This window comes from Burkholderia theae (assembly GCF_048565265.1).
GTDB classification, from domain to species: domain Bacteria; phylum Pseudomonadota; class Gammaproteobacteria; order Burkholderiales; family Burkholderiaceae; genus Burkholderia; species Burkholderia theae.
Genome location: NZ_CP183461.1, coordinates 2,317,018 through 2,429,195 on the forward strand (window position 1 = coordinate 2,317,018; position 112,178 = coordinate 2,429,195).

The following is a 112,178-nucleotide window of genomic DNA, read 5'->3' on the forward strand; positions in this document are numbered from 1 at the left end:
GTCGTCGTACTTGCCGGGAATGAAGACGGCCGGCTCGGGGTTCAGCATCCGGTCCTTCGGCGCGAAGAAATCGTCGCTGGCCTCGAGCGCCTGCGCACCGAGACGCGGGTCGGCGAGGTTCACATAGCGCCGCGTGAAATCGGGTGCGTTGGGATCGAGAAGCGGAACAGCCATGATGTTTCCTTGTTTCAGTGATGCGATCAGGCCGCTGCGACGCAGCAGGCCGTATTGCGGTGTCAGGCGTCGATCAGGTCGTCGAGACGGAAGCGCGCGATCCGGTAGATCTGGTCGAGGCTCGTGCGCAGTTCCTCGGTGCGCGAATGATTCACGCGCGCTTCGAAGTTCGCGATGATGCCGTGCCGGTCATAACCACGCACCGCGAGGATGAACGGGAAGCCGAACTTCTCGCGATACGTGCGGTTCAGCGTCAGCAGCTTGTCGAACTCTTCCTGCGTGCACTGGCCGAGGCCCGCGCCGCTTTGCTCGCGCGTCGACTCGGCCGTCAGCTCGCCGCGCACGGCGGCCTTGCCGGCCAGCTCCGGGTGAGCGTTGATCAGTGCGAGCTGGCGGACTTCGCCGGAGCCTTCGACCGCGCCCGACATCGTCGTGTGCAGCGCGTCGATGCTCGCGAACGGCCGCTCGCCCGCGGCGACCTCGGCCACCCACGGCGAATGTTCGAAGATGCCCGACAGCGCCGCGACAAATGCGCTCGGCGCCATCGTATTGAGTTGATTCAACGTGTAGCGCATCGCCTTCATGCTTTCCCTTCGTTTTGATGATTGGGCTGATACGGATGATGTTCGCGCCAGTGACGCGCGATATCGACACGGCGCGTCACCCATACGCGATCGTGTTTCTCGATGTGATCGAGGAAACGCTGCAGCCCGCGGAACCGGCCCGGCCGGCCGAGCAGTCGGCAGTGCATGCCGATCGACAGCATCTTCGGCGCCTCGTCGCCCTCTTCGTACAGCACGTCGAACGCGTCGCGCAGGTAGTCGAAGAAGTGATCGCCCGTGTTGAAGCCCTGCGGCGTCGCAAAGCGCATGTCGTTCGTGTCGAGCGTGTACGGCAGGATCAGTTGCGGCGACGTGCCGCCGCCCGACACTTCGACGTCCATCCAGAACGGCAGGTCGTCGCCGTAATTGTCCGAGTCGTACAGGAAGCCGCCGTATTCCGCGACCAGGCGGTGCGTATTGGGGCTGTCGCGGCCGGTATACCAGCCGAGCGGACGCACGCCCGTCACGCGCTCGATCGCTTCCATCCCGAGCCGCATGTGCTCGGCTTCGAGCTCCGGCGACATGCTCTGATAGTGGATCCAGCGCCAGCCGTGGCACGCGATCTCATGGCCGAGCTCGACGAACGCGCGCGCGAGCTCCGGGTGACGCTCGATCGCCATGCCGACGCCGAACACCGTCAACGGCATCCCGCGCTTCTCGAATTCGCGCAGGATGCGCCACACGCCGGCCCGCGAACCGTATTCGTAGATCGACTCCATGCTCATGTGGCGGTCCGGATACGCGGCCGCGCCGACGATTTCGGACAGGAACTGCTCGGAGCCCGGATCGCCATGCAACACGCAGTTCTCGCCGCCTTCTTCGTAGTTCAGCACGAATTGCACGGCGACGCGGGCGCGCCCCGGCCAATTCGCCTGCACGGGATGGCGGCCATAGCCGATCAGGTCGCGAGGATAGTTGGAATCGAGTGACATGGTTCGAAGGGCAGCGAAAGCTTGCTCAAATAATGGGTTCGCATCGACTGCGCGGATGCCGGAGGCCGGCCGCGCAAGCCGATGCGATGACGGCCCAGTGTAGCGAAAAGGTCCATACGCGCCCATACAGCGACGCAGATAGTGCGTGTCAGACGGTGTGTATGTGCGGTTGCGGCAAATTCGGGGCCGCTTCCGCCACATCCCCGTCCGGCGGGCTGAAGCGGGCGAATGCACCGTCGTAGCGCTTCGGCAGCGGCCGCGCGTAGTCGCCGCGCTTCGCGGTCGCGAGGCGCAGCGACACGAGCGCCTCGACCCACTTGACGGCCGCCGTGACGCCCTCGACCACCGGCGCGCCGATCTGCTGCTCGATCTCGTGCGCGAACTCGGCCATCCCGGCGCAGCCGAGCACGATCGCGTCGGCGCCGTCCTCGTCGAGCGCGCGCCGGCATTCGTCCACGATGATCCGGCGCGCGGCCGAGCCCGGCCGGTCGAGTTCGAGCACCGCGACGTCGGTCGCGCGCACGTTGCGGCAGAACCGCTTCATCCCGTAGCGCTCCGCGAGATGCCACGCCATTCCGCAGGTGCGCGCGAGCGTCGTGACGACCGAGAAGCCCGGCGCGAGCACGCTCGCCGCATGCATCGCGGCCTCGGCGATGCCGATCACCGGCCCGCGCGCGAGTTCGCGCGCCGCATACAGGCCCGGATCGCCGAAGCATGCGATCACGTAGGCGTCGCAGCCGTCGCGCTCGCCCTGTGCGATCTCGGCGAGCAGCCCCGGCGTCGCGAGCGCCTCGTCGTAATACCCTTCGATCGACGGCGGCCCCATCGGCGGACTCACGGCCACGATCTCCGTGCCCGCGGCCGCGACGTCGCGCGCGCAGCGGCCCATCGCGTCGGTCATCCGCTGCGTCGTGTTCGGATTGATCAGTCGGATCTTCATCGCACGCTCCTCAGGCCTTCGCGCTCACGAGCAGCCGATAGAACACGAAGCCGAGCCCCGCGCCGATGAACCACGAGAAGTTCGCGACGCCCTGCCAGCCCGGCACCATCACGCAGACGATCGCGATCACCGCGGCCGGCAGCAGCGCGGCCAGCGCGCGGCGGTTCACGCCGCCCGTGTACCAGTACGTGCCGCTCTCCGACATCGTGTACAGGTCGTCGCGCACGAGCCGGCCGCGCTTGACGAGGTAGAAGTCGGCGATCAGCACGCCGTACAGCGGACCGATGAACGCGCCGAGCACGTCGAGCGTGTAGTGGATCACGGCCGGGTTGTTGAACAGGTTCCACGGCGTGATGAAGATCGATGCGACGGCCGCGAGCATCCCGCCCGCGCGCCAGCTGATCAGGCGCGGCGCGACGTTCGAGAAGTCGAACGCGGGCGACACGAAGTTCGCGACGATGTTGATGCCGATCGTCGCGATCGTGAACGTCAGCGCGCCGAGGATCACCGCGGTCGGATGGTCGATGCGGCCGACCGTCTCGACGGGATCGGTGATGAGTTCGCCGAACACCGGCAAGGTCGCGGCCGTCGTGATCACCGTGACGAGCGAGAACGCGAGGAAGTTGACCGGCAGCCCCCAGAAATTGCCGCGCTTCACTTCGCCGAACGAGCGGCAGTAGCGCGAGAAATCGCCGAAGTTCAGCATCGGCCCGGAGAAGTACGACACGACGAGCGACACGGCCGTGATCATCACCGGGATCACTTCCGCGCCGTGATACTTGACGCCGCCGAGGTTGATGCCGATGTTGCGCCAGCCCGCGCGCCATACCATGTAGCCGGCGAGGATGAACATCACGACGTAGACGGCCGGGCCCGCGAAGTCGATGAACTTCTTGATCGTCTCCATCCCGTTCCAGAACACCAGTGCCTGAAGCACCCACAGCACCATGAACCCGGCCCAGCCGACCGCCGACAGCCCGAGGAAACCGTAGTGATGGACGTCCGCGTACGGCAGCCATTGCGGGAAGAACTTCAGCACGACGATCACGAGCGCGCTCGACGCGAGATAGGTCTGGATGCCGTACCACGCGATCGCGATCAGCCCGCGGATCACGGCCGGCACGTTCGCGCCGAGCACGCCGAACGTCGCGCGGCACGCGACCGGATACGGCACGCCGATCTGCTGGCTCGGCCGCGCGATCAGGTTGCACAGCAGGTTCACGAAGCCGATCCCGACGATCAGCGCGATCAGCACCTGCCAGCTCGTCAGCCCGAGCGCGAACAGGCTGCCCGCGAACACGTAGCCGCCGACGCTGTGCACGTCCGACATCCAGAATGCGAAGATGTTGTACGAGCCCCATGTCTGATGTTTTAGGGGTGCCAAATCTTCGTTGTACAGACGTTCGCTGTAACCATTCGGCAGCGCCGGTTCGCCGCCCTCGCCGCCTTCTTCCGCCGGGTAGGCGCTGTCGTGCGCCACACTGAACTGAGCCATGACTTCTCCTTGACGCGGCCGGATGGCCGCTCCACCGTCATCGATATCGCTCCGGATCGACGCCCGGAGTCGGACCAGCGGCCCGCGGCGAATACCGCAGGCCAGCATTGCTCTCGTTCTGTGGCGCGCAGCCGGGTTCGCGTCGCCGCTCAGGCGCCGCCGAACACTTCGCGCAAATCGACCTGCCCTTGTGCGGGCCGGTCCAGCATCTTCAGTTCGACATGCTGCAGGTGGTGCGCCATCAGCGTCACCGCCCGCTTCGCGTCCCCCGCCTCCAGCGCGGCGAGGATCCCGTCGTGGTCGTCGCACGAGCACGGGCTGCGCCCGTGCGATTCGTACAGCGCCGACATCAGCGTCGAGCGTGCGACGAGCCCCTCGAGGCACTCGCTGAGCGTCGCATTGCCCATCAGCGTGGCAAGCGCCGTATGGAATTCGCCCGACAGCCGGATCCATGCCGCGAAATCGTGCCGCTCGAACGCCTTGCGTTCCTTGTCGAGCAGCGCGGCGACCCCCTTCAGCCGCTTCGCGCCGGGCCCGGTCGCGAGCCGCTCGACCACCGCGAGCTCGATGATCCGGCGCATCTCGAACACCTCGTGCACGTCCTGCAGCGTCGGGCTCGCGACGAACGCGCCGCGGTTCGGCTCGAGGTCGACCAGCTTGTCGGTCGCGAGTTGCGCGAGCGCCTGGCGGATCGTCCCGCGCTTCACGTCGAACACGTCGCAGAGCTGCGCTTCCGTCAGCTTCGCGCCGGGCGCGAGCCGATGCTCGAGGATCGCCGTGCGGATCCGCTCGGCGATCGCTTCGGGACCGGCTGCGCCGGACGGGTGGGAATCGGGCTCGTTCATGATCTGCATCGCGTGATGGTCCTCATCCTAGGACGGACATAAAGATTGTCAACAATTCTTTTCCGGGATTTCGCACAATCGGCGTGCATCGACATGACCCCATTCGGTGCAGCATGCGCACAATCCATGCATATCAAGCCTGACAGGCACGGCAGAGGCCCTTCTCGTCGTATACCCGCCCGGCTATTTTGTTGACAAAAATGGTGCGTAACGTGAAGACGATTCGGTTGGCGGCGATGAAATTTCCGGACCGTTAGTTGCACACTTACATAAAGAAAAAGGCGGGAAACCCGCCTTTCGATCGATCGCGCCGGCATCAGCCGAGATGCGGATAGTCCGACAGCGTGAGCCGGAAACCGTGCGCATTCGCGACCAGCTGCGCCTGCGCGCCGAACGGCAGCGTCAGCAGGTCGGGCACGTGGCCGAACTGCAGCCCCGTGACGACCGGGATCCCGACCACCGAGCGCACCTGCTCGATCATCGCCTGCATGTCGTAGCCGTTGTCGTACTCGAACGTCCGCGCGCCCGTGAACTGGCCGAGCACGAGCGCCTGCTGGCGCGCGAGCAGCCCCGACAGGTGCAGTTGATAGATCATCCGCTCGATCCGGAACGGCTGTTCGTTGACGTCCTCGACGAACAGGATGCCGCCCTCGATGTCGGGCATGTACGGCGTGCCGATGAGCGACGTGAGGATCGCGAGGTTGCCGCCCCACAGCGTGCCCGTCACGTTCACGGTCTGCACCTGCGGCGCCTCGGTGATGATCGTCGTGCTCGGCTGCGTCAGCGTCTGCCAGAAGTGCTGCATCGTGAAATCGCTCGGCGTTTCCGCGCCGAAGTCGGCGGACAGCATCGGGCCGCCGAACGTCTTGATGCGCGCCTTCGCGTACAGCGCGAGCTGGATCGCCGTGAAATCGCTGTGGCCGACGAGCGCGACCGGCTGGTCGCGCAGCCGGCGTTCGAGCCCGCGATAGTCGAGCCCGTGCAGGATGCGCGCGGCGCCGTAGCCGCCGCGCACCGCGAGCGCGATGTCCGGCAGCGGGCGCTCGGGATCGGCGAGGCGGTTCAGGTCGCCCGCCCGCTCGCCGTCGGTGCCGCCGAACCGCTGGAAGCGCCGCTGCGTCGCCTCGATGTTCTCGATGCGCTGCTGCGCGGTGCTGAGGCGCTCGAGCGCACGATTGATCGCGTCGGGGTCGTGCGGATAACCGGACGGCGCCAGCAGGCGGATGGTGTAGGACGCGGCGGGCTGGAGGGACATGGGCGAAAGGTGTCGGATCGTCAAACCTGCTTAGAGGGTCCGAACGGTCTCCGGTTCACGAAACCGTGCACGCCCGGGGCGACAAACGCGGCCGGCGCGCCTATGACGTGCCGGATTCGGCGTCGCGGGCCTGCCGCGCGTCGCGCAGCGCACGACGGCGCTCGGCGAAGAACGATTTCAGCGCGGCGCCGCACTCGTCGGCGAGCACGCCGCCGGTCACTTCGGTATGGTGGTTGAGCTGCGGATTCGCGAACGCGTCGATCACGCTGCCGCATGCGCCCGTCTTCGGATCGGCGGCGCCGTAGACGACCCGCGCGATGCGCGCATGCATGATCGCGCCCGCGCACATCAGGCACGGCTCGAGCGTCACGTACAGCTCGCAGCCGGGCATCCGGTAATTCTGCAGATGCTGCGCGGCCATGCGCAGCGCGGCCATTTCAGCATGCGCCGACGGGTCGTGCCCGCCGATCGGATGGTTGAAGCCGCGTGCGATCACTTCGTCGCCGCGCACGAGCACCGCGCCGACCGGTACTTCACCGGCCGCGCGCGCCTCTTCGGCGGCGGCTTGCGCGAGACGCATGAAATGCAGGTCGCGCGTCGACACGGGCGCGGCTTCGGGAGCGGGAGATTGAGCGGGTTCGGCTGCCGGGTCGGTTGTCGATCGGGCTGCGTCGTCCAGCGCGTCGGACGTCACATCGGCCCCGCTTCGGCGGGCGCTTCGTCGAGCCCGCGCTCGCACAGGCGTTCCGCGATGCGCCGGCAGTAGTCGCGCGGCATCACCATCGGGCCGCCGCGCAGCGATTCGAGCGCCATGTCGAGCGCCAGGATCTTCGCCTGCAGCCGGCAGCGCGCGGCACGGTCGCTGACCGCCTGCACTTCGTCATGCAGGTTGCGCAGCGCGCGCAATTGCTCGACCGCCGGCGGCACGAAGCCCGCGTTCTTCAGGATACGGTTGGCCACCCGCACCTCCTCGGGTACGAGCAGGTCGTCATCCAGCGTCTGCGGCGCGCCGGTACCCGGCAAATCGTCGAACTCGCCCCGCGCGGCGGCGGCGGCGATACGTTGTTCGACCAGGGCGTCAAGCAATCTCATCAGTCAATCGGAACAATGCGGCAGGCCGAATTCTAGCAGGGTGACGCGGGTATGACAGGCCCTTCGAATATATGCTCGATATTGCGTTTTTTAGGGGCCGAATCGCAACGCATGCACGCCGATCGGCGTCACTTGCCGCTCTGCTGCGCCGCAGCAGGCTGAGCGCCATTTGGACAGCGGCCAGCTCAAGCAGTGTCGGGCCCTGTTTTTATCCATGACGACGCCGGCCGGACCTCGCTTTTCCTGTCAAATGGCAGCCGCCCCGCTTCCGTTGCCGGGTCACGCGGCCACCGTTTCCGACCGCGCCTTTTCAAACGGGCGGAACATCATCGCGATCAGGAACGCGCCGAGACCGATCGCGAACGAACCGATGTACAACCAGCCATAGCTGCCGAACGTATCGACGATCAGGCCCCCGGCGACGGGGCCGGCGGCCATCCCGAGGCTGCCGGCCATCGCGCAGCCGCCGATCACGGTACCCATCATCCGCAGCGGGAAATTCTCGCGCGCGAGCACCGAATACAGCGGCATCACGCCCGCATAGATGAAGCCGAACAACGTCGCGACCGCGTAGAACCCGTCGAGCGTGCGCACGAAGTAGTAGCCGAGCGCGCCCAGCGCCTGCGCAAGCAGCCCCGTCACCAGCATGCGCTTTGCGCCGACGCGGTCGCCGAGGATCCCGAACACGATCCGGCCGCCCATGCCGGCCAGCCCTTCGACGCTGTAGATCGACACCGCGACGATCAGCGGGATCCCGCACGTCACCGCGTAGCTGACCGTATGGAAGATCGGGCCCGAGTGCGTCGCGCAGCAGAAGAAGTTGGTCAGCAGCAGCACCATGAACTGCGGCGAGCGCAGCGCGTCCGCAACTGACATCGCGGCGGGCGCGCCGGCCGGCGCGGGTGCCGCGTGTGCGCCGTCGAGCGCGGGCGCCCGGCGCACCAGCAGCGACACCGGAATCATCACGACGGCCGCCAGCGCGGCAATGAGCAGCATCGACGTGCGCCAGTCGTGCACCGACACGAGCCATGCGGCCAGCGGCGACATCGTCATCGGCGCCATCCCCATGCCGGCCGACACGAGCGACACCGCGAGGCTGCGGTGCGTGTCGAACCAGCCCGTCACGCACGCCATCATCGGCGCGAAGATCGCGGCCGTCGCGCTGCCGACGGCCAGGCCGAAGGTCAGCTGGAACACGAGCAGCGACGGCGCGCGGCTCGCCAGCGCCAGGCTGGCCGACAGCAGGACGGCGCCCGTCGTGACGACCGCGCGCGTGCCGATGCGGTCCGACAGGCTGCCCCAGCCCATGCTCGCGAACGCCATCGCGAGGAAGCCGAGCGTCATCGCGGCGGAGATGCCGGTCATCGACCAGCCCGTGTCGCGCGCAATCGCGCGCAGGAACACGGGCAGCGAAAACATCGCGCCGATCGCGATGCAGCCCATCAGGCCGCCCGCGGCGACGATCACCCAGCGGTATCGGGAATCCGGCATTTGGCGTCTCCTGGCTCGTTTCGGCAATCCTCGGGAAGCGGGCTCCTGCTGCACCGCGCGGCGGCCTGTCCGGCTGCCGCAGCGATGCCGTCGCGAGCCCGGTCGACATGGATACGACGATCGATGCATCGGGAATTCGACATGCGCGACGCACGCGCCGGCGAATTTTTTTGATTGTCGGCCAATCCGCGCGGCTGGCAAGGGGCGGATCGAATGCCGGATCGCCCGTCCGCCCCGCTTTTCCGGAATCGGAAAGTAGAAATCAGAAATGCTTGGTTGGGACGCACGATCGCGCTCACTACACTCGAGCGATCTTGTCATAACAAGTTGACCGATGACCCCACCCAACGTCGTGCCGCTGTCGGCGGCCCCGCTTTACGTGCAGATCAAGGACACGCTGCGCGCGCGCATTCTCGACGGCACCCATGCGCCGCATAGCCGGATGCCTTCCGAGCACGAGCTCTGCGCAATGTTCGACGTCAGCCGCATCACGGTGCGCCAGGCGCTCGGCGACCTGCAGAAGGAAGGCCTGCTGTTCAAGCTGCACGGCAAGGGCACGTTCGTGTCGAAGCCGAAGGCGTTCCAGAACGTGACGTCGCTGCAGGGCTTCGCCGAGGCGATGTCGACGATGGGCTACGAGATCGTCAACCAGTTGCGCAGCTTCCGCACCGTCAAGGCCGACCGCCATCTCGCGACGAAGCTGAACGTGCCGGAAGGCGCGCCGCTCGTCGAGATCCATCGCGTGCGGCTGCTGAACCGCGAGCCCGTATCGCTCGAACAGACCTGGGTGCCCGAAGCGCTCGGCAAGCGCCTCGCGGGCGCCGATCTCGCGACCCGCGACATCTTCCTGGTCCTGGAAAACGACTGCGGCATACCGCTCGGTCATGCCGACGTGTCGATCGACGCGATCCTCGCCGACGACGAGATCGTCGACGCGCTGCACGTCGAGGAAAGCAGCCCCGTGCTGCGTATCGAGCGCCTCACGCACGACGCGTCGGGCGCGCCGATCGACTACGAATACCTCTACTTCCGCGGCGACGCCTTCCAGTACCGGCTGCGCATCGACCGGCAGAAGGCGCGCAAACCTGCAAGGAAACTGCGATGAATACCCATGTGCTCGAATACGACGTCGTCGTGGTCGGCGGCGGCACCGCCGGCCCGATGGCGGCAATCAAGGCGAAGGAGCACGACCCGTCCCTGCGCGTGCTGCTGCTCGAAAAGGCCAACGTGAAGCGCAGCGGCGCAATCTCGATGGGCATGGACGGGCTGAACAACGCGGTGATCCCCGGGCATGCGACGCCCGAGCAGTACACGCGCGAGATCACGATCGCCAACGACGGCATCGTCGACCAGGAGGCCGTTCATGCGTATGCGCGGCACAGCTTCGCGACGATCGAGCAGCTCGACCGCTGGGGCGTGAAGTTCGAGAAGGACGGCACCGGCGACTACGCGGTGAAGAAGGTCCATCACATGGGCTCGTACGTGTTGCCGATGCCGGAAGGACACGACATCAAGAAGGTGTTGTACCGGCAACTGAAGCGCGCGCGCATCGCGATCACGAACCGGATCGTCGCGACCCGCGTGCTGACCGATGCGCAAGGACGCGCGAGCGGCGTGCTCGGCTTCGACTGCCGCACCGCGGATTTCTACGTGGTTCGCGCGAAGGCCGTGATTCTCTGCTGCGGCGCGGCCGGCCGCCTCGGCCTGCCGGCGTCCGGCTACCTGATGGGCACGTACGAGAACCCGACCAACGCGGGCGACGGTTACGCGATGGCCTACCACGCGGGCGCCGCGCTCGCGAACCTCGAGTGCTTCCAGATCAATCCGCTGATCAAGGACTACAACGGCCCCGCATGCGCGTACGTGACCGGCCCGCTCGGCGGGTTCACCGCGAACGGCAAGGGCGAGCGCTTCATCGAATGCGACTACTGGAGCGGCCAGATGATGTGGGAGTTTTACCAGGAACTGCAAAGCGGCAACGGCCCCGTGTTCCTGAAGCTCGATCATCTCGCCGAAGAAACGATCCGCACCATCGAGCAGATCCTGCATACGAACGAGCGGCCGAGTCGTGGCCGCTTCCATGCGGGGCGTGGCACCGACTACCGGCAGCAGATGGTCGAGATGCACATCTCCGAGATCGGCTTCTGCAGCGGCCACAGCGCGTCGGGCGTCTACGTGAATGCCCGCGCGGAAACGACCGTGCCGGGGCTGTATGCGGCCGGCGACATGGCGGCTGTCCCACACAACTACATGCTCGGCGCCTTCACGTACGGCTGGTTCGCCGGCCAGAACGCGGCCGACGATGTCGCGGGCCGCGACCATGCGCCGGTGGACGACCAACAGGTCGACGCCGAGCGTGCCCGCGTACTCGCCCCGCTGTTGCGCGAGCGTGGCCTCGCACCAACGCAGGTCGAATACAAGCTGCGCCGCATGGTGAACGACTATCTGCAACCGCCGAAGGTGACGCGCAAGATGGAAATCGGGCTGCAACGTTTTGACGAGATTACTGAGGATATCGAAGAGATCAAGGCGAACCATCCGCATGAACTGATGCGCGCGGCCGAAGTGCGCGCGATCCGCGACTGCGCGGAAATGGCCGCGCGTGCGTCGCTGTTCCGTACCGAGAGCCGCTGGGGGCTGTACCACCACCGCGTCGACTTCCCGCACCGCAACGACGCCGACTGGTTCTGCCACACCTGGCTGCGCAAGAGCGCCGATGGCGCGATGCGCAGCGAGAAGCGGCCGGTCGAGCCTTACATCGTGCCGCTCGCCGACGACGAGCGCAGCGCCTACGCGCATCTGCGCATCCGCGAACCGGCCGCCAACGCGGCCGCCCTCTGAGGAGCCCTACCGTGCCCCATACCCCGCACGACATCTTCCTGCGCAGCAGCGCGCCCGTCACGATCGACGAGGAATTGTGCATCGCCGACAAGGGCTGCACCGTCTGTGTCGACGTGTGCCCGCTCGACCTGCTCGCGATCGACGTGACCAAGGGCAAGGCCTATATGCAGTTCGACGAATGCTGGTACTGCATGCCGTGCGAGCGCGATTGCCCGACCGGTGCCGTCAAGGTCGACATCCCTTACCTGCTGCGCTGACCGGGCACGCGGGCCGTGCATCGACGACGTGACGGCTCGCGCATCGCCATGCCGCGCCGCCCGTGCACCGCGTTCCGTGAGCAGGCGCCCTTTCATCGAACCGACCTTTTGCCCATGACCGCTTTCTCTTCAGCCTCCCCACTGCCCGGCACACACGATCCGGATCTCGCCGCGCTCGTCGCCCGCCTCGCCGCGCCCGACGCATCCGTGCGCCGCATTGCGCTGTTCGAACTCGCCGATCTCGAGGACCCCGGGCTCGTACCTGTGTTCGCCGCGGCGCTGCGCGACGATCCGTCGGCCGACGTGCGCGGCGAAGCGGCCCGCGTGCTTGGTGCGTGGGAACAGCCCGACGTCGTCGACGCGCTGTGCGGCGCGCTGCTCGACCCGGACGACGGCGTGCGCGCCGCTGCGGCGCAGAGCCTGTCCGAACTCAAGGACACCACATCGGGCCCCGTGCTGTGCCGCTGGGCCGACCGACCCGAGCCGTTCGTGCGCGGCGCCGTCCTGCGCGGATTGCGTGAGTTGCGCGTGCCCGATGCGTTCGCACCCGCACTGCACGCACTCGATGCCGAACCCGCTGACGTGCGCGCCGAAGCCGTCGCGGTGCTCGGCTGGCTCAAGACACCGCGTGCGCTGCCGCCGCTCGCCCGCATCGCGACAACCGATGCCGATGCGGACGTGCGGCGTGCCGCGGTCGGTGCGATCGGGTTCGCGACGCCCGACGATGCAGCCGTCGTCGACGCACTGCTCGCCGCGCTGCACGACCGCGAATGGCAGGTGCGCGAGGAAGCGGCCGCGACGCTCGGCAAGCTGCGCATCGCTAACGCACGCGAGGCGCTCGTCACAGCGCTCGGCGACGATTACTGGCAGGTGCGCTTGCGCGCCGCGCGGGCACTCGGGCAGCTGCGCGATGCCGCCGCGGCACCGGCGATCGTCGTGCTGCTCTCGCATGCGATCAGCAATCTGCGCAAGGAAGCCGCGCTTGCGCTCGGCGAATTGCGCGACCGTGCGGTGCTGCCCGCGCTGACCGACGCGCTCAAGGACCGCGATCCCGAGGTGCGCAAGGCCGTGCGGATCGCGATCCGGCAAATCGACGACGCTTCGCGATGATCTCGCCGACCGAAATCGCACTCGATCATCCGACTCGCGCGCTGACACTCCGCTGGCCGGACGGCGACACGCAGCGCATCGGCTATGCGCAGTTGCGCAGCGATTGCCCGTGCGCGGAATGCCGACGGATTCGGCTCGACGGTGGCCGTGTCGATGCGCGGCCCGACCTGACGCTGGACGGCGTGGAAGCGGCCGGCTACGGCGTCCGGCTCGTGTTCGGCGACGGTCATGCACGCGGCATCTATCCGTGGCCGTATCTGGCGGATATGACGTAGCGCGAGACGGTGCGACGCAACAACCGCCGTCGCGCGGGCAAGATGGCAGACGTGCAGAAACGCTGCGATACTGACGCCCACGATCGTCTCGAACCATCGCGGGAGCAAGCACATGCAAACGGCAGTCGGATTCATCGGCCTCGGCGTGATGGGCACGCCGATGGCGCTCAATCTTGCGCGGGCCGGCACGCCGCTCGTCGTGTGGAGCCGTTCGCACGGCAGCGACGATGCGCTGCGCGACGCCGGCGCGCGCGTCGCGGAACGTCCCGACGACGTGTTCGCGGCCTGCCGCACCGTGATCATGATGCTCGCAAACGACACCGCGATCGACACCATCCTCGGACGCGGCACGCCCGATTTCGGTCATCGTGTCACCGGGCACGTGATCGTGAACATGGGCACCACTTCGCCCGAATACTCGCGCGCGCTGGCCGACGAGATCGTCGCCGCGTCGGGCCGCTACGTCGAGGCGCCCGTGTCGGGCTCGCGCAAGCCGGCCGAAGCGGGCCAGCTCGTCGTGATGCTGGCCGGCGCACCGGACGACGTCGATGCGATCCGCCCGCTCGTGAAGCCGCTGTGCCGCGACAGCTTCGCGTGCGGCGACGTGCCGTCGGCACTGACGATGAAGCTCGCCGTCAACCTGTTCCTGATCACGATGGCCACCGGCCTGACCGAAGCCACGCATTTCGCGCAACGGCACGGTATCGACCTCGCGCGGTTCGCCGACGTGCTGAACGCCGGCCCGATGGCGAGCGACGTGTCGCGCGTGAAGCTCGGCAAGCTCGTCGAACAGGATTTCTCGGTACAGGCCGCGATCACCGACGTGCTGAAGAATGCGCGCCTCGTCGCCGAATCCGCGCGCAGCATCGGCATCGCATCGCCGCTGCTCGACATCTGCCACGCGCTCTACGGCGAGGCCGAGCAGGCCGGATATGGATCGGACGACATGGTCGCCGTGATCCGCGCAATCGAGCAGCGTACCGAGGATGCGCGATGAGCCCTCGCCGGCCCTCGCGTGTGTGCGAACCCTCTTCCATGTAGCGCCGTCATGTCAGATTCGTCTCGTCTCCCGACCGGTGCCGCGCCGCCCGTGCGCGCCGTTCCCGCCGTGATCGGCGTCGTTCTTCGGGAGCGCGACGTGCTGCTGGTGCGCCGCGCGAATCCGCCCGACGCAGGCTGCTGGGGCTTTCCCGGCGGCAAGATCGAATCGGGAGAAACCGTCGCGGACGCCGCCGTGCGCGAAATCGCCGAGGAGACCGCGATCGACGTCGACGCGCTGGACGTGTTCACCGCGCTGGATGCGTTCGATCATGACGCCGCCGGCGGCCTGCGCCAGCATTACGTGCTGGTCGCCGTGCTGTGCAGATGGTTGCGCGGCACGCCCGTTGCAGGCGACGATGCGCTCAAGGCGCGCTGGTTCGATCTCGCCGAACTCGACCGGGACGATCTGCCGATGAGCGCGGGAGTGCAGGACGTCGCGCGACGGGCGATCGAGCGGGCCGAAACCCTTCGCGGCGGGCAGCAGCGGCAACCCACTTGAAGCGTCGCCGTCTGTCGCGCGTCGTCCTCCGAACCCCCGAATCACCCCACGTCAAACCATGGTCAGAATTCGCAAGTCCACCAAGGCCGACGGCACACGCGTGCTGGATATCTGGCGCAGCGCGGTCGACGCGACGCACCACTTCCTGAGCGCCGACGACCGTCGCGCGATCGAATCCGAAGTCGTGGCGTTTCTACCCGGCGCGCCGCTCGATCTCGCCGTCGACGAAACCGATCGGCCGATCGGCTTCACGCTGCTCGACGGCAGCCACATGGAAGCGCTGTTCATCGACCCCGCTCACCATGGCAAGGGGGTCGGGCGCCTGCTGGTGGAAGAAGCACTCAAGCACCATCCCGACCTGTCGACCGACGTCAACGAGCAGAACGAACTGGCGGCGGGATTCTATGAAAGACTCGGCTTCGAGCGCTGCGGACGATCGGCGCTCGACGGACAGGGGCGGCCCTATCCGCTGATCCACCTGCGTTATCGCGGTGGCGCGCGCGTCTGACGAGACTTGGGGAGAGCGCGTCATCCCATGGCCTGAAGCGCTTCTCGTGAACCACGCACCGAACGGGTCGACGCACTCGCTCGCACCCGGTTCCTCGATACCCGTGCAATTCATGCGTCACCGGTATCACGGACATCGCACCATTACGCGCGCCGACGCGGAAGCATGCTCTCGACGGCCGTGAACGCGCGCTGCATGAAGCGGTTGAACCGCTCGGCGTCGCGTCGCAGCCCGGCCTGCTGGCCGCCGATCAGGCACAGGTGTGCGACCTGCCCCACGATCTCGGCTTCACCCGGCATGCGAACCCACCGACGCGACGTCTCGACCGCGAATGCCAGACGCGTGGCATCGACGCGCTGCTGGAATTCCGCCACGAGCGCGTCGTGCAGCGCCCACGCGCGGATCGCCACTTCGCGTCCCGGCCGCTTCTCCGCGGCGATGCGCAGGTAGCGCGTCAGCGTGTCGCCCACGCTACGGCCGTCCGCCGCGTAGGCGAGCATGCGCGCCGTATAGTCGTCCTCCCACGCGGTCAGCAGCGTCCGGACGAAGTCTTCGCGATTGAGGAAGTGGTGATAGAACGATCCGCGGGTGACGTTCAGCCGTCGCGCGAGGCTCTCGGCCGAGATGCCCGCATACCCTTCTCCGTCGAGGGCATCGAAGCCCGCTGCAATCCAGTCGTTTCGAGTCAGTTTGCTCATCGGCATCGCCATACAGGCTGTGTATGGTGCGGCATGGACAGATAGGCTGCGAACTCTATCACGGCCGCCGCCGCTTCCGGCATGGCGCCGCTTACTCATGGAGTTCGCGTTGAAAGACATCGCTCTCGTCGCATTCGACCAGTTCACCGATATCGACCTGTTCCTGATGTGGGACATTCTCGGTCGCAACACCACGGACTGGCGCGTACGGATTCTCGGTGCGCAGCCGGTGCTGCATTCCGCGCATGGCTTGCCCATTCCCGTTCATGGCCCGCTGTCGGACGCCAATCGCGCCGACGCGGTCCTGTTCTCGAGCGGCAAGCAAGGGATACCAGCCGCGCTGGCGAGCCCGGATTTCCTGCCGTCGTTCGATCTCGATCCGGCACGCCAGCGCATCGGGTCGATTTGCGCCGGGGCCTTCATTCTCGAACAGCTCGGGTTGTTGCCGGACGGCCGGGCAACCACCCATCCCGACGCGCGAAACGGTCTACTGGCACGCGGACTGCAGGCACTGGACCAGCCGCTCGTGTGTCGCGGCAACGTCGCGACCGCAGGCGGATGTCTTGCAGCGGTCTATCTGACGGGGTGGCTGGTGGAATCGATGTTCGACGCGGACAAGCGACGCGAGACCTTGCGGCCTGTGCTGCCTGCCGGACAACGGGAGATTTACGAGAATCTGATCGAATTCAGCATCAGGCAGGGTGCGGGGCAACACCGGCCCGAAGATGCTAACCTCTCGGCCAAACCAAACAACACCGCATGAAGTAACAGGATTCAACCATGCAGACCGTCGCGGTACTGGACTTCGAAACAACCGGGCTTTCGCCGAATCTGGGCGACCGTGCTACTGAAATCGCCGTCATCCTTCTACGCGACGGCCAGGTCGTCGACCGTTTCCAGAGCCTGATGAATGCGGGAAGACGCATCCCGTCCGATGTCGTCGCGCTGACCGGCATCACGAACGACATGATTGCAACGGCGCCCCCAGCGTCGAAAGTCATGAAAGAAGCCGCGGCGTTCGTCGGCAAGCATGCCGTCGTGGCGCACAACGCCGGTTTCGACAAACGGTTCTGGCAGGCGGAGCTCGGGCTGCTCGACATGCCGGCCGAGCATTCCTTTGCCTGCACGATGCTGGTGGCGAGACGCATCTACCCGCACGCGCAGAGTCACCGCCTGTCGACCTTGGCCGACCTGCTGCAGTTGCCCAAAACGGGCCGTGCGCACCGGGCGATGGTCGACGCCGAGATGGCCGGCCATCTGTGGTGCCGGCTGCAGCACGACATTGCCCGGACGTACGGACTGGATCGTATCGATCACGCGCTCATGACGCGGGTCCAGACGACGACCAAGGCGAACGTGCCGACCTACTTGCGTTCGCTCGGTCGAACGCACGCATGAGATCGGGCCGTCGAAATCGACGACGGGTAGCGTTGCGCACGCTCTCGTGATTCGCGTTCGCGACGCGCGAACCGACGACACTCAGCCGTCAGTCGGGTACGATCTCCGTCCCCCTTACCGGTTGGCCACGCATATATCTCACCAGCCGATCCGGAACGGTCCCGTTCACCACCCAGGTCCTGACGTTCCAGCGGCGTATCATCCGCACGGCTTCGGCATCGACCGATGTCGGATGCGTCAGATCGCAAGCGCGCACGCGTTCGAGAAACGTCGCATCCGGGACGACAGCGGGGTCGGCGCTGTATATGCCGTCGGTATCGGTCGCGATGATCAGATCGGCGCCCAGCCAACCCGCAACAAACGCCGCAATCGTGTCCGACGTCATCCGGTCGATGTGGATATCGTCGTTGATCGGCAAGTTCAGAAGCACGTCGGACGGCGCGAAGACCTGCGGCACAGTTCGTCGTTTCATCAGTTCCCGCAGTGAACGTGACACCGTGAATCCGCCTACCTCCGCCACCAGGCAGGCATGCTGATCCATCGCGAGAATCGCCATCGAATAGGCCGTTTCATCGCTCAGCGTCAGTGTCTTCCGGTACGCGCGCAACACATCGACGAGCTGCCCTCCGCCGGCGATCACGAGGATGTGGTGATCGCCGGCGACCTCACGAAGCGACGAACACAGCGGCTCGACGTGCGCCGGAATGAGACTGCCCCCGATCTTGACCAGTGTCGCCATATTGGCCCTTTGTCAGATGTACCAGAACCCCGGGCGATCGGGCTGCGATACGTCGACGAGATCGAATCGCCCGTTGCCCGGCACCACGTGCAGAAAAAACGTGCAGAGATGGCTGCACTTCTGGCTCGCCAGCATCGTCCGCAGCGCATCCTCGACGAGCGACGCGCCCTGTCCGGACACGTGCATCATGCTGCCGGCAACGAGATCGAAGTACGCGTCGCCCGGCATGAGCCGCTGGTGGGACAGCGCGCTGCAACGGATCGTCATGTCCGACTCCTTCGCGATACCCTCCAGTCGGCCTGCAATCACCGGCACGCGCCCATCGCTAAGCGTCATCCCGATGATCTGGGCGGCGCCGCCATCACGCAGCGCATGCGACAACCCTTCCAGGATGCGTCCAATGATGCGAAACCCGTCCGGGCCGGCGTATCCGACCCGCGGGGCCGGCAGTGCGTCCGGATACGGCAGCAGCGGAGGATTCGCGACGATCGTGTCGAACCGCCGCCCCACGACTGGCCGATAAAGGTCGCCGTGAAACACGTCGACACGATCGGCAACGCGATTCAGGCGCGCGTTGATCCACGCCAGCCGGGCCGCCGTCGCATCGATCTCGACTGCCGCGACGCTTCTCGCGAACCGCGCGCAATGCACCGCGTGCAAGCCCGGCCCCGTGCATAAATCCAGGCAATCCCCGCCGCTGCGCGGCAGCATGCGCGCGAGCAACGCGATGGAATCCTCACCGAAGTAAAACGCGGGATTGGGGCCGGGCCGCTCGCAAACCAACCAGTTGCCCCAGACGGGCAAGATCACGAGCCCCGGCGTCGCGATCCGGTTCCCGGCGAGCGCGACAATCAGTCCGATGTCCGTCAACGCCGGAAGCAACGCCCGAAGGGAAGCAGGAATTGCATCCGCTTCCACCGGTTCGTTCATCAGGAATAAATCGACCACCGGCCGAAGCGAAACGGGAATGGATTCCCGGCCGGCCTGCCAGGCGTTCGGCCGTGGTACGAGCGGATCGAAGTTGGCGACAAATTCTCCATATCCCGATCTCGCCAACCCATCCGCCAGCAATCCCAGATCGAAGCATTCGTCGTCCCTCGCGCAGCATTCCGAATCGACGCCCTGAAAATCATGTTCCATCGCGCGTGCCTTTGGTTGCGTTTCGTGCACCCCACTCGTGCGGATGTTCAATCGAACATGCCAGCGATTGCCGATCGATTCCCATAATAGTTATGTCGACTCGATCCGTCACTTGAAAATCAGCAATTAAAAGTGCGATTAAAAATCGATCCGTACACCGACGCGCGATCCAGACAATCTCCGGATTATGTATAAGCTACTTAAACCATTCTGAGCGGCTTCCAATCACCCCGACTGTCACCGATGGCGCGTCTTTCGCACCGCTATCGATCGGCTTACGACAAAGCGACTTTCTGTCAAAAAAGCTCACCCGCCATTTTAAAAACCGTGAACAGTCTCCTGGTTAATTCCGCAAAAAACACAATTCCACAGGCATCACTCCGGCATCGAAGCCGCCAATCAAATCTTCTTGACAAAGACCCCCCATGAATTAGCTTAGTTAAACGCGCCGAGGCCAACTTATTCCAAGCGCGTGACGTCAATTACTCGAAAAGGGGAAAAACATGTCGCAATACGATAAAGACGATGTACTCGATGCCGCCAAGAGAATCGAGGAAAATCGGCTCGGCATCGTGCTTTCCGGTCACATCAAGAACGGAAAGCTGGTGCTCGATCAGGAAACGCTCGACGCAATCGCAGCGAAATTCCCTAACGCCGATCGCGCGTTCGTTGCACTCAACGCGCCGTTCGATCCTTGCTCCCAATCTCTCTAAGGTGAACGTGCGATGATGCTCGCTGGCTCCACGCCCGTGCCGTCACCAGACGGGCCGCCTATCGACGCATTGCTGGATGCCGATGAGACCAGCGAACGGATCTACATCGCCGCGAGGGTCGCTTTGTCCCAGTCGGGTCTCGACGATCGGTGCCCGACTTATTTGTCGGCTTTGGAAGCCGCGCTGGAAGACGATCCTCCCTACGGCACGCGCGCCTATGCGGCGGCTTACCGTGGCGCGTCGCAAAACAAGCAATGGCTGGCGACATCGCTGATCACGAATGCCGAGCGCGAAGGCGACGGCGCGACTCGCCTGTGGTCGATGGCGGCGTGTGCCGAGGATGCGGAGGAACAGCAGCTCCTCAAACGTCATGCGGTCGACGAATCAGGTCATGCGCTGTTCTATCTGAAGCTGCTGGACCTGACCTTTCCCGGCGCCGTCAGTCCGGCGTTTCGCAACGAACTGCGACAGCTCTCGCCGGGCTACTCGATGGCGCAATCGCTGTTCGTGGTCGAAGGGTCGCCATACGGAAGGCCGCCCACCGTCGACGATTTCATCCAGATGAATATCGCCGAGATCAGAACGACGATCCATCACCTGTTGCAGCGCGATGCGCTCAGCGCCCACTGCCCGCCCACAACGCTGCCGCAGGTCGTGAAGCTGCTCGATACGCTGCTGCGCGACGAGTTGAGTCACGTCGCGTATACCGGCATGTTGATCGAACAACGCGCCACGCATATTGCCGTCGGCAAGATACGCGATCTGTTCCGGAAGCGATTCCACGACTTCAACGAAATCACCATGCACGAACTGGACAAGCAAGTATTCGACTGACCCGGGCAGATCGTTTCGGATCGGCACGCCGTTCCGCCCAGAACAAGACACTCGCGCAACGGGAAAAGAAATGAATGTGGAAGAATTTCTGCATTTGGGGGAGACCGACTTGCCGTCCGTCCGCACGAGTATTGCCGACATGGTCGGACTCGAGGACGACGACATCCTCCTGGCGGTCGGTTCGCTGGCCGAAAGCATGGGAAGCCGCAAGTCCGACCTCGACGTGCTCCTGATCACCGCCCGCCCGGCGGCCGCGCTGCCACTGCAGGACGAGGTCATCTGGGCGCTGGGCAAATGCGTGGTGGACGTCCGGATCTTTCCGGATACCGCGATCGAGAGCCTGATCCGTCGTCTCGACGATTGGTCCCGCCAGCCCTGGGATGTTTCCGATACCGCGAAGTTCACGTTTGACGAGCGTCTGCTGCTTCACCGGCTACGTCATGGGCAACTTCTGCGCAGCCCGTCGCCGACGCGCTCCGACGCCGCATTTCGGCCGTCCGAGGCCGCGCTTGCCAGGCTCAAACTGCAAGTTGCACGCCACGCAGGAAGAACGATCCAGATCGACATGGTGGGTTATGAAGAAACCGGCGACTATCGCACGCTGGTCTTCGCCGCGCAGAAATTGCTCGGCCACGCGGTCGATGCGCTGCTGGCCGGCTACGGCCGGACCAATCCGCTGTCCAAGTGGCGCAACCGCACGCTGGGTCAGTTGCCATCCGGGTGGGAACACGAACTCCTCGGCCGACCCACAGGCCTGAGCGCCGCCGACCTGCTCTGGCATTTGCAGCGCACACCAGAGTATCCGGACAGGGCCTCGTCGCTGGCCTACGCGCGACGCATTGCCGCGTTCGCCCGCGCCGCATTTCTATGGGCCGAATGCCAGGTGAGCGGGAAACGATTCGATGTGTCGCAGGCTCGTGACCCGATCGACGCCGAGCCGCCGACGACCGCGCGCGCCCTTCCGCCCCTCGAGTTCGACGTCGATTTCTCGTTTTCTGACGGCGCGATGAAGTTCGCACGACTGAATGAATTCGGCACGGTCGTGACCCTGTCCGCACTGGAAGCCGCGCTTGTCTTCCTGTTCGACGGCGTCACAACCGCCGAAGAAGCGCAAGCGCACGTGTGCGGGACGAAGAGCAGCGAAACGGCAGGGATGATCGATCGCGTGCTGCGCGCGCTCGGCGACGCGGGCCTGACTGCTGCGACCTGATCCGCACGGTAACGGGATGGCTGCCCGTTGCCCTCATCTGGCAACGCGAACCAAGGATCGACCATGAACCGTTCGTCGCGCGGGAAATTCCCGAGTCCGTTCGAAGTCGCGGTGCCACCGGGATGCGAAGGCTGGCAGCGGCTCTATCCGTACTATCACGTCTTCAGCGAAGAACGCCGGGCCTCCGAGGAAAGCCGGTTCTGGTTTGCGGACCGGATACATCATGCCGAGCCGCTGTACCCGTTCGACGCGATCATCTGCGAAGCCATCTGGGTCGCGTTATCGCAGTACAACACGCGTGTCTTCGTGATGCCGTCCGCGCTCGGTATCGACCAGCGCATCGTGAACGGATACCTGTATCTGAGCCCGACCGCGGTCACCGACCCGGCGTTGATCGCGCAGCGCACCGAACATTTCACCCGGCGCGCCGGATATTACTTCGAGCACTGGGACGAACTCTACGAGCAGTGGCTGCGCAAGACCCGCGCCCATATCGAAGCGCTCTCGGCGATCGAGATCCGCGCTCTGCCCGAGCTCGAAGTGGAAGCCGTCGTCACCGAAGGTCAAGGCGTGGCCTCGGGCTACCATCTGCTCGAAGCCTACAACCGCACCATCGAGAACCTGCTCAAGGTCTGGCAATACCATTTCGAGATGCTGAATCTCGGCTACGCCGCCTACCTGACCTTTCTGGAATTCTGCAAGCAGGCCTTTCCGGGCATTTCCGACCAGAGCGTCGCGCAAATGGTGTCCGGGATCGACGTCCTGCTCTTCCGTCCGGACGACGAATTGAGGAAGCTCGCGCACCTTGCCATCGCGCTCGACATCGCGCCCGTCGTCAAGCAAGCCGCGCCGCCGTCGAAGATACTCGCCGACCTGCAGGAAACGGAGAACGGCAGGCGATGGTGCAGCGCGCTGGAACAAGCGAAGCAGCCCTGGTTCAATTTTTCCACCGGCACGGGTTTCTATCATCACGATCGCAGCTGGATCGACGACCTGTCCTTTCCGTTCGTCGCGCTGCGCAGCTATGTCGAGAAGCTCGAACAAGGCGAGACCATCGAACGCCCCCTCGATGCCATTCGCAGCGAGCGCGACCGCATCACGACCGAATACGCGCAGCTCGTGAAAAACGACGAGGACGCGAAGGTGTTCGCGGATCTGCTGAACCTGGCCCGAACGGTGTATCCGTATGTCGAGAACCACAACTTCTTCGTCGAACATTGGCACCACACCGTCTTCTGGCAAAAGATGCGCGAGTTCGGGAAGATCCTCGTTCAGCACGGCTTCATCGCATCGACGGACGACATCTTCTTCCTGAGCCGATACGAAATCCAGGCGGCGCTTTACGACCTGATCGCCGCATGGTCGGTCGGTGCCGACGCAAGAGGGCCGCGCATCTGGCCCGACGAGATCGCGCAGCGCCGCGAGATCTACCAGCGGTTTCGCGAGTCGTCCCCGCCGCCCGCGCTGGGAACGCCGCCCGAATCGATCACGGACCCGCTCATGATCATGCTCTGGGGCATCACTCAGGAGACCGTCATCAACTGGCTCGGGATCGAGTCCGCCGACGGCGAGCAGCGCGAACTGAAGGGCTGCGCGGCGTCGCCCGGCATCGTGGAGGGGCCGGTTCGCGTCATCAATCGCACCGAACAGCTCAACGAAGTCCAGCCCGGCGAGATTCTCGTGTGCCCGGTCACCTCGCCCAGCTGGGCCCCCGTCTTCAGCCGGATCAAGGCCACCGTGTCGGACGTCGGCGGCGTGATGTGCCATGCCGCCATCGTGTCGCGCGAGTATGGTTTGCCGGCGGTCGTCGGCACCGGATTCGGGACCCGGCTGATCAAGACGGGACAGCGCATCCGCGTCAACGGCGATGCGGGAACAGTGCAGATCCTGTCATGACATCGCCGTCGAACGACGCGGGGGCATGGATCCGCCCGCTCTCCGAATGCAGCCTCGCGCTGCTCGCTCATGTGGGCGGAAAAAATGCGAGGCTGGGCGAACTGACGCGCGCCGCCTTTCCGGTTCCGGCGGGTTTCGCCGTCGCGACCGACGTGTACGCGGCGTTTCTCGATCAACCCGCGAGGCAAGCGCTCGACAGGTTGCTGGCCCGCGTCGTCGTCGACGATCTCGCATCGTTGACGAATACGAGCCGCGCGATACGCCAGCTGATCGAATCCATCGAGATTCCGCGAGCGTTCGAAGTCGCGATTTCCGACGCTTATGCAAGGCTGTCCAGCGACTTCGGGGTCGCCAATCTTCCTGTCGCCGTACGCTCGAGCGCCACTGCCGAATGCCTCGCGCACAGCAGCTTTGCCGGACAGCAGGAGACCTACCTGTGGGTACGCGGCGCCGACAACGTGCTGGGCAGGATCCGGAAATGCTGGTCCAGCCTCTTCACGCCTCAGGCCATCGCCTACCGGCAAAAGGTGCGCTTTCCGCACGAAAACGCGTTGATCGGTGTCGGCATCCAGAAAATGGTCGACGCCCGATCGGCCGGCGTCCTTTTCACGCTGAATCCCGCCAACGGCGATCGCTCGAAGATCGTGATCGAAGCCAACTGGGGCCTGGGAGAAAGTGTTGTCACGGGAGAGGCCACGCCCGATCGCTACGTGGTCGACAAGGTCACGCTGGAAGTCATCGAACGGCACCTGTCTTCGAAGCAAGTCGAATACACGATCGATCATGAAAAGGATCGGGTCTGTCGCGTGCCGGTTCATGCCGACAGACGACACACGGCCTGTCTCGACACGGACGAGATCGTCGCGCTGGCGCGCATCGCGAAGCGGATCGAACAGCACTTCGGCGTTCCGCAGGACATCGAGTGGGCAAGCGACCGCCATCGGTCTCGTCCCGATGACCTGGTCATTCTGCAAAGCAGGCCGGAAACCGTCTGGAACAAGCGACCGTCGCCGCAGATCATGGAAGTACAGCCGAATGCAATCGGTTATGTGTTGCACGGAATCGCGCGCAAGGTTCAGCCGCCGCCGATGTCGAAACCGTAGGGCCATTCTTCGCAGCGAGGGATCGAATGCTTGAAACCGGCCAGTTCTTTTGCCTCCTGGGCGTAGACGCCAGCGGCAAGACGATACTTCTGAATGCCATTGCCGATCGTTATCCCGACATCACGATCGCGCACTGGAAGCAGTTTTCGTCGGTCACGATGTTTCCCGACCTGTTGCCGGATCTGGATCCGCCGGAGACGTTGCGACGCCTGGGCCCCCATTCGCGTGCGGCGCAGTTCTGCTACCTCGCCGCACTCGAGTACGACATGATCATCGGTCCCGCCTTGGCCATGCACCGACCGGTCATCGTGGATTCGTACTGGTACAAGTTCGCGGCCAAGATGAAGGTCCTGGATATGGCTGCGCCATTCCTCTATTCGGTGTGCCAATCGCTTCCGAAACCCGAGGCGGTGCTGTTCCTCGATACGCCGATCGAAATCGCGCATCAGCGGAAACGGGAGATGAACTTCTTCGAATGCAATGGCCGACCGGCCGATTTCGTCCCGTTTCAGCGTTTGGTCAGGTCCACCATGCTGCACCTCGCCGACGATGTCCCGCAGCTGCGCATCGACGGACGCGCGCCCCTCGAAGCGTTGGTCCAGCAAGTCGTCGAGATTGTGCGCCCGGAATGCGTCCGCACGCCGGTGCCGGCAAGGTGATCGAACGCCGGGCTCGGAACACGGGCATCGGACTGTCGAACCGGACGCACATCGCACATGCCAGCCGTCATTGTCATCGGTGCAGGTATCGGCGGACTCTCGCTCGCCCTCGAGCTTCATGCGCGCGGGTACGCGTGCCAGGTATTCGAGGCGACATCCGACGTGCACGCCGCGGGCGTCGGCCTCAACATCCTGCCCTACGCATCGCGCGTGCTTCACCGGCTCGGGCTCGCATCCGAACTGGGCAAGGCGGCCATGTTGCCTCGCTCGTCGGTATACGCGAGTTCGGTCGGTCAGATTCTGTTGAGCGAACCGCTGGGCATCGCAAGCGGCGCCGAGTTCCCGCAGTATTCGATCCACCGTGCGGCGTTGCTGCGCATTCTCCTGAATGCGGTTCGCCAGCGACTGGGGGCCGATGCCGTCCGGTTCGGACACCGGCTGGTTCGATTCGAACAGGACACGCGTGAGGCACGCGCCTATTTCGATTGCCGCGACACCGCTGCGCGCGGCGACATGCTGGTCGGTTGCGACGGCATACATTCCGCGGTTTGCCAGCAGCTCCATCCTGTTGCCGCGCCGCTCAGGCATTCGGGCATCGTCATGTGGCGCGGCATCACGACGCGCTTCCCCCTCCTCGACCAGCAAACGATGCTGCGTTGCGGCCGGATCGAGACCGGTAAACTGGTCGCCTATCCCGTCCGCGACCCTGACACGCCCGACGAGATCGTCGCGAACTGGGTGCTCGAGTTGCGCGACGCGACCGCGATCGCGGAACGACACGCCGTCATCGAACCCACCTCGGTGCCGGACGTATTCTTCTCATGGAAATTCGATTGGCTCGACGTGCGATCGCTCATCCTGAACGCGACGCGGGTCCTGAGGATGCCGATGACGGACCGCGATCCGCTGCCGCGGTGGAGCGACCGTCGCGTCACGCTGCTGGGCGATGCCGCTCATCCGATGTATCCCGTCGGATCGAATGGTGCGGGACAAGCGATCGTCGATGCCGCTGCGCTCGCGGCGTGCATTGACGGCGCCGGCATCGTCGACGGCCTGCGCGCGTACGATGCATTGCGCAGTCCGAAGACCGCGGCAATCGTCACGCGTGACCGCGCGGGCGGGCCCGACATCGTGCTCGAGGCGATCCACACGGCGACACACGACGCTTTTACGCCTGTCGAAGAAACGCCGGCGCTCAGTCAACGGCTGCATAGCCTTTTGACCCGCTATCGCGCGAACGAAACGTGACGTGAATACGCTGCGGCACGCCCGCGGTCCAGCACGCGGTACGTTCGCGCCGTGAACAGCCGACAACGGCGCCAGGCGATTCACCTTTTTCGTACCCTTTACTGCTCGCGGAAGTCAGGCGCACAATCTGCGCTGATATTGCGGTCCGGCGTCTTTCCCCGTCTTTCCGATTGTTCGCGCCGCCTCGATATTCGACAACCGGCTCACCAGGGTCGCAACGTGCGCCCTCCCATTCGGAACACCGCCATGAGCGACAAATCGTCAGGCAAGGTCGAAGAACTGGTGGCAAGCGGCAGCCGTCACCATCAGATTTTTCCAAGGCTGAATGAAAGACAGTTCGCGCTGCTGGAGCGATACGGCGAACGACGCACACTGAAAGCGGGCGATGTGCTGTTCTCCGAAGGCGATCGGCACATTCCGATGTTCGCCATCCTCTCCGGGACAATCGAGGCGACGCGAGGCTCTGGAGACAGTCTCCATGTGCTCGGCACTCACGGCCCCGGCAGCTTCACCGGCGAGGTCGGAACCCTCGCCGGCCGCGCTGCGGTGGCGACAGCGCGTGCCACCAGTGATTGCGAAGTCATCGTTATCGAAGAGGAATCACTACGCGCGCTCGTCATTTCGGAAGCGGAGCTGAGCGAAACGATCATGCGTGCATATATCCTGCGGCGCGTCGCGTTCATTCAGGATCAGAATGCGGGTGTTCTGGTCATCGGCAGTTCCGCGTCTGCCGCCACCTTCGGTTTGCGCCATTTCCTGAGCCGCAACGGCCAGCCTTCGGCCTACTTCGATCTTGACGAGCACGAGGAAGCAAAGGTACTCCTTGCGCGTTATGGCGCAACGGACGCGGACATACCGGTACTCATCACGTCTCAAGGCAACACGCTGAGGCGCCCGACCAACCGGGCCGTGGCGGATGCGATCGGCCTGAGCCCCGACAGGTTGAATGGCGAACGGTTCGACGTGGTCGTGGTCGGCGCGGGGCCGGCAGGTCTTGCGGCCGCGGTCTATGCGGCCTCCGAGGGGTTGAGAGTCGCGGTTCTCGACGCCAAGGCCCCGGGTGGCCAGGCGGGTACCAGTTCGAAGATCGAAAATTACTTCGGATTCCCGACAGGCATTTCCGGACAAGCGCTTGCCGGCCGCGGCTTGTCTCAATGTCGCAAATTCGGTGCCGAGGTCGGTGTACCGATCGAAGCACTCGGCATCGAATGCCACGGGGCACCGCCCTTTCACCTTCGTCTTGATTGCGACGAGCACGTGTATGCCCGTGCCGTCGTCATCGCGACCGGCGCTCGCTATCGACAACCGTCGCTGGCCCGTCTCGACGAGTTTGCGGGGCGTGGAGTCTATTACAGCGCGACTTTCATGGAAGCCGCGTTCTGCGCAAATGAAGAGTTGATTATCGTCGGCGGTGGAAATTCGGCCGGCCAGGCAGCGGTTTTCCTCGCCGGATTTGCGCGTCACGTCCACATCGTGATTCGCGGCGACGGGCTCAAAGCGAGCATGTCGAACTATTTGATCAGGCGGATCGACGCAGCTGCGAACATCACCGTTCATGTCCGGACGCAGATCGTCGAGTTGCAAGGCGAGACACAACTTGAATCTGTCGTATGGGACAGGCAGGGGCATATCGAAGCGAAGCCGTTCCGGCACGTCTTCCTGTTTCTTGGCGCACAACCCAATACGGGGTGGCTCGGCGATTGTGTTGCGCTGGACAGGAACGGCTTTGTGCTCACTGGCCCCGATGCCGTCGACAGGTGGCCGTCAGACCGCCCTCCTCATTTTCTGGAGACGAGCCGACCTGGCATCTTCGCAGTAGGCGACGTTCGCAGCGGCTCGGTCAAGCGGGTTGCGGCCGCTGTCGGAGAAGGCGCTGCCGCGATTCAGTCCCTTCATCAGTATCTGGCTCTGTACGATTGACGCCTGATTGCAAGCGTCAAGACAAGATCGCCAACTGCGCGGAGTGCGAGTTGGCGATGGAAGCCGAGCCCGGTTGCAACATCGGATTTCGTCGCGGCGGTGCCGGACGAACACGCTACCCTGTTTGCGCGGCCGGCGGATGTCGACGTGTTTCCGCCGCCGATCGTTTTTCCCGACCTGACTGTTCTGCAGTCCTTAGGTCAGACGATACGGCAGCGGACGCGTGCCGCTCGTCGACATCAATGTGCGCCGTGATCCCGGTCTCGCAGCACTTCCTTTGCCGCGAGCGCCGCATTGATTGCCCTCGGGAATCCGGCATAAGCGGCAATCTGCGTGACCACTTCCACGAGTTCCTCACGCGTGCCGCCAACGTTGAGAAAGCCATGCATGTGAACCTTGAGTTGCGGCGTGGCCGAACCCATCGCTGACAGCGCCGCCACCGTAATCAGTTCTCGCAGGACGAGATCGATACCGGTCCGCGAGTACACTTCGCCGAAGACGAATTCGATCACGAAGCGGCCGAGATCGGGTGCAATCTCGTTCAACGATTCGACCACCCGTTCACCAACCGCACCATCGACGGCCCTCAGCCCCGCCACGCCATCGTCGTAACGCGTCGTGCTCGGCGACACCGAGACCGGCGCAGCATCGACACCCTTCTCGCGGAACACGTCTCTCGCAGCCGACACGCCGTTGACCGCAGCCGGAAAGCCTGCATAGACGACAAGGTGAATCATCAGTTCCACGATTTCGCGCGGCGAACAGCCAACGTTCAACGCACCCGCGATATGGAAGCGAAGCTGCGGCTCGGCGCCCCCCATCGCTGCAAGCGCGGCAACCGTCACGAATTGTCGCTGCCGCAGATCGAGTGCAGGCCGCGAATAGATTTCTCCATACGCGAAGCTGATCGCCATACGCGCCAGGTCCGGCGCAATGTCCTTCAAAGCCTCGCTGATCGAGGGCTGTTCTTTTTGTTCGACGGCCATCAAGTATTGGTGACCCAGTGCCAGAGTCGATTGAGCGTCTTGCATGATTCCCTCGCAAAGTCGAGTCGCGTTGTTGCAGCTCGTTGTGCGAACGATAACGACATCGACGGCGGTGCGCTAATTCCTTTGGCGTGATACCTTTTCAGTATCACAAGGACCATGCGGAGCTTCCCCCATGCAGTCAACCATCGAACTCTGGCAACTGCGATACTTCATCGCCGTGGCCGAGGAGCTGAGCTTTCGGCGTGCGGCGGAGCGTCTGTTCATTACACAACCGCCGTTGACGAGACAGATTCAGGCGCTCGAGGAAATCATCGGTGCGAGACTGTTCGAACGCGATCGCGGCGGCGTAAGACTGACCTCCGAAGGCACCTATCTACTGACCGAAGCCCGCAATCTTCTCGCGGTAGCCGACGCGACCTTCGAGCGAATCAGACAGCACATCGCGCTGGGCAAGCACGAGCTCAGGCTGGGTATCACCACGGTGCTGGATCCCGCGTTGTTTGCGTGGATCGAACCGACGCTCAAGAGGCGCGACCCGGCACTCCGGTTGATTCAAAAGCGGCGATACTCGCAGGATTCCACCCGCGACCTCCGTGGCGGTTTACTCGACGCCGCGCTGATCGGCTTGCCGTCTGCAACGGAAGGCCTTCGCGTCGAACGGCTGTTCGACGACCCGCTCGTAGCCGCACTGCCGGAAGGCCATGCATTACGCAAACGACGGCGCATTTCCCTGCTGGAACTGGCCGGCGACCCGCTGTTCTGGCCGCAACGACGGATCAATCCGAGCTATTACGATCACTTCGAGAAACTCTTCCGGACCCGCGGCTTCCATCCTCGGCGCATCGCGGAGCCGACCGACCACCACGTGCTCCTCAGCCTGATCGCCGAGGGTCAAGGCGTCGCGCTGATTCCGTCATCGCTGAAATCGATTGCGCGTGACGGTGTGATCTATCGTGAGCTGCGGGAGCAGACAGACTTGCGGATCGAAGTGGCGATCGCATACATGCCCGACGCGCGCGATGCATCGCTGCAGCAACTGATCGATGCGCTGCGATCGCACTATCGCATCGGCGTCGATGCAGATTCGAATGCGTGAGGTTCGCGCCGGAACGGCGCTGACAAGCGCGCCCCCTACGAGAGGCGTGGTGATTTGAATTCGAGATCGCGCCGTTAGCATTCTTCGAGCACCGATACCGTTGCTCGATACCGTCACATGCCGTGACGGTATCGAGTTGGATCGTCTGCGGACGAAGATGCCATACCGTCGCCACTACCGTCGGCGACGTGCCGCTGCCGGCGGACGGCAGCGGACCAAAAACAACGACCCTCTGCAGATCACTGCAGAGGATCGCAATTTACTCCCACTCGATCATCAACAGACCGCCCGAACCCGCATCGTTAAAGGGTTTGGCTGTGATCGAAAAAAGCCTTTACCGTCACTCTTACCGTCAGAAAAGCAGACCCTTTTCTGGCGCGGGTTTGCGTGGCATCGGCATATCATCAATCAGAACCAATCATACATAACTTGAGACTGCACTTCAGCCCCGCTCTTTGGGAACAGCCTGACGTGCTACAGCCGATTTCTCCAACCAGTGGTTCGAGTTTTGGCGCGGCACTGTATTCCTGAAAAAACTGCCGCATCTACCACAGGTTCTGTGCCGAGAACGGCAGGCACAAGTCCCTATGACATGCTCGGCTGCATTGCTTGTTTAGCGGCCGCTGGCGCCAGCTCGCTCAACCGGGATAAGAAGAGCTTGAGAATCGGAGAGGCGTTGGAGCGGCTGTGACCGACAACGAGGTCGATCGTCGGCACCTCTCCCGCCAAGGGTCGGCTCGCCACGGACCACGGCAGCAGATTCTCGACATAGTCAGGAATCAGCGTCAGCCCGCGCGTCGAAGCCACGAGCGACATCACCATCGCTGGGTTGTCCACGCCCTGCGTGGCCGTCAGCGTCACGCCTTCGCGCTGCAGGTATGCGTCCACCACAGAACGCAGCACGCGTGCCTTATTGGCCATGGCCACAAAGGGCTGGCCCACGAGTTGTTGCGGTCGGATGCTCCCTTGCGAGGTCAATGCGTGATCGCTCGGCATCAGCACGACCAGCGGCTCTCGCCCGACCGTTGTGTAGTCCAGATCGAAGCCTGGTTCTGCGCGCAGAAAGGCCAAGTCCAACCGGCCGCGCGCCAACGCATCCGCCAGGTCCGGTGAATAGTCGCTAGAGACCGTCACGTCGATGTTCGGCAGCTCGTCGCGCAGCAAGTTCAGCGCCTTCGGCAGCCAGGTCATCTCCTGCCCGGTCAAGAAGCCCAATGCAAAACGCTGCTTGCTCGGCTGCGCCGCCTGGCGCGCGGCCTCGACCGCCGCATCAACCTGACTTAGGGCCAATCGCGCATGGTCGATGAAGGCTTTCCCCGCCGGCGTCAGCTCGACGCCGCGCGCGCTGCGGCTCAACAGTTCCACGCCCACTTGATCTTCCAGATCGCGGATCTGCCGGCTCAGCGAGGGCTGGGAGGTATGCAGCCGCCGCTCGGCAGCCACCGTCAGGCTACCCGTCTCGGCCACGGCGATGAAGTAACGCAGATGTCTTAGCTCCATGTTTCCCCATGCTTTTCAAGCATCCCCACCAGCTTACAAAGTCTTTTTACTCCGAGGTAGAAACCCCTAAATTCTCACTCAAGGCGGCGAGATAAGCAGCATCCGAACCGAAGTATCCCATCGCCCATGTGTCAACTGTCATACCTCTAGGAGCATACCATGACCCACCATCCCGTTATTCTCATCACTGGCGCGCTGACCGGCATCGGTCGCGCCACCGCCCTGGCTTTTGCAAGCAGCGGCGCCCGTCTCGTCATCTCCGGCCGCCGGCCGGCAGAAGGCAAGGCGCTCGAGTCAGAACTCCGTCAACTGGGCGCCGAAGCCAACTTCATCCAGGCCGATGTCCGGCACGACCAGGAGGTTCGGGATCTGGTGGACCAGACCGTCGCCCGCTTCGGTCGCCTGGACGTGGCCGTCAACAACGCCGGCACCGAAGGCCAGCCCGGCTTGATCGTCAACCAGACCGCTGACAGCTACGCCGCCACTTTCGACACCAACGTGCTCGGCACGCTGCTGAGCATGAAGCATGAACTGCGCGTGATGACTGCCCAGGGTGGCGGCAGCATCATCAACATCTCGTCGACCTATGGCCATGAAGGCGCGGCCTACGCGTCGGTGTATGCCGGCAGCAAGCATGCTGTCGAAGGCATGACCAAGTCCGCGGCACTCGAAGTGGCGGCCTCGGGCGTTCGCGTCAACGCCGTGGCCCCCGGTCCGACCGACACCGGCATGCTGGACCGTTTCACCGGCACGCCGGAGAACAAGGCCGCGCTCGCTTCGGGCGTGCCGCTGGGCCGTGTCGGCAAACCGGCCGAGATCGCAGCGGCCGTGCGCTTCCTGGCCTCGGACGCCGCGGCCTTCGTGACCGGCCAGATCGTCACGGTTGACGGCGGCAAGACCGCCGGCTGATCCAGGCAGCGCCGAGCCGGCGCTGCTTTTCCATCGGGAACATCACCATGAACAACTTCACTCACCATACTGCCCCAACCCAGTTCGTCGAAGCTAATGGCATCCGCTTCGCCTATCGTCGGTTCGGCAAGTCGGGCGGCGTGCCGATCGTTTTCAACCAGCACTACGCCGGAACGATGGACTATTGGGATCCGGCCGTGACCGACGGCCTCGCTCAGACGCGCGAGGTGATCCTGTTCAACAACGCCGGCGTGTCCAGCTCGTCCGGCGAGGCGCCGGCCAGCTTCCCGGAAATGGGCGCCAACGCGATTGCCTTCATCCGCGCGCTCGGCCTCCACCAAGTCGATGTGCTGGGCATTTCGATTGGCGGCTTTGTTGCACAGGAGATTGCATTTCAGGGCGGGGACCTTGTGCGCAAGCTCATCCTCGTCGGCACGGGCCATCGCGGCAACGACATGACGGCCAGCCGCTCGGCCGAGATCTTCGCGGACCGGTACGAGCCGCCCGAACATCTCTGGCTGTCGGTGCACTTCGCGCCGTCCGAGGCCAGTCAGAAAGCCGGCATCGCCTTCCTTGAACGCAAGTGGCGTCGCAAGGATCGCGACCCGGAAGTGAGCGCACAGACCCTGGCCGCACAGGGCGCTGCCATCGGCAAATGGATCGCGCCTGACCAGGACGCGCTCGTCTATCTGAAGTCGATTCAGCAGCCCACGCTGATCGTCCAGGGTAGCAACGACGTGATCATCCCGACGACGCACTCCGTCACGCTGCAGCAGCACCTGCCGAACGCGGAGCTGGTGATCTATCCGGACTCCAACCACGGCTCGATTTATCAGTACCCGGAGCGCTTCGTCGCGCACGCCACCCAGTTCCTGAACGAAAGCCCTGCCGACACGGCCAGCGCTTGAGCGACCTCACAACCTCTTTGGAGATGGACGTCATGAACGCACTTACAGGCAAGACTGCGCTCGTCACCGGTGCTTCGCGCGGTATCGGCCGGGCCACCGCCCTAACGCTGGCCGCGGCCGGGGCGCAAGTCCTGGTTCACTACGGCAGCAGCGAAAAGGAGGCAACCGCCGTGCTCAACGAGATCCGTCGCGCCGGCGGCAAAGCCGAGACGGTCGCAGCCGACCTGCGCACGCCGGACGGCCCGCACCGGCTCGCCGAACGCGTTCGCACCATCATCGGCGGACGGCTCGATGTTCTGGTGGCCAATGCCGGCATCGCCAAGGCCGCGTCGATCGAGGACACAACCGTCGAGGATTTTGACGCGCTCTTCGCGGTCAACGTGCGTGCACCGTTCTTCCTCGTGCAGCAACTGCTGCCTGCACTGTGCAAGGGCAGCAGTATCGTCCTGCTGTCCTCGCTGGCGGCGCACGCCTCGGTCGGCACGCTCTCTGCATACTCGGCCACCAAGGGTGCGGTCGATACGCTTGTAAAGCACTGGGCCGCGGCGCTCGGCCCGCGTGGCATCCGCGTCAACGCGGTGGCGCCCGGTGTGGTGGAGACCGAGATGTCGAGCTTCACCAAGACGGACGCCGGCCGCGAGGCGACCCTCGGCATGCAGGCCCTGCAACGCCTGGCCCAGCCCGAAGACATCGCCAGTGCCGTCGCGTTTCTGGCCTCGGACCAGGCACGCTGGATCACCGGCGACACGCTGCGCGTGGATGGCGGCTCCAAGCTCTGACCCGCCCTCACCCATTCAATCCTCCTAAGGAAATTCAAATGAAGCTCTATCACTCCAGCTCGTCACCCAATTCGCGCCGCGTGCGCATCCTGCTCGCCGAAAAGGGCCTCGCTCTGACCCTGGTCCCCGTCGACCTGGGCAAGGGCGAACAACATGGCGAAGCCTACCGTGCCATCAATCCGCGCCGCGTCGTACCCACGCTGGTGCTGGACGACGGAACGGCCATCGGCGAAGTGCCCATCATCAGCCGCTACCTCGATGATTTGTACTCGACGCCCTCGCTCTTCGGCACCACGCCGGCGGAGCGGGCCGTGGTCACGATGTGGGACCGTCGCATCGAACAGGAGGGTTTCGCCTCCGTGATGGAAGCGATCCGTAATAAGGTGCCCGGCCTGAAGGGCCGAGCGATCGCGGGACCGCACGACTACGAGCAGATCCCTGCCCTGATCGAGCGCAGCACGCGGCGCGTGAAGAATCTGTTCGCGGACATGAACGCGCGGCTGACCGAGTTTCCCTTCGCCGCTGGTGAAAACTTCTCGGTGGCGGACATCACGCTGCTCGTCACGGTGGACTTCGCCGCCAAGGCGATCGACTTGTCGATCCCGGAGGAACTCGGAGCCCTTCGCCGCTGGTACGACACCGTCTCGCATCGTGGCAGCGCAGCCGTTTGAACACAACCCGTTTCGCATATCCCGAAGCGTTACAGTGGAGGCGCCTCGCCGAAGCGGGCGCCGGCTGGCTGTCACGATGGCGCGAGACAGTAGGCGACTACTCGATATGCAATCGCTCGGCGGCCCGCGCAAAGTGAAGCTCCCCTGCGACCGCTAGGAAACATCGAAGATGACGTATATCCATAAGCGAATACCAAGGCCACTGGGGCGCCTCGTCAGTTGATCGTTTTAATATCGGTATCGCGCGCTCCGGGCATGCTCAACGCACATCCGCCCAAAGTCCTTTTCTCTCAAACAGCCGTCAGGCCGCCGTCGACCGGAAGGTCTATACCGGCGACGTAACTGCTTTGGTCCGAGGCGAGGAACAAAGCCGCACAGGCGACTTCATCGGCATACGCCAGGCGTCCCAAGGGCGTCATCGCTGTGATTTGCTTTGTGGCTTCGGCCGCGCCTTCTCCGGAAGGGAACAGCTCTCCGAACATGGGCGTATCGACCGCGCCAGGGTTCAGCACGTTGATTCCTTGTGGCTCAGGCCTCCTTCCTCTCGGCTCCGAAGACGAACATGAGGATTACGCAAGGGTCGTCCGAGCGGTTGTGGAATTCGTGAAAGGCGCCGTTCTGCACGAAGAAGTCGCCCTCTTTGGCAGTGGTCGCGTGCACTTGACCGTCTTCTCCCGGATAGGCGATATCCACTTCGCCCTTTAGCACCACCGCCAGGTCGATGGTGTCGGTCCGGTGCATTGAGCCACCGTACTCGCCTTGGGTCATGCCTCCCCCGGTGCCGAAGTCGATTTTAGCCATCAAGGCACCGAGATCGGTCGCGCCCGCTTTCTCGGGGGGAACGATTTGGAGATCGACTCGAACGGAGTCCTTTGGTCCAAAAATCCCAAGCCGCTTGTATTCACCGAGAACTTGATCAGGCGTAAGCGGCAGTTGGGGAATCTTGTCGAATCCCCAAATATTGGTGACTCTATCGGCGGTATCGGTATCGAGAACATCGCTCACTTGCATGACGACGCCAGCTTTGCTCTCGGCACTTACGATTCTTCTCATCTTCATTTAGACCGGACTCCTCAGAGTTGCGACCAGCCGCCATCGACCGGAATCTCAAGGCCGGTCGTGAAGGTCGCGTCGAACGCGAGGAAGAGGACGGCCTTCGCGATCTCCTCCGAGGTCCCGAAGCGCTTCATCGGGATCATGCCGATCGTCTTCTCCCTGACTTGGGCGGCCGCATTCTTATCGGGAAACACTTTGTCGAGGATTGGCGTGTCGATGGGGCCGGGCGACACTGCGTTAACGCGGATTTCCTGCGGAAGCAGCTCGGTGGCGAGCACTCGGGCGAACGACCGCAGCGCAGCCTTGGCGGCCCCGTATGTGGCTTGGCCCGGCAGTCCCTTGACGTTGGCGATGGAGGTCGTTAGGACAACTGAACCTCCCCGATTGATCAGCGGGGCGAGCTTCTGGACCGCGAAAAACGGTCCCTTGGCGTTCAGGTTGAACATCTCGTCGTAGATAGCCTCCGTCACGCTATCGAGAGGCGTTGGGATGCTGAAACCAGCGTTGACGAAAAGCAGGTCGAAGGTGCCGAATTCGCCCTTCACCCGAGTAGCGAGAGCGTCGACGTCAGTCAACGAACGCGCGTCGCTCGAAACCACGATGGCACTGCCGCCAAGTTCTTGCTCCGCCGATTCCAAGCCAGCCTGTGAGCGACCCGTCACGAGAACGCGCGCCCCTTCTGCAAGCAGCATCTTCGCCGTTGCGAGCCCCATGCCGCTGGTGCCACCGATGACCACTGCCAATTTTCCGTCATACTTTTTCATGCTTTCTCCTTCGCGACGCTATGTTGTCCGGTCAATATTGAACTATTTTGTTCAAAAATAGGGTGCGGAGCGCAGTTGACTTAGTTTTGAACGATTCATTTCAAATGCCGCAGGAACTCGTGGACAATCCCACAGGCCGACAATCACCTGCCGAACGAATCACGCGACAATTTCGCCGTGATCGGGGCTCCTTCCGGATACTTCCCTCAACCAATCTGGATGAGGCAAGTCGATGCCGGAAACATTGACGACGGCCTGCCAAGCGGCTTCCTGGTTGGCGCCATCGTGGAGGTGCGGCTGGCGCTGCACCTCCATTGGGCCGGAGAACTTCCCTTGAGCCGACGCGTAGAATTGCCCTGAGGCGTCGGTTCCAAACTCCGACGCCTGGAGGTAGCGACGGGCCGCAGTCTCCGGCGTCTGATTCATGCCGGGGATGAGGTTCACGATCGGAATCATCAGATACTTCAACAACGGTCCGGCGTTTCGCGCTACCTTGGTGGCATTCGACGCACCGGGCGAGACAGCGTACACGGCCATGCCGGAGGGAAGCCGGCGCGCCAGCGCCGCGACCCACCAAGCGACAATGAGCTTCGCATCGGCATACGCATTGTTCGGCGAGTACTTCACGTGCGGCGCGTTGCGAATCAGAGCCTCGACAGCGGTGGTTTGGTCACCCCCGAAGTATTTGTCCGCGAAGGCAGCCGCGTCGGTGTACTTGAACATGGGCACGCCGCCCCGAGCGGGCTCTGCGCTGGCGATAACGATCCGCGCATTGGCGCTCAGCAGCTTCGCGCGGAGCAACCCGATAGTCAGTTGATGATGGCCGATCAGCGGGGCCTGAGAAGCCTCGATGCCCGCCTCAGTGACCACCCGCGCCTTGCCAGGAACCATCCCCGCATTGAGCAGCAGGAAATCGAGTGGCCGACCTCGCTTGACAAGCTCGGCGAGCGCGGACTGAACGCTGAGCGGCTTGTCCAGGTCCAGCTCCAAGGGCGTGAAGACCTTTCGTTTGGTCTCCGCCGCGAGTTGTTCGGCGGTTTCCTGGACCTGAGCCAGGCCGCGCCCAGTAATGATGACCTCGCGCCAGCCCCCTTCGGCAAGAAGGCGGGCCGCCGCCTGACCGAGCCCGGAGGTCGCACCGGTGACGAGGGCGATCGAATGTTCCATGCGCACTCTCCTTTTGCCTTGAATTTAGAACTGTTTGGTATAATAATGACCGCAGCAAATTACTGTCAATGATTTTTGAACTATATGATTCAAAATAACGCTAAGCCACGCGGACGGCCGCGCAGCTTCGACGAGAAGGGGGCGCTGGAAAAAGCGATTCAGGTGTTCTGGTCGAAGGGTTACGACGGTGTGACGATCGATGACCTCGTCGCCGGGATGGGCGTGGGTCGGCCTAGCCTGTATGCCGTTTTCGGGGACAAGCGGGCAATATTCTTGCGCGCGCTCAGGGCGTATGCGGAGGCGAAAGGCGCTCGCGCTGCGAAGGCGCTCTTCTCGCCGCGGACTCTTCGCGACTCGCTGGCCAGCTTCCTGAGACACGCCGTGGAAGCTGCGACCGAGGAAGGATCGGCGCCAGGATGTCTACTCGTGTGCGTCGCGCCTCTCGTGGACGACGCTGAGGTCAGGCAGTTCCTGAAGGACGCCGTATCTGCGGGGGTGGCGCTCGTCGAACGCCGTTTCTGCGACGGGATCACCGCGGGAGAAATCCCATCCGACTTTCCCGTCGCTGTGCGGGCGAGCCAGACCGTCGACCTTGCTCGAGGTCTGACGATGCGTGCGCAGTTGGGTGCGCTGCGCAAGACGCTTATGAATGATGCAGAGGAAGCGGCGGATTTACTCGTCCTGCCGCGGCGTTGAAATGTGACGCCAGGAGGTTGATGCTCAATGGCATGGATGTCGAACCGATCGCTATTGGTGTCAGGCGCGAGGTGAGATGTCGGCGAAATAGGCTAGCAGCGCTAGATACCCTGCGCATCCATCGTCCCCTCAGAGACGTACTTCAACTAGCTCTATTCGCCTGGGCCAATTGACCGCAGACTTGACTACGTGTCGGTTAACCAATTGATGGGCCGCGCTGTCGTCCGACCTCCCAGGAAACGTTACCCCCGCGCACCGTCGCTGCGAGCTGCTGCCCCAGCCGCTGTTCGATTACCGGTTTCCACGGCACCAGCGAGAAACCCATGCCGTCATCGAGCATGGCATAGCGCCCGCTGGCGAGCATGACACTACGCCGGTAGATGCCGGCCACACGCTGCCCGTCGGCTACCGGCCGATGCTCCAAGCCGGTTTCCGCGGCAATATCCTTCGCGGCCTGCGCCAGCTCGCGCCCGCGCTGCGTCGCCAGCAGATTGCGCGCGAGGACGACGCGCTGCCCGCGCTGCTCGGCCAATCCCTGTTCGACGAGGAAGTCGGCACGCTGGCGTAGCGCATCCTTGACCTCGGCCCCGAAGCCCAGGTCGCCCAGCCCCTTGCCGCCGCCGATCAACTGCTGATCGAGCCAGGTGGCCCCGATCACGCGCGCCTGCCGCTCAATCGGCAAGTGCGATTTCAGTTCCACCGCCACGCCGCCGCCGAGACGCTGCGCGTCGTACTGGCGGCCCCGTTCGGCCAGGTCGCTGGGGATGCGCCAGACGCCTTCGGCCTCGCGCTCCACGATGTCGGCCCGGCGCAGGGCTTCGAGCCGGCGAACATGGGCAGCCACCACCTCGCGCGGGTCGCGGTCGGGCGTGGCCTGACCTTGGGCGAGCGCCAAGTGATGATCGGTGCGGTACACGCCATCGACGGCCAGCGCGGCGATGTTGCGATCAGCGGCGCGCACGTCAGCCGCGCCTTTCACCTCCACCACGGCGCTGGTCGGGTACTGCTCCAGCTCCGACCGCGGCGGCAGCGCGACGTAGTGCGCCTTGCCGTCGGTGCCATCAACGATCAGATAGCCCTTGTCGTACAGCTCGTCGGCCAGCCCCTTGCCGGCCACCCGGCCGATCAGCGTGTGGCCGTCGTTGCCCGGCTCGAACACGGCCAGCTCGCGGGACTGACCGCTCATCGCCCGCTGCATGGTGCGGATGATGTCGCCGCGTTCGCCCATCGCCCGTAACGTCGGCTCGGCCTCGGCATGAACGGCCCACGCGCCGGGCTGCGGCTCAGTCGCCAGGCCCATGCGCTGCAAGTGTTGCAGGCGACCGATCAGCGCCTGCCGCTGGCGTTGCAATCGGGGTTCGGCGAAGTGTTCGACGCGCACCAAGCCGTCGTCGCCGGCCTCGCGCTGCAAGCTGCGATCCAGCCCCGTCCACCGTTCTTGCTCCACCTCGCGCAACATGGCGCGCTGTATCTCCAGCTCGGTGCGCGGCCCGAGCCATTCCGTTGCCAGCTCCGACGCCCGCCGACGCATCCCCTCGGCGATGTACTCGCGGGAAATGATGAGGTCTTTGCCGGTGTCGTCCTTGCCGCGCAGGACGACGTGCGTGTGCGGGTTGTCCGTGTTCCAGTGATCGACGGCCACCCACTCCAGCCGCGTGCCCAGGTCGGCCTCCATGCGAGCCATCAGGTGCCGCGTGTAGGTGCGCAGATCGTCGAGCTGTTCGGCATCCTCCGGCGAGACGATGAACCGGAACTGGTGGCGGTCCCCTTCGCCGTGCTCCTTGAACGCTTCAATTTCGGCATCGTCGGTCGTCGGCCCGTAGGCGTGACCCGGCCCGCCGTGGCGATCGACACCTTCGCGCTCGATGTAGCGCAGGTGCGCGGCAGTCGAGCGCGGCCCGGCCTTCGCCAGATTCACCAGACGGGCCTTGATCGTCACGCGCCGCGCATTCGCCCTTAGTCCCTGCCCTGCGAAGCGCGCCGCAACGTGGCCGCGCCCTAATCGGGAACCGGGCCGCTGACCGACCCTGCCGGCTGTCTTGCCAAGTTTCGCCCCGGCCTTATTGGCCTGCCGCAGCATCTTGTTGATGTAGGCATCGCCGCGCTGTTTCGGCGCATCGGGGCGAACGCGGAAACGGTCGTCGTCGCGGTTGCTCATGGGGCGGCTCCATCCAAAACCAGAGCAGTCCAGCGGACGAAGCACGCGACTTCGCCAATGCCGATGCGGTATTGCGCACCTTCGCGGCACGCTGCCGCCACCTGGCGCGTGCCGCGCCATCCCCACGTGCAGGCAGGATTTTCAAGCGGCCATGTGCCGCGAGCTTTTATCTTGCCTTCCGCCTTTGCCCTGCGCTGACGCTCCGGGCATCGGCGGCCCGTCGGCGCTGCGCTGTTCGCAGCCAGCGAGCCGGAGAACGCAGCCATGGCCCTCGGCCGGGCGCGTTCAAGGCAAGATGCCTGCACGGAAGAAAGCGTGGCCGGATGTTGCGCGACGTGCAGCGCGGATGCGCTCGCATGGCATGCGCGACGACACGGCGGCGGCCGGCAGAACGATACGCCGGGTGGCACGATCGAATGCGTAACACTGTGCAGCGAATCGGCGACCATCATCGGCGCGTCTCCAGCCAGACCGGGTGCGCAACACCAATCACGGCCGATGCGTTGACCGGGCCGAAATACCGGCTGTCGAACGACGCCGGATTGGTCACGCTCAACAGGAACAACTCGCCTGGTTCGAGGCGGCGGCACTGCGGCCACGATGGCAGCGGACGGCCCAGCCGGTCGACACGCAGCACGGTGGCCGACGGCAGGCCGTCGATGTGGACGATGCCGCCCGCGATGCACACCTTCTGCGGCGCGACGGCACCGATGCGCTTGAGCAACGGCACACGCATCGGCAGGTAGCCGCGCTGCGCAGCAAGCACGGCTGCTTTGGCCGGCAGCGGAACGAGCACGATGCTGTCCACGGACAACGGACGTGGCAGCGAGTCGGCCCGATGGTCGAGCGGGTCGATGCGATACCAGCCGACCGCCACACTATCGGACGGGTTGTAGGTCAGGCGCGGCAGTGGCGACACGAAGGACGCCCAGGCCAGCGCAGCGAAGCCGCAGGCGGCCAGTGTCGCCACGACGATGCGAGCGCGCTGGCGCGAGCGAGGAAGCAGCGCAGTACCGGATCGGGAAACGGTCGTCATGACAATGCCCTCCCGGCCCGCCAGGCGGCGTGCCGCGCGGCGGTGTACGCGGGCAATGGCAAGCGTGCAGCGAGCCGGTTGCCGAGCGTGCGCCAGTACGCCGGTGATACGTCGGCGGGCGCGATCCCTTGCGCTTCGATGGCATCGAGCTGCGCCAGCACGGCGCGCACGGCACGTTCGCCTTCTGCATGCAGCAGCAGGCGTGCGCCCGGCAGCACACCAGGGATGCGCTGTGCCGCGTCCAGCGGCGTGCAAGTCTGCATCACCATGAGCTGCCAGCGGATCGTGCCGTAGTCATTGCTGTGCCAGCGAATGCGACAGAGAACAGCACCCGGCAAGAACACCGCGACGCGGCGCCAGCGATCGAGCCGGACGATGCGTGCCGGCTCACCAAAGCGTAGGTAGATGTCGATGCGCTGCTCGATGTAGGCGAGCGAAACGTGGGTCAGCAGTGCAATGCCGGTTTGACCGGCGAGCACTGCTGGCGACGGTGGCGGCACAGCCGTGACCACCAACGTGGATGCGTTCATAAGGGGTTCTCCGAACGTTTGTCGGGAAACTCGCGTTCCAGCAGCGCGCGCAGCAGTTCAGCGACAGTCACGCCTTGCGTAAACGCCGACACCTTGATGCGCGCCCGCATAGCGGGCGTGATGTCGAGGGTCAGGCGTGCGGTATAGAGGTCGCCCTTGTTGAGCGCGTCGGCATCGCCTTGGCGAATCCACGCCTCGGCATATGGATTCGCCGGTGGACGTGCGCCGATACCAACGCGCTTTCCGTTGCGCTGACTCATGTCGTCCACCGCAGCAGTTCGTCGGTCAGCGCGGCAATCTCGCGTGCGGCGGCGCTGTTCGGTGCCGCCTCGCGTGCAAGCCGGCCAGCGGCCACGCTGTCGGCGAACACGATGCGCTGATGCACTTCCGCACGCAGCGCCGGCAGCGGCTGGTCGGCCAGCGCGCCGCGCGCTTCACGGCCGATGACGGTGGTGCTGACGCGCCGGTTGACGATGAAGGCCGCGCGCAGCGCAGGCCGGAACACCTGCGCTTCGCGGATCAGTGCCACCATCTCCGCAGACGCCCACAAGTCGTAGGGGCTGGGCTGCACCGGAATCAGCACGCGTTCGGCCGCCAGCAGTGCGGAGCGCGCCAGGGCGGCGATGCGCGGTGGACCGTCGATGACGAGGTGATCGGCGCGGCGGGCCAGCTCCGGCGCTTCCTGGTGCAGAGTCTCGCGGGCGAGGCCCACAGCACTGAACAAGCGCGGCAAACCCTGCTGTGCACGTCGCTGCGTCCAGTCCAGCGCCGAGCCTTGCGGGTCAGCATCCAGCAGGATGACGTGCGAGCCGCGCATCGCCAGCTCGCCGGCGATGTGGGTGGCGAGCGTGGTCTTGCCGACACCGCCTTTCTGGTTGAGCAGTGCAACGATCACGGCGCGGCCCTCCGTGCTGGAAAGCCGGGCTTTTGCTGCTGCATGTGGTGCCGTTTGGCGGTTGTCCACCGGAACGGCGTGCTCTTACTACCAGTTAGAGCTTTTAAGTTAGATAAGTTAGAGAGCGCCGAAACCCGCGCCGTTATTGGCTTTGCGAGGATTTCGCACGCCTGATAGCACGATAGCGACACGCCTGATAGCACGATACCGTCACATACATTCCATCTCGGTCAGAAGCCTTATAAATCTTGGACTTAGGCTTCAGGTTACGCAGCGCAGTGTCAGTAAGCATCGAGGTTTCCTCCGGCTTTTGACGGCTTTACCGTCAGGTTTTACCGTCAGGGACCTGGAGACCTGCTGATGCCCGGAAAGCCGTATGAAACAAGCATTCCCGAAAAGATTTTTACCGTCAAAGACGGTAAAAGTCTGAGTAGTGAACGAGAGTGTCTTAATTCGGCCTCGATTTTTACCGTCAGCTCTACCGTCAACTTTTTCTGCTGGTCGGCGATAGCCACCGATAGGTGCCGTGGCGTATTTTCTTGATAATCAACACGTTACGGCCGTTTTTCGATAGCTTTCGATAGTCCTCGAAGGACGTCAATTCACTCCCACTCGATCGTCGCCGGCGGCTTGCCCGAGATGTCGTACACGACCCGGTTGATCCCGCGCACCTCGTTGATGATCCGGTTCGATGCGCGGCCGAGCAGCGCGTACGGCAGGTGCGCCCAGTGTGCGGTCATGAAGTCGGTCGTCTGCACCGCGCGCAGCGACGTCACGTAGTCGTACGTGCGGCCATCGCCCATCACACCGACCGACTTCACCGGCAGGAACACCGCGAACGCCTGGCTCGTCAGGTCGTACCAGCTCTTGCCGACATCGGCGTCGCCGCACAGGCCGGCAGCCGCATCCTGCGCGGTCGCGGTCGTGTTGCGCAGCTCTTCGATGAAGATCGCATCCGCGCGGCGCAGCAGGTCTGCAAACTCGCGCTTCACTTCGCCGAGGATCCGCACGCCGAGGCCCGGGCCCGGGAACGGATGGCGGTACACCATCTCAGGCGGCAGGCCGAGCGCCACGCCCAGCTCGCGCACTTCGTCCTTGAACAGGTCGCGCAGCGGCTCGAGCAGCTTCAGACCGAGCGTTTCCGGCAGGCCGCCGACGTTGTGGTGACTCTTGATCGTCGTCGCCTTCTTCGTCTTCGTGCCACCCGATTCGACCACGTCCGGATAGATCGTGCCCTGCGCGAGCCACTTCGCCTTCGACAGCTTCTTCGCCTCGGCCTGGAACACCTCGACGAACTCGCGGCCGATGATCTTGCGCTTCGCTTCCGGATCGGTCACCCCGGCCAGGTGGCCGAGGAACTGGTCGGCCGCGTCAACGTGCACGACCTTCGCATGCAGACGGCCCTCGAACATGTCGAGCACCATCTTGCCTTCGTTCAGGCGCAGCAGGCCGTGGTCGACGAACACGCAGGTCAGCTGGTCGCCGATCGCGCGATGGATCAGCGCGGCCGCGACGCTCGAATCGACGCCGCCGGACAGGCCGAGAATCACTTCCTCGTCGCCCACCTGCTCGCGAATCTTCGCGACGGCTTCCTCGATATGGTTGCTCATGATCCAGTCGGGCTTCGCGCCGGCGATCTGCAGCACGAAACGTTCGATGATCTGGCGACCCTTCACCGTGTGCGTGACTTCCGGGTGGAACTGCACCGCGTAGTAGCCGCGCGCTTCGTCGGCCATGCCGGCGATCGGGCAGCTCGGCGTCGACGCCATCAGCTGGAAGCCCGACGGCAGCTCGGCAACCTTGTCGCCGTGGCTCATCCAGACCTTCAGCATCCCGTGGCCTTCGGCCGTCGTGAAATCCTCGATGCCGTCGAGCAGGCGCGTATGGCCGTGCGCACGCATTTCCGCATAGCCGAATTCGCGATGGTCGCTCCACTCGACCTTGCCGCCGAGCTGCACGGCCATCGTCTGCATGCCGTAGCAGATGCCGAGCACCGGCACGCCGAGATCCCATACGGCCTGCGGCGCGCGCAGCTGATGGTCTTCGTACGTGCTCGCGTGGCTGCCCGACAGGATCACCGCCTTCGGCGCGAACTCGCGGACGAAGTCGTCGGACACATCGTTCGGATGGATTTCGCAGTAGACGTGTGCTTCACGCACGCGTCGCGCAATCAGTTGGGTGACTTGCGAACCGAAGTCGAGAATCAGGATTTTGTCGTGCATGGCTGCGGACGGGATGAAGAGAAAAAGAAAAGCAGCGCATCGAGCGCTGCGTCAATAGCATGGACAGCGGCGTCGGGCGGCAGGCAGCACGCGCGACGCATGGCCGGTCAGTCCCGCATCGGCGGGCGTTCGTCGAGTGCGACGGTGCCCGAGCCTGACGATGGACTGGATGCGGCCGATGACGGTGCGGGCGCCGCGGGACGGCTGACGACGGGTTCGACACGCTGCGATGCGGGCGAGGACGCCGGCGCCACCGTCGGTTCAACCGGGCGCTGCTCCGGCGCGCGCGCCTCGAGCGCCTGCGCTTTCTCACGCCGGCGCACGGCCGATGCGAGCCGCACGCCGCCGAGGCCGAGCACGATCAGCGCGACACCGGCCACGGCCGACAGTACCCTGCCGGCCGCCGCGAGCGCGGGACCGCTGCCGGTGCCGATCGACCAGACGATCGTGAGCACGCCGGTCAGCCAGTACACGTGGCCGACCGAGCGCGCGACGGGTGCCGTGAGGTCGCCGTTGAACGCCGCATGAAACGCGAGCCACGCGAGCCCGAGCAACGCGATGCCGAACGCCTGGCCGAGCATTGCCGGCTGGATGTTCGCCAGCTGCAGCGCGCTGAAGAGCGACTGCCAGGGCGTCAGCACGAACAGCACGCCGAACGCCAGCAGCAGTACGGCATCGATGATCAGCACGGCTCGCAGCAGCGGTTTCATCGGCGATCAGTCCACGTGGTAGTTCGGCGCTTCCTTCGTGATCTGCACGTCGTGCACGTGCGACTCGCGCATGCCCGCCGCGGTGATCTGGACGAATTCGGCCTTGTCGTGCAGCTCGTCGATCGAACGGCAACCGCAGTAGCCCATGCTGGCGCGCACACCGCCGACCAGCTGGAACAGGATCGCGTTGACCGAACCCTTGTAGGCGACGCGGCCTTCGATGCCTTCCGGCACGAGCTTGTCGATGTTCGCCGAGTTGTCCTGGAAGTAGCGGTCCGCCGCGCCGTCCTTCATCGCACCGACCGAACCCATGCCGCGGTACGACTTGTACTGGCGGCCCTGGTACAGGAACACGTCGCCCGGCGCCTCTTCGGTACCCGCGAACATGCTGCCCATCATCACCGCGTTCGCGCCGGCCGCGAGGGCCTTCGACACGTCGCCCGAGAAGCGCACGCCGCCGTCGGCGATGCACGGCACGCCCGTGCCCTTCAGTGCGTCCGCGACATTCGCGATCGCGCTGATCTGCGGCACGCCGACACCCGCGACGATCCGCGTCGTGCAGATCGAGCCCGGGCCGATACCGACCTTGACCGCGTCCGCGCCGTATTCGACGAGCGCCTTCGCGGCGGCGGCCGTCGCGATGTTGCCGCCGATCACTTCGACGTGCGGGAAGTTCTGCTTGACCCAGCGGACGCGCTCGAGCACGCCCTTGCTGTGACCGTGCGCGGTATCGACGACGATCACGTCGACGCCGGCTTGCACGAGCAGTTCGACGCGCTCTTCGTTGTCGGCACCGACGCCGACCGCGGCGCCTGCGCGCAGCTTGCCGTGTTCGTCCTTGCACGCGTCCGGGTGCTCGGTCTGCTTCGTGATGTCCTTGACGGTCATCAGGCCGCGCAGTTCGAACGCGTCGTTGACGACCAGCACGCGCTCGAGGCGGTGGCTGTGCATCAGCGCCTTCGCTTCGGCGAGCGGCGTGCCTTCCTTGACCGTGACGAGACGCTCGCGCGGCGTCATGATCGACTTGACCGGCTCATCGAGGCGCGTTTCGAAACGCAGGTCGCGGTTCGTGACGATGCCGACGAGCTGCGGGCCTTCGACGACCGGGAAACCCGAGATGCCATGCTGGCGCGACAGCGCGATCACATCGCGCACCTTCATTTGCGGCGGCACCGTGATCGGATCGCGGACGACGCCCGATTCGAAACGCTTGACCTTCGCGACCTCGCGGGCCTGTTCGGCCGGCGTGAGGTTCTTGTGGACGATACCGACACCACCCTGCTGCGCCATCGCGATCGCGAGGCGACCTTCGGTGACCGTATCCATGGCGGCGGACACGAGCGGCATGTTCAGGGAGATGTTGCGGGTCAGCTTGGTCTTGAGGCTGGTGTCGCGCGGCAGAACGTCGGAGAAGGCGGGAACGAGGAGCACGTCATCGAAAGTGAGTGCTTTTTGGATCAGACGCATGGCAAATCCTATGGGCGCAAAAGCGAATTATACGCGAAGCGCTGCGAATTTTCACAACACGAACAACGGCTTAGCCGTTTCCAGGCGTTCGGGGGCCGAATCGTTCGGATCGCCGTTCGGTTCGTTTTCGATCGCCTTTCGTTTCACCGCCGCATCGAGCCATTCGCGCAAGCGGCCGCGCCACGGCACGCGTGGCTGTCGCGGCCGGGCCACACCGTGGTGACGGCCGCCGGCGCACGCGGGCCGGCAACGCACCACAGCGGCCCGCCATGCGGCTCGCTTCCCCGGTCTTACAGCAGCCCGGCCGCGCGCGCGATCATCGCGATACCGCCCCCGATCGCGACGCCGCCGACGATCCGCGCCACACGCCCGCCGGCCGGCGCGAGGCGCTCGGCGGCGATCGCGACCGTCACCGCGGCCATCACGCGCAGATCCATCACGCCGGCCGCCAGCGCGACCGTCATCAGGTTCCCGCAACAGGCGCTGCAACGCATGGCCGCTCGCACGCCGTGCCGCCATGCGGCGCCCGTATCCACGCGTGGCACGCACGCGTGCGGCGCCGCGTGCCGACAGCAAGCCAGCCGCCGCGCCTTCCACGCCGAGAACTGCAGCACGCCCGCGCCGGACACGACCGCGCCGGCCGCGAACGGCATCATGCGGGCCAGTGCCGGCAGCCGCGCCGCGGCAGCCGCCAGCGCGCCGCCGGCCGGGAACGCAAGCGCGCCGAACGCCATCCATACCGCGAAATACCCGGCGCCCGCGACGACGACGAGCCAGGTCAAACGCGTCGCTGCCAGCGGACCGACGTGCTGCCGGTACTGCCAGAGCGTCGGCGCGAGCACGGGCAGCATCATCGTCACCGTCATCGTGCCCCACATGCCGGCGAATGCCGCGAACGCGCGGCCGGCGCCCCAGCCGCACGGCCGCAGCCAGGTCGCCGAGATCATCCAGCCGCCGGGCATCGGTTCGCCGCCCATCGCGGCCATCGACGCGTGCTGCGCCAGCGTCGCCGTCGCGGCAACGGCGAACACGGCCACGAGCGCCACCGCGAACATCCGCGAATCGGGGCCCGTATCTCCAGTTGCCGGCCGTGTCATCGCACGCTCCCGTCCGTCGCCGGCACGCGCTCAGCCGCGCGCGTACTCGTCATGGCGGCGCCACCAGGCGCCCGCCTCGTTACGCCCGAGCGGCGCGCGATCGAGCCACTGGTACATCCCCCACAACCCGTCGAGCCCGCGCGCATAGGTCGAGTACGTGTGATAGACGACGCCATCCTCGCGCACGAACGCGCTCATCCCCGGCCGGTCGAGCGCATACGTGGCCGCGTCGGTGCCGCAGGTCGCCGCGAACTGCGCGACCACCGGCGGCGGCGGATCCATGTCCATCGCATGGCCCGACCGCGCATAGTTGTATTCGACGTCGCCCGTGCGCTGCTGCGTTTCGGTGAACGACACGTTGAAGTCGAAGTTGAAATCGCTGCCGACCGACGACGCCCACGGAAAGGTCCACCCCATCCGCTGCCGGTAGGCGAGCAGCTTCGCGAGCGGTGCGCGCGACACGGCCGTGAGCGTCACGTCGTGGTTCGCCAGGTGCACGGCAAAGCCGGCGAAGCCGTCGGCAAGCGCCGAGCACGACGGGCAGCCGGCCTTGTAGTCGGGGCCGAACATGAAGTGATAGACGAGCAGTTGCGAACGGCCGCGAAACAGGTCGTCGAGCGTCGCCTGCCCGTCTTCGGTGTCGAACCGGTAAGCCTTGTCGACACGCACCCATGGCAGTGCCTGGCGCCGCCGCGCGAGTTCGTCGCTTTGCCGCGTCAGCGCCTTTTCCGCGTCGAGCAGCGCCCTGCGCTCGGCCAGCCATTCGTTGCGTGTTCCGGTGAGATGGGTCGTCATTGCGGGTGCCTCCTTCCGTTGGGTATCCAGGCACGGCGTACGGGGCCGTGTGCGTGGTGCTAGATTAGTGCCGGGCATCGGACCGGAGGGAGTGACAAGTGTGTCGGGATTCGAATGGATTCGCTGATCACGGCAGCCGCGCGCGCGCTCGCGGCCGGTGACGCGCTCGGCGCGCTGAACCGCGTCGCGCTGCGCGACGATGCGCCGGCGCTCGCGCTGCGGGGCATCGCGATGGCGCAACTCGGCGATTTCGAACGCGCGCGCGTACTCGTGCGCAGTGCCGCGCGCGCGTTCGGCGCGAAGGAAGCCGTGGCGCGTGCGCGCTGCGTCGTCGCGGAAGCCGAGATCGCGCTTGCGTCGCGCGATCTCCGCTGGCCGACACGCGCGCTCGATGCCGCCTGCGCGACGCTCGACGCGCACGGCGACCATGCGAACGCCGCGCATGCCCGTTATCTCGGCGTGCGCCGGCTGCTGCTGATCGGTCATGTCGACGATGCCGAACAGATGCTCGCGAACCTCGATCCCGCGCCGCTGCCGGCCGCGTCGCGTACCGCCCACGAGCTGATCGCTGCCGGCATCGCGATGCGCCGCATCCGCACGCACGTGGCCCGCGCCGCGCTCGCCCGTGCGCGCGCGGCCGCCCGCGACGCCGGCATCGCCGCGCTGACGGCCGAGGTCGATACCGCGGCGCGCGTGCTCGACGCACCGGCCGCGCGACTCATCGCGCGCGGCACGTCGCGGCTCGTGCAGCTCGACGAAGTCGAAACGCTATTCGCGTCGAATGCGCTCGTCGTCGACGCGTGCCGCCACACGGTGCGCGACGCCCGCACGACCGTGTCGCTCGCGCGGCGCCCCGTGCTGTTCGTGCTCGCCCGCGCGCTCGGCGAGGCATGGCCGACCGACGTGTCGAGAAACACGCTCGTCGCCGCCGCGTTCCGCGCGAAACATGCGGACGAATCGCATCGTGCGCGCCTGCGCGTCGAGATCGGCCGGTTGCGCGCGGTACTGCGGCCGCTCGCAAATATCATCGCGACGCCGCGCGGCTTCGCGCTCGAACCGCTCGGCATGCGCGAGACCGTCGTCCTCGCACGCCCGGTCGACGATCGCCACGCGGCCGTGCTCGCGCTCCTCGCCGACGGCGAGGCGTGGTCGAGTTCCGCGCTGGCGCTCGCCCTCGGCGCGAGCCAGCGCACCGTGCAGCGCGCGCTCGACGCGCTCGCCGAAGCGGACAAGGTGCAGGCGCTCGGCCGCGGCCGAGCGCGCCGCTGGCTGACACCGCCACTGCCCGGATTCGCGACCACCTTGTTACTCCCGGCGCCGCTGCCGGGAGATTAGGATGACCTCACCGAACCACGAGGTGACGAACATGAAACGCTCCAGCGCAGACATCATTCGCGAATACGGCCCGTTTCCGGGCGTCGACGGCGTGCACGGCGTCACGTTCGACGGGCAGCACGTGTGGTACGCATCCGGCGACAAGCTGAATGCGCTCGATCCGGAACGCGGCACGACCGTCCGCTCGATCGACGTCGCCGCGCATGCGGGCACCGCGTTCGACGGCCGCCACCTGTTCCAGATCGTCGAGGACCGCATCGAGAAGATCGATCCCGAATCGGGCCGCGTACTCGCGACGATCCCGGCCCCTGGCGGCGGCGCCGACTCGGGGCTTGCATGGGCCGAAGGCACGCTGTGGGTCGGCCAGTACCGCGAACGCAAGATTCATCAGATCGATCCGGAATCGGGCGCCGTGCTGCGCACGATCGAATCGAACCGCTTCGTCACCGGCGTGACGTGGGTCGACGGCGAGCTGTGGCACGGCACCTGGGAAGCCGACCAGAGCGAGCCGCGGCACATCGATCCGCGCACGGGACAGGTGCTGGAACAGGTCGACATGCCGCCCGGCGTCGGCGTGTCGGGGCTCGAATCCGACGGCCGCGACCGTTTCTACTGCGGCGGCGGCAACAGCGGCAAGCTGCGCGCCGTGCGGCGGCCGGCGCACTCGCAGGCGCGCACGTCGGGCGACGGTGCCGCAGCGACGCCCGATCCGGCAGACGCCTGAGCCGCCGCCAGTCGCCGCGCCGCCGTGCGCGGAGTGCAGGATTGAACAAGACGCCGTCGGGACGGCGTCGCTAACATGCCCGCTCGTCAGTCATTTGTTCGGAGCGGTCGATGCAGCGCGGTGTGGTTTATGGTGTCCTGGCCGGTGCCATGTGGGGCATGGTGTTTCTCGTTCCGCGGCTGCTGACCGATTTTTCGCCGCTGCTGCTGAGCGCCGGCCGCTACACGATGTACGGCCTCGTCTCGCTCGCGGCCGCGCTGCCGGCCGTCCGCTCGCTGCTCGCGCGGCTGACGCGCGAGGATCTCGTCGCCCTCGTGAAGCTCGCCGTCGTCGGCAACGTCGCGTACTACATGCTGCTGTCCGGCGCCGTGCACCTGATCGGCATCGCGCCGAGCTCGCTGATCGTCGGCGTGCTGCCCGTCACCGTCACGCTCGCGGGCCTCGGCGACCACGGCGCCGTGCCGCTGCGGCGGCTCGCCGCGCCGCTCGGGCTGGTGATCGCGGGCATCGTCTGCATCAACGTCGACCTGTTCACGTCCGAGGCCGCGCACGCGACGACGCTCGGCCAGAAGCTCGCAGGGATCGCTTGCGCGGCGGGCGCGCTCGCGAGCTGGACCTGGTACGCGGTCGCGAACGCGCGCTACCTTCAGCGCCATCATCATTTCGGTGGCAACGAGTGGTCGGTGCTGTGGGGCGTCGTGACCGGCCTGATCGGCGGCCTCTGCTGGATCGCAATCCTCGCGCTGCCGGCCGGCACGGTGCAGGCGGCCGTCCCGGCATCGCGCTGGCAGCTGTTCTGGCTGCTGAACCTCGTGCTCGCGATCGGCGCGTCGTGGCTCGGTAACGGGCTATGGAATGCCGCGTCGAAGCGGCTGCCTCTCACGCTGTCGGGCCAGTTGATCGTGTTCGAAACCGTGTTCGCGATGCTTTACGCGTTCGTGTACGACCAGCGGATGCCGCACGCGCTCGAAATCGCCGCGCTCGTGCTGCTGCTCGCGGGCGTCTACGGGTCGGTGCGACAGCACGGCGACACGCCCGCCGGCGGCAATACGCCGGGCAGCGCATCGGCAAACGCAAACGCCGCGGCCCACTGAGCGCCGCGGCGTTTGATCAGACGAATAGGAACGAAAGGCGCGAAACCGGGCGCGTCAGCGCGCGTCCTTGTGCATCCACTTGCGCCCCTCGACGGAGCCGGCGCGGCGGGTTTTGTCGACGCGCCGCTGGCGCGCCAGTTTCGGATCGACGATCAGCGGGCGGTAGATCTCGACACGGTCGTGGTCGGCGAGCGGCGCATCGAGCGGTGCGAGCTTGCCGAACACGCCCGTCTTCGCGTGCGCGAGATCGATCTCCGGGTGCAGCGTGAGCACGCCGCTCGCGTCGATCGCCGAGCGCACGGTCGCCCCTTCGGGCAGCGACAGCGGAATCAGCGTCTGGCGGTCCGGCAGCGCATAACAGACTTCGATCGACAGCATCGCGTCACCCCTTCCCGTAGCGCTGGTCGGCGCGCTTCACGAACGAATCGACGAACGTGTTCGCGATGTGGCTGAACACGGGCCCGATGATCTTCTCGAGCAGAATGCTCGAAAACTCGTAATGCAGCGCGAATTCGATCTTGCACGCATCGGCGCGCAGCGCCGTGAAGCGCCACGTGCCCGTGAACTTCTTGAACGGACCGTCCGTGAACTCCATGTCGATCCGCGTCGGGCGCTCCTGCGTGTTGCGCGTCGCGAAATGCTGCTTGATGCCCTTGAAGTTGATGTCGATGCGCGCTTCCATCCCGCTGTCGTCCTGACGGCGAATCTCGACGCCGCCGCACCAGGGCAGGAAATTGGGGTAGTCGGCCACGTCGGTGACGAGGTCGAACATCTGTTCCGCCGAGTGACGGATCAATACGGTTTTCTGGACATCTGCCATAAATCGCGCGGCATCGCTGAAGGTGGGAACGCAAGCCGGGCGATTCTCGCCCCGCTTTGCTAAAATCGTGATTTTAAACGAGTTGGCCCAATCCATTCATGAGCATCATCGACAACAGGAAAGCGCACTTCGATTATCACATCGAGGAACGCTACGAGGCGGGGCTCGTGCTGGAGGGCTGGGAAGTCAAGGCGCTGCGCGCCGGGCGTGGCCAGATCAGGGAAGGCTACGTCGTGGTGAAGAGCGGCGAGATCTTCCTGATCGGCACCCACATCAGCCCGCTGCCCGAAGCCTCGACACACATCACGCCCGACCCGGTTCGCACGCGCAAGCTGCTGCTGCACCGCGACGAGATCAAGAAACTGATCGGCAAGGTCGAGCAGCGCGGCTACACGCTCGTGCCGCTGAACTTCCACTACAAGGGCGGTCGCGTGAAGTGCGACATCGCGCTCGCGAAGGGCAAGAAGCTGCACGACAAGCGCGAAACCGAGAAGAAACGCGACTGGGAACGCGAAAAGGCACGCATCATGCGCGCCGGCACCTGACGCGCGCAACCCGCATCACAAACGACACGGCCCGCTCGAAGCGGGCCGTGTTGCTTTGGGTTCCTGAATCGTGCGCGCCGGTCACCCGGAGGCTGCCAGCAGCATTCGGCGCGCAACGCCGGTGGTTTCGGCTGGCGATTCGTGCCGAAGGCACCCTACGGGCCCCAGCCGAACTCGCCCGGCTGCGCGACGATTCGCCGCACACGGCGGCCACCCGCGCACCGGGCGCACTGGCTCAGCCCTTCCCGCCCGCGGCCGGCGACGCGCTCTTGACGATCGTCAGCGCCGACGCGACCGCCGAACCGAGATCCGACAGGTTCGACGGCACGATCAGCGTATTGCCCTGCTTCGCGAGATTCGCGAACGCGCCGACATACTGTTCGGCGACCTTCAGGTTCACCGCGTCCATGCCGCCCTGCGACTGCATCGCGTTCGCGATCTTCTGGATCGCCTGCGCGTTCGCCTCGGCCACGGCAAGAATCGCGGCGGCCTCGCCTTGCGCCTGGTTGATCGCGGCCTGCCGCTCGCCCTCGGATTTCTGGATCGCCGCCTCGCGAGCGCCCGACGCGAGGTTGATCTGCTCCTGCTTGCGGCCTTCGGAGGCGGCGATCAGCGCGCGCTTTTCGCGCTCGGCGGTGATCTGCGCCTGCATCGCGTGCAGGATTTCCTTCGGCGGCGTCAGGTCCTTGATCTCGTAGCGCAGCACCTTCACGCCCCAGTTCGCGGCGGCGTCGTCGAGCGCCGACACGATGCTGTGGTTGATGAAGTCGCGCTCCTCGAAGGTCTTGTCGAGCTCCAGCTTGCCGATCACCGAGCGCAGCATCGTCTGCGACAGCTGCGTGATTGCGAACACGAAGTTGCTCGACCCGTACGACGCCTTCATCGGGTCCATCACCTGGAAATACAGCACGCCGTCGACCTGCAACTGCGTGTTGTCGCGCGTGATACAGATCTGGCTCGGCACATCGAGCGGAATTTCCTTCAGCACGTGCCGGTACGCGATGCGATCGACGAACGGCAGCACGATATTGAGACCGGGCGACAGCGTCGCGTGATAGCGCCCGAAACGCTCGAGCACCCACGCATGTTGCTGCGGCACGATCTTCACCGTCTTCGACACGATCACGATCGCGATGACGAGCAGGACAACCCAGATGATCAGCGAATCCATGAAGCGTTCCCTCCTTGTTTTATCAGCGGACAATCAGCCCGCGGGTTTCGCCACGACCACGAGACAGTTGCCTCGTACGGCGCTCACCTGATACACACGCGCGTCGTCGCGCTCGCCGTTCGCCAGCTCGACGTCCCAGTCGGCGCCGCGATACTGCACGCGCGCGCGGCCGTCACGCCACGCATCGACCATGACGGTCGAGCCGATATCGAGATTGACGTCGGGATTCGTCGACGTGTCGCGCTTCTGCTTGCGACCAAGCCCCGAACGGCGCAGCACGATCATCGCGATGATCGCGACTGCGGCCGCCGCGCCGAACTGCACATGCGGCGCGAAACCGGCCAGCTGCAGCAACCCGCCCGCGAGAAAGCCGAGCGCGATCATCAGCAGGTAGAACGTGCCCGTCAGCAGTTCGGCCACGACCAGCACGCCCACCGCGACCCACCAGAACAGATGCCCCGACATCATTGTGGTCTCCAGAAAAACGTCCCCAACGCGCACCTGCGTTGCATGGGCCCGGATTATGCGCCGAAGCACGACTCCGGATCGACCCGTTCGCCGCCCCCGAGACGACGGTCGGCACGTTGGGAGCGGCCCGGTGCGTACCCACAAACAAAAACACCCCGGTGCCTACCGGGGTGTTTATAGCATGAACCTTGCATTTTGCCTTCATCGAAAGCGCAGCGGTGCCGCCCTTTCGCCGAAGATGCATTACCGGCCGTTACTTCCGGTTGGCCAGCGCCTGCCACGTTTCGATGATCGTGTCGGGGTTCAGCGAGATCGACACGATGCCTTCGTCGGTCAGCCATTGCGCGAAGTCCGGGTGATCGGACGGGCCCTGGCCGCAGATGCCGACGTACTTGCCCATCCGGCGGCAGGTATCGATCGCACGCTTCAGCAGGAACTTGACGGCCGGATCGCGCTCGTCGAAGTCGACTGCCAGCAGTTCCATGCCCGAATCGCGGTCGAGGCCGAGCGTGAGCTGCGTGAGGTCGTTCGAGCCGATCGAGAAACCGTCGAAGTGTTCCAGGAACTCTTCGGCGAGGATCGCGTTGGTCGGGACTTCGCACATCATCACGAGGCGCAGGCCGTTTTCGCCGCGCTTCAGGCCGAACTTCTCGAGCAGGCCGACCACACGCTCCGCCTGCTTCACGGTACGCACGAACGGCACCATGATCTCGACGTTCGTCAGGCCCATCTCGTCACGCACGCGCTTCAGTGCACGGCATTCCATCTCGAACGCCGGCGCGAAGTCTTCGGCGATGTAGCGCGATGCGCCGCGGAAACCCAGCATCGGGTTTTCCTCGTCCGGCTCGTAACGCGAACCGCCGATCAGCTTCTTGTACTCGTTCGACTTGAAGTCGGACAGACGCACGATCACGGGCTTCGGATAGAACGCCGCGGCGATCGTCGCGACACCTTCCGTCAGCTTGTCGACGTAGAACTGACGCGGCGACGCGTGGCCGCGCGCAACGCTCTCGACCGCCTTCTTCAGGTCCTGGTCGATGTTCGGGTACTCGAGGATCGCCTTCGGGTGAACGCCGATGTTGTTGTTGATGATGAACTCGAGACGCGCGAGGCCCACACCGCCGTTCGGCAGTTGCGAGAAGTCGAACGCGAGCTGCGGGTTGCCGACGTTCATCATGATCTTGACCGGGATTTCCGGCAGTTCGCCGCGCTGCACCTCCGTGACTTCCGTCTCGAGCAGGCCGTCGTAGATCTTGCCTTCGTCGCCTTCCGCGCACGACACGGTGACGAGCGCGCCGTCCTTCAGGATGTCGGTCGCATCGCCGCAGCCGACCACAGCCGGCACGCCGAGCTCACGCGCGATGATCGCCGCGTGGCAGGTCCGGCCGCCGCGGTTCGTGACGATCGCGGCCGCGCGCTTCATCACCGGCTCCCAGTTCGGGTCGGTCATGTCGGCAACCAGCACGTCGCCCGGCTGCACGCGTTCCATTTCCGACGGATCCTGGATCACGCGCACGGGGCCCGCGCCGATCTTCTGGCCGATCGCACGGCCCGTCGCCAGCACCTGCGACTGGCCCTTCAGCTTGAAGCGCTGCTCGGCCTTGCCGGTCGCCTGGCTCTTCACCGTTTCCGGGCGTGCCTGCAGGATGAAGATCTTGCCGTCGCGGCCGTCCTTGCCCCACTCGATGTCCATTGGACGCTGGTAGTGCTTCTCGATGATGACCGCGTACTTCGCCAGCTCGATCACGTCTTCGTCGGTGATCGAGTAGCGGTTGCGCTGTTCGTGCGGCACGTCGACGGTCTTCACGCGGCCCGGCTCGCCCGGCTGCGTGAATTCCATCTTGATCAGCTTCGAGCCGATCGAGCGGCGGATGATCGGGTACTTGTCCTGCGCGAGCGTCGTCTTGAACACATAGAACTCGTCCGGGTTCACCGCGCCTTGCACGACGGTTTCGCCCAGGCCATAGCTCGACGTGATGAACACGGCGTCCTTGAAGCCCGATTCGGTGTCGATCGTGAACATCACGCCGGCCGCGCCGACGTCCGAGCGGACCATGCGCTGCACGCCGGCCGACAGGGCGACCTCGGCGTGCGTGAAGCCCTTGTGCACGCGGTACGAGATCGCGCGATCGTTGTACAGCGACGCGAACACGTGCTTCATGCGGTCGAGCACGTCCTCGATGCCGACGACGTTCAGGTACGACTCCTGCTGGCCGGCAAACGATGCGTCCGGCAGGTCTTCCGCGGTCGCGGACGAGCGCACGGCAAACGACAGCTCGCTCGGCGAGCCGTTCTTCAGGACTTCGAACTGCGCGCGGATTTCCTGCTCGAGGCGCGCCTGCATCGGTGCGTCGACGATCCACTTGCGGATTTCGGCACCGGCTTCGGCGAGCGCCTTCACGTCGTCGATGTCGAGGGACTCGAGACGCTTGGCAATCCGATCGGTCAGGTCGTTGTGCGTGAGGAAATCGCGGAAAGCGAGCGCGGTCGTGGCGAAACCGGTGGGTACGCGAACGCCAGCCTCGGAAAGCTGGCTGATCATCTCGCCGAGCGACGCATTCTTGCCGCCCACGATCTCCACATCGGTCATCCGCAACTGCTCGAACGGAATTACATACGCCTGGTCCTTTGCGACGTTTGCTGCGTTAGTCATACAAGCCCCTAAGTGTGAAAAAAATACTCGATTGCGCAAGTGGGCTCGGACGCGGGCGCTTGCAAAAAGGCGCGGCGCGTCTTGCGCAACCTGTTAGATAAACAATCGCAGCGGCAGAAATCTTCCGACCCGATTTGCAAAAATCCCGGCAGAAGGGCGATATATTCAGACAAATCGCCGAACTTGCCGGGAATTTTGGAGTCGAGCGGGCAAGCCGAGGGCGCCGTTCGCACCCTGCCCCCGCAATTGCTTATCCAACAGGTTGCCGCTATTCTACCGTGCCGGCTGCCGGATGTGGCGCGACCTTGTCACTGCGTCTGGAGGCGAACCTCCAGCCCCCGCGCAACCGCCCTTCACGTTCGACGCCCAGATTCATGCTGCCTACCGTATTCATCGTCTCCGACGGCACCGGGATCACTGCCGAAACCTTCGCGCACTCGATCCTCTCCCAGTTCGACCAGAAATTCCGTCTCGTGCGCGTGCCGTTCATCGACTCGCCCGACAAGGCCTACGCGACCGTCGAGAAGATCAACGACGCCGCCGTGCACGACGGCCGCCGCGCGATCGTGTTCACGACGCTCGTCGACAGCGAGTCGAACGACATCGTCAAACGCTCGAACGCGCTCGTGCTCGACATGTTCCAGCGCTTCGTCGAGCCGCTCGAGCAGGAACTGGAGCTCAAGTCGAGCCACGCGATGGGCCGCGGCCACCAGAACGCGGACACCGAGGAATACAAGACGCGGATCGAGGCGATCAACTTCTCGCTCGCGCACGACGACGGCCAGTCGAACCGCAACCTGTCGGAAGCCGACGTGATCCTCGTCGGCGTGTCGCGCAGCGGCAAGACGCCGACGAGCCTGTATCTCGCGATGCAGTACGGCGTGAAGGCCGCGAACTATCCGCTGATTCCGGAAGATTTCGAACGCGGCAAGCTGCCGTCGTCGCTCTCCACGCACCGCGAGAAGCTGTTCGGGCTGTCGATCGACCCGCAGCGCCTGTCGGAGATCCGCAACGAGCGCCGGCCGGGCAGCAAGTACGCGGCGCCCGAGAACTGCCGCTACGAGATCAACGAGGCCGAAGCGATGATGCGCCGCGAAGGGATCAAGTGGCTGTCGTCGACGCACAAGTCGATCGAGGAAATCGCGACGACGATCCTGCAGGAAATCCGCCTCGACCGGCAGTCGTACTGAGCATCCGCGCGCGTGCGGCCCCTGGCCGCCGCCGGAAACAAAAAGGCCGCGTTCGACGCGGCCTTTTTTCGTTGTGCGGGTTGCGCGTGCGGCAGTGCGCGCCCGGGCCTCATGCGTGCCGCTGCTGTCGCACCTGTTCGAACAGGCACACCGCCGCGGCAGCGGCAACATTCAGCGACTCCATCCCGCCCGGCTGCGGAATCGTCACGCGATGCGCCGCCGCATCGCGCCAGAACGCCGATACGCCGGCGCCCTCGTTGCCGAACACCCATGCGACCGGCCCCGACAGGTCGCAATCGTAGATCGCCTGCGCGCCGTGCGAGTCGGTCAGCGCGACCGGTACGTCGAGCCGCTCGGCGAGCGTATCGGGCGCCACATCCTCGTGGATCGACAGCAGGAAGTGCGCGCCCATGCCCGAACGCAGCACCTTCGACGACCACGCGTAGGCCGTACCCGGCGCGCAGAACACATGGCGCACGCCGGCCGCGGCCGCACTGCGCAGGATCGAGCCGACGTTGCCGGCATCCTGCACGCCGTCGAGTACGACCGACGTGTGCGTCACGCGCTCCGGCAGCGGATGAGCCGGCCGGTCGACGAGCAACAGGAAACCGACGCCGTTGACAACGCTCGACAGCTGTCCGAACAACGCATCGGGCAGCGTGACGACACGCTGTGCGTCGACGCGCGCGACGATCGCCTGTGCCTCGGCGTGGCCGAGCGCGCCTTCGGTGGCGACGCACAGCTCGGGCGTGGCACCCGTATCGAGGTACGCGCTGGCGAGGTGGAACCCTTCGAGCAGTGCCTGACCGCCGCGGCGCTGCTGGGACGTCGAACCCGCGAGCGCCTTCAGGCGCTTGTACAGCGGGTTGTCGCGGGAAGTGATGCTTTTCATCGAATCAGGTCAAGTGCGGCGCGAACCGGTGCGAACGTGCGCCGATGCGCTTCGCACGGGCCGTGCTCGCGCAGCGCGGCAAGGTGTTTCGCGGTGCCGTAACCCGCATGCACGTTGAAGCCGTACACCGGGAAGCGTTCGTGCAGGTCGACGAGCATGCGGTCGCGCGTGACCTTCGCGAGGATCGACGCGGCCGAGATGCTCGGCACGAGCGCGTCGCCGCTGACGATCGCTTCGGCGCGCACCGTCAGCGTCGGGCAACGGTTGCCGTCGATCTGCGCGAGCGTCGGCAGCACCGACAGGCCTTCGACGGCCCGCTTCATCGCCAGCATCGTCGCGTGCAGGATGTTCAGCGTATCGATTTCGTCGACGCTTGCCGACGCGACGCAATACGCGCGCGAACGCGCGACGATCAGGTCGTACAGCGCGTCGCGCTTCTTCGCGGACAGCGCCTTCGAATCGTCGAGGCCTTCGATCGGCTGCGCCGGATCGAGGATCACCGCGGCGGCCACCACCGGCCCCGCGAGCGGGCCGCGCCCGGCTTCGTCGACACCGCAGACGATCTCGTCGGGCCGGCTGAAGTCGAAGCCGCCCTGCACGTCGCTCGATGCGCGGCGACGCGTTGCTCGTACTGCCGTCATGCGCGCCCCTTGCGTTGTTCGAGCACGCGCACGACCGCTTCGGCCGCCTTCGCGGCCGTGTTCTGCCGCAGCGAAAGATGCATTTCGGTAAACACTTCGGTCAGCGTGCGGCGGTTCGCGTCGTCGCGCAGCTGCGTGAGCGTCGCGTCGGCCAGCGCCTCGGGCGTCGCGAAATGCTGCAGCAGCTCGGGCACGACGAAGCGCCCCGCCAGGATGTTCGGCAAGCCGACGTAAGGCAGGTAACCCTGCCGGCGCATGATCTGCCCGGTCAGCCAGGGCACCTTGTACGAGATCACCATCGGCTTCTTCAGCAGCGCGGCTTCCAGCGTGACGGTGCCGCTCTTCACGAGGATCGCGTCGGCGGCCGTCATCGCGACCTGCGAGCGGCCGTCGGTGATCGTCAATGCCAGCTGCGGATGCGCGTCGACGAGCGGCTGCAGCAACTCGCGCAGTGCAGGCGTCGCCGCCGGCATCACGAATCGCACACCGGGCTCGCGTTGCTGCATCAGCGCCATCGCCGCGAAGAACGTCGGGCCGATCAGCGCGATCTCCGAGCGCCGGCTGCCCGGCAGCACCGCAATCACGGGGCCGTCGGCCGGCAGTCCCAGCGCGATGCGCGCGCCGTGCGTGTCGGGCTCGAGCGGAATCTCGTCGGCCAGCGGATGGCCGACGTAGGTCGATGCGACGCCTGCCTTGTCGAGAATCGCCGGTTCGAACGGGAACAGGCACAGCATGTGGTCGACGGACTTGGCGATCTTCTTGATCCGGCCGCCACGCCATGCCCAGATCGACGGGCACACGAAGTGGATCGACGGGATGCCCGCGTCGCGCGCGGCCTGTTCGACGTTGAAGTTGAAGTCGGGCGCGTCGACGCCGATGAACGCGTCCGGCCGCTCGGCGAGCAGCTGGCGCTTCAGTTCGCCGCGAATCCGCAGGATCTCGGGAATCTGGCCCAGCGCCTCGACATAACCACGCACGGTCAGCTTGTCCATCTGCCAGTGCGAGTCGAAGCCCTGCGCGATCATTCGCTGCCCGCCGATCCCGTAATACTGGGCCGATTCAGGCAGCCGCTCGCGCAGACCGCCGAGCAGCGACGCCGCGAGCAGGTCGCCCGACGGCTCGCCGGCCACCATCGCGAGCCGAAGCTGATTGGTCGGAAGCGGCATCGCTTAGCGGATGATGCCGCGTTGAGACGCGTCGATGAACTCGACGAGCGCCTTCACGGGCGCATCGCCCTCGCCGCCCGCCTCCGCCAGCTCGCGCAGCTGCACCTTCGCTTCCTCGAACGACAGGCCGTTCTTGTACAGCAGGCGGTAAGCGCTGCGCAGCGCCGAGATCGCGTCGGCCGAGAAACCGCGCCGGCGCAGCCCTTCGACGTTGATCCCGTGCGGCTCGGCCTTGTTGCCTGCCGCGATCACGAACGGCGGAATGTCCTGGACGAGTGCCGACGCGCCGCCCAGCATCGAGTGCGCGCCAATGCGCACGAACTGGTGAACGCCCGACATCCCGCCGACGATCGCCCAGTCGCCGATCTCGACGTGGCCGGCCATCTGCGCGTTGCTCGACAGGATCACGTGGTTGCCGACCCGGCAGTCATGGCCGATGTGCACGTAGGCCATGATCCAGTTGTCGTCGCCGAGCGTCGTCACGCCGACGTCCTGCACGGTGCCCGTGTGGATCGTCGTGAATTCGCGGATCGTGTTGCGATTGCCGATCACGAGCTTCGTCGGCTCGTCCTTGTACTTCATGTCCTGCGGACGGCCGCCGACCGACGCGTAATGGCCGATGCGGTTGTCCTCGCCGAGCGTCGTATGGCCTTCGATCACGCTGTGCGAGCCGATCGTCGTGCGCGCGCCGATCGTGACATGCGGACCGACGATCGCGTACGGGCCGATCTCGACCGACTCGTCGATCTGCGCGCCCGGTTCGACAATCGCGGTGGGATGAATCCTGGTCATGCGCCGTTGCCTCTCGATGTGATGTGTCGCGTTGCGTTGCCCATGCGTGCCGCGTCGCTCAGGGCGCCGCGTCGGTCGTCTTGACCGTGCACATCAGCTCGGCTTCCGCCGCCACCTTCCCGTCCACTTCCGCCACCGCCTTGAATTTCCAGATGCCGCGGATGTAGCGTTCGAACGTCACGTTCAGAATCAGTTGATCGCCCGGTTCGACCACCCGCTTGAAGCGGGCGCCGTCGATCCCGACGAAGTAATACAGCGTGTTCTCCGGATCCTTCGGCTGCTCTTCCGCGAAGGTCAGCAGCGCCGCGGCCTGCGCGAGCGCCTCGAGGATCAGCACACCCGGCATCACCGGCCGCTTCGGGAAATGCCCCTGGAAGAACGGCTCGTTGATCGACACGTTCTTCAGCGCTTTGATCCCTTTGTGCGGCTCGAGCTCGAGCACGCGATCGACGAGCAGAATCGGGTAGCGATGCGGCAGCAGCGTGAGGATCTTGTGGATGTCGAGATTGATTTTTTCAGTGCTCATGATGGTTCGTCTCACGCAGATGCTGCGCGGTGGTGATGCAAAGGCTGAAGCGGGCCGCCGCGCGGCCCAGTCTGGCAAACCGGGCCGGTTGCGCTGGCCGTGCCCGGTTCGTGGTCTCGCATGGTGCGCTCAGGCGTCCGTGCCGCCCTGGGCGGCAAGCGTGGCTTCGAGCGCCTTGATGCGATCACGCAGCTTGTCGAGATTGCGCACGAGCGCGGCGCTCTTGTTCCATTCGCCGTGGTCGACGGCCGGGAACGCGCTGGTATAGATGCCGGCCTTCGGCAGCGACTTCGACACGCCCGAATTCGCGGTGATGATGACATAGTCGCCGAGCGTCACGTGGCCGGCGATCCCGGCCGCGCCGCCGATCATGCAGTGGCGGCCGATCGTCGTGCTGCCCGCGATGCCTGCCTTGCCGGCGATCACCGTGTAGGCGCCGATCCGGCAGTTGTGGGCGATCTGCACCTGGTTGTCGATCTTCACGCATTCCTCGATGACGGTATCCGCCATCGCGCCGCGATCGATCGTCGTGTTCGCGCCGATCTCGACGTCCGGGCCGATCGATACGCCGCCGACCTGCGGGATCTTGACCCAGCTGCCGGTGCGCGCGTCGCCGTCGCCGACGAAATCCGGCGCGAAGCCGAAGCCGTCGGAGCCGATCACGGCACCCGAATGGATGATCGCGCGCGGGCCGACCTTGCAGCCGTGGTACACCGATGCGTTCGGATAAAGATGCGAGCCCGCGCCGATCGTCGTGCCGCGGCCGACGAATACGTTCGCGTCGAGCTGCACGCCGTCTTCGATCACCGCGCCGGCCTCGACCGTCACGTGCGGGCCGATCACCGCGCTCGCGGCGACCTGTGCGGCCGGATCGATCGTCGCGCTCGGATGCACGCCGGCGGCGCGCGGCGGCGCGGCCAGGTCGATGAACAACTGCGCGACGCGCGCGAAGTACGCGTACGGATTCGGCGTCACAACGAAAGTGCGGCCGTTAGCGGCCGCGCCCAGCTTTTCCAGATCCTTCGGTGCGATCAATACCGCGCCTGCGCGGGTCGACTCGACCTGCGACAGGTACTTCGGATTCGCGAGGAACGCGAGCTGCTGAGGGCCTGCCTGGTCGAGCGGTGCGAGCCCGCTCACCTTGCACTGTGCGTCGCCGGCGATATCGCCGCCGAACCGCTTTACGAGTTCCTCGAGCGTCAATGCCATTCGTCGTCTGCTCCGTTCAGTTCGTCGAGCCGGACGCGAGCGCCTTGAGCACCTTGTCGGTGATGTCGATGCGCGGGCTGACGTACACGGCTTCCTGCACGATCAGGTCGTAATTCTGCTGCTCGGCAATCTGCTTGATGACCTTGTTCGCCCGCTCCAGCACGGCCGCCAGTTCCTCGTTGCGACGCTGGTTCAGGTCTTCGCGGAACTCGCGCTGCTTGCGCTGGAAGTCGGTATCGAGCTGCGCGAGATCGCGCTGCTTCTGCGCACGATCGGCCGCCGACAGCGACGTGCCGTTCTTGTCGAGCGAATCGGACATCGACTTCAGACGCGCCGCCAGGTCCTGCAGATCCTTGTCGCGCTTCGCGAACTCGGCTTCGAGCTTCGTCTGCGCCGCCTTCGCGGGCGCCGACTCGCGCAGGATCCGATCCGAATTGACCGCCGCGATGCGGGCGACGTCCTGTGCGTGCACCGTTGCCGCGCCCAAGGCCAGCGCAACGGTCAGCGCGCACATCACTCGTTTCGAAAACTTACCGGTTAGCAAAATTACCCTCTCGTTGCTGTTGTCATGCGTTCGATCAGAACGCCGTCCCGATCTGGAACTGGAATTTCTGATACTGGTCGCCTTCGTGCTTCTGCAGCGGGAAACCGAGGCTCAGCTTCAGCGGGCCGATCGGCGAGATCCACGCCAGACCCACACCATAGCCGTAACGCAGGCCGTTGGCGCCCGTACTCGTGCCGCCCGGCGCGTTGCCCCACACGTTACCGCCGTCGAGGAACGTGAACACGCGCAGCGTGCGGTCGTAGCCCGTGCCCGGCAGCGGGAACGTCAGTTCGATGTTGCCGACGACCATCTTCGAACCGCCGATCGGATCGTTCGTCTTCGTGTCGCGCGGGCCCAGCGAGCTCGGCTCGTAGCCACGCACGGAGCCGATACCGCCCGCGTAGTAGTTCTTGAAGATCGGGTACGGGTTGCCGATACCGTTACCGTAGCCACCCTGCAGGTTCATGCCCAGGATGAAGCCGCGCGAGAACGAATAGTAGTACTGCGCCTGCAGGTCGGCCTTGTAGTACTGGATCTTGCCGACCGGCACGCCGTACTCCATGTTCGCCTGCGTGAAGTAGCCGCGGCTCGGAATCAGCGCGCTGTCACGCGCGTCGCGCGACCACGCGACGGTCAGCGGCACCGTGTTCGACACGCGGCCGAACTGGTTCACGTAATCCTGGTAGCTCTGCGGCGTGTTCGAATCGACGTCGAGGCGGTTTTGCTCGAAGCCCGCGCCGAAGTAGACGGTGTCGACTTCCGAGAACGGGATGCCGAACTTCAGGTTGCCGCCCGCGCTGATGATCCGGAAGCTCGAGCTCGTCGAATAGTAGAGCGGCTGGTACGTGCGGTAGTAGACGTCCGTGATCCGCTTGATGCCGTCGACCGTGAAGTACGGGTCGACCTGCGTGACGGTCAGCGTGCGGTAACTCTTCGCGGTGTTGACGTTCACCGACAGGCTGGTACCCGAACCGAACACGTTGTCCTGCGACACACCGGCCGACAGCACGACCTTGTCCGTCGACGAGAAGCCGGCCCCCAGCGTGATCGCGCCGGTCGGCTTTTCGTCGACCTTCACGTTCACGTCGACCTGGTCGTTCGTGCCTTCGACCGGCACCGTCGTCACGTCGACGTTGGTGAAGTAGCCGAGACGGTTCACGCGGTCCTTCGACAGCGCGAGACGGTTCGAATCGAACCACGAGCTTTCGAGCTGGCGCATTTCGCGGCGCACCACTTCGTCGCGCGTACGCGTGTTGCCGACGACGTTGATGCGGCGCACGTACACGCGGCGGCTCGGATCGACGACGAGGTTCAGGTTCACCTTGTGGTTCGCCTGGTCGATGTCCGGCTGCGCGTTGACGGTCGCGAATGCGTAACCGTATTCGCCCAGCTTGTCGACGATCGACTTGGTGGTCTGCTGCAGCTTTTCGGCCGAGAAGCGGTCGCCCGCCTTGATCTTGATCAGCTTGTTCAGTTCGGCTTCGCGGTCGAGCAGGTTGCCCGACAGCTTGATGCCCGAGATCGTGTACGGCTCGCCTTCGTGCAGCGTGACCGTCAGATACATGTCCTTCTTGTCGGGCGAGATCGACACCTGGGTCGACTCGATGTTGAACTCGAGGTAGCCGCGGTTCAGGTAGTACGAGCGCACGGCCTCGAGGTCGCCCGTCAGCTTTTCCTTCGAGTACAGGTCGTTCTTCGTGTACCAGGAGAACCAGTTCGGCGTCGACAGCTGCATCTCGTCGCGCAGCGTGCTGGTCTTGAACGCCTTGTTGCCGATGAAGTTGATCTGGCGGATCTTCGCGCTCGGGCCTTCGGCCACCGCGAACAGGATCGACACGCGGTTCGCGTCGACCGGCGTGATCGTCGTCTTGACCTCGGCCGCGTAGAAGCCGCGCGTGAGGTACTGGCGCTTGAGCTCCTGCTCCGCCTTGTCGACCAGCGCCTTGTCGTAGTAGCGGCCGTCGGCGAGGCCGACTGCGCGCAGCGCCTTCGTCAGGTTGTCCTTGTCGAATTCCTTCGTGCCGGTGAAGTCGATCGACGCGATGGCCGGACGCTCCTGCACCTGCACGATGACGACGTTGCCCTGCGTGGCGATGCGAACGTCGTTGAAAAAGCCCGTCGCATACAGCGCGCGGATTGCTTCGGATGCCTTGTCGTCCGTGAAGGTATCGCCCTGCTTGATCGGCAGATATGCGAACACCGAACCCGCTTCGACGCGCTGCAGCCCCTCGATCTTGATGTCTTGCACCACGAACGGTGCCGCTGCGTGCGCCGCGAGGCCGTGAGCGGCAAGCGCGGCCGCCGCAACTGTCTTAGGTACAAAGCGATGAGGTTTGAACAACATGCATCCCCAATATTTAGCTGCATCAAATCGGGCGGCTGCCGAGCGGCCGCCGCCTGACGCTTCAGAAATGGATTAACCGAGCCAGATCGTTGAACAGCGCGATCGCCGACAACGCGACGATGCAGATCAACCCGGCTCTTTGCAGAATCAGCTGCCAGCGCTCCGAGACGGCTTTCCCGGTCGCGGCTTCAACCGCATAATATAACAGATGCCCCCCGTCCAAAACGGGAATCGGCAACAAGTTCAGGACGCCAAGGCTAATGCTGACAAGGGCGAGGAACGACAGGAAGGCCGACGGACCGAGCCGCGCGCTCTTGCCCGCGTAGTCCGCGATCGTCACGGGGCCGGATAGATTCTTCAGCGACGCGTTGCCCGTGATCATCCGCCCGAACATCCGCAGCGAATACACGGAGATGTCCCACGTGCGGTGCGCGCCGAGCTGCAGGCTCTCGATCGGCCCGTAGCGCACGTCGACCGACGGCGTGTGCATCGACAGCGCCGCGCCGATACGGCCGACCTGCTGCCCCGATTCGTCGTCGCGCTGCATCTGCGGCACGATCGATACCGTTTGCGCGGCGCCGTCGCGCTCGATCTTCAGGTCGAGCGCCTTGCCCGCATGGTGCTTCACCGAATCGATGAAACGCGACGCGACGCCGATCGGCTTGCCGTCGAGCGCGACCAGCTTGTCGCCGGCCTTCAGGCCCGCCTGCTCCGCCGCGCTGCCGGGCTGCACCGACGCGACCGACAGCGTGCCGCCGCCGGTCTCGAAGCCCAGGTGGGCCATGAAATCGTCGTCGAGCTGACTTTCGGGAACATTGCGGAGGTCGACGCGGAAATCGAACGTCGCGCTGCCGTCGCGCGCGCCGAGCACGATCTCGCGGTGATCGAACGCGGCCGCCAGCAGCTTCCAGCGCAGGTCCGACCACGATCGCACCGGCTCCGACTCGCCGCCCTGCGCGTTGCGGATCGACACGATCGTCTCGCTGCCGTCGAAACCCGCGCGCGCCGCCGCCGTACCGGCCGCCGGCGGCGCGACGACCGCGGCCGGCTCGGTCACGCCGGTGGCGAATACAACGGAAAACAGCGCAATTGCCAACAGGAAGTTCGCGATGGGCCCGGCCGCGACGATCGCGATGCGCTTGTAGACCGACTGCCGGTTGAACGCCTGCCCGAGCTCCTCGGGTTTGATGCCGGGGCCCGGATCGCGCTCGTCGAGCATCTTCACGTAGCCGCCGAGCGGCAGCGCGGACAGCGTCCACTCGGTGCCCGTCCTGCGGCTGACCCAGCGCGCGACGGGCTGGCCGAAGCCGATCGAGAAACGCAGCACCTTCACGCCGCACCAGCGCGCGACGCGATAATGTCCGTACTCATGCACGACGACCAGCACCCCGATCGCCACCGCAAACGCGATCAGTTCGACCAGCACGTTCATGAGCACTCCATTCAGACAGTACGTTCCACGCGGGGCGCAGGCGCTTTTGCAATGATCGCGGCGGCAAGGCGGCGTGCCTCGGCATCCGCCGCCAGGACGTCGTCGAGCCCGTCGGGTGCACGGTTCGGCAGCGCGTTGAGCACGGCGTCGACCGTTGCCGCGATCGCCATGAAGCCGATCCGGCGCTCGAGAAACGCTTCGACCGCAACTTCGTTCGCCGCGTTCAATGCCGCGCTCGCGATACCGCCTTCCTCAAGCGCCTTCAGCGCCAGCGCGAGGCACGGGAAGCGCGCGTAATCGGGCTTTTCGAACGACAGCTGGGCGATCTGCGCGAGGTCGAGCTGGTCGACGCCCGCATCGACGCGATCGGGGAACGCGAGCGCGTGCGCGATCGGCGTGCGCATGTCGGGGTTGCCAAGCTGGGCGAGCACCGAACCGTCGCGGTACGACACGAGCGAGTGGATCACGCTCTGCGGGTGGATCAGCACGTCGATCCGGTCGCCCGGCAGCCCGAAGATCCAGTGCGCCTCGATCACCTCGAGGCCCTTGTTCATCATCGTCGCGGAATCGACCGAGATCTTGCGGCCCATCACCCAGTTCGGGTGCTTGCACGCCTCGTCCGGCGTCACGTCGACGAGCGTGGCCGGCTCGCGCGTGCGGAACGGGCCGCCCGACGCGGTCAGGATGATCTTCGAGATCCCGCCGTGCTCGGCCGCGTCGCGCGGCATGCACTGGAAAATCGCGTTGTGTTCGCTGTCGACCGGCAGCAGGATCGCGCCATGGTCGCGCACGGCGTCCATGAAGATCGCGCCCGACATCACGAGCGCTTCCTTGTTCGCCAGCAGGATCCGCTTGCCCGCACGCGCGGCCGCGAGGCTCGGCGCGAGGCCCGCCGCGCCGACGATCGCCGCGACCACCGTGTCGCAGCCGTCGCTCTTCGACACGTCGACGAGCGCCTGCGGCCCGTGCAGCACGGTCGTCTTGCTGCCCGCCGCGCGCAGTTTCGCGTCGACCTGCGCGGCCGTCGCGGCATCGCCGACCACCGCCACTTCAGGCGCGAAGCGCAGACACTGCTCGACGAGCTTGTCGCCGTTGCGGTGCGCGGTCAGCGCGTAGACCGAGAATCGTTCGGGGTGGCGCGCGACCACGTCGAGCGTGCTGTCTCCGATCGAGCCCGTGGAACCGAGCAATGTCAGACGTTTTTGCATAACAGAGATAGTGGTTTAACCAAGCAGCAGCATCGCGAGCGGCAGCACCGGCAGCAGCGCGTCGACACGGTCGAGCACGCCGCCATGGCCAGGCAGCAGTCCGCTCGAATCCTTCACGCCCGCCTGCCGCTTCAGCAGCGACTCGAACAGGTCGCCGATCACGCTGTACGCGACCAGCAGCGTCAGCGCGGCCCATGCACCGGGCATACCGTAGCGCGCGGCGAATGCAGAAAACAGGGTCGGCTCGAACGCATGCGCGACCATCGCGACGCCGGCGACGAGCATCACCGCGAGCCAGCCGCCGATCGCGCCTTCCCAGCTTTTCCCGGGACTGATCGTGATGGCCAGTTTACGCTTTCCGAAGGCTTTGCCCGCGAAGTATGCACCGATATCGGCCAGCCAGACGACCAGAAGCAGCGACAGCACGAACGGCACGCCCTGCGCGCGCGCCGCGACGAGCGCATGCCAGCAGGCCGCAAACATCACGAGGCCGGCTGCCAGCAGGAACGGCCGCCACACGCCGCCGGCGAGTTCGGGCTTGCGCCGCAACGCGAACGGACCGACCAGCAGCCAGAACACGCCGGCCGCCATGAAAAGGGGACGGGACGAAGCCACGTCGATGCCGAGCGGCGTGGTGGCCGCCAGCGCAAGCGCCGCGACGACCGCATAGACGACCGGGCCGGCGCCGCCGAGCTTCAGCAGGCGCGCCCACTCCCACGCGGCAAACACGAGCACGGCGCCGATCAGCGCCCCGAACGCGCCGAGCGGCGCAAACAGCGTCACCGGCAGCAGCACCGCCAGCATCACGAGCGCCGTGATCACACGGGTTTTCAGCATGAAAGGGAATCGGCGTTCTGCGATTGCGGTTCGAGCTGCGCACTCGTGCGCCCGAAACGGCGCTCGCGCTCGGTATACGACGCCATCGCGTCGGCCAGCGCCGCGCCGTCGAAATCCGGCCAGTATTTGTCGGTGAAATAGAACTCGGCGTACGCGAGCTGCCACAGCAGGAAGTTGCTGACGCGCTGCTCGCCGCCGGTACGGATGAAGAGATCCGGCTCCGGCGCATAGGCCATCGCCAGGTGCGGCGCGAACGCGTCCTCGGTCACTTCGACCTCGCGGCCCTCGCGCACGGCCTGCTCGACGAGTTTCTTCGTCGCCTGCAGGATGTCCCACCGGCCGCCGTAGTTGGCCGCGATGGTGAGCGTAAGACGGGTATTGCGCGCCGTCTTGGTTTCGGCGCGGCGAATCAGTTCGCGAATGCGCGGCTCGAAGCGATCGAGATCGCCCACGACACGCAGGCGGATCCCGTTCGCATGCAGCTTGCCGACCTCGCGCTCGAGCGCGGTGATGAACAGCCGCATCAGGAACGACACTTCGTCGTTCGGCCGACGCCAGTTTTCCGAACTGAACGCGAACAGCGTCAGGTATTCGACGCCGGCGCGCGCACAGCCTTCGACCACTGCCCGTACGGCATCGACGCCGCGGGTATGCCCCGCGACGCGCGGCAAGCGGCGTTCGGTCGCCCAACGGCCGTTGCCGTCCATGATGATCGCGATGTGACGCGGCACGACGCCGACGTCAGGCACGCGAACGGTAGAGCTGGTATAGGTCATGGCCGTTGAGACAGTAATGCGGGAAGAAGGCGGCGCGCGAGGACGGTCGTCAGACCGTCATGATCTCGGCTTCCTTGCTTTGCACGAGCTTGTCGATTTCGGCCACGTGCTTGTCGGTCAGCTTTTGCACGTCGTCGCTCGCACGGCGCTCGTCGTCTTCCGAGATTTCCTTGTCCTTCACGAGCTTCTTGAGCGCTTCGTTCGCGTCGCGGCGCAGGTTGCGGATCGCGACCTTGGCCGTTTCGCCTTCGCTCTTGACGACCTTGGTCAGCTCGCGGCGGCGCTCTTCCGTCAGCGCGGGCATCGGCACGCGGATCAGGTCGCCGGACGTTGCCGGGTTCAGGCCGAGATCGGCTTCGCGAATGGCCTTCTCGACCTTCGCGACCATCGGCTTTTCCCACGGCTGCACACCGATCGTGCGCGCGTCGACGAGCGTCATGTTGGCGACTTGCGAGATCGGCACCATCGACCCGTAGTAGTCGACCTGCACGTGATCGAGCATGCCGGTGTGCGCACGGCCCGTACGGATCTTCGCCAGATCGCTCTTGAATGCATCGATCGAGCGCTGCATCTTCTGCTCGACGCCCTTCTTGGTATCAGCGACACTCATTTCAACCTCCGAACCTTCAAACCTTCAAAAAACGCGGGCACTGCCCGGCGCACCATGCGCACCAGGGCCGACGACCCGCATCCGCGGGAGTTTACACGTGGACGAGCGTACCTTCGTCCTCGCCCAGCACGATGCGCTTGAGCGCGCCCGGCTTGTTGATCGAAAACACGCGAATCGGCAGCTTCTGGTCGCGGCACAGCGCAAAGGCCGTCGCGTCCATCACCTGCAGGTTGCGGCTGATCGCCTCGTCGAAGCTGATCGTCGTGTAGCGCGTGGCCGCCGGATCCTTCTTCGGATCGGCAGAATATACGCCATCGACCTTGGTCGCCTTCAGTACGACCTCGGCGCCCACTTCCGAACCGCGCAGCGCGGCGGCCGTGTCCGTCGTGAAGAACGGGTTGCCCGTGCCGGCCGCGAAGATCACGACGCGGCCTTCCTCGAGCTGACGGATCGCGCGCGGCCGGATGTACGGCTCGACGACCTGGTCCATCCGCAGCGCGGACTGCACGCGCGCCTCGATGCCGGCGTGGCGCATCGCGTCCTGCAGCGCCAGCGCGTTCATCATCGTGGCGAGCATCCCCATGTAGTCGGCGGTCGCGCGGTCCATGCCGGCTGCGCCACCCGCGACACCGCGGAAAATATTACCGCCGCCGATCACGACCGCAAGCTGCGTCCCGAGACGCACGACTTCGGCGATATCGGCCACCATCCGTTCGATCGTCGCGCGATTGATGCCAAAGGCATCGTCGCCCATCAGCGCTTCGCCGGAGAGTTTGAGGAGGACGCGTTTATAGGCATTGGACATAGGGGCTTCCGAGCGACGAGAGGATGACAACCACGAACTGTAGGGGCGAAATACTGATTCGGGCAAGCGCCGACGGTCGGACCGGGTTTCCCGGCCGGCCGGCGGCGGCGCCGACCGCGGCGGAGCGGACGCCCGCCGCGGATACTGCCTGACTGCTTACTGCTGCTTTGCTGCTGCGACTTGCGCGGCCACTTCGGCGGCGAAGTCGTCCTGGCGCTTCTCGATGCCTTCGCCGACGACGAACAGCGCGAACTTTTGCACTGCGGCATTCGCTGCCTTCAGCATCTGTTCGATCGTCTGCTTGTCGTTCTTCACGAACGTCTGGTTCAGCAGCGACACTTCCTTCAGGTACTTCTGGACGCTCCCGTCGACCATCTTCGCGACGATCTCGGCCGGCTTGCCCGATTCCGCAGCCTTCTGCTCGGCCACGCGGCGCTCCGTCTCGATCAGCTCGGCCGGAACATCAGCCGACGACAGCGCGACCGGCTTCATTGCCGCGATGTGCATCGCGACGTCCTTGCCGACTTGCTCTTCGCCACCCGTGTACTCGACGATCACGCCGATACGCGCGCCGTGCAGGTACGTCGCGATCTTGTTCGCGGTTTCGAAACGGACGAAACGGCGGATCGACACGTTCTCGCCGATCTTGCCGACCAGTGCGAGACGCACTGCGTCGACCGTCGAGCCTTCGAGCGGCAGCGCCGACAGCGCGGCCACGTCGGCCGGGTTCTGCGTCGCGACGAGTTCGGCGACCGTCTTCGAGAACGCGAGGAAGTCGTCGTTCTTCGCGACGAAGTCGGTTTCGCAGTTCAGCTCGACCAGCGCCCCTGCGTTGCCGCCGACGAACGATGCGACGACGCCTTCGGCCGTCACGCGCGATGCCGCCTTGCTCGCCTTGTTGCCGAGCTTGACGCGCAGCAGCTCTTCAGCCTTGGCCAGATCGCCGTCGGCTTCCGTCAGCGCCTTCTTGCACTCCATCATCGGTGCGTCGGTCTTTGCGCGCAGTTCTGCCACCATGCTTGCGGTAATTGCCGCCATCATTCGCTCCTTGAGTCTGTATTCACAACGCCGCCCGCTTTGACGCGGACGGCCGAGATTCGTTTCCGGACCCGCGCCGATTCGGCGCGATCAGGTCCGGCGCACAAGCTTAAAAAAAGGGGGCCTGTTGAGAGCCCCCTTTTTGCGCCGGCTCGGGGCCAGTTACGCGTTTTCCTCGACGTACTCGTCGTCGCCGCGCGCTGCCTGGACCACTTCGTTGACCGCGTTCGCACGGCCTTCGAGGATCGCGTCGGCCACGCCTTCAGCGTACAGCGCGACTGCCTTGCTCGAGTCGTCGTTGCCCGGGATCACGTAGTCCACACCTTCCGGCGAGTGGTTCGTATCGACCACGGCGATGACCGGCACGCCCAGCTTGTTCGCTTCCGTGACGGCAATCTTGTGGTAGCCGACGTCGACGACGAAGATCGCGTCCGGAATGCCGCCCATGTCCTTCACGCCACCGATCGACTTTTGCAGCTTGGCGATCTCACGTTCGAACAGCAGCGCTTCCTTCTTGCTCATCTTCTCGGTTTCGCCCGATTCGACGGCTGCTTCCATGTCCTTCAGGCGCTTGATCGACACCTTCAGCGTCTTGAAGTTCGTCATCATGCCGCCGAGCCAGCGTGCGTTGACGTACGGCATGCCTGCGCGCTGCGCTTCCTGAGCGATCGTGTCGCGCGACTGGCGCTTCGTACCGACGAACAGGATCGTGCCGCGGTTCGCTGCCAGCTGACGCACGTACTTCTGTGCGTCCGTGAACATCGGCAGCGTCTTTTCGAGGTTGATGATGTGAATCTTGTTGCGGTGACCGAAAATGAACGGAGCCATCTTCGGGTTCCAGAAGCGCGTCTGGTGACCGAAGTGGACACCCGCTTCCAGCATTTGGCGCATCGTAACTGCCATGTAAATTCTCCACGAGGGTTGGGTCTTAAGCCGGCCGCCGTACCGCCGCGCGAACCTGCCCCGAAGGGCGTCGAATTCAGCGCGGCCGGCACCCTGGTTGCGCCGGCTTGCGATTCGGCACGTGCGGAATGCCCGTGCCGTAAGCCTTTCACCGTGATGCTGCCCCAAGATGGGGAAAACTCAGCATTTGGATATCGACTTAGCCAAAGAGTATAGCACGCCGATTTGTCCGCTCTCAAGTCGCGCACCACTTTCGCTTGCCGCGGGGCAGCCGGCCGGACAATCCGCGAAAACCCGCATCCGCGCGGCCGGCAGGGGCTGCGAGGCCCGCCATAAGGTGCGATAATCCGTCAATTCACCGCATTCCAGGCATACCTCGATGGCTATTACGCTCAAAAACGAACACGATATCGCCGAGATGCGCGTCGCCTGCCGTCTCGCGAGCGAAGTGCTCGACTTCATCACGCCGCACGTCGTCGCGGGCATCACGACCGCCGAACTCGATCGCCTCTGCCACGAGTTCATGCTCAACGAGCAGGGCACGATCCCCGCGCCGCTGAACTACCAGCCGCCCGGCTACCCGCCGTACCCGAAGGCCACCTGCATTTCCGTCAACGACGTGATCTGCCACGGCATTCCCGGCGAGAAGGTGATCAAGAACGGCGACGCGCTGAACATCGACGTCACCGTGATCAAGAACGGCTACTTCGGCGACACGAGCCGGATGTTCATCGTCGGCGAGGGTTCGATCCTCGCGAAGCGCCTCGTGCAGACCACCTACGAGTGCATGTGGCTCGGCATCGACCAGGTCAAGCCCGGCGCGCACCTCGGCGACATCGGCTACGCGATCCAGAAGCACGCGGAAGCGCAGGGCTACAGCGTCGTGCGCGAATACTGCGGCCACGGCATCGGCACGGTGTTCCACGAGGATCCGCAGGTCGTCCATTACGGCCGGCCGGGCACGGGCATCGAGCTGAAGCCCGGGATGATCTTCACGATCGAGCCGATGATCAACGCCGGCAAGCGCGACATCCGCACGATGCCCGACCAGTGGACGGTCAAGACGCGCGATCGCAGCCTGTCCGCGCAGTGGGAGCACACGGTGCTCGTCACCGAAACCGGTTACGACGTGCTGACCGTGTCGGCCGGCACGCCGGCGCGCCCCGTGTTCGCGCAACCGACCGCCGCGGTCTGAGCGCCGTCGCGCCCGCCCGCCCCGCCCGAACCTGAACGGCCGCCCATGAGCGCTCACGCTGCCCCCTCTCCCGAAGCGCTGTCGCGGCGCGCCGAATTCAAGGCCGCCAAGACCGACATGCTCGAGCGCTTTCGCCGCGCGACGAACGTCGCGTCGCTGATGCACGCGCTGTCGAAACTCACCGACGATGCATTGAAGCGCGTGTGGGACGAATGCGGGCTGCCCGCGACACTCGCGCTCGTCGCCGTCGGCGGCTACGGGCGCGGCGAGCTCGCGCCCTATTCCGACGTCGACATCCTCGTGCTGCTGCCCGATGCGCACGATCCGGCGCTCGATGCACGCATCGAGCGCTTCATCGGGATGGCGTGGGATCTCGGCCTCGAGATCGGCAGCAGCGTGCGCACGGTCGCGCAGTGCATCGAGGAGGCGTCGCAGGACGTCACGGTACAGACATCCCTGCTCGAAGCGCGCCGCATCGTCGGCAGCACCGCGCTGTTCGAGCGCTTCACGGTGCGCTACCACGAGGCACTCGACGCACGCGCGTTCTACACCGCGAAAGTGCTCGAGATGCGCCAGCGCCACGCGAAGTTCCAGGACACGCCGTACAGCCTCGAACCGAACGTGAAGGAAAGCCCCGGCGGGCTGCGCGACCTGCAGACGATCCTGTGGATCGCACGCGCGGCGGGTTTCGGCAGCAGCTGGCGCGAGCTCGACACGCGCGGCCTCATCTCCGAACGCGAAGCGCGCGAGCTGCGCCGCAACGAAGGCTTCCTGAAGACGCTGCGCGCACGGCTGCACGTGATCGCCGGCCGCCGTCAGGACATGCTCGTCTTCGACCTGCAGACGCAGGCGGCCGAGAGCTTCGGCTACCAGCCGACGCAGGCCAAGCGCGCGAGCGAACAGCTGATGCGTCGTTATTACTGGGCCGCGAAAGCCGTCACGCAGCTCGCGACGATCCTGATCCAGAACATCGAGGCGCAGCTGTTCCCCGCGACGAGCGGCATCACGCGCGTGCTGTCGCCCGATCGCTTCGTCGAGAAGCAGGGGATGCTCGAGATCGTCGACGACAGCGTGTTCGAGCGCCATCCCGACGCGATCCTCGAAGCGTTCCTGCTGTACGAAACGACCCGCGGCGTGAAGGGCCTGTCCGCACGCACGCTGCGCGCGCTGTACAACTCGCGCGAAATCATGAACAACGCGTGGCGCCGCGATCCGCAGAACCGCCGCACGTTCATGCTGATCCTGCAGCAGCCCGAAGGAATCACGCACGCGTTCCGGCTGATGAACCAGACGAGCGTGCTCGGTCGTTACCTGCTGAACTTCCGCCGCATCGTCGGCCAGATGCAGCACGACCTGTATCACGTGTACACGGTCGATCAGCACATCCTGATGGTGTTGCGCAACATCCGCCGCTTCGCGGTCGCCGAGCATGCGCACGAATATCCGTTCTGCAGCCAGCTGATCGGCAACTTCGAGCGCCCGTGGGTGCTGTATGTCGCGGCGCTGTTCCACGACATCGCGAAGGGCCGCGGCGGCGACCACTCGACGCTCGGAATGGCCGACGCGCGGCGCTTCTGCCGCGAACACGGCGTCTCCGGCGACGACGCGGCGCTGATCGTGTGGCTCGTCCAGCATCACCTGACGATGAGCCAGGTCGCGCAGAAGCAGGACACGAGCGACCCCGAAGTCATCAAGCGCTTCGCCGAACTCGTCGGCAACGAGCGACGCCTCACCGCGCTCTACCTGCTGACCGTCGCCGATATCCGCGGCACGAGCCCGAAGGTGTGGAACACGTGGAAAGGCAAGCTGCTCGAGGACCTGTACCGCATCACGCTCGCGGTGCTCGGCGGCGCCAACCCGGACGCGCATTCGGAACTGAAGTCGCGGCAGGAACAGGCGCTCGCGCTGCTGCGCCTCGAGACCGTGCCCGACGACGCGCACCGCGCGCTGTGGGATCAACTCGACATCGGCTTCTTCCTGCGTCACGATGCGGCCGACATCGCGTGGCAGACGCGTGTGCTGTACCGGCACGTGAACGCCGAAACCGCGATCGTCCGCGCGCGGCCGTCGCCGATCGGCGACGCGCTGCAGGTGCTCGTGTACGTGAAGGATCGCCCCGACCTGTTCGCGGGCATCTGCGCGTATTTCGACCGCAACGGGCTGTCGGTGCTCGACGCGCGCGTCAGCACGACGCGGCACGGCTATGCGCTCGACAACTTCATCGTCACGCAGACCGAACGTGACGTGCGGTACCGCGACATCGCGAATCTCGTCGAGCAGCAGCTCGCGACGCGGCTCGCCGAAACGGCACCGCTGCCGGAGCCGTCCAAGGGCCGCCTGTCGAGGCTGTCCCGGACGTTTCCGATCACGCCGCGCGTCGACCTGCGGGCCGACGAGCGCGGCCAGTACTACATCCTGTCCGTGTCCGCCAACGACCGGCCGGGCCTTCTCTATTCGATCGCGCGCGTACTCGCCGAGCATCGGATCGGCGTCCATGCGGCGCGGATCAATACGCTCGGCGAACGCGTCGAGGACATCTTCCTGCTCGCGGGTGCCGGCTTGTCCGACAACCGCCTGCAGATCCAGCTCGAAACCGAATTGCTGCGCGCGATCGCAGTCTGAATGAATCCCAGCGTTTATGCGCACCAAACTCACCGTCAAGAATCCGCAGCCGGCGTCGCCGACCCGCGCACCCGTCCGCTCCGGCAGCCACGTTGCCCGCAAGGCGGTGCGCCCCGCCCCGCCGCCCGCGGCAGACAAGCCGGCGCGCCCGAAAAAGGCAGCCCCGGCTGCCGGCGGCGAGCGCACGTTCAAGCCGCACGGCGCCGCGGGCGCCGAGCGCCCGGGCGCGGATCGCGCAACGGCCAAGCGTGCGCCGCGTGACGGCGGTGCCGAACGCAGCAGCTATCGCGGCGCTGACGGCAAGCCCGCGGCGCGTGGCGAGCGCGGCGAGTCCCGCCCGTATCGCGGCGCCGATGCCCGGCCGGCCGGCGACCGCCGCAGCGGCGACAAGCCGTTCAGCCGCGGCAATCCCGATTCGCGCCCGACCCGTCGCGGCGACGACGATGCGCGGCCGCGCCGCGCGGGTGCCGAAGGCGGCCCGCGTGCGCCCTATCGCGACAAGGCAGCCGGCGACGGCCCGAAGCGCAGCTTCAGCGACCGCCCGCCGCGCCGCAGCGACGACGACGCACGGCCGCGCCGCGCAGGTGCCGAGGGCGGCCCGCGCGCACCCTATCGCGACAAGGCAGCTGGCGACGGCCCGAAGCGCAGCTTCGGCGACAGCCCGCCGCGCCGCAGCGACGACGACGCACGGCCGCGCCGTGCAGGCGCCGAAGGTGGCGCGCGCGCACCCTATCGCGACAAGGCAACTGGCGACGGCCCGAAGCGCAGCTATGGCGACAGCCGTACGCCGTCCGACCGTCCGCCCCGCCGCAGCGACGACGATGCACGTCCGCGCCGCGCAGGCGCAGAAGGCGGCCCGCGCGCACCCTATCGCGACAAGGCAACCGGCGACGGCCCGAAGCGCAGCTTCGGCGACAGCCGTACGCCGTCCGACCGCCCACCCCGTCGCAGCGATGACGATCGTCCGCGTCGCGCAGGTGCCGGCGAAGGCGGCGCACGCGCACCCTATCGCGACAAGGCAACCGGCGAAGGTCCGAAGCACAGCTTCGGCGACCGCCGTACGCCGTCCGACCGCCCGGCTCGCCGCAGCGATGACGATCGTCCGCGCCGCGCAGGTGCCGGCGAAGGCGGCGCGCGCGCACCGTATCGCGACAAGGCAGCCGGCGAAGGCGCGAAGCGCAGCTTCGGCGACCGCCCGGCTCGCCCCGCACGCGCCGACGAGCGTAGCGGCACCGAGCGCCGCTCGACCGGTGCGGGCCTGAAGACCTCGCAACCCGTCAAGCGCCAGGCAGCCGACATCGATTACGGCGACGAAACCGGCCTGATGCGCCTGTCGAAGCGGATGTCCGAACTCGGCATGTGCTCGCGCCGCGAAGCCGACGAGTGGATCGAAAAGGGCTGGGTGCTCGTCGACGGCGAACGCATCGACACGCTCGGCACCAAGGTGCGCGCCGACCAGAAGATCGAGATCGACGAACGCGCGAGCGCCGAGCAGGCCGCACAGGTGACGATCCTGCTGCACAAGCCGGTCGGCTATGTGTCGGGTCAGGCTGAAGACGGTTATGAACCGGCGGCCGTGCTGATCACGCGCGGGAACCACTGGAGCGGCGACCATTCGCCGCAGCGCTTCTCGCCGCAGCACCTGCACGCGCTCGCGCCGGCCGGCCGGCTCGACATCGATTCCACCGGCCTGCTCGTGCTGACGCAGAACGGCCGGATCGCGAAACAGCTGATCGGCGAGCAGTCGGACATCGACAAGGAGTACCTGGTGCGGGTGCGCTTCGGCGAACGGCTGCTCGACATCGACCAGCACTTCCCCGCGGAATCGCTGGCGAAGCTGCGCCACGGCCTCGAGCTCGACGGCGTCGCGCTGAAGCCCGCGATGGTGAGCTGGCAGAACGGCGAGCAGCTGCGCTTCGTACTGCGCGAAGGCAAGAAGCGCCAGATCCGCCGCATGTGCGAACTGGTCGGCCTCGACGTGGTCGGGCTCAAGCGCGTGCGGATGGGGCGTGTGATGCTGGGCGCGCTGCCGCAGGGGCAATGGCGCTATCTGTCCGCCGACGAGACGTTCTGACCGCGGGCACGCGATGTGTGCCACTCAATGAAAAAGCCCGCGCATGCGGGCTTTTTCGTTTCCGGCGAACCGGACAGGGCAAACCGCGCGCCGGCAACACACCGACCGCGTCGCATGCCGGTCAGTCGTCGGCGGCCGGATCGAGCCCCGGGAACAGCACCTCGGTGAAGCCGAAGCGCGTGAAGTCGGTAATCCGCATCGGATACAGCTTGCCGATCAGGTGATCGTATTCATGCTGGACCACACGCGCATGAAAATCGTCGGCAACGCGATCGATCTTCTGGCCGAACTGATCGAAGCCGCTGTAGCGCACCTTCGCGTAGCGGCTGACGACGCCGCGCATGCCCGGCACCGACAGGCAGCCTTCCCAGCCCTCTTCCATGTCCGGCGGCATGTACTCGATCTTCGGGTTGATCAGCACGGTCTCGGGCACCGGCGGCGCATCCGGGTAGCGGTTGTTGTTGCCGAAGCCGAAGATGATGATCTGCAGCCCGATGCCGATCTGCGGCGCGGCCAGCCCGGCGCCGTTCGCGTGGTGCATCGTCTCGAACATGTCCGCGACGATCTCGTGCAGTTCGGGCGTGTCGAACCGCTCGACCGGTTTGGCGATTTCGAGCAGGCGCGGATCGCCCATCTTCAGGATCTCGCGAATCATGGCGTATTGCCCTCCAGGAGTTGGTGCAGGCCGTCTTCGTCCAGCACGGGGATGCCGAGTTCCTCGGCCTTCACGAGCTTGCTGCCGGCTTCGGCGCCCGCGACCACGTAATCCGTCTTCTTCGATACCGAGCCCGCCACTTTCGCGCCCGCCGCTTCGAGCATTTCCTTGGCGGCATCGCGCGTGAGGGTCGGCAGCGTGCCCGTCAGCACGACCGTCTTGCCGGCCAGCACGCCCTGCGGCGCCTTCGGCGCGGGTGGCCCTTCCGGCCATGTGACCTTGCCCGGCGCGCGCAACTGCTCGATCACGGTCCGGTTGTGCTCTTCCGCGAAAAACTGGTGGAGCGATTCGGCGACGATCGGCCCGACGTCGTTGACTTCGAGCAACTCGTCGAGCGACGCGTCCATGATCGGCGTCAGCGAGCCGAAATGCTTCGCGAGATCCTTCGCGGTCGATTCGCCGACATGGCGGATGCCGAGCCCGTAGATGAAGCGCGCGAGCGTCGTGTGCTTGGCCTTCTCGAGCGAATCGAGCAGGTTCTGCGCGGACTTCTCGGCGAACCGGTCGAGCTCCGCGAGCGTCGCGAAGCCGAGGTTGAACAGGTCGGCCGGCGTGCGCACGAGATTCAGGTCGACGAGCTGGTCGATGATCTTCTCGCCGAGCCCGTCGATGTCGAGCGCGCGGCGCTGCGCGAAGTGCCACAGCGCCTGCTTGCGCTGCGCCGGGCAGAACAGGCCGCCCGTGCAGCGCGCGATCGCCTCGTCCGGCAGGCGCTCGATCTTCGAGCCGCACACCGGGCACTCGGTCGGCATCACGAATTCGGCCGCATCGTCCGGGCGCCGGTCGAGCAGCGCGCCGACCACTTCCGGAATCACATCGCCCGCACGCCGCACGATCACGGTGTCGCCGATCCGGATGTCCTTGCGGCGCACTTCATCCTCGTTGTGCAGCGTCGCGTTGGTCACGGTCGCGCCGCCGACGAACACGGGCTCGAGTCGCGCGACCGGCGTGATCGCGCCGGTCCGGCCGACCTGCACGTCGATCGCGACGAGCTTCGTCAGCGCTTCCTGCGCGGGAAACTTGTGCGCGAGCGCGAAGCGCGGCGCGCGCGACACGAAGCCCAGGCGCTCCTGCTCATCGCGCCGGTTGACCTTGTAGACGACGCCGTCGATGTCGTACGGCAGCGACTCGCGCTTCTCGCCGACCTTGCGGAAGAAGTCGAGCAATCCTTCGGCACCGTGCACGACCGCGCGCTCGCGGTTCACGGGCAGGCCGAGCGTCTCGTACCAGTCGAGCAGCGCGCTGTGCGTGTCGGGCATCGGCATCCCGTCGAGCACGCCGATTCCGTATGCGAAGAACGACAGCGGACGCTGCGCGGTGATCTTCGAGTCGAGCTGGCGCAGGCTGCCGGCCGCCGCGTTGCGCGGGTTCGCGAATTCACGCTGCTCGGCCTCGCGCTGGCGTTCGTTCAGGCGTGCGAAATCGCGCTTGAACATCAGCACCTCGCCGCGCACGTCGAGCACGGCCGGCACGTTCGCCCCCTTCAGCTTCAGCGGAATCGAACGGATCGTGCGCACGTTCCCGGTCACGTCCTCGCCGGTCGTCCCGTCGCCGCGCGTCGACGCCTGCACGAACACGCCGCGCTCGTAGCGCAGCGAGATCGCGAGGCCGTCGAACTTCAGTTCGCACGCGTATTCGACGGGCTCCGTCACCGAGCCGGCGAGATCGGTCGTCTTGTCGAGCGCGTCGGCGACACGCTTGTCGAACGCCGCGATGTCCTCGTCCGCGAAGCCGTTGTTCAGCGACAGCATCGGTGCGTCGTGAACGACTGGCGTGAAACCGCCGGCCGCCTCGCCGCCGACGCGCTGCGTCGGCGAATCGGGCGTCACGAGTTCGGGATGGTCGGTTTCGAGCTGCTGCAGTTCGCGGAACAGCCGGTCGTATTCGGCGTCGGGCAGATCCGGCTGGTCGAGCACGTAGTAGGCGTAGTTCGCCCGCTCGAGTTGATCGCGCAGCCACGCGGCGCGCGCGTCGGGCTGGCTGGCTGGCGGTTCGGCTTGGGTTCGGGCCATGCTGGCGGCAGATTCGTTCTGAGAAAATCGGATGCCCGATTATCTCAGTTTGGCGCCGTGGCGGGGCGTGCAATGCGCGCCCGACAAGCGTGCTGCAGCGCACACGGAAAGGTGTGCGCTGCAACGGCGAACGACGGCGCCGCAGGCCGTGGTTCGCGCACTCGCGTTACTGGCTGAAGAGGCGGCGCGTGACCGGCGAACCGGCCGGAATGCCGGCTTCCTCGAGCTTCGCGTACAGCTTCATCAGTTGCTGTTCGATCGCCAGCAGCGTCGACTCCGGCAGCGGCCGGCGCGAATCGTCGACGACCCGCGCGCCGATCCTCTCCGACAGCGACTTCGCGTAATCGCACATCAGCCGGAACGGCAGGATGTCCTCTTCGGCGACCGGCACGTCGAGCACCAGCGTGATCATGTTGCCGCCCTTGTACGTGAGGTCGTCGCGCAGGAAGTTCGTGTCGCCGAACTGCAGCATGAACACGGGGTTCTGCTTCGCGTCGAGCTTCACGAAACGCGTGCCGTCGCGCGACAGCAGCAGCCCGTCCTGCGACGCGACAGCCTGCACGTAGTTGGCCGACCACGGTGCGCCGTCCGACATCACGTTGATCGACAGTTGCGCGTCGCACTGCGCGGCAAAGGCGTCGAGCTCGCGCGCCATCGCCACCGTTTCCATCATGTCCGGGAATTCCGGCGCGCCGTCGATCGCGTCCGCGAACTGCTGGACGCCCGTCACGAATTCGGAGAATTCGAGTTCGTTCAGCGCGCCGCTGCGGTTCGCGAGCTGCGCGGCCGCGCGCAGTTCGTCGTAGCGCACGCCGTTCTGCAGCAGTTCCCACTGGCCGCCGTCCGGCTTGCCTTCGATGTGCACCGGCTTGCTGCCGGCGCGGCGCAGCCGCTGCGCGGCCGGCAGGATCTTGTCGCCCGGCAGCGGCCCGGCGAGGCGGATCGGCACGATGCAGTCGATCCGGCGATCGACGATCGCGGGCGGCGCCGACGAAATCGTCGTCGCGGCCGGCAGCACGGGCTCGGATGCGTCGGCCGGTTCGGCGGACGCTTCGTGCACAGTGGCGGGCACGGCGTTTTCACCGGCAGCCGGCTCGGCCGTTTCGAGCGGCGTGTCGACGCCGGTCGCCTCGGCCTGCAGATCGGCCGGCATGTCGGCAGGTGCCGCGCCACCGAACGTCGGCTCGACGCGCGCTGCTTCGGCCGGCGTCGCGGCCGCCGCAACCGGTGCCGCGGGCTCGCGCCGCACCGGCTGACGCACCGGCTCGATGAACGGCAAATCTTCGTCGCGCTCGGGGCGATTCATCGCCTCGGCCGCTTCCTCCGGCATCGGGCGCGGCATCCTGCGCCGCACCTTCGCGCCCTGCCATGCGTTGTAGACCACGACGCCGCCCACCACGACGGCGCCCGCGCCGATCAAACCGAGTGTCAACTCGTCCATGCACGCTCCATCAGCAATTCTTTTTCGTCGGAACCGCGAACGGGCGCCCATGCGCCGCGCGAACGCGGTCCGGTTTCGTCAAACGTCAATTCTGGGCAAAACCCGCGGCGGTTTCCATGTCCACCGCAACGATCCGCGACACGCCCTGCTCCTGCATCGTCACGCCGATCAGCTGCTGCGCCATTTCCATCGCGATCTTGTTGTGCGAGATGAACAGGAACTGCGTCTTGTCGGACATCGCGCGCACCAGGTTCGCGAAACGTTCGGTGTTCGCGTCGTCGAGCGGCGCGTCGACCTCGTCGAGCAGACAGAACGGCGCCGGGTTCAGCTGGAACATCGCGAACACCAGCGCGGTCGCGGTCAGCGCCTTCTCGCCGCCCGACAGCAGGTGGATCGTCGCGTTCTTCTTGCCCGGCGGCTGCGCCATCACCTGCACGCCGGCATCGAGGATCTCGTCGCCCGTCATGATCAGCTTCGCCTGGCCGCCGCCGAACAGGCGCGGGAACAGGTCGCTGAAGTGACGGTTGACCTCGTCGAAGGTGCCCTGCAGCAACGTGCGGGTTTCCTGGTCGATCTTGTGGATCGCGTCCTCGAGCGTCGTGATCGCGTCGATCAGGTCGGCCGACTGCGCATCGAGGAACACCTTGCGCTCGCTCGCGGCCTTCAGCTCGTCGAGCGCGGCCATGTTCACCGGGCCGAGCGCGTTGATCGCGTTGTTGAGCCGCGTGACCTCGCCCTGCAGGTACGACGGTTTCAGATCCGGCGTCAGCTTCTCGCTCAACGCGGCCTCGTCGACCTCGGCCGTCGCGAGCTGTTCGGCGAACTGCTCGACGGCCAGGCGCGCGGCCTGCTCCTTCAACTGCAATTCGGTAATGCGGTCGCGCAGCGGCTGCAGCGAACGCTCGGCGACGAGACGCTGCTCGTCCGACGCGCGCAGCTTCGCGGTCAGGTCGTCGAGCTCGATCCGCGCGGCCTGCAGCGCTTCTTCCTTCACCGCGCGAATCTCGAGCGCGTCCTGCAGGCCCGTGTGTGCGGTCTGCTCGTTGATCGTCTCGAGCTCGGCGCGCGCGTCTTCCAGCGACGCCGCGACGCGTTCGCTCTGTTCGTGCGCGACCTGGATGCTGCGCTTGAGCTCGTCAATCCGGGTCACCGCGTTGCGTGCCGCGAAGCGCGCGTCGTTCGCGCCACGCTCCAGGTCACGCGCTTCCTGACGCGCCTGCGTCAGCGATTCGTCGAGCGATTCGAACGCGAGCTGGTTGTCCTCGAAGCGCGCCTGCAGTTCCGCGAGTTCGCCATCGAAGCGCTCGAAATTCGCTTCCGACTCCGCGCGCATCGCGCGCTGCTCTTCGATCTGCGCGCCGATTTCCTCGAGTTCCTCGCGGATCTGCGTGCTGCGCTGCGTATAACGTTCGTGCGCCTGCGCGAGCTTCAGCACGTCCATCTGCAGCGCGTGCACGCGCTGCGTCGCACGCTCGGCCTGCGCGCGCACGTCGCCGAGCGCCTGCGTGGCCTGCGTGTGCGCCGCTTCCGCGCGCACGGCTGCCGTGCGCGCCTCGTCGGCGAGCAGCGCCTGCGCACGCACCTGGCGCGTCAGGTTTTCGATTTCCTGCTGACGGGCCAGCATCCCGGCCTGTTCCGAATCGGCCGCGTACAGCTGCACGCCCACGCGCGTGACAATATGGCCGGCCTTGACGACGAACGCGCCGCCTGCCGGCAGTTGCGTGCGGGTCGCGAGCGCCTGCGCGACGTCGTCGGCAACATACACGTTGCCGAGCCAGTCGTTCAGCACCGCGCGAATGCCTGCGTCGTCGATGCGCACGAGCGACAGCACCGGACGCAGCCCGGCCACCGCCGCGGGCGGTTCGCCGGCCGCGGGCGGCGCGTAGAACGCGAGCTTCGCCGGCGGCGCATCGGTCGCGAACGCCTTCACCCAGTCGAGATTCGATACTTCGAGCGCGGCGAGGCGCTCGCGCAGCACGGCCTCGAGCGCCGCTTCCCAGCCGGCTTCGACGTGCAGCTTCTTCCACAGACGCGGCAGCGCGCCGAGTTCGTGCTTGTCGAGCCACGGCTGCACCTTGCCTTCCGTCTGCACGTTTTCCTGCAGCTGCTTCAGCGCGGCCAGGCGCGCCTCGAGCTGGTGGATCTGTGCGGCTTCGGCCTGCACGCGCTCCTGCGCGGCACGGCGCTCGCCATCGAGACGCGGCACCGTTTCCTGTGCGTCGGCGAGGCGCGCCTGCGCTTCGGCCAGGATCTCTTCCTGCTCGGCGAGCTGCATGCGCAACTCCTCGAGCTGCGCCTCGTCCGGCGCATCGAGCCCGCCCGCTTCGCTCTTCAGGCGCTCATGGCGCTGCTGAAGCTGCTGGAGCTGCTGATCGGCATTGCGCTGGTGCGCGGCTTCGAGCTTCAGCGACTGTTCGGTCTGCGCGATCCGCGCGCGCTCGTCGTTGAGCTGCGCCTGCGCATCGCGCCACTTCGCTTCGAGCGCCGGCAGTGCGTCGTGCTTCGCGGCCGCGTTGTCCTCGGCGAGCGCGGCCTTCTCGTCGGCCATCGCGCGCGCCTCTTCGGCTTCCTCGAGCTCGTCCTGCGACTTCTCGGCCTGCGCGCGCCATTGCTCGCGCTGCGCGTTCAGCGCGGCGATCTGCGCCTGCACGCGGTTGCGCGATTCGACGATGAACTTGATCTCGGCTTCGAGGCGGCTCACCTCGGCGTTCGCCTCGTAAAGCGAACCCTGTGCGCCCTGCATCGCATCGCTCGCCGCGTAATGCGCGACGCGCAGCGTCTCGAGCTGCGACTCGACCTCACGCAGCTTCGCGGTCTGCGCCTCGAGGTCGATCTGCGCCTGCTCGATCGCACGCTGCTGCTTCTGCTGCTCGCCGGCGGCCTCGTTCTTGCGCAGCAGCCACAACAGGCGCTGCTTCTCCTCGCCGTCAGCGACGAGATCCTTGTACTTGGTCGCGACGACGGCCTGTGCCTCGAGCTTCTCGAGGTTCGCGCCGAGTTCGCGGACGATGTCCTCGACGCGCGTCAGGTTCTCGCGCGTGTCGTGCAGGCGGTTCTCGGTCTCGCGGCGGCGTTCCTTGTACTTCGACACGCCCGCGGCTTCCTCGAGGAACACGCGCAGCTCTTCCGGCTTCGCCTCGATGATCCGCGCGATCATGCCCTGCCCGATGATCGCGTACGCACGCGGCCCGAGGCCCGTGCCGAGGAAGATGTCCTGGATGTCGCGGCGGCGCGCCGGCAGGTTGTTGATGTAGTAGCTCGACGTGCCGTCGCGCGTGAGCACGCGCTTCACGGCGATCTCGCCGTACTGGCCCCACTGCCCGGCCGCGCGGCCGTCGGAGTTGTCGAAGATCAGCTCGACGCTGGCCCGGCTGCCGGGCTTGCGAGCGGTCGAGCCGTTGAAGATCACGTCCTGCATCGACTCGCCGCGCAGCTCGGAAGCGCGCGACTCGCCGAGCACCCAGCGCACGGCGTCGATGATGTTGGACTTGCCGCACCCGTTCGGGCCCACCACGCCGACAAGCTGGCCCGGAACCTGGAAATGCGTGGGATCGACAAAGGATTTGAAGCCAGCGAGTTTGATCGAGCTCAGACGCACGGCGGTATCGGATGTGAAGAAGGTGTCAAACGGACGGTGCCGCGATGCGCGGGGCCGAACGGCCCATGCGCAAGACGCGACCCGGAATTCAAAAACGGGGCCGCGCGCATACAGCGTTGGGCCCCGCAAACGGCTTCCATCATACCATCGCGCGTGCGCCGTCCCGACCGTCGCCGGGTTTGTCCGGTGCCGGCGCCGAACGATGGACCCGGCTCGACAGCAGCGTCGCCAGCACGATGCACACGCCGCCCGCCCACTCGCGCGCGGTCGGCAGCTCGTTCGCGAACACCCACGCCGACAGCGCGGTGATCACGATCTCGAACAGCATGATGATCGACGCGCGGTTCGCGGGCACGCGTGCAAGACCGTATTGCACGAGCAGGTTGTTGGCCGCCATTGTCACGCCGATCGCGGCGATGATCAGTGCCGCGACGCCGAGCTGGCCGCCCGCCGGTGCGGCCGGCAGCCCCTCGAACAGCGACGCGATCGCGCCAAACACGGCGGCGCCGCCGAACAGCGTCGCGGTGCGCATCTCCGCGCGCATGTCGGGCAGCTCGCGGCTCGCCTTGATCACGAGCACGTTGCTCATCGCGAAGCTCAGCCCGGCCGCGAGGCCGGCCCATTCGGCCGGGTTGGCCGGCAGCGGCAAGCCGAGCTTCGGCGACCACAGCATCAGCATCGCGCCGCCGATCGACAGCGCCGCCAGCCCCGCGCCGGCCCAGGTCAGCCGCTCGCGCAACAGGAAGTGCGCGTAGATCGCGGTCCATGCGGGGGTCAGGTAGAACAGCAGCATCACGCGCAGCACCTCGCCGTGGATCGTGCCCCACACGAAACCGAGGTTCGTCACGCCGGCCGTCACCGCGATGCCCGGCAGCACCCAATGCCAGCGCAGCGTCGCGATCGTGCGGTGCCGCGCGACGATCACGAACAGGAACGCGACGAGGCTCGTCAGCGCGCTGGCCAGCGTGCCCGTCACGCCGAGCGACGCGAGGATCCGCAACGGATACCAGATCAGGCCCCATACCGAAGCGCCGACCAGGATGGCCAGCGTCGGCAGGCTGCCGCGTACCGCGTTATTCATTTGGTTCAATACCCTTTATTCCACTGGCCCGGCCGCCGTTCCGACGGGCCGTGACCGCATTCCGTCACGCTATAATGTTCCGTTGCGACCCGGGTGCCGTCGGCCCCCGTTCGCAGCCGCGCGGCGCGCCCGCCGCTTCTTTCGCTCCAACCGGCCGCGATGGCCGCTTCGCCCGTGAACCCTCGACTCGACTCGCTCCAGCCCTATCCCTTCGAAAAGCTGCGCGCCCTGTTCAAGGACGTGACGCCCTCCGGCGACCTCAAACCGATCAGCTTCGGCATCGGCGAGCCCAAGCACCCGACCCCGGCGCTGATCCGCGACGCCGTGATGGCCGCGCTCGACGGCCTCGCGTCGTATCCGGCCACGGCCGGCTCGGACGCGTTGCGCACGTCGATCGCGCACTGGCTCGAGCGTCGCTACGGGCTGCCGGCGATCGATCCGGCCACGCAGGTGCTGCCGGTGTCGGGGTCGCGCGAGGCACTGTTCTCGCTCGCGCAGACCGTGATCGACGCAGGTCCGTCGGACCGGAGCGAGAAGGCGATCGTACTCTGTCCGAATCCTTTCTATCAAATTTACGAAGGCGCGGCGCTGCTGGCCGGTGCCGAACCCTATTTCGCGAACAGCGACCCGGCCCGCAACTTCGCGTGCGACTACGCGGCCGTGCCCGACGAAGTCTGGGCGCGCACGCAGTTGCTGTACGTGTGCTCGCCGGGCAACCCGACGGGCGCCGTGCTGACGCTCGACGACTGGCGCGAGCTGTTCGCGCTGTCCGACCGCCACGGGTTCGTCATCGCGTCCGACGAGTGCTATTCGGAAATCTATTTCGACGAAGCGGCGCCGCCGCTCGGCGGCCTCGAGGCCGCGCACCGCCTCGGCCGCGGCTTCGAGCGGCTCGTGATGCTGTCGAGCCTGTCGAAGCGCTCGAACGTGCCGGGCATGCGCTCGGGCTTCGTGGCCGGCGACGCGGCGCTGCTGAAGAAATTCCTGCTGTACCGCACGTACCACGGCGCAGCGCTGTCGCCGGTCTGGCAGCACGCGAGCATTGCCGCGTGGAACGACGAGGCGCACGTGCGCGAGAACCGCGCGCTGTACCTGCAGAAGTTCAATACGGTCACGCCGATGCTCGCCGACGTGGTCGACGTGAAGCTGCCCGACGCCGCGTTCTACCTGTGGGCCAACGTGTCGCGCACCGGGCTGTCGGACACCGAGTTCGCCCGCCGCCTGTACGCCGACTATAATGTGACGGTTCTGCCCGGCTCGTACCTGGCGCGCGATGCGCACGGGTCGAATCCGGGCCGCGATTTCATCCGGATCGCGCTCGTCGCGGGCACCCCCGAATGCGTCGAGGGCGCGCAACGCATCGTCGATTTCTGCCGCTCTCTCGCGCGGTAATCGTCCATCCCGATCAATTCCATCCATCTCCTGCGAAAACGAACATGTCGCAACAACTTCAGCAAATCATCGATACCGCCTGGGACAACCGCGCCGAGCTGTCGCCGAAGGCCGCCCCCGCCGACGTCCGCGAGGCCGTCGCGCACGCGATCGAGCAACTCGACAAGGGTGCGCTGCGCGTCGCCGAGAAAATCGACGGCAACTGGACCGTGCACCAGTGGCTGAAGAAGGCCGTGCTGCTGTCGTTCCGCCTGGAGGACAACGCGCCGATGGCAGCCGGCGGCTATTCGCAGTTCTACGACAAGGTGCCGTCGAAGTTCGCGAACTACACGGCTGAAGACTTCGCCGCGGGCGGCTTCCGCGTCGTCCCGCCGGCCATCGCGCGCCGCGGTTCGTTCATCGCGAAGAACGTCGTGCTGATGCCGTCGTACACCAACATCGGCGCGTACGTCGACGAAGGCACGATGGTCGACACGTGGGCCACGGTCGGTTCGTGCGCGCAGATCGGCAAGAACGTGCACCTGTCGGGCGGCGTCGGCATCGGCGGCGTGCTCGAGCCGCTGCAGGCGAACCCCGTCATCATCGAAGACAACTGCTTCATCGGCGCGCGCTCGGAAGTCGTCGAAGGCGTGATCGTCGAGGAAAACTCGGTGATCTCGATGGGCGTGTACCTCGGCCAGAGCACCAAGATCTACGACCGCGAGACGGGCGAGGTCAGCTACGGCCGCATCCCGGCCGGCTCGGTCGTCGTCGCCGGCAACCTGCCGTCGAAGGACGGCTCGCACAGCCTGTACTGCGCGGTAATCGTCAAGAAGGTCGACGCGAAGACTCGCGCGAAGGTCGGCCTGAACGAGCTGCTGCGAGGCGACTGATGGCAAAGCCGCACACCGTGGTCGTCTACGGCATTCCGAACTGCGACACCGTGAAGAAGGCCCGCGTGTGGCTCGACGATCACGGCGTCGAATTCGAGTTTCACGATTTCAAGAAACTCGGCGTCAGCGTGCCGCTGCTGGAAGACTGGTTGAAGGACGTGTCGCTCGACGCGCTCGTGAACAAGCGCGGCACCACGTGGCGCGGCCTGGACGACGCGATGAAGGCAGCCGCCGAAACGAAGTCCGGCGCGGTCGCGCTGATGATCCACAAGCCGTCGGTCATCAAGCGCCCCGTGCTGGTCGTCAACGGCCGGGTAAAATCGCTCGGCTTCGTGGCCGATCAATACGCGGCACTGTTTGCCGCATAGGGCCGCCCGCGCTGCGCCAATCGGCGCAGCCCGACGTCTTGTCGCTGCCGGCCACCGCGCCGGCATTTTTTATCGAAAGTGGTCCGAACCATGTCCGCCACCCTAGCCCTTACCGAACAGCTGATCGCCCGTGCGTCCGTGACGCCCGACGACCAGCATTGCCAGCAGATCATGACCGAGCGCCTCGTCGCGCTCGGCTTCGAATGCGAGACCATCGCGTCGCACGGCGTGACCAACCTGTGGGCCGTCAAGCGCGGCACCGACGGCCGCGACGGCAAGCTGCTCGCGTTCGCGGGCCACACCGACGTCGTGCCGACCGGCCCGCTCGAACAGTGGACCTCGCCGCCGTTCATCCCCGCCCATCGCGACGGCAAGCTGTACGGCCGCGGCGCGGCCGACATGAAGACCTCGCTCGCGGCGTTCGTCGTCGCATCCGAGGAATTCGTCGCGGCCCATCCCGGCCACCGCGGCACGATCGCGTTCCTGATTACCAGCGACGAGGAAGGCCCGGCCACCGACGGCACCGTGAAGGTCGTCGAACTGCTGCAGGCGCGCGGTGAACGCCTCGACTACTGCATCGTCGGCGAGCCGACGTCGACCGCCGAGCTCGGCGACGTCGTCAAGAACGGCCGCCGCGGGTCGATGTCGGGCGAACTGATCGTCAAGGGCGTGCAGGGTCACATCGCGTATCCGCATCTCGCGAAGAACCCGATCCACCTGCTCGCGCCGGCGCTCGCCGAGCTCGCCGTCGAGCAGTGGGACGAAGGCAACGAATACTTCCCGCCGACCACCTGGCAGGTGTCGAACCTGCACGCGGGCACCGGCGCGACCAACGTGATCCCCGGCCACATCGACCTGCTGTTCAATTTCCGCTTCTCGACCGCCAGCACGGTCGAGGGTCTGCAAGCACGCGTGCACGCGATCCTCGACAAGCATGGCCTCGAATACACGCTGAAGTGGTCGGTGAGCGGCCTGCCGTTCCTCACGCCGCGCGGCGAGCTGTCGAACGCGCTGGAAAACGCGATCCGTACCGAGACCGGCATCACGACCGAGCTGTCGACGACGGGCGGCACGTCGGACGGCCGCTTCATCGCGCGCATCTGCCCGCAGGTGATCGAGTTCGGCCCGCCGAACGGCAGCATCCACAAGATCGACGAGCACATCGAGGTGCGTTTCGTCGACCCGCTGAAGAACGTGTACCGCCGCGTGCTCGAACAACTGATCGCCTGATGGAGCCTCGCATGACGACACCTTTTGCAACTGTTCGCGACCTGCTGCGCTACGCGGTCACGCGCTTCTCGAAGGCGAAGCTCGCGTTCGGCCACGGCTCCGACAACGCGTACGACGAAGCCGCCTACCTCGTGCTGCGTACGCTCGACCTGCCGCTCGACACGCTCGAGCCGTTCCTCGACGCACGGCTGCTGCCCGACGAAATCGCGGCCGTGCTCGCGGTGATCGAACGGCGCGCGACCGACCGCGTGCCGGCCGCGTACCTCACGCATGAAGCGTGGATGCATGGCCACCGCTTCTATGTCGACGAGCGTGTGATCGTGCCGCGTTCGTTCATCGGCGAACTGCTCGACGACGGGCTGCAGCCGTACGTTGCCGATCCCGAGCAGGTCGGCGCGGTGCTCGAACTGTGCACGGGCTCGGGCTGCCTCGCGATCCTCGCTGCAAGCGCGTTCCCGAACGCCGAGATCGACGCGGTCGACCTGTCCGACAAGGCACTCGAAGTCGCCGAGATCAACGTGCGCGACTACGGCCTCGAAGACCGCATCGCGCTGCACCGCGGCGACCTCTACGCGCCGCTGCCCGCGTTCCGTACCGACCCCGGCGCACGCTATGACGTGATCCTGACGAATCCGCCGTACGTGAATGCGTCGTCGATGGCCGGGCTGCCGCCCGAATACCGGCACGAGCCGGAAATGGCGCTCGCAGGCGGCGACGACGGGATGGACATCGTGCGACGCATCGTCGCCGAAGCGCACCGCTGGCTGCATGACGACGGCGTGCTCGTCGTCGAGATCGGCAACGAGCGCGAGCACGTCGAAGCTGCGTTCGGCGGCCTCGAACTCACGTGGCTGCCCACCAGCGCGGGCGACGACGCCGTGTTCCTGATCCAGGCGTCGGACCTGCCGCGCAAGTCCTGAGCCTCCCCGGCTCCCCAACCGTGAGGCACGGCGTACCGCTGCGCCGCACGGTTGGGTAAGATGCGCGTAAGCGGCCGCCGCGCCGCACGACTTCAGGAGTCCGTCACGCGCCCATGACCCTCGACTGGCTACATCTCGGTACCCTGCTCCTGACGATCCACGTGCTCGGGGTCGTCGCGGCGTGCCATGCGATCATGAACACGCGCACGTCGCAAGGCGCGATCGCGTGGGCCGTCTCGCTCGCCGCGATGCCGTACCTGACGCTCGTTCCGTACCTGTTCCTCGGCCGCAGCAAGTTCTCCGGCTACGTCGACGCACGGCGCCACGAGCTGGAAATGGTGCGCATGCACACCCCGCGCTCGCCCTGGCTCGACACCGACGCGACCGACGGGCCGGCCGCCGACGCGCTCGGCCAGGCCGCCGTGCTCGCGCTCACGCGGCTCGGCGGCATGCCGTTCCTCGGCGGCAATTCAGTGCGCACGCTCGTGAACGGCGACGCCACGTTCTCGGCGATCCTGTCGGCAATCGACGCCGCGCGCGACTACGTGGTCGTCCAGTTCTTCATCGTGCGCGACGATGCGCTCGGCCAGATGCTGCGCGACTCGCTGCTGGCGCGCGCGGCGGCCGGCGTGCGCTGTTGCCTGCTGTACGACAGCATCGGCAGCTTCGACCTGCCGCACAGCTACGTCGACACCTTGCGCCGGGGCGGCGTCGAGGTTCATCCGTTCGCGACCAATCGCAAGTTCGTGAACCGCTTCCAGCTCAATTTCCGCAACCATCGCAAGATCGTCGTCGTCGACGGCAATCGCGCGTTCGTCGGCGGCCACAACGTCGGCGTCGAATATCTCGGCGCGAAGCCACGCCTGTCGCCGTGGCGCGATACGCACATCGAGATACGCGGCCCCGTGGTCGCGAGCATCCAGTACGTGTTCGCCGAAGACTGGCACTGGGCGACGCAGAAGCTGCCGCCGCTCGCGCTGCCGCCGCCCGCGCTGCCCGGCGACGACATGCATTGCCTCGTGGTGCCGATGGGGCCGGCCGACAAGCAGGAAACCGGTTCGCTGTTCTTCGTCGAGGCGATCAATGCCGCGCGCGAGCGGATCTGGATCACCTCGCCGTACCTCGTCCCCGACGAAGCCGTGATCTCCGCGCTGAAGCTCGCCGTGATGCGCGGCGTCGATGTGCGCATCCTGATCCCGAGCCGGCGCGATCACTACGTGGTGTTCGAGGCATCGAAGCTGTACGCGCGCGACCTGGTCGATGCCGGCGTCAAGGTGTTTCGCTACGGCCCGGGCTTCCTGCACCAGAAGGTCGTGCTGATCGACCGCATCGCGGCGGCGATCGGCAGCGCGAATCTCGACAACCGCTCGTTCCGCCTCAATTTCGAGATCATGGTGCTGACCGTCGACCGCGCCTTCGCGGACGCGGTCGAGACGATGCTCGATGCCGACTTCGCGCAGGCGTACGAGGTCAACGCGAACGAATACCGCCATTCGCCCGCATGGCGGCGAATCGCGATGCACGTCGCGCGGCTGTTCGCGCCGATCCTGTAGCGGCCGGGACAACGGCGCCGCCGGTGCGATCGGCACCGGCGCTGCACGCGCCGCCCCCCGCCATCACAGCAGCTTGTCGATATCCGCGGCGATTTCGTCGGGCTTGGTCGACGGCGCGTAGCGCTTGACGATGCGCCCTTCGCGGTCGATCAGGAATTTCGTGAAGTTCCACTTGATCGCCTTGAGGCCGAGAATGCCGGGCGCCTCGTCGGTCAGATAGCGGTACAGCGGATGCGCATGGTCGCCTTTCACGTCGATCTTCGCGAACATCGGGAACGTGACGCCGTAATTGCGCTCGCAGAACGCGCCGATCTGCGCGGCGTCACCGGGCTCCTGCTTGCCGAACTGGTTGCACGGGAAGCCGAGCACGAAGAAGCCGCGCGCCGCGTACTGGTCGTACAGCTTCTGCAGGCCCGCGTACTGCGGCGTGAAACCGCACTCGCTCGCCGTGTTGACGATCAGCAGCACCTTGCCGCGATACGCATCGAGCGATACCGGCGCACCGGCAAGCGTCTCTGCGTTGAACGAATACAGGGTGGACATCGGGCACTCCTTTTACGAAACCGGATCGACGTGGAGTCTAGGCCAAAATGCACCGTTGCGGCATCCGCCGAGCGGCCGATGTCCGGCGCGAGCGGCGCGCAGTCTAGAATAGCGGTTTTGGCCAGCCATTTCCGCCGTGATCCGTTTCAATCAGTTCAGCCTTGCGCGCGGCACCAAGCCGCTGTTCGAGTCGACCTCGTTCGTGCTCAACCCCGGCGAGAAAGCCGGCCTGATCGGCGCGAACGGCGCCGGCAAGTCGACGCTGTTCTCCGTCCTGCGCGGCGAGCTCCACTCGGACGCCGGCGATTTCTCGATGCCGCCGTCGTGGCGCATCGCCCATGTGTCGCAGGAAACGCCCGCCGTCGACCGCTCCGCGCTCGACTACACGCTCGACGGCGACGCCGCGCTGCGCGAGATCGAGGCGCGCATCGCCGCCGCCTCGGCCGCGCATGACGGCGCCGCGGAGGCCAACGCGCACGCCGCTTTCGCCGACGCCGACGGCTACACCGCGCCCGCCCGCGCCGAAGCGCTGCTGCTCGGCCTCGGTTTCACGCTCGCCCAGACACGCGAATCCGTCGCCAGCTTCTCCGGCGGCTGGCGCATGCGCCTGAACCTGGCGCAGGCGCTGATGTGTCGCTCCGACCTGCTGCTGCTCGACGAACCGACGAACCACCTCGACCTCGACGCGATCGTCTGGCTCGAAGACTGGCTGCACCGCTACCCCGGCACGCTCGTCGTGATCTCGCACGACCGCGAATTCCTCGATTCGATCTGCAACGTCACGCTGCATCTGGAAAACCGCCAGGTGAAGCGCTACGGCGGCAACTACTCGCAATTCGAAGTGCTGCGCGCGCAGCAACTGGCGCTGCAGCAAAACGCATACGAAAAGCAGCAGAAGACGATCGAGCACCTGCAGAGCTTCGTCGACCGCTTCAAGGCCAAGGCGACCAAGGCCAAGCAGGCGCAAAGCCGGATGAAGGCGCTCGAGAAGATGGAGCTGATCGCGCCCGCGCACATCGCGTCGCCGTTCACGTTCGAATTCCGCACGCCCGACGCCGCGCCGAACCCGATGATGGTGATGGAAGACGTCCGCTGCGGTTACCATGCCGACGACGGCGTGGAAATCCCGATCGTCGAGCGCGTGGCGCTGTCGATCCAGAACGGGCAGCGCATCGGCCTGCTCGGCGCGAACGGCCAGGGCAAGTCGACGCTGATCAAGACGCTGGCCGGCACGCTCGTGCCGCTGTCGGGCCAGGTCCGTGACGGCAAGGGGCTGACGATCGGCTATTTCGCGCAGCACCAGCTCGAAACGCTGCGCGAAGACGATTCGCCGCTCGCGCATCTGGCGCGGCTCGCGCCCGACACGCGCGAGCAGGAGCTGCGCGACTTCCTCGGCGGCTTCAATTTCTCGGGCGACATGGCGACGAGTGCCGTCGGCCCGTTCTCGGGCGGCGAGAAAGCGCGCCTCGCGCTCGCGCTGATCATCTGGCAGAAGCCGAACCTGCTGCTGCTCGACGAACCGACGAACCACCTCGACCTCGAAACACGCCATGCGCTGACGATGGCGCTCGCGCAGTTCGAAGGCACGCTGATTCTCGTATCGCACGACCGCCATCTGCTGCGCGCGACGACCGACCAGTTCATGCTCGTCGCGAAGCACCGGCTGCAGCCGTTCGACGGCGACCTCGACGACTACCGCGACTGGCTGCTGCAGCACGCGGCGGAGCAGCGCGCAGCCGCGAAGGCCGACAGCGCGGCTTCGCCGGGCGCGGGTGCCGCGGCCAACCGCAAGGACCAGAAGCGTCAGGCCGCCGAGGAGCGGCAGCGCCTGTCGGTGTTGAAAAAGCCGCTGCAGACGCGCATCACGAAGCTCGAAAAGGAAATGGAGACGCTGCACGCGGAGAAGGCGCGCCTCGACGCGTTCGTCGCCGATCCGGCGAGCTACGACGCCGCGCGCAAGACGGAACTGACCGACGCGATCCGCAAGCTCGGCGACGTCAACACCCGGCTCGAAACGATCGAGGCCGACTGGCTCGCCGCGCACGAAGAACTCGAGCAGATCGGCTGAACGCGGTCGCGGTTTCGACAAGCCATCAAGCCAACGGGCCCGCGCCGGGCCCGGATGCGACAAGGCCGGGCACGCTGGCCCGGCCTGTCTGTTGCCGTTGTTCGTCGCTGCGTCGGTTCGTCGGCCGCTCGCCGTGTTGCCGGCTCAACGGCGCGGCAGCGTGTCGCGCGGCATCTGCTCGTCATCGCCCATCAGGTGCCGGCGCCCTTCGGTCGGCCGCCGGATCGCCTCGGCGACCTCCGCTTCCGTCACGTCCTCGGACACCACCTTGCGCGCCAGGCGCCCTTCTTCGTCGATCCATTCGACGATCCGGCATCCGCCGCCCCAGGGCTGGCGAATCGGCTCCGACACGCGGCAGCCGCGCAGGTTGTAAAGACGTCCGCTTGGCACTTCCACGTACGATTTCAACATAGGTACCCTTCGTATTCGCGGTTCGACAATCCGGCAAAGGATAGGGAAAAGCGATGTCCGGCGGGTTACAGAAGCCTACATATTCTTTACAGCGAATTACGTGACAGATCGCCGACAGGCCCAGCCCGCGCGGCTGCCGGGTCGATCACTCGAGATCGCGCACGCGGTCGATCGCCTGCTCGATCCGCTCGACGGCCATCACGTTCAGCCCTTCGATCGGCTGTTTCGGCGCATTCGCCTTCGGGATCAGCGCGGACGTGAAGCCGAGCTTCGCCGCCTCGCGCAGCCGCTCCTGCCCGCGCGGGGACGGCCGGATCTCGCCCGCCAGCCCCACCTCGCCGAACACGAACAACCCCTTCGGCAGCGCCTTGTTGCGCATCGACGAATGGATCGCGAGCAGCACCGCGAGATCGGCGGCCGGCTCGGTGATCTTCACGCCGCCGACTGCATTGAGGAAGACGTCCTGGTCGAAGCACGCGATGCCCGCGTGCCGGTGCAGCACCGCGAGCAGCATCGCGAGCCGGTTCTGCTCGAGGCCGACCGCAAGCCGGCGCGGGTTGGGCACATGCGCGGTATCGACGAGCGCCTGGATTTCGACGAGCAGCGGACGCGTGCCTTCCTGCGTGACGAGCACGCACGAGCCAGGCACGACCTGCTCGTGCTGCGACAGGAACAGCGCGGACGGATTCGCGACGCCGCGCAGCCCGCGCTCGGTCATCGCGAACACGCCGAGTTCGTTGACCGCGCCGAAGCGGTTCTTGAACGCCCGCACGAGCCGGAACGACGAATGCGTGTCGCCCTCGAAATACAGCACCGTGTCGACGATGTGCTCGAGCACGCGCGGGCCGGCGAGGTTGCCCTCCTTCGTCACGTGCCCGACCATGATGATCGCGGTGCCCGACTGTTTCGCGATACGCGTGAGCTGCGCCGCGCATTCGCGCACCTGCGCGACCGAACCCGGCGCCGACGTGAGCGCCTCCGAATAGACGGTCTGGATCGAGTCGATCACCGCCACGTCCGGCCGTTCCGCGTCGATCGCGGCCTGGATCTTTTCGAGCTGGATTTCGGCGAGCAACTGCAGCTCGGCCGCCGGCGTGCCGCCGTCGAGCAGCGCAAGCCGTTGCGCGCGCAACGCGATCTGCGCGGCCGATTCCTCGCCGCTGATATAGAGCGCGCGCCGTTCGCTCGCGATGTCCGCGAGCGACTGCAGCAGCAGCGTCGACTTGCCGATGCCCGGGTCGCCGCCGATCAGCACGACGCCGCCGGGCACCAGCCCGCCGCCGAGCACGCGGTCGAATTCGCCGATGCCCGTCGAGAAGCGCGGCACGTCGGCCGCTTCGATGTCGACGAGCCGCTGTACCGGCGCCCGCTTCGCGAGCGACTGGAAACGGTGGGCCGACGGCGTCTCGGGAACCGATTCGACGAGCGTGTTCCAGGCCTGGCACGACGGACACTGCCCCTGCCACTTCGGGGACTGCCCGCCGCACTCGCTGCAGACATAGATGGTTTTCTGTTTGGCCACGCGTGACGCCCTTATTCCGCGCGCACGGGCACGCGGCCGGCGACCGCACACATCAGCTCGTAGCCGATCGTGCCGCAGTGGCGGGCGACGTCGTCGATCGGCAGTGCGTTGCCCCACAGCTCGACGCGCGCCCCGACGCCCGCCTGCGGGCACGGGGTCAGGTCGACGGTAATCATGTCCATCGACACGCGGCCGACGATCCGCGTACGGATGCCGTCGACGATCACGGGCGTGCCTTCGGGCGCGACGCGCGGATAACCGTCCGCGTAGCCGCACGCGACGACGCCGACCCGCATCGGCGCCTGCGCGGAGAACGTCGATCCATAACCGATCGCCTGGCCCTTCGCGATCGTCTGCACCGCGATCAACTCGGACGCGAGCGTCATCGCGGGCTTCAGCCCCGTGTCGGCGATATCGGACGACAGCCCGGACGGCGACGCGCCATACAGCACGATCCCCGGCCGCACCCAGTCGAAGTGCGTATCCGGATGCCACAGCACGGCGGCCGAGTTCGCGAGACTGCGCGCGCCGGCGATGCTTTCCGCACCGCGCTCGAACGTCGCGAGTTGCTCGGCGACGCCGCGCTCGTTATCGGCGTCCGAAAAATGGGTCATCAACGTGATCTGGCCGATGCCGGGGCACGCGCGGGCGCGCTCCCAGGCAGCGCGGTATTTTTCCGGCACGTAGCCGAGCCGGTTCATCCCGCTGTTCATCTTGAGCTGCACGTTGACGGGCTTCGACAGCCGCGCGGTTTCCAGCATCCGCATCTGCTCGTCGTTATGGACCGTCGTCGTCAGGCTGTAGCGGTCGATCACGTCGATGTCGGTCGAGCGGAAGAATCCTTCGAGCAACAGGATCGGGCCGGCCCAGCCGAGCTCGCGCAGTTTCACGGCCTCGTCGAGGTCGAGCAGGCCGAAACCGTCGGTGCCGCGCAAGCCCGGAAACGCGCGGGCGAGACCGTGGCCGTACGCGTTGGCCTTGACGACCGCCCAGACCTTGGACGGGCCGGCAAAGCGGCGGACGACGGAGAGATTGTTCGCGAGAGCGGCGGTGTGGATGGTGGCGGAGATCGGGCGCGGCATGGGAAATTTACGTAAAGACGCTTGCGAATCATCAGCTTACCGCGCCTTTTGAGCACCGAAGCCGACAATTTGCGGAACGATCGGGGAATCTTGCTAGTCCGAATTGCTGTATTTTCATGTTATAAAGCCGTGCGCACAACCCATTTCGAACGGAATAAGCCGATCGCATATCAGGCGGCCTACGCGGCCCTGCCGCAGCGACGAAAGCATCGCATCAGATGAAAAAAGGTTTTTACACCATCATGGCCGCGCAGTTTTTCTCGTCGCTGGCCGACAATGCGCTCCTCATCGCCGCCATCGCCCTGCTGAAAGACCTCCACGCTCCCAACTGGATGACACCGCTGCTGAAGCTGTTCTTCGTGTTGTCGTACGTGGTGTTGGCGGCGTATGTCGGTGCTTTCGCGGATTCGCGCCCGAAGGGGCGCGTGATGTTCATCACCAACTCGATCAAGGTGGTCGGCTGCATGATCATGCTGTTCGGCGCGCACCCGCTGATCGCATACGGGATCGTCGGATTCGGCGCGGCGGCCTACTCGCCCGCGAAATACGGCATTCTCACCGAGCTGCTGCCGGCCGACCGGCTGGTCGCCGCGAACGGCTGGATCGAAGGCACGACCGTCAGCTCGATCATTCTCGGCACCGTGCTCGGCGGCGCGCTGATCAGCCCGCACATCGCGTCGCACGTGATCGCGCACACCCCCGACTGGATCAGCACGCCGGCCGAAGCAGCGATGGCGATCATCATGGCGATCTACGTGATCGCCGCACTGTTCAACCTGCGCATTCCCGATACGGGCGCCCGCTACCCGAAGCAGGAGCGCGGCCCGGTCAAGCTCCTCACGGATTTCGCCGACTGCTTCATGGTGCTGTGGCGCGACAAGCTCGGCCAGATCTCGCTGGCGGTCACGACGCTGTTCTGGGGTGCCGGCGCGACGCTGCAGTTCATCGTACTGAAATGGGCCGAGGTGTCGCTCGGCATGTCGCTGTCGGAAGGCGCGATCCTGCAGGCCGTGGTCGCGGTCGGCGTCGCGGCCGGCGCGATCGCCGCCGCAGCCCGGATCCCGCTGAAGAAGTCGCTGTCCGTGCTGCCCGTCGGCATCATCATGGGCATCGCGGTGATGCTGATGGCGTTCTACACGCGCGACCTGTTCCCGTCGCACTGGGCCGTGCACTTCGGCCACATGCGCATGCCCGTGTACCTGATCGTCGCGTACCTGTTCCTGATCGGCGTCGGTGCGTTGTCCGGCTACTTCGTCGTTCCGATGAACGCGCTGCTGCAGCATCGCGGCCACGTGCTGCTGTCGGCCGGCCACTCGATCGCGGTACAGAACTTCAACGAGAACCTGTCGGTGCTCGTGATGCTGTGCCTGTACGCGGTGCTCGTGTGGCTCGACGTGCCGGTGGGGGTCGTGATCGTGCTGTTCGGCACGTTCGTCTGCCTGACGATGTGGCTCGTGATGCGCCGCCATCAGGCGAACCAGCGTCAGTTCGACTCGGTCGCGCTGATCGGCGAATCGCGGCACTGACGCTACACTTCCCGTTTCTGTCCGTCGGCGCCGGTCTTCGAACCGGCGCGTTGCCCTCATGACGCACCCGATACCCAACATCCTGACGATCGCCGGCTCCGATTCGGGCGGCGGCGCAGGGATCCAGGCCGACCTGAAGACGTTTTCCGCGCTCGGCGCGTACGGCGCCAGCGTGATCACCGCGCTGACCGCGCAGAACACGCGCGGCGTGACCGGCGTGCACGCGCCGGACGCCGCGTTCGTGACCGCGCAGCTCGACGCGGTGTTCGACGACATCCGCATCGACGCGGTCAAGATCGGGATGCTTGCCAACGCGGCGATCGTGCACGCGGTGGCCGACGCGCTGCGGCGTTACGCGCCGCGCTTCGTCGTGCTCGACACGGTGATGATCTCGAAGAGTTCGCACGCGCTGCTTGCGCCCGACGCCGTCGACGCGTTGCGCGACGCGCTGCTGCCGCTGGCGACCGTCGTCACGCCGAACCTGCCGGAAGCGGCCGCGCTGCTCGGCGACACGCCCGCGACCACGGAAGACGACATGGTCCGCCAAGGCCGGGCGTTGCTGCAGACGGGCGCGCGCGCCGTGCTGATGAAAGGCGGCCACCTGCCCGACGCGGCCGCGAGCCCCGACTGGCTCGTCGATGCGACGCACACCGTGCGGCTCGACGGCCCGCGTGTACCGGTCAGCAACACGCACGGCACGGGCTGCACGCTGTCGTCCGCGATTGCCGCGCTGCTGCCGCAGCAGCCCGACCTCGAAAGCGCGGTGCGCGAAGCGAAGGCCTACCTGACCGGCGCGATCGCCGCGAGCGGTCACCTCGACGTCGGTCACGGCGTCGGTCCCGTCCATCACTTCCATCGCTGGTGGTAAGCGCCGGCTGACGCAGCGTCAGCTGTCCTGCGCGGCGAATGCCTGCGCATGCGCCGGCCAGTCGTCGGGCACGACGAAGCCGCGCGCCGTCTCGCGCCACGTGCCATCGCCGCCCTTCTCGTGGATGCCGATCAGTGCGGGCGCCTGACGCGCCGTCAGCACGGGCGGCAACTCGAGTGCGGCGGCCAGCGGTTCGAGTTCGAAGCCGGCGTCGGCAGCAACACACCGCGGCGCGAGCCACGCAAGCCTCGGCAACACGCTCCATGCGACACCGGCACGCTGCGCGGCCGCCCACGTCGGCCACTGCGCGTGCGTCAGCCAGAAACCGCGCGGGTGATCCGGCGCGATTTCCGCGGACACCGGCGGCAGCGGCACGCCGTGCGGATAGAACAGCCAGCCCTTGATGAACATCTGCGCATCGGACGGCGCACCGTAGCCGAGCAGCGCAAAGCCGTCGCGATCGCCGAGCCGCAGCTGGTGGTCGAGCAGCCGGCTGCGCTTGCGGTCGAGTCGGTCGACGAGGTTGGGCCCGACGAAGTCGGCGAGCGACGCGCCGTCGCGCACCGGTGCGCACAGATAGCACTTCACCGCGAGCTCCCAGTGCAGGCGCTGCCCGTCCGGCGCATCGACGAGAAAATCGACTTCGCCGAGCGTCCGGCCGTGGCTGCGCAGCGGGAGATTGGCCGCGACGAGCTGCAGCGACGGTCCGTGCGTGAGGAAATACTCGAGCAGGCATTCCGCATAGCGGCCGAGCCGTACGGGCCGCAGCCCGTCGAGCGCGCGGCGCAGCGGCTCAGGCTGCGCATCGAGCGCGGCGAGCCACGCTTGAACGGCCGACCATCCGGCCGCATCCGGCCACGGATGCGCGAGCGGTGCGCCGGGTGCCGCGGTAAGCAGGCTCGGGCTGGCGAGCAGCCAGCCCAGATCGCGCACCGCGGCGTCACGCAGCGTATCGACGAATGCGAACGCCGCGCCGGCCGTCATTGACCGGCCGGCCCGTTCGCGTCGGCACCGGCCGCGCGCTGGAACGTGTCGCGCGCGAGGCACAGGTCGGCCCATGCCTTCGACTTGTCCTGCAGGCTGCGCAGCAGGTACGCCGGGTGGTAGGTGACGATCACCGGCACGCCTTCGTACGCATGCACGCGGCCGCGCAGCGACGCGATGCTCGCATCCGTCTTCAGCAACGTCTGCGCGGCAAAACGGCCGAGCGCGACAATCAGCTTCGGCTTCACGAGCGCAACCTGGCGCTGCAGATAAGGCTCGCAGCTTGCGACCTCGTCCGGTTCCGGATTGCGGTTGCCGGGCGGCCGGCACTTGATCACGTTCGCGATATACACGTTGTCACCGCGCTGGAGCGACAGCGACTGCAGCATGTTGTCGAGCAGCTTGCCGGCCTGGCCGACGAACGGCTCGCCCTGCTTGTCCTCGTTTTCGCCGGGCGCTTCGCCGATCAGCATCCAGTCCGCTTCGCGGTCGCCGACGCCGAACACGGTGTTGGTCCGCTTCTCGCACAACCGGCACTGCGTACAGCCGGCCACGCGCGCGGCCAGCGCATCCCAGTCGAGCACGGCAACCGGCGTTTCGGCGCGGCGCGGTTCGGCAACCGGCGCGGGATCGCCCGGCGGCGCCGCGTCGAACCACGCGAAATCGTCATCGCCGGCAGGCGGTGCGTCGTCCATCGGCGGCATCGCATCGGCCGAGGCGGCCGGCACGGGCGCGCGATCGTCCTCGGCCACACGGCGCGCCGGCGTGCCGGGCTCGCTCGACGGTGGCGCTTCGACCGCACGCACGACGGATGGCGGCGCATCGTCTTGCGAAGGCGTACGCGCCGCGCGCGCCGGCCGATCGGCGGCAACCACGGAGGTGTCGCCCACCGCACCGGTTTGCGCCGCGGCGGGCGCATCGACTGCCGCGCCTTCGTCCGCGCGCTGCCCGCGTCGCACCCAGATCTGCGCGAGGCCCATTTCCTCGAGTGCCGCTTCAGCCCACGCCATGCGCGTCCCCCTCATCCTTGTTCAACGTCAGACGCATCACGATCGCGTCCTCCCGGCTGCGATGCTTCGCCGGATAGTAGTTCTTGCGCCGGCCGATCGTCACGAAGCCGAAACGCTCGTACAGATGGATCGCGCGCGTATTGGACGGCCGCACCTCGAGCAGCACGCCGTCGAGCCGCTCCGCGCGCGAAATGCGCACGGCCTCGCGCAGCAGCGCAAGCCCCGCGCCCGCGTGCTGCACGGCCGGCGCGACGCACAGGTTCAGCAGGTGCATCTCGTCCACCACCGGCATCAGCACGCAGTAGCCGACGAGCGAGCCGGTCACGTGCCGCAGGCACACGCCCAGATAGCCGTTGCGCAACGAATCCTCGAAGTTGCCGCGGCTCCACGGGAATTCGTACGCGACCTGTTCGATCTCGACGACCTCGTCGAGATCCGCGTCCGTCATCGGCGCCAGATAGCGGTCGCTCAGCAGGACGCCCGTCATCCCTTCGCTCCGCCCGTCTGCGCGGCGCGTGCCGCGACACGTTCGGCGGTCGTCTGCGCGACCTTGTCGCGCACGTATTCGGGCGCCGCCTGATCGGCCGGCACCACACGCCCGGCGCGGAACGCGCGCAGCGCGGCATGCGCGACCGCCAGCGCATGCGGCAATGCATCGCCGTCGATCACGGCCGCGCGTGCCGCGGCCGGCAGTTGCGTGCCGAACGCGGCAGCCGCGTTGCCCGCGAGCGTGAACGGCGCATCGGGCACGCCAACGGCACCCGGCGCGTCGAGCGAGGCAGGATGCAGCGTGCGCCAGTCGCCGACGCCGTCATCCCACTCGAAATCCGCCCAGTAGGCTTCGTCCATCCGCGCGTCCAGCGCGGCAAGCACGCGCGTCGTGCCGGGCGCGCGCAGCCGCGCGTGCTCCGCGCACGCGAGCAGCGTGCCGATCGGCACGACCGGCAGCCCACCGCCGAACGCGAGGCCCTGGGTAATGCCCGTCGCGGTGCGCAGGCCCGTGAACGAGCCGGGGCCCGCGCCGAACGCGATCGCATCGCAATCGGCGAGCGTCAGCCCCGATTCGGCGAAAAGCGCCTGGATCGCCGGCAGCACGCGCGTGCTCGACACGGCGCCCGTCTGCTCGTGGCGGACCCAGGTTTGCGGGGTGGAAATGGCGTCATCGGCTTGAGCCGAGCGCAGCAGCGCGACCGAGCAGTATTCGGTCGACGTATCGATGGCGAGGAGCACTGTTTGCGTCATGGCCGACATTGTAATGCGGCGCCCCGCTCCCACGGGCGATCGGGCCCGATCTGCGCGTGCGCGCGGCGCCGGCGGCGGTTTGGAAGGATCGCTCGACCCCGCGCGGCGGTCCGCTTGTTAAGATCGCCCGACCTGAAACCCTTACGGAGACACCCGATGAGCGAACTCACCGCCCAATTCGACCAGGCCCAGATCGACGTCAAGCAACTGACGGAACGACCGGGCAACCTGACCCTGCTGCGCCTGTATGCGCTGTTCAAGCAGGCGACCGACGGCGATGCCCATGGCGACAAGCCGGGCTTCACCGACATCGTCGGCAAGTACAAGTACGACGCCTGGGACGCGCTGAAAGGCACGTCGCAGGAAGCGGCGAAGCAACAATACGTCGAGCTCGTCGAATCGCTGAAGAACGGCACCGCATCCTGACCGAATCGGTCCCGCCGCAATAGGCAATCAAATCAGTGGCGCAGCGCAGCAAATTTCTTTATAATGCGGCCTGCGTCACCTCCCGCGCTCGGCTCGCAAGCCGTTCCGGCCAGACGCCTCGTAGCGTTAAGCTCCAATCCGGTTTAGAACCTGTCCCCTCCTGCTTCGACCCTCGCGGTCGTCACTTATCAGGCTGGCGGCCCCGCTCCTGAAGCGCGCCGCACCCAAAACAGCTTCTAATGCCTCATCCGCCGACTGTTCGGCGGATTGCACCCGTTTCCCGATTTGCTCGCTGAATCCGACGACTTGGGTATGCGCGATTGGCGCCGACGTTTCACCCACTGTGTTTCAAGGATTGTTATGACTTCGAGCATCAACTCCAGCCCGCTCAACGCGATCGCCGACCAGGCGCTCGGTCTCGACGACGCCGCCGTACCGGCCGCGGTCGAACCGGCGTCGGACGAGCCGAGCTTCGCGTCGCTCGGGTTGTCGCCGGAGATCGTCTCCGCGCTGGAGGCCGCCGGCTATGTGAAGCCGACGCCGGTCCAACAGCGCGCGATTCCGGCCGGCATCGCCGGCCGTGACCTGCTGGTGTCGAGCCCGACCGGTTCGGGCAAGACGGCTGCATTCATGCTGCCCGCGATCGAACGTTTCGCGCAGCTCCAGAAAACGCTGGCGCAGCAACCGCGCGCGCCGCGTGAGCCGAGCCAGGGTGACCGCCGTGTGCGCCGCCCGCAACCCGTCGCGCGCCCGAGCCTGCTCGTGCTGACGCCGACCCGTGAACTCGCGATGCAGGTCACCACGGCCGCATCGAACTACGGCAAGCACCTGAAGCGCCTGCGCACGGTCAGCATCCTCGGCGGCGTCGCCTACGGCCAGCAGCTGATGCTGCTCGCGAAGAACCCCGAAATCCTGGTCGCCACGCCGGGCCGTCTGCTCGATCACCTCGAGCGCGGCCGTATCGACCTGTCCGAACTGAAGATGCTGGTGCTCGACGAAGCCGACCGCATGCTCGACATGGGCTTCATCGACGATATCGAAACGATCGTTGCCGCCACGCCGGCGTCGCGCCAGACGATGCTGTTCTCGGCCACGCTCGACGGCAAGATCGGTTCGCTGACGAGCCGCCTGCTGAAGGACCCGGAGCGCATCGAGATCCAGCAACGCCTCGAATCGCGCGCGAACATCGCGCAGACCGTGCACTACGTCGACGACCGCGATCACAAGGATCGCCTGCTCGATCACCTGCTGCGCGACGACGCGCTCGACCAGGCGATCATCTTCACGGCGACCAAGATCGACGCCGACCAGCTCGCCGGCCGTCTCGCCGACGCTGGTTTCGAGTCGGCCGCGCTGCATGGCGACCTGCCGCAGGGCGCGCGTAACCGCACGATCCGTGCGCTGCGCGAGCGCCGCGTGCGCGTGCTGGTCGCGACCGACGTCGCGGCACGCGGCATCGACATCCCGGGCATCACGCACGTGTTCAACTACGACCTGCCGAAGTTCGCGGAAGACTACGTGCACCGTATCGGCCGTACGGGCCGCGCGGGCCGTTCGGGCACCGCGGTGAGCCTCGTGCACCACGCCGAGCAAGGCGCGCTCAAGCGCATCGAGCGCTTCGTTCGTGCGCCGCTGCCGGTCAACGTGATCGAAGGTTTCGAGCCGCGCAAGGCACCCCCGCGTAACGGCGGCACCGGTGGCCGCGGCCGTCCGGGCGGCGGTAACGGCGGCGGTCGACGTTTCGGCGGCAAGCCGGGCGGCGGCAATGGCGGTAGCGGCCGCAGCTACGGCGGCGGCAATGGTGGCGGCTGGAGCGGCAAGCCGGGTGGCAGCCGTGACGGCGGCCCGCGTCGCGACGGCCAGCGCAGCGGCGGCCCGCGTCGCAGCAACTCTGCGTCGTAAGCACGCACGGGCGGCCGCTGGCCGCCCCGCGGATGGCCATCCCGCGGATGGCCGCCCCGCCAATCCAGCCGACCGGCGCATATGCGCCGGTTTTTTTTCGCCTCGTCGCGCGTTTCACGATGCGGAAAATTTTTTTGCGTCGTAAAAAATCATGTTGCGTGGCACAACATGAGCGATTGCGGGATGGGAAAATACGTTTCTTATCCCGAAATTGAAAATACAAGCAATTGATTTAAAACAATAAAAAAATTACACACTTCCTGAGAAAGCCCCTGTCTCGCTCCCGTCGATTTGCCTAGACTCTTATACAAGACTTCACGAACCGGAATGCACCGCTCCCGGCTTCGCGAACAGCATCACCGCCGTCGGATTCGACCCATTAGGCAACACACAGCATCAAGGAGCTCATCATGTCGCGTCAGCAACAGGCACAGGAACTGCAAACGCAATGGGAAACCGATCCGCGCTGGAAGGGCATCAAGCGCGGCTACACGGCTGAGGACGTGGTCCGCCTGCGCGGCTCGGTCCCGATCGAGCACACGCTGGCCAAGCGCGGCGCGGAAAAGCTGTGGCGCCTCATCAACGGCGAGCCGTTCGTCAACGCACTCGGCGCGCTGACCGGCAACCAGGCGATGCAGCAGGTGAAGGCCGGCCTGAAGGCCATCTACCTGTCCGGCTGGCAGGTGGCCGGCGACGCGAACGTCGCGGGCGAAATGTACCCGGACCAGTCGCTGTATCCGGCCAACTCGGTGCCGCTGGTCGTGAAGCGCATCAACAACACGCTGACGCGCGCCGACCAGATCCAGTGGTCGGAAGGCAAGAACCCGGGTGACGAAGGTTATGTCGACTTCTTCGCGCCGATCGTGGCCGATGCGGAAGCCGGTTTCGGCGGCGTGCTGAACGCGTTCGAACTGATGAAGGCGATGATCGAGGCAGGCGCATCGGGCGTCCACTTCGAAGACCAGCTCGCTTCGGTGAAGAAGTGCGGCCACATGGGCGGCAAGGTGCTCGTGCCGACGCGCGAAGCGGTCGCGAAGCTGTCGGCTGCGCGTCTCGCGGCCGACGTGATGGGCACGCCGACCGTGCTGGTTGCCCGCACCGACGCCGAAGCGGCCGACCTGATCACGTCCGACGTCGACGACAACGACAAGCCGTTCCTGACGGGCGAGCGCACGGTGGAAGGTTTCTTCCGCACGAAGCCGGGCCTCGAGCAGGCGATCTCGCGCGGTCTCGCGTACGCGCCGCATGCCGACCTGGTCTGGTGCGAAACGGGCAAGCCGGATCTCGAGTACGCGAAGAAGTTCGCGGAAGCGATCCACAAGCAGTTCCCGGGCAAGATGCTGTCGTACAACTGCTCGCCGTCGTTCAACTGGAAGAAGAACCTCGACGACGCGACGATCGCGAAGTTCCAGAAGGAACTCGGCGCGATGGGCTACAA

The 112,178-nt window shown here is 66.0% G+C and carries 108 protein-coding genes and 1 pseudogene (2 of these 109 only partly in view); 44 read left to right on the forward strand and 65 right to left on the reverse strand.

The features are described from left to right. From alc to ACN22W_RS10995, 10 genes are all read right to left on the reverse strand, one after another. Positions 1-174, reverse strand: the beginning of a protein-coding gene (gene alc / locus ACN22W_RS10950) for an allantoicase (protein WP_048248546.1). It extends 840 nt beyond the left edge of the window; 174 of the gene's 1,014 nt are visible here — the first part of the coding sequence; the start codon lies at positions 172-174; the stop codon falls past the left edge of the window. Positions 175-236: 62 nt separating this feature from the next. Continuing rightward, on the reverse strand, positions 237-758 hold the full coding sequence (uraD, locus tag ACN22W_RS10955) for a 2-oxo-4-hydroxy-4-carboxy-5-ureidoimidazoline decarboxylase (protein WP_048248547.1): 522 nt from the start codon (positions 756-758) through the stop codon (positions 237-239). Next, positions 755-1,708: an allantoinase PuuE gene (gene puuE, locus ACN22W_RS10960; protein WP_048248549.1), complete on the reverse strand. Its 954-nt coding sequence runs from the start codon at positions 1,706-1,708 to the stop codon at positions 755-757. Before puuE ends, uraD begins: the two co-directional genes overlap by 4 nt. A gap of 148 nt (positions 1,709-1,856) precedes the next feature. Continuing rightward, on the reverse strand, positions 1,857-2,648 hold the full coding sequence (locus ACN22W_RS10965; RefSeq protein ID WP_419684198.1) for an aspartate/glutamate racemase family protein: 792 nt from the start codon (positions 2,646-2,648) through the stop codon (positions 1,857-1,859). A 10-nt stretch (positions 2,649-2,658) separates the two neighbouring features. Next, complete coding sequence (locus ACN22W_RS10970) at positions 2,659-4,143, reverse strand: NCS1 family nucleobase:cation symporter-1 (RefSeq protein WP_419684200.1); 1,485 nt, start codon at positions 4,141-4,143, stop codon at positions 2,659-2,661. Positions 4,144-4,292: 149 nt separating this feature from the next. After that, positions 4,293-4,997, reverse strand: coding sequence for a GntR family transcriptional regulator (locus ACN22W_RS10975; protein WP_048248554.1), 705 nt, complete (start codon positions 4,995-4,997; stop codon positions 4,293-4,295). Between the two features lie 307 nt (positions 4,998-5,304). Beyond that, positions 5,305-6,243 (reverse strand): muramoyltetrapeptide carboxypeptidase, encoded by a 939-nt coding sequence (gene ldcA / locus ACN22W_RS10980; protein WP_193098593.1) that lies wholly within the window; start codon positions 6,241-6,243, stop codon positions 5,305-5,307. A 100-nt stretch (positions 6,244-6,343) separates the two neighbouring features. Then, a complete protein-coding gene (gene tadA, locus ACN22W_RS10985) occupies positions 6,344-6,937 on the reverse strand; it encodes a tRNA adenosine(34) deaminase TadA (protein ID WP_419684203.1) in 594 nt (197 codons plus the stop codon). Next, positions 6,934-7,335: a DnaJ family domain-containing protein gene (locus tag ACN22W_RS10990; protein ID WP_129512386.1), complete on the reverse strand. Its 402-nt coding sequence runs from the start codon at positions 7,333-7,335 to the stop codon at positions 6,934-6,936. The genes tadA and ACN22W_RS10990 overlap by 4 nt, the downstream gene beginning before the upstream one ends. 279 nt (positions 7,336-7,614) lie before the next feature. Continuing rightward, complete coding sequence (locus ACN22W_RS10995) at positions 7,615-8,826, reverse strand: MFS transporter (RefSeq protein ID WP_419684205.1); 1,212 nt, start codon at positions 8,824-8,826, stop codon at positions 7,615-7,617. A 334-nt stretch (positions 8,827-9,160) separates the two neighbouring features. Between ACN22W_RS10995 and ACN22W_RS11000 the strand changes: the two genes are divergently transcribed. The 8 genes from ACN22W_RS11000 (at position 9,161) to ACN22W_RS11035 (ending at position 15,357) form a co-directional block, all read left to right on the forward strand. Continuing rightward, positions 9,161-9,931, forward strand: a complete 771-nt coding sequence (locus ACN22W_RS11000) for a GntR family transcriptional regulator (RefSeq protein WP_048248560.1) — start codon at positions 9,161-9,163, stop codon at positions 9,929-9,931. After that, entirely contained in the window at positions 9,928-11,667 is a 1,740-nt protein-coding gene (locus ACN22W_RS11005; protein WP_419684208.1) for a fumarate reductase/succinate dehydrogenase flavoprotein subunit, read from the forward strand. Before ACN22W_RS11000 ends, ACN22W_RS11005 begins: the two co-directional genes overlap by 4 nt. An 11-nt stretch (positions 11,668-11,678) precedes the next feature. After that, positions 11,679-11,924 (forward strand): 4Fe-4S dicluster domain-containing protein, encoded by a 246-nt coding sequence (locus tag ACN22W_RS11010; RefSeq protein WP_048248563.1) that lies wholly within the window; start codon positions 11,679-11,681, stop codon positions 11,922-11,924. A 114-nt stretch (positions 11,925-12,038) separates the two neighbouring features. Further along, complete coding sequence (locus ACN22W_RS11015) at positions 12,039-13,034, forward strand: HEAT repeat domain-containing protein (protein ID WP_419684210.1); 996 nt, start codon at positions 12,039-12,041, stop codon at positions 13,032-13,034. Then, on the forward strand, positions 13,031-13,309 hold the full coding sequence (locus ACN22W_RS11020) for a gamma-butyrobetaine hydroxylase-like domain-containing protein (protein ID WP_419684212.1): 279 nt from the start codon (positions 13,031-13,033) through the stop codon (positions 13,307-13,309). The genes ACN22W_RS11015 and ACN22W_RS11020 overlap by 4 nt, the downstream gene beginning before the upstream one ends. A gap of 112 nt (positions 13,310-13,421) precedes the next feature. Next, positions 13,422-14,306 (forward strand): NAD(P)-dependent oxidoreductase, encoded by an 885-nt coding sequence (locus ACN22W_RS11025; RefSeq protein WP_419684214.1) that lies wholly within the window; start codon positions 13,422-13,424, stop codon positions 14,304-14,306. Between the two features lie 51 nt (positions 14,307-14,357). After that, positions 14,358-14,849, forward strand: coding sequence for an NUDIX hydrolase (locus ACN22W_RS11030; RefSeq protein ID WP_419684216.1), 492 nt, complete (start codon positions 14,358-14,360; stop codon positions 14,847-14,849). 58 nt (positions 14,850-14,907) lie between these two features. After that, a complete protein-coding gene (locus ACN22W_RS11035; RefSeq protein WP_419684218.1) occupies positions 14,908-15,357 on the forward strand; it encodes an acetyltransferase in 450 nt (149 codons plus the stop codon). Positions 15,358-15,500: 143 nt separating this feature from the next. On the opposite strand, the gene ACN22W_RS11040 is transcribed toward ACN22W_RS11035, so the two are convergent. Further along, entirely contained in the window at positions 15,501-16,055 is a 555-nt protein-coding gene (locus ACN22W_RS11040) for a TetR/AcrR family transcriptional regulator (protein ID WP_419684220.1), read from the reverse strand. A 97-nt stretch (positions 16,056-16,152) separates the two neighbouring features. On the opposite strand from ACN22W_RS11040, the gene ACN22W_RS11045 reads away from it, so the two are divergent. Beyond that, on the forward strand, positions 16,153-16,818 hold the full coding sequence (locus ACN22W_RS11045; RefSeq protein ID WP_419684222.1) for a DJ-1/PfpI family protein: 666 nt from the start codon (positions 16,153-16,155) through the stop codon (positions 16,816-16,818). Between the two features lie 17 nt (positions 16,819-16,835). Further along, positions 16,836-17,453, forward strand: coding sequence for a PolC-type DNA polymerase III (locus ACN22W_RS11050; RefSeq protein WP_048248571.1), 618 nt, complete (start codon positions 16,836-16,838; stop codon positions 17,451-17,453). A gap of 88 nt (positions 17,454-17,541) precedes the next feature. Here ACN22W_RS11050 and ACN22W_RS11055 read toward each other — a convergent pair whose 3' ends face one another. Then, on the reverse strand, positions 17,542-18,192 hold the full coding sequence (locus ACN22W_RS11055) for a hypothetical protein (RefSeq protein ID WP_419684224.1): 651 nt from the start codon (positions 18,190-18,192) through the stop codon (positions 17,542-17,544). Between the two features lie 12 nt (positions 18,193-18,204). Then, positions 18,205-19,332 carry a methyltransferase gene (locus tag ACN22W_RS11060; protein ID WP_419684226.1) on the reverse strand — a complete coding sequence of 376 codons (1,128 nt, stop codon included), beginning with the start codon at positions 19,330-19,332 and terminating at the stop codon, positions 18,205-18,207. Between the two features lie 503 nt (positions 19,333-19,835). On the opposite strand from ACN22W_RS11060, the gene ACN22W_RS11065 reads away from it, so the two are divergent. From ACN22W_RS11065 to ACN22W_RS11100, 8 genes are all read left to right on the forward strand, one after another. Then, positions 19,836-20,045 carry a hypothetical protein gene (locus ACN22W_RS11065; RefSeq protein ID WP_048248574.1) on the forward strand — a complete coding sequence of 70 codons (210 nt, stop codon included), beginning with the start codon at positions 19,836-19,838 and terminating at the stop codon, positions 20,043-20,045. A gap of 12 nt (positions 20,046-20,057) precedes the next feature. Then, positions 20,058-20,879 (forward strand): hypothetical protein, encoded by an 822-nt coding sequence (locus ACN22W_RS11070; protein WP_419684228.1) that lies wholly within the window; start codon positions 20,058-20,060, stop codon positions 20,877-20,879. 70 nt (positions 20,880-20,949) lie between these two features. Then, entirely contained in the window at positions 20,950-22,089 is a 1,140-nt protein-coding gene (locus ACN22W_RS11075; RefSeq protein ID WP_419684230.1) for a hypothetical protein, read from the forward strand. A gap of 63 nt (positions 22,090-22,152) precedes the next feature. Continuing rightward, positions 22,153-23,985 carry a PEP-utilizing enzyme gene (locus ACN22W_RS11080; protein ID WP_419684232.1) on the forward strand — a complete coding sequence of 611 codons (1,833 nt, stop codon included), beginning with the start codon at positions 22,153-22,155 and terminating at the stop codon, positions 23,983-23,985. Continuing rightward, entirely contained in the window at positions 23,982-25,088 is a 1,107-nt protein-coding gene (locus ACN22W_RS11085) for a PEP/pyruvate-binding domain-containing protein (RefSeq protein WP_419687411.1), read from the forward strand. The genes ACN22W_RS11080 and ACN22W_RS11085 overlap by 4 nt, the downstream gene beginning before the upstream one ends. A gap of 26 nt (positions 25,089-25,114) precedes the next feature. Next, positions 25,115-25,747, forward strand: a complete 633-nt coding sequence (locus tag ACN22W_RS11090) for a hypothetical protein (RefSeq protein WP_419684234.1) — start codon at positions 25,115-25,117, stop codon at positions 25,745-25,747. Between the two features lie 57 nt (positions 25,748-25,804). Then, on the forward strand, positions 25,805-26,995 hold the full coding sequence (locus tag ACN22W_RS11095) for an FAD-dependent monooxygenase (protein WP_419684236.1): 1,191 nt from the start codon (positions 25,805-25,807) through the stop codon (positions 26,993-26,995). Positions 26,996-27,241: 246 nt separating this feature from the next. Further along, positions 27,242-28,915 carry an FAD-dependent oxidoreductase gene (locus tag ACN22W_RS11100; protein WP_419684238.1) on the forward strand — a complete coding sequence of 558 codons (1,674 nt, stop codon included), beginning with the start codon at positions 27,242-27,244 and terminating at the stop codon, positions 28,913-28,915. A gap of 239 nt (positions 28,916-29,154) precedes the next feature. On the opposite strand, the gene ACN22W_RS11105 is transcribed toward ACN22W_RS11100, so the two are convergent. After that, positions 29,155-29,946, reverse strand: a complete 792-nt coding sequence (locus ACN22W_RS11105) for a carboxymuconolactone decarboxylase family protein (protein ID WP_419684240.1) — start codon at positions 29,944-29,946, stop codon at positions 29,155-29,157. Between the two features lie 130 nt (positions 29,947-30,076). Between ACN22W_RS11105 and ACN22W_RS11110 the strand changes: the two genes are divergently transcribed. Next, positions 30,077-31,000: a LysR family transcriptional regulator gene (locus ACN22W_RS11110; RefSeq protein ID WP_419684242.1), complete on the forward strand. Its 924-nt coding sequence runs from the start codon at positions 30,077-30,079 to the stop codon at positions 30,998-31,000. A gap of 585 nt (positions 31,001-31,585) precedes the next feature. Here the strand turns inward: ACN22W_RS11110 and ACN22W_RS11115 are convergent. Further along, on the reverse strand, positions 31,586-32,500 hold the full coding sequence (locus ACN22W_RS11115) for a LysR family transcriptional regulator (RefSeq protein ID WP_419684244.1): 915 nt from the start codon (positions 32,498-32,500) through the stop codon (positions 31,586-31,588). A 159-nt stretch (positions 32,501-32,659) separates the two neighbouring features. Between ACN22W_RS11115 and ACN22W_RS11120 the strand changes: the two genes are divergently transcribed. The 4 genes from ACN22W_RS11120 to ACN22W_RS11135 are packed head-to-tail and all read left to right on the forward strand — an operon-like array spanning position 32,660 to position 35,767. Beyond that, on the forward strand, positions 32,660-33,409 hold the full coding sequence (locus tag ACN22W_RS11120) for an SDR family NAD(P)-dependent oxidoreductase (protein ID WP_042625327.1): 750 nt from the start codon (positions 32,660-32,662) through the stop codon (positions 33,407-33,409). Between the two features lie 47 nt (positions 33,410-33,456). Beyond that, complete coding sequence (locus ACN22W_RS11125; protein ID WP_407852626.1) at positions 33,457-34,317, forward strand: alpha/beta fold hydrolase; 861 nt, start codon at positions 33,457-33,459, stop codon at positions 34,315-34,317. Between the two features lie 32 nt (positions 34,318-34,349). Continuing rightward, a complete protein-coding gene (locus tag ACN22W_RS11130) occupies positions 34,350-35,096 on the forward strand; it encodes an SDR family NAD(P)-dependent oxidoreductase (protein ID WP_407852627.1) in 747 nt (248 codons plus the stop codon). Between the two features lie 38 nt (positions 35,097-35,134). Next, positions 35,135-35,767 carry a glutathione S-transferase family protein gene (locus ACN22W_RS11135; protein ID WP_419684248.1) on the forward strand — a complete coding sequence of 211 codons (633 nt, stop codon included), beginning with the start codon at positions 35,135-35,137 and terminating at the stop codon, positions 35,765-35,767. Between the two features lie 100 nt (positions 35,768-35,867). Here the strand turns inward: ACN22W_RS11135 and ACN22W_RS11140 are convergent. The 5 genes and pseudogenes from ACN22W_RS11140 to ACN22W_RS11160 all read right to left on the reverse strand — a co-directional run. Further along, positions 35,868-35,951, reverse strand: a pseudogene (locus ACN22W_RS11140) (LysR family transcriptional regulator); the annotation flags it as partial. 106 nt (positions 35,952-36,057) lie between these two features. Next, a complete protein-coding gene (locus ACN22W_RS11145) occupies positions 36,058-36,279 on the reverse strand; it encodes an SDR family oxidoreductase (protein WP_419684250.1) in 222 nt (73 codons plus the stop codon). Between the two features lie 16 nt (positions 36,280-36,295). Next, the gene (locus ACN22W_RS11150; protein ID WP_419684252.1) at positions 36,296-36,826 is read right to left on the reverse strand and encodes a hypothetical protein; all 531 of its coding nucleotides are present in this window, start codon (positions 36,824-36,826) and stop codon (positions 36,296-36,298) included. Between the two features lie 14 nt (positions 36,827-36,840). Continuing rightward, positions 36,841-37,587: an SDR family oxidoreductase gene (locus ACN22W_RS11155; RefSeq protein WP_419684254.1), complete on the reverse strand. Its 747-nt coding sequence runs from the start codon at positions 37,585-37,587 to the stop codon at positions 36,841-36,843. Between the two features lie 159 nt (positions 37,588-37,746). After that, positions 37,747-38,754, reverse strand: coding sequence for an SDR family NAD(P)-dependent oxidoreductase (locus tag ACN22W_RS11160; RefSeq protein ID WP_419684256.1), 1,008 nt, complete (start codon positions 38,752-38,754; stop codon positions 37,747-37,749). An 84-nt stretch (positions 38,755-38,838) separates the two neighbouring features. Here ACN22W_RS11160 and ACN22W_RS11165 point away from each other — a divergent pair, with 84 nt between their 5' ends. Next, a complete protein-coding gene (locus ACN22W_RS11165) occupies positions 38,839-39,450 on the forward strand; it encodes a TetR/AcrR family transcriptional regulator (RefSeq protein ID WP_186236906.1) in 612 nt (203 codons plus the stop codon). A gap of 196 nt (positions 39,451-39,646) precedes the next feature. On the opposite strand, the gene ACN22W_RS11170 is transcribed toward ACN22W_RS11165, so the two are convergent. From ACN22W_RS11170 to ACN22W_RS11220, 11 genes are all read right to left on the reverse strand, one after another. Next, positions 39,647-41,608 (reverse strand): relaxase/mobilization nuclease domain-containing protein, encoded by a 1,962-nt coding sequence (locus ACN22W_RS11170; RefSeq protein WP_419684258.1) that lies wholly within the window; start codon positions 41,606-41,608, stop codon positions 39,647-39,649. Next, positions 41,605-42,060, reverse strand: a complete 456-nt coding sequence (locus tag ACN22W_RS11175; protein ID WP_419684260.1) for a hypothetical protein — start codon at positions 42,058-42,060, stop codon at positions 41,605-41,607. The genes ACN22W_RS11170 and ACN22W_RS11175 overlap by 4 nt, the downstream gene beginning before the upstream one ends. After that, the gene (locus ACN22W_RS11180) at positions 42,057-42,644 is read right to left on the reverse strand and encodes a S26 family signal peptidase (RefSeq protein ID WP_419684262.1); all 588 of its coding nucleotides are present in this window, start codon (positions 42,642-42,644) and stop codon (positions 42,057-42,059) included. Before ACN22W_RS11180 ends, ACN22W_RS11175 begins: the two co-directional genes overlap by 4 nt. After that, positions 42,641-43,174 (reverse strand): DUF2840 domain-containing protein, encoded by a 534-nt coding sequence (locus ACN22W_RS11185; protein ID WP_419684264.1) that lies wholly within the window; start codon positions 43,172-43,174, stop codon positions 42,641-42,643. Before ACN22W_RS11185 ends, ACN22W_RS11180 begins: the two co-directional genes overlap by 4 nt. Further along, on the reverse strand, positions 43,171-43,434 hold the full coding sequence (locus ACN22W_RS11190) for a chromosome partitioning protein ParB (RefSeq protein WP_419684266.1): 264 nt from the start codon (positions 43,432-43,434) through the stop codon (positions 43,171-43,173). The genes ACN22W_RS11185 and ACN22W_RS11190 overlap by 4 nt, the downstream gene beginning before the upstream one ends. Continuing rightward, entirely contained in the window at positions 43,431-44,069 is a 639-nt protein-coding gene (gene parA, locus ACN22W_RS11195) for a ParA family partition ATPase (protein WP_419684268.1), read from the reverse strand. The genes ACN22W_RS11190 and parA overlap by 4 nt, the downstream gene beginning before the upstream one ends. Positions 44,070-44,671: 602 nt before the next feature. After that, positions 44,672-46,291 carry a glutamine-hydrolyzing GMP synthase gene (gene guaA / locus ACN22W_RS11200; protein ID WP_193098616.1) on the reverse strand — a complete coding sequence of 540 codons (1,620 nt, stop codon included), beginning with the start codon at positions 46,289-46,291 and terminating at the stop codon, positions 44,672-44,674. Positions 46,292-46,398: 107 nt separating this feature from the next. Continuing rightward, entirely contained in the window at positions 46,399-47,001 is a 603-nt protein-coding gene (locus ACN22W_RS11205; RefSeq protein WP_419684270.1) for a hypothetical protein, read from the reverse strand. Between the two features lie 6 nt (positions 47,002-47,007). Continuing rightward, the gene (gene guaB, locus ACN22W_RS11210; protein ID WP_048248592.1) at positions 47,008-48,468 is read right to left on the reverse strand and encodes an IMP dehydrogenase; all 1,461 of its coding nucleotides are present in this window, start codon (positions 48,466-48,468) and stop codon (positions 47,008-47,010) included. A 290-nt stretch (positions 48,469-48,758) separates the two neighbouring features. Further along, a complete protein-coding gene (locus ACN22W_RS11215; RefSeq protein ID WP_419684273.1) occupies positions 48,759-49,565 on the reverse strand; it encodes a DUF2182 domain-containing protein in 807 nt (268 codons plus the stop codon). 30 nt (positions 49,566-49,595) lie between these two features. Then, a complete protein-coding gene (locus ACN22W_RS11220) occupies positions 49,596-50,360 on the reverse strand; it encodes a DUF899 domain-containing protein (protein ID WP_419684275.1) in 765 nt (254 codons plus the stop codon). A 114-nt stretch (positions 50,361-50,474) separates the two neighbouring features. Between ACN22W_RS11220 and ACN22W_RS11225 the strand changes: the two genes are divergently transcribed. From ACN22W_RS11225 to ACN22W_RS11235, 3 genes are all read left to right on the forward strand, one after another. Continuing rightward, positions 50,475-51,695, forward strand: coding sequence for a helix-turn-helix domain-containing protein (locus tag ACN22W_RS11225; RefSeq protein WP_419684277.1), 1,221 nt, complete (start codon positions 50,475-50,477; stop codon positions 51,693-51,695). 31 nt (positions 51,696-51,726) lie between these two features. Continuing rightward, positions 51,727-52,419: a glutamine cyclotransferase gene (locus ACN22W_RS11230; RefSeq protein ID WP_419684279.1), complete on the forward strand. Its 693-nt coding sequence runs from the start codon at positions 51,727-51,729 to the stop codon at positions 52,417-52,419. Between the two features lie 110 nt (positions 52,420-52,529). Then, the gene (locus ACN22W_RS11235) at positions 52,530-53,513 is read left to right on the forward strand and encodes a DMT family transporter (protein ID WP_419684281.1); all 984 of its coding nucleotides are present in this window, start codon (positions 52,530-52,532) and stop codon (positions 53,511-53,513) included. A 54-nt stretch (positions 53,514-53,567) separates the two neighbouring features. On the opposite strand, the gene ACN22W_RS11240 is transcribed toward ACN22W_RS11235, so the two are convergent. Next, positions 53,568-53,891, reverse strand: a complete 324-nt coding sequence (locus ACN22W_RS11240) for an RnfH family protein (RefSeq protein ID WP_419684283.1) — start codon at positions 53,889-53,891, stop codon at positions 53,568-53,570. A gap of 4 nt (positions 53,892-53,895) precedes the next feature. Continuing rightward, positions 53,896-54,333 (reverse strand): type II toxin-antitoxin system RatA family toxin, encoded by a 438-nt coding sequence (locus ACN22W_RS11245; protein ID WP_129512416.1) that lies wholly within the window; start codon positions 54,331-54,333, stop codon positions 53,896-53,898. Positions 54,334-54,431: 98 nt separating this feature from the next. Here ACN22W_RS11245 and smpB point away from each other — a divergent pair, with 98 nt between their 5' ends. Beyond that, the gene (smpB, locus tag ACN22W_RS11250; RefSeq protein WP_048248603.1) at positions 54,432-54,878 is read left to right on the forward strand and encodes an SsrA-binding protein SmpB; all 447 of its coding nucleotides are present in this window, start codon (positions 54,432-54,434) and stop codon (positions 54,876-54,878) included. Positions 54,879-55,113: 235 nt separating this feature from the next. Here the strand turns inward: smpB and ACN22W_RS11255 are convergent, their stop codons facing one another. The 3 genes from ACN22W_RS11255 to ppsA all read right to left on the reverse strand — a co-directional run bounded on the left by ACN22W_RS11255 (position 55,114) and on the right by ppsA (position 59,170). Further along, positions 55,114-56,049, reverse strand: a complete 936-nt coding sequence (locus ACN22W_RS11255) for an SPFH domain-containing protein (protein WP_048248604.1) — start codon at positions 56,047-56,049, stop codon at positions 55,114-55,116. Positions 56,050-56,082: 33 nt separating this feature from the next. Continuing rightward, positions 56,083-56,517 (reverse strand): NfeD family protein, encoded by a 435-nt coding sequence (locus tag ACN22W_RS11260; protein WP_048248606.1) that lies wholly within the window; start codon positions 56,515-56,517, stop codon positions 56,083-56,085. A 253-nt stretch (positions 56,518-56,770) separates the two neighbouring features. Further along, complete coding sequence (gene ppsA / locus ACN22W_RS11265; protein ID WP_129512419.1) at positions 56,771-59,170, reverse strand: phosphoenolpyruvate synthase; 2,400 nt, start codon at positions 59,168-59,170, stop codon at positions 56,771-56,773. A gap of 374 nt (positions 59,171-59,544) precedes the next feature. Between ppsA and ACN22W_RS11270 the strand changes: the two genes are divergently transcribed. Continuing rightward, on the forward strand, positions 59,545-60,360 hold the full coding sequence (locus ACN22W_RS11270; protein ID WP_048248608.1) for a pyruvate, water dikinase regulatory protein: 816 nt from the start codon (positions 59,545-59,547) through the stop codon (positions 60,358-60,360). Between the two features lie 109 nt (positions 60,361-60,469). Here ACN22W_RS11270 and ACN22W_RS11275 read toward each other — a convergent pair whose 3' ends face one another. The 16 genes from ACN22W_RS11275 to rpsB form a co-directional block, all read right to left on the reverse strand. Next, positions 60,470-61,252, reverse strand: coding sequence for a TrmH family RNA methyltransferase (locus ACN22W_RS11275; RefSeq protein ID WP_419684288.1), 783 nt, complete (start codon positions 61,250-61,252; stop codon positions 60,470-60,472). Beyond that, positions 61,249-61,893, reverse strand: a complete 645-nt coding sequence (rnhB, locus tag ACN22W_RS11280) for a ribonuclease HII (protein ID WP_419684290.1) — start codon at positions 61,891-61,893, stop codon at positions 61,249-61,251. Before rnhB ends, ACN22W_RS11275 begins: the two co-directional genes overlap by 4 nt. Continuing rightward, positions 61,890-63,059: a lipid-A-disaccharide synthase gene (gene lpxB / locus ACN22W_RS11285; protein ID WP_043888491.1), complete on the reverse strand. Its 1,170-nt coding sequence runs from the start codon at positions 63,057-63,059 to the stop codon at positions 61,890-61,892. The genes rnhB and lpxB overlap by 4 nt, the downstream gene beginning before the upstream one ends. A 3-nt stretch (positions 63,060-63,062) precedes the next feature. Then, positions 63,063-63,851, reverse strand: coding sequence for an acyl-ACP--UDP-N-acetylglucosamine O-acyltransferase (gene lpxA / locus ACN22W_RS11290; RefSeq protein WP_129512423.1), 789 nt, complete (start codon positions 63,849-63,851; stop codon positions 63,063-63,065). Between the two features lie 58 nt (positions 63,852-63,909). After that, positions 63,910-64,377 carry a 3-hydroxyacyl-ACP dehydratase FabZ gene (gene fabZ / locus ACN22W_RS11295; protein ID WP_017331951.1) on the reverse strand — a complete coding sequence of 156 codons (468 nt, stop codon included), beginning with the start codon at positions 64,375-64,377 and terminating at the stop codon, positions 63,910-63,912. Positions 64,378-64,506: 129 nt separating this feature from the next. Next, positions 64,507-65,586: a UDP-3-O-(3-hydroxymyristoyl)glucosamine N-acyltransferase gene (lpxD, locus tag ACN22W_RS11300; RefSeq protein ID WP_419684295.1), complete on the reverse strand. Its 1,080-nt coding sequence runs from the start codon at positions 65,584-65,586 to the stop codon at positions 64,507-64,509. 16 nt (positions 65,587-65,602) lie between these two features. Further along, a complete protein-coding gene (locus tag ACN22W_RS11305; RefSeq protein WP_048248617.1) occupies positions 65,603-66,100 on the reverse strand; it encodes an OmpH family outer membrane protein in 498 nt (165 codons plus the stop codon). A 64-nt stretch (positions 66,101-66,164) separates the two neighbouring features. Continuing rightward, positions 66,165-68,474, reverse strand: a complete 2,310-nt coding sequence (gene bamA / locus ACN22W_RS11310; RefSeq protein ID WP_193098627.1) for an outer membrane protein assembly factor BamA — start codon at positions 68,472-68,474, stop codon at positions 66,165-66,167. Positions 68,475-68,535: 61 nt separating this feature from the next. Beyond that, a complete protein-coding gene (rseP, locus tag ACN22W_RS11315) occupies positions 68,536-69,906 on the reverse strand; it encodes an RIP metalloprotease RseP (RefSeq protein WP_419684298.1) in 1,371 nt (456 codons plus the stop codon). 11 nt (positions 69,907-69,917) lie between these two features. Beyond that, positions 69,918-71,114 carry a 1-deoxy-D-xylulose-5-phosphate reductoisomerase gene (locus ACN22W_RS11320; RefSeq protein WP_129512427.1) on the reverse strand — a complete coding sequence of 399 codons (1,197 nt, stop codon included), beginning with the start codon at positions 71,112-71,114 and terminating at the stop codon, positions 69,918-69,920. Between the two features lie 15 nt (positions 71,115-71,129). Continuing rightward, the gene (locus ACN22W_RS11325; protein WP_129512428.1) at positions 71,130-71,951 is read right to left on the reverse strand and encodes a phosphatidate cytidylyltransferase; all 822 of its coding nucleotides are present in this window, start codon (positions 71,949-71,951) and stop codon (positions 71,130-71,132) included. Beyond that, complete coding sequence (uppS, locus tag ACN22W_RS11330; protein ID WP_006478494.1) at positions 71,945-72,727, reverse strand: polyprenyl diphosphate synthase; 783 nt, start codon at positions 72,725-72,727, stop codon at positions 71,945-71,947. The genes ACN22W_RS11325 and uppS overlap by 7 nt, the downstream gene beginning before the upstream one ends. A 49-nt stretch (positions 72,728-72,776) precedes the next feature. After that, a complete protein-coding gene (gene frr, locus ACN22W_RS11335) occupies positions 72,777-73,337 on the reverse strand; it encodes a ribosome recycling factor (RefSeq protein ID WP_048248629.1) in 561 nt (186 codons plus the stop codon). A 91-nt stretch (positions 73,338-73,428) separates the two neighbouring features. Next, positions 73,429-74,142, reverse strand: coding sequence for a UMP kinase (gene pyrH, locus ACN22W_RS11340; protein ID WP_128848396.1), 714 nt, complete (start codon positions 74,140-74,142; stop codon positions 73,429-73,431). A gap of 156 nt (positions 74,143-74,298) precedes the next feature. Continuing rightward, entirely contained in the window at positions 74,299-75,180 is an 882-nt protein-coding gene (gene tsf, locus ACN22W_RS11345; protein ID WP_048248633.1) for a translation elongation factor Ts, read from the reverse strand. Positions 75,181-75,342: 162 nt separating this feature from the next. Continuing rightward, positions 75,343-76,083 carry a 30S ribosomal protein S2 gene (gene rpsB, locus ACN22W_RS11350; RefSeq protein ID WP_011352461.1) on the reverse strand — a complete coding sequence of 247 codons (741 nt, stop codon included), beginning with the start codon at positions 76,081-76,083 and terminating at the stop codon, positions 75,343-75,345. A gap of 379 nt (positions 76,084-76,462) precedes the next feature. Between rpsB and map the strand changes: the two genes are divergently transcribed. The 3 genes from map to ACN22W_RS11365 are packed head-to-tail and all read left to right on the forward strand — an operon-like array spanning position 76,463 to position 81,974. Continuing rightward, the gene (gene map, locus ACN22W_RS11355; RefSeq protein WP_129512429.1) at positions 76,463-77,278 is read left to right on the forward strand and encodes a type I methionyl aminopeptidase; all 816 of its coding nucleotides are present in this window, start codon (positions 76,463-76,465) and stop codon (positions 77,276-77,278) included. A 45-nt stretch (positions 77,279-77,323) separates the two neighbouring features. Beyond that, positions 77,324-79,900, forward strand: a complete 2,577-nt coding sequence (locus ACN22W_RS11360) for a [protein-PII] uridylyltransferase (protein ID WP_419684307.1) — start codon at positions 77,324-77,326, stop codon at positions 79,898-79,900. 16 nt (positions 79,901-79,916) lie between these two features. After that, on the forward strand, positions 79,917-81,974 hold the full coding sequence (locus ACN22W_RS11365; RefSeq protein ID WP_419684309.1) for a pseudouridine synthase: 2,058 nt from the start codon (positions 79,917-79,919) through the stop codon (positions 81,972-81,974). Between the two features lie 121 nt (positions 81,975-82,095). On the opposite strand, the gene def is transcribed toward ACN22W_RS11365, so the two are convergent. From def to ACN22W_RS11390, 5 genes are all read right to left on the reverse strand, one after another. Continuing rightward, the gene (def, locus tag ACN22W_RS11370) at positions 82,096-82,629 is read right to left on the reverse strand and encodes a peptide deformylase (protein WP_048248639.1); all 534 of its coding nucleotides are present in this window, start codon (positions 82,627-82,629) and stop codon (positions 82,096-82,098) included. Continuing rightward, positions 82,626-84,701, reverse strand: a complete 2,076-nt coding sequence (ligA, locus tag ACN22W_RS11375; RefSeq protein WP_129512432.1) for an NAD-dependent DNA ligase LigA — start codon at positions 84,699-84,701, stop codon at positions 82,626-82,628. Before ligA ends, def begins: the two co-directional genes overlap by 4 nt. Before the next feature lie 166 nt (positions 84,702-84,867). After that, a complete protein-coding gene (locus tag ACN22W_RS11380) occupies positions 84,868-86,142 on the reverse strand; it encodes a cell division protein ZipA C-terminal FtsZ-binding domain-containing protein (RefSeq protein ID WP_419684312.1) in 1,275 nt (424 codons plus the stop codon). Positions 86,143-86,227: 85 nt separating this feature from the next. After that, positions 86,228-89,740, reverse strand: coding sequence for a chromosome segregation protein SMC (gene smc / locus ACN22W_RS11385; RefSeq protein WP_129512434.1), 3,513 nt, complete (start codon positions 89,738-89,740; stop codon positions 86,228-86,230). A gap of 139 nt (positions 89,741-89,879) precedes the next feature. Then, positions 89,880-90,821: a DMT family transporter gene (locus tag ACN22W_RS11390; protein WP_129514678.1), complete on the reverse strand. Its 942-nt coding sequence runs from the start codon at positions 90,819-90,821 to the stop codon at positions 89,880-89,882. Between the two features lie 159 nt (positions 90,822-90,980). Between ACN22W_RS11390 and dapC the strand changes: the two genes are divergently transcribed. From dapC to cls, 6 genes are all read left to right on the forward strand, one after another. Further along, positions 90,981-92,213: a succinyldiaminopimelate transaminase gene (gene dapC, locus ACN22W_RS11395; RefSeq protein WP_419684314.1), complete on the forward strand. Its 1,233-nt coding sequence runs from the start codon at positions 90,981-90,983 to the stop codon at positions 92,211-92,213. Between the two features lie 44 nt (positions 92,214-92,257). Beyond that, positions 92,258-93,085: a 2,3,4,5-tetrahydropyridine-2,6-dicarboxylate N-succinyltransferase gene (gene dapD / locus ACN22W_RS11400; RefSeq protein ID WP_129512436.1), complete on the forward strand. Its 828-nt coding sequence runs from the start codon at positions 92,258-92,260 to the stop codon at positions 93,083-93,085. Next, entirely contained in the window at positions 93,085-93,453 is a 369-nt protein-coding gene (locus ACN22W_RS11405) for an ArsC family reductase (protein WP_048248647.1), read from the forward strand. The genes dapD and ACN22W_RS11405 overlap by 1 nt, the downstream gene beginning before the upstream one ends. Before the next feature lie 90 nt (positions 93,454-93,543). After that, on the forward strand, positions 93,544-94,683 hold the full coding sequence (dapE, locus tag ACN22W_RS11410; protein WP_419684317.1) for a succinyl-diaminopimelate desuccinylase: 1,140 nt from the start codon (positions 93,544-93,546) through the stop codon (positions 94,681-94,683). 11 nt (positions 94,684-94,694) lie between these two features. Next, on the forward strand, positions 94,695-95,603 hold the full coding sequence (prmB, locus tag ACN22W_RS11415) for a 50S ribosomal protein L3 N(5)-glutamine methyltransferase (RefSeq protein WP_129512438.1): 909 nt from the start codon (positions 94,695-94,697) through the stop codon (positions 95,601-95,603). A 113-nt stretch (positions 95,604-95,716) separates the two neighbouring features. Next, entirely contained in the window at positions 95,717-97,156 is a 1,440-nt protein-coding gene (cls, locus tag ACN22W_RS11420; protein ID WP_419684319.1) for a cardiolipin synthase, read from the forward strand. Between the two features lie 63 nt (positions 97,157-97,219). Here cls and ACN22W_RS11425 read toward each other — a convergent pair whose 3' ends face one another. After that, entirely contained in the window at positions 97,220-97,699 is a 480-nt protein-coding gene (locus ACN22W_RS11425; protein WP_047898424.1) for a glutathione peroxidase, read from the reverse strand. Between the two features lie 136 nt (positions 97,700-97,835). Here ACN22W_RS11425 and ACN22W_RS11430 point away from each other — a divergent pair, with 136 nt between their 5' ends. Then, positions 97,836-99,767 carry an ATP-binding cassette domain-containing protein gene (locus ACN22W_RS11430; RefSeq protein WP_419684321.1) on the forward strand — a complete coding sequence of 644 codons (1,932 nt, stop codon included), beginning with the start codon at positions 97,836-97,838 and terminating at the stop codon, positions 99,765-99,767. A 144-nt stretch (positions 99,768-99,911) separates the two neighbouring features. On the opposite strand, the gene ACN22W_RS11435 is transcribed toward ACN22W_RS11430, so the two are convergent. From ACN22W_RS11435 to alr, 3 genes are all read right to left on the reverse strand, one after another. Next, complete coding sequence (locus ACN22W_RS11435) at positions 99,912-100,178, reverse strand: DUF2866 domain-containing protein (RefSeq protein WP_193098639.1); 267 nt, start codon at positions 100,176-100,178, stop codon at positions 99,912-99,914. Positions 100,179-100,323: 145 nt separating this feature from the next. Then, positions 100,324-101,700, reverse strand: coding sequence for a DNA repair protein RadA (gene radA, locus ACN22W_RS11440; RefSeq protein WP_129512443.1), 1,377 nt, complete (start codon positions 101,698-101,700; stop codon positions 100,324-100,326). 11 nt (positions 101,701-101,711) lie between these two features. Beyond that, positions 101,712-102,782: an alanine racemase gene (alr, locus tag ACN22W_RS11445; RefSeq protein ID WP_129512444.1), complete on the reverse strand. Its 1,071-nt coding sequence runs from the start codon at positions 102,780-102,782 to the stop codon at positions 101,712-101,714. 218 nt (positions 102,783-103,000) lie between these two features. Here alr and lplT point away from each other — a divergent pair, with 218 nt between their 5' ends. Both lplT and thiD read left to right on the forward strand, forming a co-directional pair. Continuing rightward, positions 103,001-104,308 carry a lysophospholipid transporter LplT gene (gene lplT / locus ACN22W_RS11450; protein ID WP_048248660.1) on the forward strand — a complete coding sequence of 436 codons (1,308 nt, stop codon included), beginning with the start codon at positions 103,001-103,003 and terminating at the stop codon, positions 104,306-104,308. A 58-nt stretch (positions 104,309-104,366) separates the two neighbouring features. After that, positions 104,367-105,176, forward strand: a complete 810-nt coding sequence (gene thiD / locus ACN22W_RS11455) for a bifunctional hydroxymethylpyrimidine kinase/phosphomethylpyrimidine kinase (protein ID WP_419684324.1) — start codon at positions 104,367-104,369, stop codon at positions 105,174-105,176. Positions 105,177-105,194: 18 nt separating this feature from the next. Here the strand turns inward: thiD and ACN22W_RS11460 are convergent, their stop codons facing one another. The 4 genes from ACN22W_RS11460 to tsaB are packed head-to-tail and all read right to left on the reverse strand — an operon-like array spanning position 105,195 to position 108,421. Then, complete coding sequence (locus tag ACN22W_RS11460) at positions 105,195-106,160, reverse strand: DUF1853 family protein (protein WP_419684326.1); 966 nt, start codon at positions 106,158-106,160, stop codon at positions 105,195-105,197. Then, entirely contained in the window at positions 106,157-107,170 is a 1,014-nt protein-coding gene (locus ACN22W_RS11465; protein WP_419684328.1) for a uracil-DNA glycosylase family protein, read from the reverse strand. The genes ACN22W_RS11460 and ACN22W_RS11465 overlap by 4 nt, the downstream gene beginning before the upstream one ends. Further along, complete coding sequence (gene rimI / locus ACN22W_RS11470; RefSeq protein ID WP_129512448.1) at positions 107,157-107,657, reverse strand: ribosomal protein S18-alanine N-acetyltransferase; 501 nt, start codon at positions 107,655-107,657, stop codon at positions 107,157-107,159. The genes ACN22W_RS11465 and rimI overlap by 14 nt, the downstream gene beginning before the upstream one ends. Further along, positions 107,654-108,421: a tRNA (adenosine(37)-N6)-threonylcarbamoyltransferase complex dimerization subunit type 1 TsaB gene (gene tsaB / locus ACN22W_RS11475; RefSeq protein WP_419684330.1), complete on the reverse strand. Its 768-nt coding sequence runs from the start codon at positions 108,419-108,421 to the stop codon at positions 107,654-107,656. The genes rimI and tsaB overlap by 4 nt, the downstream gene beginning before the upstream one ends. 147 nt (positions 108,422-108,568) lie before the next feature. Between tsaB and ACN22W_RS11480 the strand changes: the two genes are divergently transcribed. From ACN22W_RS11480 to aceA, 3 genes are all read left to right on the forward strand, one after another. After that, complete coding sequence (locus ACN22W_RS11480; protein WP_129512450.1) at positions 108,569-108,838, forward strand: acyl-CoA-binding protein; 270 nt, start codon at positions 108,569-108,571, stop codon at positions 108,836-108,838. A 360-nt stretch (positions 108,839-109,198) separates the two neighbouring features. Continuing rightward, positions 109,199-110,740 (forward strand): DEAD/DEAH box helicase, encoded by a 1,542-nt coding sequence (locus ACN22W_RS11485; protein ID WP_193098646.1) that lies wholly within the window; start codon positions 109,199-109,201, stop codon positions 110,738-110,740. Positions 110,741-111,150: 410 nt separating this feature from the next. Then, positions 111,151-112,178: the 5' portion of an isocitrate lyase gene (aceA, locus tag ACN22W_RS11490; RefSeq protein ID WP_419684332.1), read on the forward strand. 280 nt of this gene lie beyond the right edge of the window; the window shows 1,028 of its 1,308 coding nt (coding positions 1-1,028); it begins with the start codon at positions 111,151-111,153; its stop codon lies off the right edge, out of view.

Excerpts from the sequence above, each read along its gene's own strand:
- ACN22W_RS11155 (WP_419684254.1), bottom strand. The coding sequence starts at position 37,587 with ATGAAAAAGTATGACGGAAAATTGGCAGTGGTCATCGGTGGCACCAGC.
- ACN22W_RS11230 (WP_419684279.1), top strand. The coding sequence starts at position 51,727 with ATGAAACGCTCCAGCGCAGACATCATTCGCGAATACGGCCCGTTTCCG.
- ACN22W_RS10990 (WP_129512386.1), bottom strand. The coding sequence starts at position 7,335 with ATGAGATTGCTTGACGCCCTGGTCGAACAACGTATCGCCGCCGCCGCC.
- pyrH (WP_128848396.1), bottom strand. The coding sequence starts at position 74,142 with ATGTCCAATGCCTATAAACGCGTCCTCCTCAAACTCTCCGGCGAAGCG.
- ACN22W_RS11150 (WP_419684252.1), bottom strand. The coding sequence starts at position 36,826 with ATGAAGATGAGAAGAATCGTAAGTGCCGAGAGCAAAGCTGGCGTCGTC.
- lpxA (WP_129512423.1), bottom strand. The coding sequence starts at position 63,851 with ATGACCAGGATTCATCCCACCGCGATTGTCGAACCGGGCGCGCAGATC.
- ACN22W_RS11090 (WP_419684234.1), top strand. The coding sequence starts at position 25,115 with ATGCTTGAAACCGGCCAGTTCTTTTGCCTCCTGGGCGTAGACGCCAGC.
- ACN22W_RS11095 (WP_419684236.1), top strand. The coding sequence starts at position 25,805 with ATGCCAGCCGTCATTGTCATCGGTGCAGGTATCGGCGGACTCTCGCTC.
- ACN22W_RS10970 (WP_419684200.1), bottom strand. The coding sequence starts at position 4,143 with ATGGCTCAGTTCAGTGTGGCGCACGACAGCGCCTACCCGGCGGAAGAA.
- lpxB (WP_043888491.1), bottom strand. The coding sequence starts at position 63,059 with ATGCCGCTTCCGACCAATCAGCTTCGGCTCGCGATGGTGGCCGGCGAG.
- rpsB (WP_011352461.1), bottom strand. The coding sequence starts at position 76,083 with ATGGCAGTTACGATGCGCCAAATGCTGGAAGCGGGTGTCCACTTCGGT.
- ACN22W_RS11245 (WP_129512416.1), bottom strand. The coding sequence starts at position 54,333 with ATGGCAGATGTCCAGAAAACCGTATTGATCCGTCACTCGGCGGAACAG.
- frr (WP_048248629.1), bottom strand. The coding sequence starts at position 73,337 with ATGAGTGTCGCTGATACCAAGAAGGGCGTCGAGCAGAAGATGCAGCGC.
- ACN22W_RS11405 (WP_048248647.1), top strand. The coding sequence starts at position 93,085 with ATGGCAAAGCCGCACACCGTGGTCGTCTACGGCATTCCGAACTGCGAC.
- ACN22W_RS11135 (WP_419684248.1), top strand. The coding sequence starts at position 35,135 with ATGAAGCTCTATCACTCCAGCTCGTCACCCAATTCGCGCCGCGTGCGC.
- ACN22W_RS11175 (WP_419684260.1), bottom strand. The coding sequence starts at position 42,060 with ATGATGGTCGCCGATTCGCTGCACAGTGTTACGCATTCGATCGTGCCA.
- ACN22W_RS11425 (WP_047898424.1), bottom strand. The coding sequence starts at position 97,699 with ATGTCCACCCTGTATTCGTTCAACGCAGAGACGCTTGCCGGTGCGCCG.
- ACN22W_RS11015 (WP_419684210.1), top strand. The coding sequence starts at position 12,039 with ATGACCGCTTTCTCTTCAGCCTCCCCACTGCCCGGCACACACGATCCG.
- ACN22W_RS11185 (WP_419684264.1), bottom strand. The coding sequence starts at position 43,174 with ATGAACGCATCCACGTTGGTGGTCACGGCTGTGCCGCCACCGTCGCCA.
- ACN22W_RS11260 (WP_048248606.1), bottom strand. The coding sequence starts at position 56,517 with ATGATGTCGGGGCATCTGTTCTGGTGGGTCGCGGTGGGCGTGCTGGTC.
- puuE (WP_048248549.1), bottom strand. The coding sequence starts at position 1,708 with ATGTCACTCGATTCCAACTATCCTCGCGACCTGATCGGCTATGGCCGC.
- alr (WP_129512444.1), bottom strand. The coding sequence starts at position 102,782 with ATGCCGCGCCCGATCTCCGCCACCATCCACACCGCCGCTCTCGCGAAC.
- ACN22W_RS11325 (WP_129512428.1), bottom strand. The coding sequence starts at position 71,951 with ATGCTGAAAACCCGTGTGATCACGGCGCTCGTGATGCTGGCGGTGCTG.
- ACN22W_RS10975 (WP_048248554.1), bottom strand. The coding sequence starts at position 4,997 with ATGCAGATCATGAACGAGCCCGATTCCCACCCGTCCGGCGCAGCCGGT.
- ACN22W_RS11305 (WP_048248617.1), bottom strand. The coding sequence starts at position 66,100 with ATGTGCGCGCTGACCGTTGCGCTGGCCTTGGGCGCGGCAACGGTGCAC.
- ACN22W_RS11485 (WP_193098646.1), top strand. The coding sequence starts at position 109,199 with ATGACTTCGAGCATCAACTCCAGCCCGCTCAACGCGATCGCCGACCAG.
- ACN22W_RS11060 (WP_419684226.1), bottom strand. The coding sequence starts at position 19,332 with ATGGAACATGATTTTCAGGGCGTCGATTCGGAATGCTGCGCGAGGGAC.
- ACN22W_RS11435 (WP_193098639.1), bottom strand. The coding sequence starts at position 100,178 with ATGTTGAAATCGTACGTGGAAGTGCCAAGCGGACGTCTTTACAACCTG.
- prmB (WP_129512438.1), top strand. The coding sequence starts at position 94,695 with ATGACGACACCTTTTGCAACTGTTCGCGACCTGCTGCGCTACGCGGTC.
- ACN22W_RS11320 (WP_129512427.1), bottom strand. The coding sequence starts at position 71,114 with ATGCAAAAACGTCTGACATTGCTCGGTTCCACGGGCTCGATCGGAGAC.
- guaB (WP_048248592.1), bottom strand. The coding sequence starts at position 48,468 with ATGCGTCTGATCCAAAAAGCACTCACTTTCGATGACGTGCTCCTCGTT.
- ACN22W_RS11460 (WP_419684326.1), bottom strand. The coding sequence starts at position 106,160 with ATGACGGCCGGCGCGGCGTTCGCATTCGTCGATACGCTGCGTGACGCC.
- dapE (WP_419684317.1), top strand. The coding sequence starts at position 93,544 with ATGTCCGCCACCCTAGCCCTTACCGAACAGCTGATCGCCCGTGCGTCC.
- ACN22W_RS11190 (WP_419684266.1), bottom strand. The coding sequence starts at position 43,434 with ATGAGTCAGCGCAACGGAAAGCGCGTTGGTATCGGCGCACGTCCACCG.
- rimI (WP_129512448.1), bottom strand. The coding sequence starts at position 107,657 with ATGACGGGCGTCCTGCTGAGCGACCGCTATCTGGCGCCGATGACGGAC.
- ACN22W_RS11000 (WP_048248560.1), top strand. The coding sequence starts at position 9,161 with ATGACCCCACCCAACGTCGTGCCGCTGTCGGCGGCCCCGCTTTACGTG.
- ACN22W_RS11065 (WP_048248574.1), top strand. The coding sequence starts at position 19,836 with ATGTCGCAATACGATAAAGACGATGTACTCGATGCCGCCAAGAGAATC.
- ACN22W_RS11225 (WP_419684277.1), top strand. The coding sequence starts at position 50,475 with ATGGATTCGCTGATCACGGCAGCCGCGCGCGCGCTCGCGGCCGGTGAC.
- thiD (WP_419684324.1), top strand. The coding sequence starts at position 104,367 with ATGACGCACCCGATACCCAACATCCTGACGATCGCCGGCTCCGATTCG.
- ldcA (WP_193098593.1), bottom strand. The coding sequence starts at position 6,243 with ATGTCCCTCCAGCCCGCCGCGTCCTACACCATCCGCCTGCTGGCGCCG.
- ACN22W_RS11390 (WP_129514678.1), bottom strand. The coding sequence starts at position 90,821 with ATGAATAACGCGGTACGCGGCAGCCTGCCGACGCTGGCCATCCTGGTC.
- ACN22W_RS11465 (WP_419684328.1), bottom strand. The coding sequence starts at position 107,170 with ATGGCGTGGGCTGAAGCGGCACTCGAGGAAATGGGCCTCGCGCAGATC.
- tsf (WP_048248633.1), bottom strand. The coding sequence starts at position 75,180 with ATGGCGGCAATTACCGCAAGCATGGTGGCAGAACTGCGCGCAAAGACC.
- ACN22W_RS11050 (WP_048248571.1), top strand. The coding sequence starts at position 16,836 with ATGCAGACCGTCGCGGTACTGGACTTCGAAACAACCGGGCTTTCGCCG.
- ACN22W_RS11055 (WP_419684224.1), bottom strand. The coding sequence starts at position 18,192 with ATGGCGACACTGGTCAAGATCGGGGGCAGTCTCATTCCGGCGCACGTC.
- smpB (WP_048248603.1), top strand. The coding sequence starts at position 54,432 with ATGAGCATCATCGACAACAGGAAAGCGCACTTCGATTATCACATCGAG.
- ACN22W_RS11040 (WP_419684220.1), bottom strand. The coding sequence starts at position 16,055 with ATGAGCAAACTGACTCGAAACGACTGGATTGCAGCGGGCTTCGATGCC.
- ACN22W_RS11075 (WP_419684230.1), top strand. The coding sequence starts at position 20,950 with ATGAATGTGGAAGAATTTCTGCATTTGGGGGAGACCGACTTGCCGTCC.
- ACN22W_RS11045 (WP_419684222.1), top strand. The coding sequence starts at position 16,153 with ATGGAGTTCGCGTTGAAAGACATCGCTCTCGTCGCATTCGACCAGTTC.
- def (WP_048248639.1), bottom strand. The coding sequence starts at position 82,629 with ATGATTCGCGAGATCCTGAAGATGGGCGATCCGCGCCTGCTCGAAATC.
- ACN22W_RS11020 (WP_419684212.1), top strand. The coding sequence starts at position 13,031 with ATGATCTCGCCGACCGAAATCGCACTCGATCATCCGACTCGCGCGCTG.
- ACN22W_RS11270 (WP_048248608.1), top strand. The coding sequence starts at position 59,545 with ATGCTGCCTACCGTATTCATCGTCTCCGACGGCACCGGGATCACTGCC.
- ACN22W_RS11100 (WP_419684238.1), top strand. The coding sequence starts at position 27,242 with ATGAGCGACAAATCGTCAGGCAAGGTCGAAGAACTGGTGGCAAGCGGC.
- ACN22W_RS11360 (WP_419684307.1), top strand. The coding sequence starts at position 77,324 with ATGAGCGCTCACGCTGCCCCCTCTCCCGAAGCGCTGTCGCGGCGCGCC.
- ACN22W_RS11115 (WP_419684244.1), bottom strand. The coding sequence starts at position 32,500 with ATGGAGCTAAGACATCTGCGTTACTTCATCGCCGTGGCCGAGACGGGT.
- ACN22W_RS11160 (WP_419684256.1), bottom strand. The coding sequence starts at position 38,754 with ATGGAACATTCGATCGCCCTCGTCACCGGTGCGACCTCCGGGCTCGGT.
- ACN22W_RS11180 (WP_419684262.1), bottom strand. The coding sequence starts at position 42,644 with ATGACGACCGTTTCCCGATCCGGTACTGCGCTGCTTCCTCGCTCGCGC.
- ACN22W_RS11110 (WP_419684242.1), top strand. The coding sequence starts at position 30,077 with ATGCAGTCAACCATCGAACTCTGGCAACTGCGATACTTCATCGCCGTG.
- ACN22W_RS11205 (WP_419684270.1), bottom strand. The coding sequence starts at position 47,001 with ATGAAACCGCTGCTGCGAGCCGTGCTGATCATCGATGCCGTACTGCTG.
- ACN22W_RS11235 (WP_419684281.1), top strand. The coding sequence starts at position 52,530 with ATGCAGCGCGGTGTGGTTTATGGTGTCCTGGCCGGTGCCATGTGGGGC.
- ACN22W_RS11125 (WP_407852626.1), top strand. The coding sequence starts at position 33,457 with ATGAACAACTTCACTCACCATACTGCCCCAACCCAGTTCGTCGAAGCT.
- ACN22W_RS10965 (WP_419684198.1), bottom strand. The coding sequence starts at position 2,648 with ATGAAGATCCGACTGATCAATCCGAACACGACGCAGCGGATGACCGAC.
- ACN22W_RS11035 (WP_419684218.1), top strand. The coding sequence starts at position 14,908 with ATGGTCAGAATTCGCAAGTCCACCAAGGCCGACGGCACACGCGTGCTG.
- ligA (WP_129512432.1), bottom strand. The coding sequence starts at position 84,701 with ATGGCCCGAACCCAAGCCGAACCGCCAGCCAGCCAGCCCGACGCGCGC.
- ACN22W_RS11025 (WP_419684214.1), top strand. The coding sequence starts at position 13,422 with ATGCAAACGGCAGTCGGATTCATCGGCCTCGGCGTGATGGGCACGCCG.
- ACN22W_RS11255 (WP_048248604.1), bottom strand. The coding sequence starts at position 56,049 with ATGGATTCGCTGATCATCTGGGTTGTCCTGCTCGTCATCGCGATCGTG.
- bamA (WP_193098627.1), bottom strand. The coding sequence starts at position 68,474 with ATGTTGTTCAAACCTCATCGCTTTGTACCTAAGACAGTTGCGGCGGCC.
- dapC (WP_419684314.1), top strand. The coding sequence starts at position 90,981 with ATGGCCGCTTCGCCCGTGAACCCTCGACTCGACTCGCTCCAGCCCTAT.
- ACN22W_RS11080 (WP_419684232.1), top strand. The coding sequence starts at position 22,153 with ATGAACCGTTCGTCGCGCGGGAAATTCCCGAGTCCGTTCGAAGTCGCG.
- uraD (WP_048248547.1), bottom strand. The coding sequence starts at position 758 with ATGAAGGCGATGCGCTACACGTTGAATCAACTCAATACGATGGCGCCG.
- ACN22W_RS10995 (WP_419684205.1), bottom strand. The coding sequence starts at position 8,826 with ATGCCGGATTCCCGATACCGCTGGGTGATCGTCGCCGCGGGCGGCCTG.
- rnhB (WP_419684290.1), bottom strand. The coding sequence starts at position 61,893 with ATGACGGCAGTACGAGCAACGCGTCGCCGCGCATCGAGCGACGTGCAG.
- ACN22W_RS11380 (WP_419684312.1), bottom strand. The coding sequence starts at position 86,142 with ATGGACGAGTTGACACTCGGTTTGATCGGCGCGGGCGCCGTCGTGGTG.
- map (WP_129512429.1), top strand. The coding sequence starts at position 76,463 with ATGGCTATTACGCTCAAAAACGAACACGATATCGCCGAGATGCGCGTC.
- ACN22W_RS11170 (WP_419684258.1), bottom strand. The coding sequence starts at position 41,608 with ATGAGCAACCGCGACGACGACCGTTTCCGCGTTCGCCCCGATGCGCCG.
- ACN22W_RS11130 (WP_407852627.1), top strand. The coding sequence starts at position 34,350 with ATGAACGCACTTACAGGCAAGACTGCGCTCGTCACCGGTGCTTCGCGC.
- ACN22W_RS11480 (WP_129512450.1), top strand. The coding sequence starts at position 108,569 with ATGAGCGAACTCACCGCCCAATTCGACCAGGCCCAGATCGACGTCAAG.
- ACN22W_RS11220 (WP_419684275.1), bottom strand. The coding sequence starts at position 50,360 with ATGACGACCCATCTCACCGGAACACGCAACGAATGGCTGGCCGAGCGC.
- ACN22W_RS11030 (WP_419684216.1), top strand. The coding sequence starts at position 14,358 with ATGTCAGATTCGTCTCGTCTCCCGACCGGTGCCGCGCCGCCCGTGCGC.
- lpxD (WP_419684295.1), bottom strand. The coding sequence starts at position 65,586 with ATGGCATTGACGCTCGAGGAACTCGTAAAGCGGTTCGGCGGCGATATC.
- ACN22W_RS11085 (WP_419687411.1), top strand. The coding sequence starts at position 23,982 with ATGACATCGCCGTCGAACGACGCGGGGGCATGGATCCGCCCGCTCTCC.
- lplT (WP_048248660.1), top strand. The coding sequence starts at position 103,001 with ATGAAAAAAGGTTTTTACACCATCATGGCCGCGCAGTTTTTCTCGTCG.
- ACN22W_RS11240 (WP_419684283.1), bottom strand. The coding sequence starts at position 53,891 with ATGCTGTCGATCGAAGTCTGTTATGCGCTGCCGGACCGCCAGACGCTG.
- fabZ (WP_017331951.1), bottom strand. The coding sequence starts at position 64,377 with ATGAGCACTGAAAAAATCAATCTCGACATCCACAAGATCCTCACGCTG.
- ACN22W_RS11365 (WP_419684309.1), top strand. The coding sequence starts at position 79,917 with ATGCGCACCAAACTCACCGTCAAGAATCCGCAGCCGGCGTCGCCGACC.
- cls (WP_419684319.1), top strand. The coding sequence starts at position 95,717 with ATGACCCTCGACTGGCTACATCTCGGTACCCTGCTCCTGACGATCCAC.
- uppS (WP_006478494.1), bottom strand. The coding sequence starts at position 72,727 with ATGACCTATACCAGCTCTACCGTTCGCGTGCCTGACGTCGGCGTCGTG.
- rseP (WP_419684298.1), bottom strand. The coding sequence starts at position 69,906 with ATGAACGTGCTGGTCGAACTGATCGCGTTTGCGGTGGCGATCGGGGTG.
- ppsA (WP_129512419.1), bottom strand. The coding sequence starts at position 59,170 with ATGACTAACGCAGCAAACGTCGCAAAGGACCAGGCGTATGTAATTCCG.
- ACN22W_RS11165 (WP_186236906.1), top strand. The coding sequence starts at position 38,839 with ATGATTCAAAATAACGCTAAGCCACGCGGACGGCCGCGCAGCTTCGAC.
- tsaB (WP_419684330.1), bottom strand. The coding sequence starts at position 108,421 with ATGTCGGCCATGACGCAAACAGTGCTCCTCGCCATCGATACGTCGACC.
- guaA (WP_193098616.1), bottom strand. The coding sequence starts at position 46,291 with ATGCACGACAAAATCCTGATTCTCGACTTCGGTTCGCAAGTCACCCAA.
- ACN22W_RS11275 (WP_419684288.1), bottom strand. The coding sequence starts at position 61,252 with ATGAAAAGCATCACTTCCCGCGACAACCCGCTGTACAAGCGCCTGAAG.
- ACN22W_RS11215 (WP_419684273.1), bottom strand. The coding sequence starts at position 49,565 with ATGACACGGCCGGCAACTGGAGATACGGGCCCCGATTCGCGGATGTTC.
- ACN22W_RS11105 (WP_419684240.1), bottom strand. The coding sequence starts at position 29,946 with ATGCAAGACGCTCAATCGACTCTGGCACTGGGTCACCAATACTTGATG.
- ACN22W_RS11005 (WP_419684208.1), top strand. The coding sequence starts at position 9,928 with ATGAATACCCATGTGCTCGAATACGACGTCGTCGTGGTCGGCGGCGGC.
- dapD (WP_129512436.1), top strand. The coding sequence starts at position 92,258 with ATGTCGCAACAACTTCAGCAAATCATCGATACCGCCTGGGACAACCGC.
- ACN22W_RS11070 (WP_419684228.1), top strand. The coding sequence starts at position 20,058 with ATGATGCTCGCTGGCTCCACGCCCGTGCCGTCACCAGACGGGCCGCCT.
- ACN22W_RS11120 (WP_042625327.1), top strand. The coding sequence starts at position 32,660 with ATGACCCACCATCCCGTTATTCTCATCACTGGCGCGCTGACCGGCATC.